This is a genomic window from Flavobacterium sp. H122 (assembly GCF_004959765.1).
In the GTDB taxonomy this organism is placed as follows: domain Bacteria; phylum Bacteroidota; class Bacteroidia; order Flavobacteriales; family Flavobacteriaceae; genus Flavobacterium.
The window spans coordinates 1-115,343 of the sequence record NZ_SJZD01000009.1 but is presented as its reverse complement, the minus strand read 5'-3'; the positions used below and the strand labels follow the sequence as shown (position 1 = coordinate 115,343).

92 protein-coding genes, 1 tRNA gene and 1 riboswitch (1 of these 94 running past the window's edge) are annotated in these 115,343 nt (G+C 34.4%); of the genes, 28 read left to right on the top strand and 65 right to left on the bottom strand.

The features are described 5' to 3' along the window. From EZM65_RS13475 to EZM65_RS13420, 12 genes are all read right to left on the bottom strand, one after another. Positions 1–728: the 5' portion of an aminotransferase class V-fold PLP-dependent enzyme gene (locus tag EZM65_RS13475; RefSeq protein WP_136669082.1), read on the bottom strand. The gene continues 430 nt to the left of window position 1, outside the view; 728 of the gene's 1,158 nt are visible here — the first part of the coding sequence; the start codon lies at positions 726–728; its stop codon lies beyond the left edge, outside the window. A gap of 75 nt (positions 729–803) precedes the next feature. Beyond that, on the bottom strand, positions 804–1,190 hold the full coding sequence (locus tag EZM65_RS13470) for an energy transducer TonB (RefSeq protein WP_136669081.1): 387 nt from the start codon (positions 1,188–1,190) through the stop codon (positions 804–806). Between the two features lie 158 nt (positions 1,191–1,348). Then, a complete protein-coding gene (locus EZM65_RS13465; RefSeq protein ID WP_136669080.1) occupies positions 1,349–1,744 on the bottom strand; it encodes an energy transducer TonB in 396 nt (131 codons plus the stop codon). A 147-nt stretch (positions 1,745–1,891) separates the two neighbouring features. Then, complete coding sequence (locus EZM65_RS13460; protein WP_136669079.1) at positions 1,892–2,272, bottom strand: energy transducer TonB; 381 nt, start codon at positions 2,270–2,272, stop codon at positions 1,892–1,894. Next, positions 2,272–2,904 (bottom strand): 7-carboxy-7-deazaguanine synthase QueE, encoded by a 633-nt coding sequence (locus tag EZM65_RS13455; protein WP_136669078.1) that lies wholly within the window; start codon positions 2,902–2,904, stop codon positions 2,272–2,274. The genes EZM65_RS13460 and EZM65_RS13455 overlap by 1 nt, the downstream gene beginning before the upstream one ends. Before the next feature lie 113 nt (positions 2,905–3,017). Continuing rightward, positions 3,018–4,709, bottom strand: coding sequence for a tetratricopeptide repeat protein (locus tag EZM65_RS13450; RefSeq protein WP_136669077.1), 1,692 nt, complete (start codon positions 4,707–4,709; stop codon positions 3,018–3,020). Between the two features lie 14 nt (positions 4,710–4,723). Then, positions 4,724–5,653 carry a PstS family phosphate ABC transporter substrate-binding protein gene (locus EZM65_RS13445; RefSeq protein ID WP_136669076.1) on the bottom strand — a complete coding sequence of 310 codons (930 nt, stop codon included), beginning with the start codon at positions 5,651–5,653 and terminating at the stop codon, positions 4,724–4,726. Then, on the bottom strand, positions 5,653–5,817 hold the full coding sequence (locus tag EZM65_RS13440; protein WP_248574870.1) for a hypothetical protein: 165 nt from the start codon (positions 5,815–5,817) through the stop codon (positions 5,653–5,655). Before EZM65_RS13440 ends, EZM65_RS13445 begins: the two co-directional genes overlap by 1 nt. 63 nt (positions 5,818–5,880) lie before the next feature. After that, complete coding sequence (locus EZM65_RS13435) at positions 5,881–6,693, bottom strand: energy transducer TonB (protein WP_136669074.1); 813 nt, start codon at positions 6,691–6,693, stop codon at positions 5,881–5,883. Positions 6,694–6,718: 25 nt separating this feature from the next. Next, positions 6,719–7,264, bottom strand: coding sequence for a biopolymer transporter ExbD (locus EZM65_RS13430; RefSeq protein WP_136669073.1), 546 nt, complete (start codon positions 7,262–7,264; stop codon positions 6,719–6,721). A gap of 20 nt (positions 7,265–7,284) precedes the next feature. After that, a complete protein-coding gene (locus EZM65_RS13425; RefSeq protein WP_136669072.1) occupies positions 7,285–7,908 on the bottom strand; it encodes a biopolymer transporter ExbD in 624 nt (207 codons plus the stop codon). 35 nt (positions 7,909–7,943) lie between these two features. Beyond that, the gene (locus EZM65_RS13420; RefSeq protein ID WP_136669071.1) at positions 7,944–8,774 is read right to left on the bottom strand and encodes a MotA/TolQ/ExbB proton channel family protein; all 831 of its coding nucleotides are present in this window, start codon (positions 8,772–8,774) and stop codon (positions 7,944–7,946) included. Between the two features lie 383 nt (positions 8,775–9,157). Here EZM65_RS13420 and EZM65_RS13415 point away from each other — a divergent pair, with 383 nt between their 5' ends. The 4 genes from EZM65_RS13415 (at position 9,158) to EZM65_RS13400 (ending at position 11,928) form a co-directional block, all read left to right on the top strand. Continuing rightward, entirely contained in the window at positions 9,158–10,663 is a 1,506-nt protein-coding gene (locus EZM65_RS13415) for a helicase HerA-like domain-containing protein (RefSeq protein ID WP_136669070.1), read from the top strand. A 131-nt stretch (positions 10,664–10,794) separates the two neighbouring features. Continuing rightward, entirely contained in the window at positions 10,795–11,163 is a 369-nt protein-coding gene (locus EZM65_RS13410; RefSeq protein WP_136669069.1) for a DMT family protein, read from the top strand. Positions 11,164–11,214: 51 nt separating this feature from the next. After that, positions 11,215–11,523, top strand: coding sequence for a GIY-YIG nuclease family protein (locus tag EZM65_RS13405; protein WP_136669068.1), 309 nt, complete (start codon positions 11,215–11,217; stop codon positions 11,521–11,523). A gap of 39 nt (positions 11,524–11,562) precedes the next feature. Beyond that, positions 11,563–11,928, top strand: a complete 366-nt coding sequence (locus EZM65_RS13400) for a cupin domain-containing protein (RefSeq protein WP_136669067.1) — start codon at positions 11,563–11,565, stop codon at positions 11,926–11,928. Here EZM65_RS13400 and EZM65_RS13395 read toward each other — a convergent pair. The 18 genes from EZM65_RS13395 to EZM65_RS13310 form a co-directional block, all read right to left on the bottom strand. Continuing rightward, complete coding sequence (locus tag EZM65_RS13395; protein ID WP_136669066.1) at positions 11,925–13,142, bottom strand: discoidin domain-containing protein; 1,218 nt, start codon at positions 13,140–13,142, stop codon at positions 11,925–11,927. The genes EZM65_RS13400 and EZM65_RS13395 overlap by 4 nt on opposite strands. Next, positions 13,126–15,651, bottom strand: a complete 2,526-nt coding sequence (locus EZM65_RS13390; RefSeq protein WP_136669065.1) for a DUF2339 domain-containing protein — start codon at positions 15,649–15,651, stop codon at positions 13,126–13,128. The genes EZM65_RS13395 and EZM65_RS13390 overlap by 17 nt, the downstream gene beginning before the upstream one ends. A 134-nt stretch (positions 15,652–15,785) precedes the next feature. Then, complete coding sequence (locus EZM65_RS13385) at positions 15,786–17,138, bottom strand: NAD(P)/FAD-dependent oxidoreductase (protein ID WP_136669064.1); 1,353 nt, start codon at positions 17,136–17,138, stop codon at positions 15,786–15,788. A 72-nt stretch (positions 17,139–17,210) separates the two neighbouring features. After that, positions 17,211–19,592, bottom strand: a complete 2,382-nt coding sequence (locus EZM65_RS13380) for a penicillin acylase family protein (protein WP_136669063.1) — start codon at positions 19,590–19,592, stop codon at positions 17,211–17,213. Positions 19,593–19,890: 298 nt separating this feature from the next. Beyond that, the gene (locus EZM65_RS13375; protein ID WP_136669062.1) at positions 19,891–20,976 is read right to left on the bottom strand and encodes an agmatinase family protein; all 1,086 of its coding nucleotides are present in this window, start codon (positions 20,974–20,976) and stop codon (positions 19,891–19,893) included. 72 nt (positions 20,977–21,048) lie between these two features. Then, positions 21,049–21,402 carry a four helix bundle protein gene (locus EZM65_RS13370; RefSeq protein WP_136669061.1) on the bottom strand — a complete coding sequence of 118 codons (354 nt, stop codon included), beginning with the start codon at positions 21,400–21,402 and terminating at the stop codon, positions 21,049–21,051. 48 nt (positions 21,403–21,450) lie between these two features. Continuing rightward, positions 21,451–22,734, bottom strand: a complete 1,284-nt coding sequence (gene kynU, locus EZM65_RS13365) for a kynureninase (RefSeq protein WP_136669060.1) — start codon at positions 22,732–22,734, stop codon at positions 21,451–21,453. A 482-nt stretch (positions 22,735–23,216) separates the two neighbouring features. After that, on the bottom strand, positions 23,217–24,266 hold the full coding sequence (gene queA / locus EZM65_RS13360; protein ID WP_136669059.1) for a tRNA preQ1(34) S-adenosylmethionine ribosyltransferase-isomerase QueA: 1,050 nt from the start codon (positions 24,264–24,266) through the stop codon (positions 23,217–23,219). Positions 24,267–24,417: 151 nt separating this feature from the next. Then, the gene (locus tag EZM65_RS13355) at positions 24,418–25,647 is read right to left on the bottom strand and encodes a 3-phosphoshikimate 1-carboxyvinyltransferase (RefSeq protein WP_136669058.1); all 1,230 of its coding nucleotides are present in this window, start codon (positions 25,645–25,647) and stop codon (positions 24,418–24,420) included. Further along, positions 25,647–25,973: a multidrug efflux SMR transporter gene (locus EZM65_RS13350; protein ID WP_136669057.1), complete on the bottom strand. Its 327-nt coding sequence runs from the start codon at positions 25,971–25,973 to the stop codon at positions 25,647–25,649. The genes EZM65_RS13355 and EZM65_RS13350 overlap by 1 nt, the downstream gene beginning before the upstream one ends. Position 25,974: 1 nt before the next feature. Continuing rightward, positions 25,975–26,301, bottom strand: a complete 327-nt coding sequence (locus tag EZM65_RS13345) for a nucleotide pyrophosphohydrolase (protein ID WP_136669056.1) — start codon at positions 26,299–26,301, stop codon at positions 25,975–25,977. 3 nt (positions 26,302–26,304) lie between these two features. Beyond that, positions 26,305–28,287 carry a DUF3857 domain-containing protein gene (locus EZM65_RS13340; RefSeq protein WP_136669055.1) on the bottom strand — a complete coding sequence of 661 codons (1,983 nt, stop codon included), beginning with the start codon at positions 28,285–28,287 and terminating at the stop codon, positions 26,305–26,307. 2 nt (positions 28,288–28,289) lie between these two features. After that, positions 28,290–30,296 (bottom strand): DUF3857 domain-containing protein, encoded by a 2,007-nt coding sequence (locus EZM65_RS13335; protein WP_248574869.1) that lies wholly within the window; start codon positions 30,294–30,296, stop codon positions 28,290–28,292. A 15-nt stretch (positions 30,297–30,311) separates the two neighbouring features. Continuing rightward, the gene (locus EZM65_RS13330; protein ID WP_136669054.1) at positions 30,312–32,198 is read right to left on the bottom strand and encodes a DUF3857 domain-containing protein; all 1,887 of its coding nucleotides are present in this window, start codon (positions 32,196–32,198) and stop codon (positions 30,312–30,314) included. A gap of 14 nt (positions 32,199–32,212) precedes the next feature. After that, positions 32,213–32,665: a D-aminoacyl-tRNA deacylase gene (gene dtd / locus EZM65_RS13325; RefSeq protein WP_136669053.1), complete on the bottom strand. Its 453-nt coding sequence runs from the start codon at positions 32,663–32,665 to the stop codon at positions 32,213–32,215. A gap of 6 nt (positions 32,666–32,671) precedes the next feature. Further along, positions 32,672–33,640 carry a ribosome small subunit-dependent GTPase A gene (gene rsgA / locus EZM65_RS13320; RefSeq protein WP_136669052.1) on the bottom strand — a complete coding sequence of 323 codons (969 nt, stop codon included), beginning with the start codon at positions 33,638–33,640 and terminating at the stop codon, positions 32,672–32,674. Between the two features lie 75 nt (positions 33,641–33,715). After that, entirely contained in the window at positions 33,716–34,801 is a 1,086-nt protein-coding gene (locus tag EZM65_RS13315) for a bifunctional 3-deoxy-7-phosphoheptulonate synthase/chorismate mutase type II (RefSeq protein WP_136669051.1), read from the bottom strand. Between the two features lie 3 nt (positions 34,802–34,804). After that, positions 34,805–35,680: a prephenate dehydratase gene (locus tag EZM65_RS13310; protein WP_136669050.1), complete on the bottom strand. Its 876-nt coding sequence runs from the start codon at positions 35,678–35,680 to the stop codon at positions 34,805–34,807. 293 nt (positions 35,681–35,973) lie between these two features. On the opposite strand from EZM65_RS13310, the gene gldA reads away from it, so the two are divergent. The 4 genes from gldA to EZM65_RS15880 all read left to right on the top strand — a co-directional run bounded on the left by gldA (position 35,974) and on the right by EZM65_RS15880 (position 39,325). After that, entirely contained in the window at positions 35,974–36,867 is an 894-nt protein-coding gene (gldA, locus tag EZM65_RS13305) for a gliding motility-associated ABC transporter ATP-binding subunit GldA (RefSeq protein ID WP_136669049.1), read from the top strand. 44 nt (positions 36,868–36,911) lie between these two features. Beyond that, complete coding sequence (locus EZM65_RS13300) at positions 36,912–37,436, top strand: DinB family protein (protein WP_136669048.1); 525 nt, start codon at positions 36,912–36,914, stop codon at positions 37,434–37,436. Between the two features lie 70 nt (positions 37,437–37,506). Further along, positions 37,507–38,280, top strand: coding sequence for an isocitrate lyase/phosphoenolpyruvate mutase family protein (locus EZM65_RS13295; RefSeq protein WP_136669047.1), 774 nt, complete (start codon positions 37,507–37,509; stop codon positions 38,278–38,280). A 1-nt stretch (position 38,281) separates the two neighbouring features. Beyond that, positions 38,282–39,325, top strand: a complete 1,044-nt coding sequence (locus EZM65_RS15880) for a methylated-DNA--[protein]-cysteine S-methyltransferase (protein ID WP_136669046.1) — start codon at positions 38,282–38,284, stop codon at positions 39,323–39,325. A 194-nt stretch (positions 39,326–39,519) separates the two neighbouring features. Here EZM65_RS15880 and EZM65_RS13285 read toward each other — a convergent pair whose 3' ends face one another. The 18 genes from EZM65_RS13285 to EZM65_RS13200 form a co-directional block, all read right to left on the bottom strand. Further along, positions 39,520–39,957, bottom strand: a complete 438-nt coding sequence (locus EZM65_RS13285; protein WP_136669045.1) for an Hsp20/alpha crystallin family protein — start codon at positions 39,955–39,957, stop codon at positions 39,520–39,522. A 139-nt stretch (positions 39,958–40,096) separates the two neighbouring features. Beyond that, positions 40,097–41,053, bottom strand: a complete 957-nt coding sequence (gene metF / locus EZM65_RS13280; RefSeq protein WP_136669044.1) for a methylenetetrahydrofolate reductase [NAD(P)H] — start codon at positions 41,051–41,053, stop codon at positions 40,097–40,099. A 1-nt stretch (position 41,054) separates the two neighbouring features. Then, positions 41,055–43,733, bottom strand: a complete 2,679-nt coding sequence (gene metH, locus EZM65_RS13275; protein ID WP_136669043.1) for a methionine synthase — start codon at positions 43,731–43,733, stop codon at positions 41,055–41,057. Further along, entirely contained in the window at positions 43,733–44,719 is a 987-nt protein-coding gene (locus tag EZM65_RS13270) for a homocysteine S-methyltransferase family protein (protein ID WP_248574868.1), read from the bottom strand. Before EZM65_RS13270 ends, metH begins: the two co-directional genes overlap by 1 nt. Positions 44,720–44,801: 82 nt before the next feature. Further along, positions 44,802–44,918: riboswitch (SAM riboswitch) on the bottom strand. 129 nt (positions 44,919–45,047) lie between these two features. Beyond that, positions 45,048–47,456 (bottom strand): bifunctional aspartate kinase/homoserine dehydrogenase I, encoded by a 2,409-nt coding sequence (gene thrA, locus EZM65_RS13265; protein ID WP_136669041.1) that lies wholly within the window; start codon positions 47,454–47,456, stop codon positions 45,048–45,050. Between the two features lie 68 nt (positions 47,457–47,524). After that, a complete protein-coding gene (locus EZM65_RS13260) occupies positions 47,525–48,499 on the bottom strand; it encodes an alpha/beta fold hydrolase (protein ID WP_136669040.1) in 975 nt (324 codons plus the stop codon). Positions 48,500–48,889: 390 nt separating this feature from the next. Continuing rightward, positions 48,890–50,344 (bottom strand): TSUP family transporter, encoded by a 1,455-nt coding sequence (locus EZM65_RS13255; RefSeq protein WP_136669039.1) that lies wholly within the window; start codon positions 50,342–50,344, stop codon positions 48,890–48,892. Next, entirely contained in the window at positions 50,337–51,080 is a 744-nt protein-coding gene (locus tag EZM65_RS13250) for a DUF2490 domain-containing protein (protein ID WP_136669038.1), read from the bottom strand. Before EZM65_RS13250 ends, EZM65_RS13255 begins: the two co-directional genes overlap by 8 nt. A gap of 141 nt (positions 51,081–51,221) precedes the next feature. Beyond that, the gene (locus EZM65_RS13245) at positions 51,222–52,865 is read right to left on the bottom strand and encodes an NADPH-dependent assimilatory sulfite reductase hemoprotein subunit (protein WP_136669037.1); all 1,644 of its coding nucleotides are present in this window, start codon (positions 52,863–52,865) and stop codon (positions 51,222–51,224) included. 71 nt (positions 52,866–52,936) lie between these two features. Further along, a complete protein-coding gene (locus EZM65_RS13240; protein WP_136669036.1) occupies positions 52,937–54,613 on the bottom strand; it encodes a sulfite reductase flavoprotein subunit alpha in 1,677 nt (558 codons plus the stop codon). Then, a complete protein-coding gene (gene cobA / locus EZM65_RS13235) occupies positions 54,603–55,424 on the bottom strand; it encodes a uroporphyrinogen-III C-methyltransferase (protein WP_136669035.1) in 822 nt (273 codons plus the stop codon). Before cobA ends, EZM65_RS13240 begins: the two co-directional genes overlap by 11 nt. 79 nt (positions 55,425–55,503) lie before the next feature. After that, positions 55,504–56,412: a cysteine synthase A gene (cysK, locus tag EZM65_RS13230; RefSeq protein ID WP_136669034.1), complete on the bottom strand. Its 909-nt coding sequence runs from the start codon at positions 56,410–56,412 to the stop codon at positions 55,504–55,506. Between the two features lie 44 nt (positions 56,413–56,456). Next, positions 56,457–57,272 (bottom strand): serine O-acetyltransferase EpsC, encoded by an 816-nt coding sequence (gene epsC / locus EZM65_RS13225; protein ID WP_136669033.1) that lies wholly within the window; start codon positions 57,270–57,272, stop codon positions 56,457–56,459. Between the two features lies 1 nt (position 57,273). Next, positions 57,274–58,506 carry a sulfate adenylyltransferase subunit 1 gene (locus tag EZM65_RS13220; protein ID WP_136669032.1) on the bottom strand — a complete coding sequence of 411 codons (1,233 nt, stop codon included), beginning with the start codon at positions 58,504–58,506 and terminating at the stop codon, positions 57,274–57,276. Between the two features lie 96 nt (positions 58,507–58,602). After that, positions 58,603–59,508 carry a sulfate adenylyltransferase subunit CysD gene (gene cysD, locus EZM65_RS13215; RefSeq protein WP_136669031.1) on the bottom strand — a complete coding sequence of 302 codons (906 nt, stop codon included), beginning with the start codon at positions 59,506–59,508 and terminating at the stop codon, positions 58,603–58,605. A 23-nt stretch (positions 59,509–59,531) separates the two neighbouring features. Continuing rightward, complete coding sequence (locus tag EZM65_RS13210) at positions 59,532–60,227, bottom strand: phosphoadenylyl-sulfate reductase (protein ID WP_136669030.1); 696 nt, start codon at positions 60,225–60,227, stop codon at positions 59,532–59,534. A 501-nt stretch (positions 60,228–60,728) separates the two neighbouring features. Then, complete coding sequence (locus tag EZM65_RS13205; protein WP_169051714.1) at positions 60,729–62,216, bottom strand: PLP-dependent transferase; 1,488 nt, start codon at positions 62,214–62,216, stop codon at positions 60,729–60,731. Next, the gene (locus EZM65_RS13200; RefSeq protein ID WP_136669028.1) at positions 62,216–63,388 is read right to left on the bottom strand and encodes a PLP-dependent aspartate aminotransferase family protein; all 1,173 of its coding nucleotides are present in this window, start codon (positions 63,386–63,388) and stop codon (positions 62,216–62,218) included. The genes EZM65_RS13205 and EZM65_RS13200 overlap by 1 nt, the downstream gene beginning before the upstream one ends. A 515-nt stretch (positions 63,389–63,903) precedes the next feature. Here EZM65_RS13200 and metK point away from each other — a divergent pair. Further along, positions 63,904–65,178 (top strand): methionine adenosyltransferase, encoded by a 1,275-nt coding sequence (metK, locus tag EZM65_RS13195; protein WP_136669027.1) that lies wholly within the window; start codon positions 63,904–63,906, stop codon positions 65,176–65,178. Between the two features lie 45 nt (positions 65,179–65,223). Here the strand turns inward: metK and EZM65_RS13190 are convergent, their stop codons facing one another. Together EZM65_RS13190 and EZM65_RS13185 are read right to left on the bottom strand one after the other, a co-directional pair. Then, a complete protein-coding gene (locus EZM65_RS13190; RefSeq protein ID WP_136669026.1) occupies positions 65,224–67,932 on the bottom strand; it encodes a TonB-dependent receptor in 2,709 nt (902 codons plus the stop codon). Between the two features lie 10 nt (positions 67,933–67,942). Continuing rightward, positions 67,943–68,818 (bottom strand): GLPGLI family protein, encoded by an 876-nt coding sequence (locus tag EZM65_RS13185; RefSeq protein WP_136669025.1) that lies wholly within the window; start codon positions 68,816–68,818, stop codon positions 67,943–67,945. 115 nt (positions 68,819–68,933) lie between these two features. Here EZM65_RS13185 and EZM65_RS13180 point away from each other — a divergent pair, with 115 nt between their 5' ends. The 3 genes from EZM65_RS13180 to EZM65_RS13170 all read left to right on the top strand — a co-directional run bounded on the left by EZM65_RS13180 (position 68,934) and on the right by EZM65_RS13170 (position 70,809). Further along, complete coding sequence (locus EZM65_RS13180; protein ID WP_136669024.1) at positions 68,934–69,725, top strand: hypothetical protein; 792 nt, start codon at positions 68,934–68,936, stop codon at positions 69,723–69,725. Then, on the top strand, positions 69,725–70,339 hold the full coding sequence (locus EZM65_RS13175; protein ID WP_136669023.1) for a deoxynucleoside kinase: 615 nt from the start codon (positions 69,725–69,727) through the stop codon (positions 70,337–70,339). Before EZM65_RS13180 ends, EZM65_RS13175 begins: the two co-directional genes overlap by 1 nt. 89 nt (positions 70,340–70,428) lie before the next feature. Further along, positions 70,429–70,809, top strand: a complete 381-nt coding sequence (locus EZM65_RS13170; RefSeq protein ID WP_136669022.1) for a hypothetical protein — start codon at positions 70,429–70,431, stop codon at positions 70,807–70,809. Positions 70,810–70,869: 60 nt separating this feature from the next. Here the strand turns inward: EZM65_RS13170 and EZM65_RS13165 are convergent, their stop codons facing one another. Both EZM65_RS13165 and EZM65_RS13160 read right to left on the bottom strand, forming a co-directional pair. Continuing rightward, positions 70,870–73,434: a sodium-translocating pyrophosphatase gene (locus EZM65_RS13165; RefSeq protein ID WP_136669021.1), complete on the bottom strand. Its 2,565-nt coding sequence runs from the start codon at positions 73,432–73,434 to the stop codon at positions 70,870–70,872. A gap of 192 nt (positions 73,435–73,626) precedes the next feature. Beyond that, the gene (locus EZM65_RS13160) at positions 73,627–74,157 is read right to left on the bottom strand and encodes an inorganic diphosphatase (protein ID WP_136669020.1); all 531 of its coding nucleotides are present in this window, start codon (positions 74,155–74,157) and stop codon (positions 73,627–73,629) included. Positions 74,158–74,434: 277 nt separating this feature from the next. On the opposite strand from EZM65_RS13160, the gene EZM65_RS13155 reads away from it, so the two are divergent. Next, positions 74,435–75,274, top strand: a complete 840-nt coding sequence (locus tag EZM65_RS13155; RefSeq protein ID WP_136669019.1) for a DUF5602 domain-containing protein — start codon at positions 74,435–74,437, stop codon at positions 75,272–75,274. 151 nt (positions 75,275–75,425) lie between these two features. Here EZM65_RS13155 and EZM65_RS13150 read toward each other — a convergent pair whose 3' ends face one another. From EZM65_RS13150 to EZM65_RS13140, 3 genes are all read right to left on the bottom strand, one after another. After that, positions 75,426–76,037, bottom strand: a complete 612-nt coding sequence (locus EZM65_RS13150) for a DNA-3-methyladenine glycosylase (RefSeq protein WP_136669018.1) — start codon at positions 76,035–76,037, stop codon at positions 75,426–75,428. 97 nt (positions 76,038–76,134) lie between these two features. Then, entirely contained in the window at positions 76,135–78,606 is a 2,472-nt protein-coding gene (locus tag EZM65_RS13145; RefSeq protein WP_136669017.1) for a DUF5686 family protein, read from the bottom strand. A gap of 77 nt (positions 78,607–78,683) precedes the next feature. Continuing rightward, on the bottom strand, positions 78,684–79,667 hold the full coding sequence (locus EZM65_RS13140; RefSeq protein WP_256371346.1) for a pyruvate dehydrogenase complex E1 component subunit beta: 984 nt from the start codon (positions 79,665–79,667) through the stop codon (positions 78,684–78,686). Positions 79,668–79,835: 168 nt separating this feature from the next. Between EZM65_RS13140 and EZM65_RS13135 the strand changes: the two genes are divergently transcribed. From EZM65_RS13135 to EZM65_RS13100, 8 genes are all read left to right on the top strand, one after another. Beyond that, complete coding sequence (locus EZM65_RS13135; protein ID WP_136669015.1) at positions 79,836–80,582, top strand: electron transfer flavoprotein subunit beta/FixA family protein; 747 nt, start codon at positions 79,836–79,838, stop codon at positions 80,580–80,582. 76 nt (positions 80,583–80,658) lie between these two features. Then, the gene (locus EZM65_RS13130; protein WP_136669014.1) at positions 80,659–81,627 is read left to right on the top strand and encodes an electron transfer flavoprotein subunit alpha/FixB family protein; all 969 of its coding nucleotides are present in this window, start codon (positions 80,659–80,661) and stop codon (positions 81,625–81,627) included. A gap of 110 nt (positions 81,628–81,737) precedes the next feature. Then, a complete protein-coding gene (locus tag EZM65_RS13125; protein ID WP_136669013.1) occupies positions 81,738–82,358 on the top strand; it encodes a bifunctional nuclease family protein in 621 nt (206 codons plus the stop codon). 72 nt (positions 82,359–82,430) lie between these two features. Next, positions 82,431–83,255, top strand: coding sequence for a thymidylate synthase (locus EZM65_RS13120; RefSeq protein WP_136669012.1), 825 nt, complete (start codon positions 82,431–82,433; stop codon positions 83,253–83,255). Positions 83,256–83,378: 123 nt separating this feature from the next. Beyond that, positions 83,379–83,705 (top strand): 2TM domain-containing protein, encoded by a 327-nt coding sequence (locus EZM65_RS13115; protein WP_136669011.1) that lies wholly within the window; start codon positions 83,379–83,381, stop codon positions 83,703–83,705. Continuing rightward, the gene (locus EZM65_RS13110) at positions 83,698–84,192 is read left to right on the top strand and encodes a dihydrofolate reductase (protein WP_136669010.1); all 495 of its coding nucleotides are present in this window, start codon (positions 83,698–83,700) and stop codon (positions 84,190–84,192) included. The genes EZM65_RS13115 and EZM65_RS13110 overlap by 8 nt, the downstream gene beginning before the upstream one ends. 501 nt (positions 84,193–84,693) lie before the next feature. Next, positions 84,694–85,425 carry a bifunctional demethylmenaquinone methyltransferase/2-methoxy-6-polyprenyl-1,4-benzoquinol methylase UbiE gene (ubiE, locus tag EZM65_RS13105; RefSeq protein WP_136669009.1) on the top strand — a complete coding sequence of 244 codons (732 nt, stop codon included), beginning with the start codon at positions 84,694–84,696 and terminating at the stop codon, positions 85,423–85,425. Between the two features lies 1 nt (position 85,426). Beyond that, a complete protein-coding gene (locus EZM65_RS13100) occupies positions 85,427–86,131 on the top strand; it encodes a porin family protein (protein ID WP_136669008.1) in 705 nt (234 codons plus the stop codon). A 5-nt stretch (positions 86,132–86,136) separates the two neighbouring features. On the opposite strand, the gene EZM65_RS13095 is transcribed toward EZM65_RS13100, so the two are convergent. Beyond that, complete coding sequence (locus EZM65_RS13095) at positions 86,137–86,865, bottom strand: RNA methyltransferase (protein WP_136669007.1); 729 nt, start codon at positions 86,863–86,865, stop codon at positions 86,137–86,139. 31 nt (positions 86,866–86,896) lie between these two features. On the opposite strand from EZM65_RS13095, the gene EZM65_RS13090 reads away from it, so the two are divergent. From EZM65_RS13090 to accD, 3 genes are all read left to right on the top strand, one after another. Beyond that, positions 86,897–89,443, top strand: a complete 2,547-nt coding sequence (locus EZM65_RS13090; RefSeq protein ID WP_136669006.1) for a BamA/TamA family outer membrane protein — start codon at positions 86,897–86,899, stop codon at positions 89,441–89,443. Positions 89,444–89,483: 40 nt separating this feature from the next. Next, a complete protein-coding gene (fbaA, locus tag EZM65_RS13085) occupies positions 89,484–90,551 on the top strand; it encodes a class II fructose-bisphosphate aldolase (RefSeq protein WP_136669005.1) in 1,068 nt (355 codons plus the stop codon). A 91-nt stretch (positions 90,552–90,642) separates the two neighbouring features. Beyond that, positions 90,643–91,497 carry an acetyl-CoA carboxylase, carboxyltransferase subunit beta gene (accD, locus tag EZM65_RS13080; protein WP_136669004.1) on the top strand — a complete coding sequence of 285 codons (855 nt, stop codon included), beginning with the start codon at positions 90,643–90,645 and terminating at the stop codon, positions 91,495–91,497. A 101-nt stretch (positions 91,498–91,598) separates the two neighbouring features. Here the strand turns inward: accD and EZM65_RS13075 are convergent. Beyond that, positions 91,599–91,671 (bottom strand) — tRNA-Gly (locus EZM65_RS13075). A gap of 141 nt (positions 91,672–91,812) precedes the next feature. On the opposite strand from EZM65_RS13075, the gene EZM65_RS13070 reads away from it, so the two are divergent. Both EZM65_RS13070 and EZM65_RS13065 read left to right on the top strand, forming a co-directional pair. After that, the gene (locus tag EZM65_RS13070) at positions 91,813–92,250 is read left to right on the top strand and encodes a GNAT family N-acetyltransferase (protein ID WP_136669003.1); all 438 of its coding nucleotides are present in this window, start codon (positions 91,813–91,815) and stop codon (positions 92,248–92,250) included. Positions 92,251–92,252: 2 nt separating this feature from the next. Beyond that, complete coding sequence (locus EZM65_RS13065; protein ID WP_136669002.1) at positions 92,253–93,896, top strand: murein L,D-transpeptidase; 1,644 nt, start codon at positions 92,253–92,255, stop codon at positions 93,894–93,896. Here the strand turns inward: EZM65_RS13065 and EZM65_RS13060 are convergent. After that, positions 93,840–94,547: a murein L,D-transpeptidase catalytic domain family protein gene (locus tag EZM65_RS13060; RefSeq protein WP_136669001.1), complete on the bottom strand. Its 708-nt coding sequence runs from the start codon at positions 94,545–94,547 to the stop codon at positions 93,840–93,842. The two genes, EZM65_RS13065 and EZM65_RS13060, sit on opposite strands and share 57 nt — an antisense overlap. 221 nt (positions 94,548–94,768) lie before the next feature. Between EZM65_RS13060 and EZM65_RS13055 the strand changes: the two genes are divergently transcribed. Then, positions 94,769–97,228 carry a DUF5916 domain-containing protein gene (locus tag EZM65_RS13055; RefSeq protein WP_136669000.1) on the top strand — a complete coding sequence of 820 codons (2,460 nt, stop codon included), beginning with the start codon at positions 94,769–94,771 and terminating at the stop codon, positions 97,226–97,228. Positions 97,229–97,275: 47 nt separating this feature from the next. Further along, positions 97,276–98,793, top strand: coding sequence for a 2,3-bisphosphoglycerate-independent phosphoglycerate mutase (gpmI, locus tag EZM65_RS13050; RefSeq protein ID WP_136668999.1), 1,518 nt, complete (start codon positions 97,276–97,278; stop codon positions 98,791–98,793). Positions 98,794–98,906: 113 nt separating this feature from the next. On the opposite strand, the gene EZM65_RS13045 is transcribed toward gpmI, so the two are convergent. The 7 genes from EZM65_RS13045 to EZM65_RS13015 form a co-directional block, all read right to left on the bottom strand. Beyond that, positions 98,907–100,811, bottom strand: coding sequence for an alpha/beta fold hydrolase (locus EZM65_RS13045; protein ID WP_136668998.1), 1,905 nt, complete (start codon positions 100,809–100,811; stop codon positions 98,907–98,909). Between the two features lies 1 nt (position 100,812). After that, the gene (locus EZM65_RS13040) at positions 100,813–101,460 is read right to left on the bottom strand and encodes a 4'-phosphopantetheinyl transferase superfamily protein (protein WP_136668997.1); all 648 of its coding nucleotides are present in this window, start codon (positions 101,458–101,460) and stop codon (positions 100,813–100,815) included. Then, positions 101,460–105,881: a non-ribosomal peptide synthetase gene (locus tag EZM65_RS13035; protein WP_136668996.1), complete on the bottom strand. Its 4,422-nt coding sequence runs from the start codon at positions 105,879–105,881 to the stop codon at positions 101,460–101,462. The genes EZM65_RS13040 and EZM65_RS13035 overlap by 1 nt, the downstream gene beginning before the upstream one ends. Positions 105,882–105,908: 27 nt before the next feature. Continuing rightward, a complete protein-coding gene (locus EZM65_RS13030) occupies positions 105,909–107,531 on the bottom strand; it encodes a cyclic peptide export ABC transporter (protein WP_136668995.1) in 1,623 nt (540 codons plus the stop codon). Then, positions 107,525–108,187 (bottom strand): thioesterase II family protein, encoded by a 663-nt coding sequence (locus tag EZM65_RS13025; RefSeq protein WP_136668994.1) that lies wholly within the window; start codon positions 108,185–108,187, stop codon positions 107,525–107,527. The genes EZM65_RS13030 and EZM65_RS13025 overlap by 7 nt, the downstream gene beginning before the upstream one ends. A gap of 104 nt (positions 108,188–108,291) precedes the next feature. Next, complete coding sequence (locus EZM65_RS13020; protein WP_136668993.1) at positions 108,292–110,127, bottom strand: outer membrane beta-barrel family protein; 1,836 nt, start codon at positions 110,125–110,127, stop codon at positions 108,292–108,294. Between the two features lie 19 nt (positions 110,128–110,146). Further along, on the bottom strand, positions 110,147–115,343 hold a 5,197-nt coding region (locus EZM65_RS13015), incomplete at its 5' end, for a non-ribosomal peptide synthetase (protein ID WP_136668992.1).

Below are 115,343 nucleotides of genomic sequence, written 5' to 3'. Positions count from 1 at the left end.
GCTAAACTTTCATAACCCCAACTCACGACCAACGGATCGAGAGAATCCTGCAATTCTTTTCGAACATATAAAAAGGTACTACCTTTAGGAGCCAACATCCATTTGTGCAAAGTTCCTGTGTAATAGTCAGGGTTTAATTCTGAAATATTCAAATCGATATGTCCGGGAACGTGGGCACCATCAATAATTGTTATCAGTCCAAGCTCTTTTGCTTTGTCACAAATTTCTTTTACTGGAAAAATTAAAGCGGTAGCACTGGAAAAATGATTCAAGAAAATGACTTTTGTTTTAGAAGTATACCCTTTCCAAAACTCTTCCAAAAGCTGCTCTTTAGATTGAACAGGTAAAGTAATATTCTGACGGATATATTTGGCACCGCTTTTTTTACAATAAAAATTCCAAGTTCTGACCATAGCACCATACTCATGATTGGTGGCCAGGATTTCATCCCCAGGTTGAAGATTCAGACTTCTCATTACTGTATTGATTGCCACTGTTGGATTTGGAATAAAGAAGAAATCTCTCTCGTTACAATGAATATGTTTTGCCAATGCAGTTTTAGCTGCTTTCAAATACTTAGGCTGTTTAATTTGAATAAAACTTACAGGTTCTGATTCAAGCTCAATTTGAAAACGGATATATTCCTCGAAAATTGGTTTCGGACACGATCCAAATGATCCATGATTTAAAAAAGTAATTGAGTCATCAATTTGAAAAAAGGCTTTCATAAAATAAATTTAACACCATAAAAATAAAAAATCCTGAATTTAAATTCAGGATTTTTAAAATATAACTAACATAGATCATTTAATTGTAATAGGGAAATTATACTCAACATCTACATTTACACCTTTCATTCTACCAGGCTGCCATTTTGGGCATTTTGCTAAAACACGTTTGACTTCTTTACCGGCATTACCCAAATCTCTAAGAATCTGTACATTTCCAACGTTCCCGTTTTTATCTATTATCATACTTACATGCACAGTACCTGTTGGCAGCTCATCTTCTTCTGAGAGATGGAAATTATTCATAACAAATTTCATAAATTCATTTATTCCTCCAGGAAACATAGGTTTTACTTCTACTTGTTCATATGGAATAATGATTAACACTTCGCTATTAAGCTTTTTGGCAAAACTTAAATTAATAATCATAAAACTTAACAAAAATAAAGCACTCTTCTTCATAATCCGCTGATTTACTGTTTGTTAATTAAAAATACAAACATATCGACGAATCAACAAAATAAATCGATAAAGTGTCGTAAATGATTCTTATTAAAAAATATTTCTTACAAAAAAAGAGGATTAACTTGAAGTTAATCCTCTTTTTTTGTAGAACTCAATTAGATCCTTATAGTTACAGGTAAAGTAAACAATACTCTGGCCGGCTTACCTTCATGATCTGCTGGATTCCATTTTGGACACATTTGTAAAATTCTGGTAATTTCCTGAGCTGTTCCATGACCTAAATCGTTTAAAATTTTAATATCAGAAACACTGCCATTCACTTCAATCACAAAGCTGACTTTCAAAATACCGCCTGAAAAATTCTCATCAGTAGGTGCCTGGAAATTTTTACCAATAAATTTCATGAATTCATTAATCCCTCCTGGATAAATAGGCTGATTTTCAACCGAATCATAAGGGATTGGAGCACTTTTTTCAATTGCACTCATAGAAGCCTGAGCCAAGCTTATCTGAGTCACAAAGAACGCAAGGAATAGTAAAATCTTCTTCATAGCAACAATTTTTGGGTTAATATTCCGTTACATATTTGCGTAGGCTTTTTCGATTTGGAACAAAAAAGTTTATGAAAATATTAAGTAAATATAAAAATATTTTTCTAATATTTATCTTTTTCTTTAAAATTTAAGAAATATCTCAATCTATCTAAATACAAATTCCACTGGAAATCTAAGATTCATGGTTACAGACTTACCACCTCTTGATGCTACCTGCCATTTAGGAGCCTGCTTTAACACCCTGATAACTTCCATAGCAAATTCCATATCTTTAAACTCCGCGATTCGGATATTTTTGATTTCACCCGTATCAATAATATCGAATGTAAAAACAACTTTACCTGCCTGTTTGATTTTTGTTTTATCTATTCTTCTGTAAATATAGTCCCGAAAAGATTCCAGTCCACCTCCATTAAATTTTGGCTGAATCAGATCCCCTTTTAAGTAAACTTCATCTTCACCCATAATCTGGCTCGAACAAACAAAGCAAGATAAAGTCAATACCAATAAAAAGATGTGTTTCATTATGGAATATTTAAATATTTATGGGTCTGTAAAGAAACACGCCATTTAGGATTCTTCATTACATAATCAACAATCATTGGGGTAATTTCCTCGCGTTTACTCCACTCAGGCTGCAGGAAAAGAACGGCTTTTGAGTTTACTTTCGCAGCTTGTTCCTCAGCAAAAATAAAATCATGCTTATTATATACGATTACTTTCAGTTCACTTGCAATATCATAAGCTTCCTGAACCGGCAATTTATTTTTTTTTGGTGACAGACAAAACCAATCCCAATTACCACTCACCGGATAAGCACCTGAGGTTTCAATATGAACTCTTAAATTTTGGGCTTTCAATTTTGCGGTTAAAGATTCCATGTTCCAGGTGAGAGGTTCCCCCCCTGTAACCACGACAGTATCTGCATACTTTTTTGCATTATTAACTATCACGTCTGTGCTTGTAGGCGGATGAAGTTCTGCATTCCAGCTTTCCTTAACATCACACCAGTGGCATCCTACATCACAACCGCCAATTCTAATAAAATAAGCTGCAGTTCCTGTATACGCACCTTCTCCCTGAATAGTATAAAATTCTTCCATCAAGGGAAGCATTTCACCTTTTTCTACAGCAATTTGAGTTTCTTTTGTCAACATAATATATTCCTAAAAAGGGTTGCAAATATACACAAAATTAAACAGTTAAGTTATGCACAAATAAAAAAAACCGATAGCGAGCTATCGGTTTTTTAAAAACATTTTTCAATGAATTATTTCAATGTGTTTTTTAAGTTTAAAGCATCTGCATCAGTAGGATCCAACGCTAAAGCTTTGGTTACAAAATCTGTAGCTTTTACTTTATCTGTTTTTCCATAAAAACGAGCCAATGCATTGTAAGCTTCAACCATTTTCCCTTTATTGCTTTCAACAGTAGCCGCACCTTTTGTAGTAACTACTTTTGTAAATTCCTCATAACTTACCGCCATTTGCGTTTTTGCCGCAGCATCAGTAAGCAATTCGTTTACACGTGCTCTGTAAATATGCGCATCCTGAGTTGTAGGTGATTTTTCAATAACTACCGCAAATGCTTTGTCAGCTTTTTGTAATTGCACAACATCAACTGTTTTAACATCATCAGCAACATTATTGAAGTACAACGAATATCCTAAGAAGAAATTATCATACAAATAGTTTTTTGAATTTGGGTTAGAAACAGCAACTTCATAAACTCCTGCAGCATATTTGTATAATTTTCTTTCAAAATATTGCTTTCCAATCTCATTCAAATCATTAGCCATAGGTTTATCCAACTCAACAGCTTTTTTGAAATTTTCGATAGCCTGGGCATACAAAGCTTCATCAATAACTGGTTTCACACCTTCAGCTGTTGCAGGGATTGCTTTTTTAAGCTGTGCCATACCCAAATACAAATAATCTCTACCAATAATTTTGTTGGATGCATTAGATGTATATTGTGTTAATGCATTAATAGCGGCATCTGTATTTCCGTTTTCATAGGCCGAATATCCTAAGTAACGCATAATTCTTGGATTTACTTTGTCCAATTTAGCCATTTCATTAGCTTCAGTTTCTAAAGCTTTATAATCCTTAGCTACAATCAGGAAATCCGCATGACGCATACGCGAAGCCAATGAATAATCAGTCAGACTCATGTATTTTTCATAATATGATAATGACTTATCAGTATATTCTTTGAATTTAGCTTTATCATTTTGCTGTAAAGCCCAACCAAAATATATTTCGGCTAATTCACGGTAAGCCGGTCCGTATGAAGGATTTGTTGCCAGTAAATTATCTATAGCAGTCTTTGCTTCGTTAAATGCACGTGCACCTTTCAACAAAACACCTAACTGCATTTTAGCTCTTAACAAATCCTTATTAGCATCTGCCGCATTACTGTAAGCTGCATAAGCTTCATTTTGGTTTTTATCACCATAATGAGCATCACCTAATGCCAACAAAGTCTGCGCATCATTCATATTGATGGTTTTAGCCTTATTCAATACTTCGATTGCTTTCTTGTAATCAGGGTTTACCGAATTAGTGTATGCTTTACCAATGTAAATAAATTGCTCGATATCTTTTTTCTTCATCCCAGCAGATGCCTGATCAAAATTAAACTGAGCCGCTTGTTTATTACCGTTATCCAAATCTATCTGTCCTAAACCGATGTAATTTAACACACCACCTTCTTTCTTAGTCAGGGCATTTTGAAAAGTCGTTTTAGCAGAATCCTGATATGTTTGCTTTAAATACACATTCCCTAACAAGAAAGTTGCTTTACCATTTTCAGGATTGGCTTTGATAACTGATTTTAATATAGATTTTGCTTTTTCATATTGTTCAGCATCGATAGCTTTTTTTGCCGACTCAATATCCTGAGCAAATACACTGCCTCCTAATACCAAAAAAGCAACGCTGAAAAATTTAACTTTATTCATTTCTTAACTATTTATTAATTTTGTTGTTTTTCAATCTCTTTACGGATGATTAGATTTCTGCTTGGCATTCTTACCGGAACCAATCCAGCCTTAAGAACAATACGCTGCCCAATCTCTCCTGCTACAAACGAAGCAAAACCCATGCCTAAACCTGCATAACCTTGATAATTTAACATTTTAATTTTTCGGGTATAAGGATAAGTTTCTGAAGCAATGTAATCCTGAGTAGGTATTACAAAGGTACCATTCTTTGCTTTTACTTCCAAAATACTTACCTGATTTACTGTATTTTGAAACTCAGGTTGTGGCTGTGTTATCCAATTAACACCAACAACACCAACCATACCAGGATTTTTGGCGACAAACGTAATAACTTCATTGTTGGTTTTAAAAGAATATATATTATCTTTTGGTAAATTTTTTACATCAGCTAACTCCATTAAGTACTTCACTGTACTTGAATTGGCATTATCAAAAACAAGTCCGGAAAATCTGTTTGATTTACCTTTCATGAAATCAATTAAATCTTCTTTCGTTATTTTAATAGAAGAACTTTGGTTATTTGCTATAAAAGCAATTCCATCCAGTGCCAAATCAGTCACTTTAGGTTTAATTTTTTTTTCTATGAATTTACCAGCTTCGCCAGGACTTAATTCTCTGGTCAGAATAGCTAAATCATTTTTACCTTCGGAAAGCAGTTTTACAATTTCCTGTTCAGATTTAGGCACTAATTTTATTTTAGCATTGTACTGGTTTTCGAAAACCATTACCTGATCTTCTATTACAGGATAAACAGTTTCATCAACTAAAATTGTGGCAGTACCCGTAAGGATTGTTTCTTCATTGGATTGTTTTTTGGCATCACATGCCCAAAAAACCAGTATCAAAACTGATAAAGAAACAAATAAATATTTAATCTTATTTTTTTTTATAGAGAATATCATCACTTTCTAAAATAACGGACAAAACGTAAAAAAGCATAAATTATTATAGCAACACCCAGCGTAATTCTGTATCCATCAGCCAGAGGCAATCTCTCAATAAGTCTATCCCAAAACAAAACGGCTAAACCCATCATTACGTAAACAATAAAAAACAGAATACCCATAATAAGAAGAAATCGCTCCGGGAGCGATTTCTTCGTTTGATTATTTAAGTTACTTCTATCCATCTATTCCGCTCTAATATCAAGCATAATAGGCAAACTGTAACGTACACGTATTTTATTACCGTTTTGTACTCCTGGTTTCCACTTAGGAGCACTTTTCAACATACGCATTGCTTCTGCACCTGTACCAAAACCTAAGTCTCTGATCACTTTAATATCTGTCAAACTTCCGTCTTTTTCAACAACGAACTCAACAAATACTCTACCTTTCAGGTCAGTATCAACTTCAGGAGTACGATAGTTTCTTTGAACATATTTAGCAAAACCTTCAGCTCCTCCAGGGAATTCAGGCTGTACTTCAATACCTGCAGAACTATATACGTTGTTATCTTCGACTACTTCAACAACTTTATCGTTGTCTCCTGTAGGCTGATCGATTGTAACTTTTGCATCTTTATCCCCTTTCTGATCTTTTTCAGCAATGTTTTTATCTTTCAACTCTTCAATAGTCTTGATCTCTTCGGTAACCTTTTTAGCCTCAACCACTTTAGGTTTAACAAACTTTACTTCGTCAACTTTCGGTTTAGGCGGTTCAGGTTTCTTTTCAGGTGGTGGTGGCGGAACGTTTTCTTTTGGTTTTTCCATGTTCACCAAAACCACTTTTTGATCCAGTGAGTTTTTAGCATCATCACCTTTAGGAAGCATATCAATAATTGTAGGTGAACTAACTGCCAAAGCAAATATTACACCTCCAATTAACAATGCTCTCAATGAAGTTTTAGGATTTTCTTTACGCAACTCATAAGCACCATACTTTTTGTTACGTCCTTCAAAAACTAAATCTAACCATTGAGGTTTGAATAAATCTAATTTCATCTTTTCAATTATTAGAATTAGTTAATTACTTGTTTAATAAAGCCTTCTCTTCAGGAGTTATATCTACGATTGCATAAGTAGGAACTTTTGCAATTGCCATCTCATCAAGAATGTCAACCATATTTCTATAGTTTGTTTTCTTATCTAATTTCAAAATCACAATCAATCCTTTTTTAGAATCACCTGTAACCTGCGGCACAGACTGCACCTTAGATAAAATTTCCTGTCTGATACCTGCCTTACCATAAGAAGAATCTTTAGGTCCTTCAAGCGGAGTTGCAAACTGCCCCATATACCATTTTACTTTATTGTTTTCACCTAATAAAATAGTCATGGTTCTATTATCAGCAACATCTATGGTAGTCGGTTCCTTCTTATCCTTTTCTTTTTCAGGCATTCCAAGAGGCATCGACTGCGGTTTAGACAATGAAGTAGTCAACATGAAGAAGGTGATTAACAAGAACGCTAAGTCCACCATCGCAGTTAAGTCAACTTTGGCATTGGATTTTTTACTTCTTACCTTTTTGTCGCCTTTTTTGCCACCGCCGCCGGAGTCATTTAATTCTGCCATTTCTTTTTATCTTAATTATATTAGAAATCTTTACCACGTAAACCAGTCACAAGATTGAAACTATTCACATCTTGATCCTGTAATAAATCCATTACTCGTTTGATTGAAGGATACTCCAATTTAGCATCACCTTTAATAGCGAATTTCAAATCTTCGTTTTTCAATTCAGCACTAGCTGCACGAGCATTGTAAATCCATCTTGACAACTCATCTTTTTTCTTATCGATAGAGTCCATAGGAATACCTGGCTGTAAATCTTGTGCGTTTCTTTCTGAACTGCTCATCGCGATAATTTGTTTTAAATTACCTAGCGGCACTCCGAAACCATCGATTAAAGAAAAACGGGTTTTCTCTTCATCAGAAAAATTTACACCATACTCTTGCCCCATTAGTTCAAGAGTTCTTACTCTGATATCTCTATCAACCATTCCAAAGAAAACTTTTCCTTTACCCACTGTCAGAGTTGCTAAGCCTGTTTCCGGCAATTTAGTCTGAACAATTGAGTTTGGCATATCAACAGCCAAAGGTTCCGGTTGTTTTGCTGTAGCAGTCAAGATAAAGAACGTCAACAATAGGAAAGCAACGTCACACATAGCCGTCATGTCTATTGCTCCTGCTTTTTTTTGCGTTTTTACTGCCATAATTATTTTTTATTCAAATAAATCTTTCGATCTATATATTATTTTAAACTTCCTTTGAAACGTCTGTAAGTATTTACAATCGTATTTGCTGCTTCATCAATTGAATACGTTAACGTATCTATTTTTGAAGTAAAGAAGTTATAAACTACAATCGCTAAAGCTGAAGTTGAGATACCTGTTGCAGTATTGATAAGTGCTTCAGAGATACCGTTTGCCAACGCTGCCTGGTCAGGAGTACCAGAAGTTGCCAACGCACCGAATGCTTTAATCATACCTGTTACAGTTCCTAATAAACCTGCTAAAGTTCCTAAAGATACTAATGTAGATAAAATAGTCATATTTTTCTCCAACATTGGCATTTCTAATGAAGTTACTTCTTCAATTTCTTTGTGGATTGTTTCAGTAGCATCCTCAGAAGAGAAACCTTCAGCTTTTACCTGATTGTATTTTACTAAACCAGCCTTAATTGCATTAGCAACCGAACCTTGCTGCTTATCACAGTTTTCGATAGCACCATTAATATCACCTTGGTTAACATTAGCCTGTACTTTTTTCATAAAAGCATCTAAGTTACCTTTACCAGCTGCTTTCTTTAAAACGAAGAAACGCTCAAATGAGAAAACAACTACCATCAACAATAAGCCCATTAACACAGGAACGATAGCCCCTCCTTTGTAAACCATTGCCAAATAATTCCCTGGTAGTGGATGCCCTTCAGGATTGTTTCCTTCAAAGTTTGCCGGGTTACCCATTACAAATTTCCATACCAACCATCCTACAAAGATACATGCTACAATTACAAGTCCAGAGAAAATATCACCTCCGTTGTTTGAACTTTTTTCTTTTTTAACTTTAACGTTGTTTGCCATTTTTCTAAAAATTTAAATTTCTTAAATTGATTAAATTCTTGTGTTTTTAATAAATAATGGGAGCAAATTTAATTTTTTACACGATATAAAAAAACTTTTTTTGATTTTTGTGCAGATGTTTCACAAATACTTGGAATTGCGTTAAAGCCAAAAAACAACAATCTTTCATTAAAAACCGATAAATATTCCTTTTTTTAAATATTAAACAATATTTTTTTCTTTTTAATGAGAATTTCTCAACAAATCTCAGTGCGCGCAAAAAAAAGAAAAAAACCACATTTTTACTCATTTTTAACAACATCAAAAATCAGACCAAAACCCATTATTTTTGTAGCTATTTTTGACACAAAAATTTAATAAATTGCACTACTTAACAACTAATCATGAGTACTTTAGAAAATTTCACAAAAGAAATCACCAACGGCTATAACTGCAAAGGAGCCAATATAAATTTAGGCGGCGCAATGCTAGATGGAGAAGCTCACGCAATTCCTGTCACTATTCCTCTAAAAACCCTTAACCGTCACGGTCTTATCGCCGGCGCCACCGGTACAGGAAAAACAAAAACGATTCAAGTACTTTCCGAACAGCTGTCACAAAACGGAATTCCTGTGCTAATGATGGATATAAAAGGAGATTTTTCCGGAATTGCCGCAGAAGGCCAGGAAAAAGACTTTATAAAAGAAAGACATACTAAAATAAATATCCCGTTTAAAGCAAAAGCTTTTCCGGTAGAATTAATGACACTTTCCTCACAGGACGGGGTCAGATTACGCGCTACGGTTTCTGAATTTGGCCCGGTTTTATTTTCCAGGATATTGGATTTGAATGAAACACAGGCTGGTGTAGTTGCTGTAATATTCAAATACTGTGACGATAAAAAAATGCCTCTTCTGGATTTGAAAGACATTAAAAAAGTAATGAATTACATTACAGAAGAAGGCAAAGATGAAATTTCTGAGGAATACGGTAAAATTTCAACCGCAACCACAGGAACAATTCTCCGTAAAATAATTGAATTGGAACAACAGGGCGGTGATATTTTCTTTGGTGAAAAATCATTTGAAATTGAAGATTTAATGCGTATTGACAAAAATGGCTACGGCTATGTAAACATTGTACGTTTGAATGACATCCAGGACAAACCAAAGCTGTTTTCGACATTCATGCTTAATTTACTGGCTGAAATCTACAATACTATGCCCGAAAAAGGTGATGTTGACCAACCTGAATTAGTTGTTTTTATTGATGAAGCGCATTTAATATTCAACGAGGCCAGTGATGCTTTACTGGATCAAATTGAAACCATCATAAAATTAATACGCTCAAAGGGAATTGGTGTATATTTTATTACTCAAAATCCAACCGATGTTCCAAAAGGAGTTTTAGCACAGCTGGGCTTGAAAATACAGCATGCTTTAAGAGCTTTTACAGCCAATGACCGTCAGGCTATAAAACAAACATCTGAAAACTACCCTATTTCCGAATTTTATAAAACTGACGAAATAATTACATCATTAGGAATTGGAGAAGCTTTAGTAACTGCTTTAAACGAAAAAGGTATCCCTACCCCACTGGTTGCCTGTATGATGCGTGCGCCTGAAAGCCGAATGGACATTTTGACTGAAAAAGAAATTACTGTAATAAATTCAAATTCCAAATTGGTTGAAAAATATGCCTCAGCAATTGACCGCGAAAGCGCTCACGAAATATTGACTAAAAAAATTGAAGAAATTTCGGAAGAAGTTGCTGAAAAAGAAGAAGAAAAACAAACCGCTAAAGAACCAAGCACAGGAGAAGTAATCGGTAAATCAGTATTAAAAGTAGTAACCAGCGCAAGTTTTATCCGTGGGGCGTTTAACGTTTTAATGAAAGTATTGAAAAAATAACAATATCAATTGCAATAATCAACATCAATTACAAGAAACAATATCAATTGCAATAATCAATTATAATTAACAATGTCGATATAAATTAAAAAAATTGAATTTGAGAATTGAGATTGTTTTTATCGTTTAACATGAAAGGATATATCACCATAGGATTGCTCATACTTTCTAATGTTTTTATGACATTGGCATGGTACGGACATTTGAAATTTAAAGAACTGAAATGGTTTGAAAATGCTGGTTTGATTACCATAATACTAATCAGCTGGGGATTGGCTTTATTTGAATACTGTTTTCAGGTTCCTGCCAACAAAATTGGTTTTCAAGGCAACGGTGGCCCTTTTTCTCTGTTACAGTTAAAAGTGATTCAGGAAGTAATTACTTTGATCGTTTTTGTTATTTTCTCTATGATTTTCTTCAAAAACGAATCGTTACGATGGAACCATGCTGTTGGAATGTGTTTTTTGGTACTTGCCGTTTATTTTATTTTTAAGAAATGATTTCTTATTAAAAGTCATTACGAGGAGGAACGACGAAGTAATCTGTAATTTATGACGTTTGGGTTTATTTATATCATCACTAATAAAAACAACACAACTCTTTACACAGGAGTAACTTCAAATTTGTCTAAACGTATAATTGAGCATAAAACAAAGAAATATTCAAAATCATTTTCAGTAAGATATAATTTAGAAAAATTAGTTTATTATGAATGTTATCAAATGATTGGTGATGCAATAACAAGAGAAAAAAAAATTAAAGCTGGATCAAGACGAGATAAAATAAATCTTATACAAAAAAGTAATCCGAATTGGTTAGATTTGTTTAAAGAAATAGAAAATATAATGAGTAGGAATTGATGAGATTGCTTCGTCGTTCCTCCTCGTAATGACTATACTATGAAAAAGTATTTTATCCAAAAGTCACCATTTGTTGTTCCTACAACCGATGGTAAATTAATAGAAGAACATCACGGATTGGCAACCACTGATAATCCGGAAATATCTATTGCTCACATGATAGCACCTCCCGGTTGGAGCGAACCTTTTCAAACCCCGGAATTTGACGAGTATACCTATATCATTTCAGGAAAAAAGCAGTTTATCATCGATGGTGAGAAAGTTGTTCTTGAAGCTGGTCAATCAATTAAAATAGAGAAAAATGTAAGGGTGCAATATTCGAATCCGTTTGATGCACCCTGCGAATACATTGCAATCTGCAAACCTGCTTTTTCAATGGATTTAGTACATAGAGAAGAAAGTTAATCTTTCTTCTCTAAATCTTTGAGCAATCCTAAAGCAAAATAAACTATCAAAACGGCTCCGGTAATTATTGAAACCCATAAAAACCAGGGTTTTTGCCAAAACATATCTGATTCTTTACTTTCAGATGCAGTTAAATGATGTAAATCCTCAATTACAATCTGTGATAAATCATTTTCAGAATTAAAATTGAAATTCACTATGTCATAATTGGGTGTAACATAATTTGAATCTATAACAACAGTATACACTCCATTTTTCTCAAGATCTGCAACAATGCCGATAGGTTTTTGAAGCAATTTTATTTTTTTGATTTCCAAAACAGGATTATCCTGATTTTCAATTTCTATAATTAATTCCTTTTCAAAAACCGGATTAATCCTGAAATGATTTTGACTTTTAGAATTCAACGAGAACTGATTTAGAGTTTCAAGGTAATTTTCACTTCTCTTTTTAATAGTCTGAGTTCTGTTTGCCAAAATTTTTGCATCACGCAGATACATTTGGGGGGCTGTAATTTCAAACTGAATTTCATCAATGATTTGCGGCGATTTAAAGTTGATATACAACAATGTCTTTTTGTTTTTCTTGTCATGCATAACCTTTTGACTAAAACCTTTAAGCTCAATCAAAGGAGACTCAATTAAATGAGGCACAAGACATGACACAGAAAACACATTGATTGGCAATGAATTCTTATCTGAAAAATCAAATCTTATGTACTTATAATTATTAAGCGGAAAACTGAATTCCCTTTCCACAAAAGTTTGGTTTTCATCATTCAAATCAGAAATTTCCTCATCATAAACCAGCCCAAACCATTCTTTATTGTCATTACTTCCGCTAATACTGTATCTTTTGGAGATTGAAGAATTTCCAATTTTCAACACCAACTTATCAATTTCAGCTTTGCCGTATTTTTCAACTATTATAGACGTATTTTTTCCTGGAGATGAGTTCTTTGAAATGATTGTGCAAGGCTTTACCTCAAAACCTTCTTTATTATTCAAAAAAACTGCATAAGGTACTTCGGTATTCATTTTATCAAGAATCCTTAAGTGATCCAAATCACCTCCAGAGGCAGAAAGAACTTCCGGAGATACTTTTACTAAAGCCAATCCATTCTTATTTGGCTTTGACATTACTCCTTTATACTGCTGTCCTGAAACAGTAGTCCCAAAAAACACAAACAGCAGGCAACTAATTAATCTTTTCATCCAAAACAGTATTTGCATCTTCATCAACAACTAATTTTTTAATTTTCTGATACACAAATGAAATAATCAACACCAGTACTCCCAGTAAAATAAATGCAATAATTTTACCACTTTCAGACACATTATTGATATCATAAACAAATAGCTTCACTATAGTAAGACCTAAAAGTGACAGGGCTATTATCCTTATATCTTTCCATTGTTTTCTAATCCCGAAAATCAACATGGCAAAAGACAGTATTCCCCATAAAACAGGAAATCCTATTTTGACTACCTGAATCCTGACCATTTCCATCTGATCATAAATAAATGAAAAATTAACAGTACTGTCTTTTCGTTCCTGTTTTTGCAATGAAATCAGATAGTCTTTTGTATTGGTAAAATAGTAACTGTGAATTATAATTTCATTGCTTAAAATATAAACGCCGCAAAAAACCAATCCCCATAATACCCATTTGGATTTCATGAAGCCAAAGGCAGGTTTTTCCATAATTTGCTTTACTAAAAAAACGACAAAATATGCAATACATCCTAAAATTATAAAATGCAGAATTAATGCAATAGAGTAATTATATCTGTACAAAAGGTTTGAAAAAATTTCTTCTGAAGGAATTACGCAGAACACTCCAACATAAAGCAGAACGTTTAAAATTGTCAAAACCGTTAATGGCTTAAAGAATTTATCATGAAACAGTTTCAATCCAAAAAATAACAATGCGCCGGAAAACACATAGTGATAAGTAACCGGAAGTGACAAGGCTGAAGATTCGTTAGCTATATATTGATCAGCCTGATACGTTATTTCGAACATTCCTACCAAATACCCAACAGCCAAAGCAGTAAAAGAAACAATTTCTCTAAATAAAACTGTATCCAATGAAATAGTAGCTATCTTAATTTTTTCTTCTTCTTTTTTCAATAAAAAATAAGTCACCACCAATGACCCTGAAACAACAAGACCTGTCAGAAATCCTTGATTAAAGACAACCGTAAGACCGGAATCACTATAAACAACAGTCCAATCCATTATTAAACTTATAATGGTCAGTAACTGAACCAATACAGCTCCGGTTTTAAAGAGCTCTATTTTGGATTTTTGTGATAGCCAATACAGTAAAACAGCTTCACATGCCCAAAACAACGTTATCTGATTGCCTTCGAACTGAACCGGTATTGTAATCGTTACAAAAGTAAACACAAAACCGATTAACAAATAAACCGCATTTTTATCCAAACCAAATTTCTTGAATAAAAAGCCTGCGTAAATCAGATTATAAACCGCCAGCGAAAGAGTAAACAAACCTTTTGCCTCAATTCCCCAATTATGAATAATTCCGAGACCTATTCCAAAATAAACAAAAGTATTGGCAACTATAATGAAATATTCCATTTTAGTAAACAAACCTTTATTTCTTATATTATTGAGTACCGCTATAATGCTGAATAAAAAATAAAAAACTGTAGCAAAAATCAAGGCTCCTTTGTGAGGCAGTGTGTTTTTATCCAGCTCAACTGTATACCAGCTGACAAAAAGAATACTTGTAAACAGAAAAGACAGCAGTGTAAGCAGATTCCATTTTTTAAAATAGGCAATTCCTAGTATTCCAATATTTAAAACAGCGATATAGACAAACAGGACAATATAATTCCCCTGCCCTGTACTCACCATAAAAGGAACTGCAAAACCACCAATTAAAGACAAGACTGAAAGCTCCTGCCTGTCATAAGCCAGAGAGACAAACGTACTGAAAGCTGTAATAACAACCATAATACTAAAAGCAACCGGCTGACTGAACAACTGATAATCATGAAAAGCTATTGCAATAGTAAAGTAAAAAATACTGATTGCTCCGGCAACCATTACAGAACTGAAAGCTTTATACTCTTTTTTAAGCTTATGTGCTACGCCCATAACTAAAGATCCTGCCAAGATTCCAATACCAACACGTGCGGTTTCATTGATCCAGTTTTTGTCTATCGCATATTTTACAAAGAAACTGATTCCTAAAACCAAAATCAGAATTCCTATTTTGTTAATAAGATTCTCCCCAACAAATTTTTCCAGATCCGGGTTGTTTTCCCTGAATTTCTCAAACCATGTTTTTTGAGGTTCTTTATACGCAGGTTCCTGTTGATCTGATACCATAGCTGGTTCAGCATTAATTTCTTCATCCTCAATTCCTGAAAGCTGAAACTTTTCTGATTCTTTATGCTCAGAAACAGTATCTAAAATTGTTTCCTTGATTTGTATTTCTTCATCTTCGTCATCAACAATATCTTCAAAAGAAGCAAACTTCTGCTCTTCTTTAACAACCGGAGGGGCAACAGTTTCCTTATCCTGAACAAGAGGAGGAAAATCCTCGCTCTTCTTTTCCATATATGCTTGAAGACTTACTATTTTCCTTTTCATTTCGTCCATTGAATTGACAACAGAAGATAATTTGGCATTTAAATTACTCATCAGAATAATTAGAACAACCAATATGATCAATAACAAAATGATTTCCATGAATGATTTTAGTTTAGTTTGAGTGCCAAATATAATCTATTTTAAGAATTTTCTTATTTTCATAGCCAAAAAGAAAGCCCCAAAACAAAATTCGGGGCCTATGGTATAATGCAGTAAACTTTAAACTGATATTTTTAATGTACTTTTGAGTTCAAAAGGGAGATTATCTTTTCTTCAACTTCCTCGCTGTCCCATTTGTTTTCAATATCTGAAATTGCCATAACTTCTTCCATGATTTTATTTTGGAAATCGCCTATGGCTAAAGCTTCAGAATATGGCTGTGTACTAAAAGTAACCCGGCTGTATAATGGCAGCCACTTTTCCGGATGTTTGTCAGAAAACCATTTTTCGATTTTCTTTTGAAGCAGAAACTTTTCATCCGCCGTTTTTGTACTCATTTCGATGAAATTTCTGAGAGAAAGTTCTGCAATGGCATCAGCATTAGGTTTGCGTGATTTCCCGTATTCTTCGAAGATTTTTTGCCAGTCATCACCATATTTTTCAATCATTTGGACCAACACCGTAATATCTTCAAAACCTACGTTCATTCCCTGACCGTAAAAAGGAACAATCGCATGAGCAGCATCACCAATCAATGCAATATTGTTTTCGTGTGTCCAAGGAAAACACTTCATCATTACCAGATAACTTGTTGGATTTCTAAAGAAATCATGCACCAAATCAGGGATTACTTCTTTTGTATCCGGAAAATATTCGGCAAAAAAATCAACCAGATCTTTTTCCTCTTTTAGCGCTTCAAACGAATTTTCTCCTTCAAACGGCATAAAAAGCGTACAAGTAAAACTTCCGTCTAAATTAGCCAAGGCCATGAGCATGAAGTTTCCCCGTGGCCAGATATGCAAAGAGTTTTTATCAATTTTATGCGTACCATCGGGATTAGCAGGAATGTGTAATTCTTTATAGCCAATTTTCATGAACTCCTGTGAGTAGTCAAACATACTTTGACGCTGCATACGGTGGCGGATTCTTGAAAAAGCGCCATCGGCTCCAAAAACCTTATCGTATTTTAATTCGGTCCACTCCCCTCTTTCGGTTTCTCCTATATGCAAAGTGGCATCAGCTAGAGTAACATCCCAAATTTTATGCTCAAATTTAAATTCAACTCCAACTTCTTCTGCTAAATCAATCATTTTACGATTTAGAACACCGCGTGAAAGAGAAAAAATTGCCTCACCATCTTTACCGTAGTTCTGGTAATTTAACTTTCCGTCTTGTAAATGAATGGCACGTTTATCTACCGGAATTCCAATTTTACGAATCTCTTCATCAATTCCAATATCTTCTAATGCCTTCCATCCACGATTAGACATTACAAGATTTATGGAACGTCCCGAAAATTCAACTGTTCTAATATCTGGGCTACGATCAAAAACATGAACCGTATGTCCCATTTTCTTTAAATAGATTGCTAACAATGTTCCTACTAATCCAGAACCAATTACAGCAATTTTTTGAGGAGTTTGCATTTATAATTTTATAAGCAGTTGTGCAAATTTATGGTTTTAGCCACGAATACACGAATGATTTCTGTCATATTTTTAAGGTTTGAAAACCAGTTTTGTTGAACTGGCTTCAATTTCCTTTCTATTCATTTTCATCTTTCTGAACTTACCATCTATATACATCTGTGCCTGATCGTTATAATGTTTGCTCATAGGATTCCCTGATTGCCCTGTTGGCAATATACTCCATGAATTTTCAATATCACTGAAATCGATTACCCTCCTCGTTGATGGTCCGGCCGAAATGTCATAAGAAGCTTCATCAGTATAATAATACATTACATTGTTTATTACCTCATTTGCTCCCGGTGCTTCAAAAACACCGACATTAAACAACGGACGTAGTAAAGCTACCTGACCAATAGGATGCTTATACTCCACTTTGTGTACTTTACCCCAGTTCCAGGCTGACACATCATCCCCTAATTGTGCTGAAAGATTTGCGATAGTTTCTTTAAATGATTTGGTTAAAATTTCACGACGATTTTCTTTCTTCCTTTTTGTATTCACATCATCCCACCACAATGAATTTTCAACTTTAGACTGATTGTCGATACATTGTTTCATAGCATGGGTTTTCATAAACTGCTTAAACGCAATTTCCCCCATTTCGTCCTTAAAAGTATTTTTAAAATAGAAATAGATCAGTTTATTATAAATTGTAGGGGCTACATCTGTAGTATTGTTGCTTCCGTTCCAGTTCGCTAATTGCTGTAACGCTTGTCTTTCAGTTTCGGAAAAATTTTTGGAGTCAATCCAAGAAACAAAATTGTGTGCCACATTTGAACTTACCGAAGAAGTATTATCATAAATCATTTTAGAAACATCTTCTTTTGTCCAATTATTTTTTTCTTTCAATAAATCAGCAATTCGTTTTGCCCTGTCTTCAGGCAGATAATAACCCGGATATTCATAGCCATCAATAGCCTGCGGCATATTATTAGCAGAATACACATAATTCCACTGTGGGTTTACCGCTTTAGGGTTTTTAGAAAAATCGAGATATTCCACTTTATCATCAATACCATTTGTTCCGCTAAGAATATAATTAGGATTCACTCCTTTTGGGAATTTATACAATTTCCCCGAAGTCTGCCAGGCGATATTATTTTTTGCATCTCCATACATTATATTTAACCCTGGTGCCGAAATATAAGAAACACCTTTTTGGAAATCACTTAAGCCTTTAGAGTGGCTTAAAGAATAAACCGCTTCAAGAATTTTATTTTCCTCGTGGGTATAAATCCATTTGAAAGCGACTGGCTGTTTGGGATTAAAATCATGAAGTATTCCATTCATCACAGCTCCATGATTAGTTTCTTTAATTTTTAAAACAACCGTGGTACTGTCTTTTACTTTAATTTCTTTTGTTCTTACTTTAAAATCAGCATAACCGTTTGTCGATTTATACTGATTCGCATTTGAAGGGTTGACTTCTTCCTGATAAAAATCGGCGTCATCATTTTCAAACATAGTTAAACCATACGCATACTGACGATTATGTCCCAACAATGGATAAGGAGTTCCTGCCAGATAATAGCCATACATTTCATGCTCCGGAGTTACAATGTGTGCTTCGTACCAGGTTCCAGGCTGTGAATAAGATATATGCGGGTCATTTGCAAAAAGAACCTTTCCTGTTGCTGTTTTTTTAGGAGCAATCACCCAACTATTACTTCCTATAAAAGGAGGAAAAGGTGATTTATCCAACAAATCGGTTACAGCTTTTGAAGCTTCTATAAATTGTTGATTCTGAATATTATTAGTTTTTATTTTTGTTGTATTGTATGATCCGTCAACTCCTAATTCTTTTAAATATCCATCATCCAGTTTATTCTTTAAATCGGTAAACATGGGATCAGTTTTTTGAGCACAGGCAAAACTAAAAGCCATGTAGCCAAAAATATTGTAAACATCTTTTAACGTGAAAGGTTTTTTCTCGATTCCCAACAACGTGAATTCAATAGGTGTTTTACCATTTTCAAGATATTGATTTATTCCATCCAGATAAGCCATAGCCAACTGATACGACTTTCCGTTTTTATCTAATTTTGCAATGGCCTGTTCTGAATTTTCATCAATTCCCAAAGCCAAAAACAGCTTATCGTTATCTAACGCTTTATTTCCAAATATTTCCGAAAGTTTTCCCGGTGCGATACGTCGTAACAATTCCATTTGCCACAAACGTTCCTGAGCATGAACATAGCCTAAAACAGTCTGCGCATCATTTTCAGAAGCAGCATAAATATGAGGAATCCCGTATTCATCAAAATAAACTGTGGTTTCTTTACTAATATTTTTAATCTGGACTTCTCCTTCATATTGAGGCTTCGTATAATACAGATAAGCATATATCCCAATTGCCAATAATGTTATTAAAATCAATAAAAAGATATAAAAGCGTTTGATTTTTTTCATTTGAAAAGATTTAACTCTCAAATTTAACCAATTAAAGCATTTTTCATAAAAAAAGTGCACTTATTTTCATAAGTACACTTCTCCTGATCAAAGTTCAAATTTGCTCCTATTCTTTCTTTTTACTATCGTTTATGATTAATGCAATCTTTTTCATGACATTTATCTTTATAGTTTAGATTACAAAGTAAATACCACATCTTAAAAACCTTTTTCATAACATTTTTAGGAATGCTTACAAAATATCCATAATAAACAAAGGCGAACCATTGGCCCGCCTTTGTTTACTATTTTTTTAATTTTATTTTCTTGGAAACTGAATACGTTTACCAGTATTCAATCCGTTATTTTTAGCTAAAATACCACACATATGGAATAACATACGCGCACCAACATTCCCGTCCCAATCATCTTCTCCCGGTGCAACTTCAACTAAATCGAATCCGATTATTTCTTTTCCGCTGGATGCTAATTTATTGAATAAGTAAGTAGCCTGCTCAAAAGAGAACCCACCGGGAACCGGAGTTCCTGTATTAGGGCAATACCAAGGATACATTCCGTCGATATCAAACGAAATACAAACTTTTTGCGGTAATGATTCTATAATTGCGTCGCATTGTTCTGCCCATGTTTTACCTTCAAAAGTTTCCGCTTTTAAATCGGCATCAGTATGAACTAAAACACGACCATTAGATTTTTGTACCACTTCCACTTCCTGCTCACAGAAATCACGAATTCCTACCTGAACAATTTTAGAAACCTGTGGAATTTGTAATGTATTGTACATGATAGAAGCATGTGAATACGTAAAGCCCTCATAAGCAATACGTAAATCCATGTGTGCATCTAAATGTAAAATTCCGTAATTATCATATTTAGTCGCTAAAGCTTCGTAATACCCCAGCGGAGTCGAATGATCGCCTCCTAGAAGCACCACTTTTTTCCCTTTGCTCATCCACGAAATCACTTTTTCTTTTACCTCGGTATGCAATTCACGGCAAACTTTATTGATTTTATCCAAATCCGACTGCAATGCCGGAAACGTTTCGATATCCTCGCCAGCTTCCAATGCTTCAATGATTGGTTGTGCCAAAGATTTATATTTATCTGAATTTACTTTCCAGTGTTTAGGCGCATCATCCATATAGATCCCCAGTTTCCATAATTCAGGGAAATCCTGATGATTCAAATCCACCTGAAACGAAGCATCCATAATAGCATCCGGTCCTTCAGAAGCACCAGCTCCATAACTAACTGTTACTTCCCAAGGCACTGGAATTACAATAATTTCTGAATCTTCTGCAGAAAAAGGCAATCCAAAAACCGTAGCATCTGCTAAGCCTGGTTGTGATGGATCAAAATTGTCTATAATTTGTTGTTTTGTCATATCTTTGATTATTAGATTGTTTGATAATTCGATTATTAGATTTTTGAAAATTAAACCTTTAGATTCATGTCTTCAAGATTTTAATGTTGTCATAAATTTTGAAGTCATTTGCACAATCTTATTTAATTCAAAAAGTAATTCTTCTAATTTTTTAGTTTCTAAAAAGCCCAAGTCATTTGACAACAACAATTGTGTCTCTAACTCATAACAGGAACCTACAGCAATTTCCAGAAATCTTAAAAAATCTTTATTTGATTTTCTAGACGCTCCTTCTGCAATATTGGAAGGTATTGAAACTGATGCTCTTCTCAACTGATTAGTTAATCCAAATTTTTCATTTTCAGGATAACATTCTGTAGCGACATAAATCAAGCTACAAAATCTTCTACTCAATTTCCAGATTTCCAAATCTTTGAATCTATGCATTTCTTTAGTTATTGATTATTAGATTATTGGATTTTTAGATGTTTCGAATTATCTAGAAGCATTCAAAATCCCTTCCTTCAAAATCTGTCCAAAATTGTACATATCTTCATACGAAGTATAAAAAGGCACTGGTGCAAGGCGGATTACATTTGGTTCGCGCCAATCGGTTATTACTCCATTAGACATTAGGTAATCAAAAAGACTTCTTCCTTGTCCATGTAAGAAAACCGACAATTGACAAGCTCTTTCTTCTTGATTTTCGGGTGTAATAATTTCAAATTCAGTTCCTGGTATCTGGCTGTCAATTTCGTGTAAAATAAATTCAAGATAAGACGTGATCTGATCGCGCTTTTTAATTAGTTTCTCCATTCCCACTTCAGCAAACATTTCGGCTGATGCCAGATACGGAGCCAATGACAATACCGGTAAATTACTCACCTGCCATCCATCAGCACCATGTACCGGATCAAAATCAGGTTCCATTTTAAATCGGCGTTCTTTGTTATGTCCCCACCATCCTGCAAAACGATTCAAATCAGCATAATGATGTTTTTCATGCACGAAACAACCCGAAGCATTTCCGGGCCCTGAATTCATGTATTTATACGAACACCAAGCCGCGAAATCGACATTCCACTCATTCAATTTCAATTCGATATTACCGGCAGCATGTGCTAAATCGAAACCTACTATTGCTCCTGCTTTATGACCGGCTTCAGTAATTGCTTTCATATCAAAAACCTGACCCGTATAATAATTTACACCCCCGAATAAAACCAAAGCCAACTCATCACCTACTTCATTAATTTTGGCAACAATATCTTCCAATCGGATATTGTGCTCCCCTTCCCTGCGTTTAATCTCAACAATAGCATCTTTGGGGTCATACCCATGAAACTTCACCTGACTTTGAAACATATACTGGTCAGAAGGGAATGCTTTCTCTTCACAAATGATTTTATAACGCTTAACTTCGGGCTTATAAAAAGACACCATTAACAAATGCAGATTCACCGTTAATGTATTCATTACGGTAACTTCTGTTGGTTTTGCCCCTACAATTTTACTTAACGGCTGTGCAAAACGTTCCTGATAATCCCACCAAGGTTTTTCCGCATAAAAGTGACCTTCTACTGCCAGGTTTGCCCAATCGTTCATAATATCATCTACATACTTTTTAGTACGTTTAGGCTGTAATCCTAATGAGTTCCCGGTAAAATAAACTACATTTTTCCCGTTATGCTGCGGAAAAATAAACTCGTTGCGATACTCTTTTAACTCATCCTGAGCATCAAGCTGGCGTGCAAAATCTAAAGTGTTTTGAAAGGTCATTTTTGGTTGATTTATTTGGGGAGTAAAAGTATTGAAAAGTTAGAAAATGACAAAGGGGTAATTATTAATGGTGAATGGTGAATGGTAAGTGGTGAATGGTATTAAAAAAAAATACTACTGACAGATGAATTATCTTGTTGACTAAAATTATATTTACCAATAAAAAGTCTTTTCTACCAGGTAAAAAATCGTTTGTATCAAATAAAAAATGATTTGTACCGGATGAAAAATCAACTGTACCGACTGAAAAGTTATCTGTACCTAATTAAAAATCATTTGTACTGACTGAAAAATTACTTGTATCGGCCGAAAAGTTGTTTGTACCAATGAATTTATAAGTTTTACATCCATTTTTAAAACGGTTATATCGGACAAACAAATTGATTTTACAAAATTTCTGAAAATCTTTAAGTTTTCACTGAAAACCGAGCACAAAAAAAGCGTCCGCCTAGGCGGACGCTTTCCTATATTTTATCTGAATATTACAAAATCAACATCGCATCACCGTATGAATAGAAACGGTATTTTTGCTCGATAGCTTCTTTATACGCTTTCATCATTAAATCATGACCGCAAAACGCTGAAATCATCATCAATAATGTTGATTTAGGTGTGTGGAAATTTGTTACCATACAATCAGCCACACTAAAATCATAAGGAGGGAAGATAAACTTGTTTGTCCAGCCGTCAAATGAATTTAATGTTCTATTTGACGAAACAGAACTTTCCATAGCACGCATTGTAGTTGTTCCAATAGCACAAACACGTTTTTTATTTGCTTTTGCTTTGTTCACAACATCACAAGCTTCCTGATCAATACGAATTTCCTCAGAATCCATTTTGTGTTTAGATAAATCTTCAACTTCTACCGGGTTGAAAGTACCTAAACCAACGTGTAACGTTACTTCAGCAAAGTTGATTCCTTTAATTTCCAAACGTTTCATCAAATGCTTAGAGAAATGCAAACCGGCAGTTGGTGCTGCTACAGCTCCTTCTTCTTTAGCATAAATTGTTTGGTAACGCTCAGCGTCATCTTCATTTACTTCACGGTTGATATATTTAGGGATTGGTGTTTCTCCCAAGTCCACTAATTTTTGACGGAATTCTTCATATGAACCATCATATAAGAAACGTAATGTTCTACCACGTGATGTAGTATTGTCAATTACTTCTGCAACTAATGAATCGTCATCACCAAAGTATAATTTGTTACCAATACGGATTTTACGTGCCGGATCTACTAAAACATCCCAAAGACGTTGCTCTGCATTTAATTCTCTTAACAAGAACACTTCAATACGAGCTCCGGTTTTTTCTTTATTTCCATATAAACGAGCTGGGAATACCTTAGTGTTATTCACTACCATTACATCTCCTTCATCAAAATATTCGATAATATCTTTGAACAATTTGTGCTCAATTTCACCAGTTTTACGGTGAACAACCATTAAACGAGATTCATCACGATTTTCTGCAGGGTATTCCGCCAGTAATTCAGCCGGAAGATTAAAATTGAAATTTGATAACTTCATACTTACTTTTAGATTTCAGATTTTAGAATTCATCCTTCGACTAGCTTGGGATGATACTTGTAAGATTACAAGGATGCAAATATACTATCGTGAGATAGGGGTTGTCAAGTGTTTTGAATTTTATTTTCAAAAACCCTTTATTTATAGCCCATCACAACTGATTAACAACAAAACCAACAGCCTGTAAATCTTTCCAAAAATCAGGATATGATTTTGAAACCACTTCCGCTTCTTCTATAAGAATATTAGTTTTTAACGCCAAAGGGGCAAATGCCATAGCCATACGGTGATCCTGATAGGTCGCAATTGTTACGTTATCCTTTATTTGATTGGAAGGTTTTAAATGTAAAGAATCGTTTGTCACCGAAATTTCAGCATTCAGTTTTGTCAATTCAGTCTTCAAAGCTTCCAACCTGTCTGTCTCTTTAATTTTGAGTGTATGCAGTCCGTACAAATCACAGCCAACCCCTAATCCAAAACAAGTTACAGCTATAGTTTGCGCAATATCAGGACAATTGTTTAAGTTATGAGTTATAAATTGAGAATTATGAGTTATTTGTTTTGATATCGTTACAGAATTATCACTATTAAAAACTGTTTGCACTCCAAAATATTTATAAATTTCATCCAAAGCAGAATCACCTTGCAGACTGTTTCCCTTATAACTTGACAAAGTGATTTGGGTTCCAACATCTGATAAAGCTACAATTGAATACCAATACGATGCAGAACTCCAATCGGATTCAACAGTCAACTTTTGATTTTCAACTTCTGATTTTTGACTTACTGTAATGACATTTCCTTCAAACGATGTTAAAACCCCAATTTCATCCAGTAGTGCCAATGTCATTTTAATATAAGGAACTGAAGTAATTTCACCTTCTAAAGTCAATTCCAAACCGTTTTCTAATTTAGGTGCTATAAGCAACAAAGCCGAAATATATTGACTACTAACATTAGCTGGTAAGGAAACTTTATTTTGTGTTATTTTTTTTCCTTTAATTTTAATTGGCGGATAACCTTCATTTTCTTCATATGAAACATTCGCTCCCAACTGCTGTAAAGCTTCAACCAAAATTTTTATAGGTCGTTCTTTCATTCTTGAAGACCCTGTTAAAACAACCTGACTATCTTCCTTAACAGCAAAATAAGCAGTCAGAAAGCGCATAGCAGTTCCAGCATGGTGTATATTCTTAACAAAATCATCACTGCTCAAGGCTTTTGTCATCACATCTGAATCATCAGAATTAGATATATTTTCCAAAATGATTTTTGGATACAGAGCCTTTAACAACAATAATCGATTCGTTTCAGATTTACTTCCTGATATTGCAATAGTAGATTGTGTATTAATTATAGATTTTTGAAGAAAAAGTTTCATTATTTAGATACAAATTTTAGTCCGACTATTGACAGAATTAAGGTTGATAAAAAGAAAACCCGCCAAAAAGTTGCCGGTTCTTTAAAAACAAAAATACCAACAACAACACTACCTACTGCTCCTATTCCAGTCCAAACTGCGTAGGCTGTCCCAATAGGCAATTCTTTACTGACTTTAACCAGTAAAACCATGCTAATGGTTAAGCAGAACAAAAAACCTAAATACCACATGATGGCATTATTACCAGAGTTTTCTTTTGCTTTACCCAAACAGGTTGCAAAGCCCACTTCAAAGAGTCCGGCAATGATTAGCAGTATCCAGTTCAACCTATTTCAATTTTTCGTTATTGTGATGACGGTCGTGATCACGTTTTGTTTTCAAATCCATTTTTTTATCGAAAGCCGCCTGCAGATCCACTCCTGTTTGATTTGCCAGACACAACACCACAAAAACCACATCGGCCAATTCTTCCCCTAGATCTTTATTTTTATCGCTTTCTTTTTCAGATTGTTCACCGTATCGACGAGCTATAATACGCGCAACCTCTCCAACTTCTTCGGTTAATTGTGCCATATTTGTTAATTCGTTAAAATAACGAACACCGTGATTTTTTATCCAGTTGTCTACGTCTAATTGAGCATTTTTTATGTCCATGTTTTATACTTTTTTAAGTACGATTTTTTCAGTTTGTTTTTTTATTACTTCTGCATAGAACTTCTTTAATTCTTCATAATCCTCAGGAGCAATTAAACTTACATTAATATCAAAAACAGAATTAATTTGAATTTGATTACCTATAGCAACAATTGCAAAATTATATGTCAACAAATTATCCTTAAACATTAAACTCAAAGTAGCTGGCATTGAGTCAATAGAATATCCTTTAGGCAAATCTATTGTAATTATCTTTTTTTTCTGGCTTGGAAATACAAAATCAATTGGAGACACCCTTCTTTCCTGATGAAAAGGATTTACATTATCTTCCATAAATTCCAAAGGCGCGAAATAAATTTTATCTCCAAAAAATTCTGATACTCCTTCTTTTTTAAATGAATAAAATTCTACAATTGGTTTATTTAAATCATAGTTATTTTCAAGTTTATAATCATCAATATAAACTCCTTTAAAATCATTTTCCAACCTTGAAGCAATTGATTCAACGGAATATTTCCCTATCATTTCTCTAAAACTCAAAGCATGATAATCAAAATAAGTTTTTTTAATTTTTCCTGACAAAACCCCTTCTGAACTAAGAGATCCTATCAAATTAGTACTCATTTTTGAAATTACTTTTGGCATCAAATCAATTTCCGCACACTCACCATCTTTTTTCATTAACTGTCCTTTCCAGTTTAAATCATTTAACGGTAAAAGATTAGGCAAACAAAATTTATTAGTTGCATCTAGAATAAAACGATCAGAATTAATATCAACTGCCGCAATTACATAGTTAATTTTCGAACTATTAGGAAATAATGCTATACCGTTATCTTTTGTACTAAGTAAAACAGGGTTAGCATTTAAACCAGAAGCCCTCAACATTGATATAAGAATCAAATTAATCTCTGCTGCACTACCCACTTTTTCTTTGTAAATGTACTCTAAAGAATTTTTAGGCATATAACTATTCCTATTATTCCATCTCATTCTATTCTGGATAAATTTAAATACTTTTTCCATCTTTACCTTCTCGGTATCGAATTCCTTAATCAAATTTGTTAGATCATCTTTATAATATGATTTTTTTTTAATTTGACTTCCAAACTCCTTAGTTTCATATATTGATAACGCAACATCAGTCCAGGTTTTTGATATTTGTTGCAACTTTTGATTAGGCCTTCTAATTGTTTGCAACTCATGTTCTATTTTACCAAAATTATTATTATGAGAAACAAAACCTTCTTCAACTAAAGCAGGAACATCTTTAACTGTATAAATTGTTTTGATCTTCCTATGAACAAGACCTCTCGAGTTATCATACTTATCCGTGTAAGCGGTTATTCCATCTTCGATGGACTCGTTTATTTCAATTGGAACATTTCCATTTTTCATACCTTTGTAAAGATAGAATTCTGGTATTTCTGTAATATACTCGGCAAAATCTACAGGAATATCATATTGATATTGAAAATCAGGCAAAACACCTAAATTTTGTGATTTAAGAACATATTTTATTTCTAGAATTGTTCCCTCTTTCACATTTGGAAAAAAAACTTTCATTATTTTCCAAGAATCATTTACACTTTGCTCAATTTGGCCAACTTCGCTAACTCTTTCTTTTACAATTGTGCCATCAACAATGTTATAGGAATATGCTTTGACAACATTTACCATATCATTACCTAGTATATTATAGCCTACATAATATGGTATTTGATAATTAGCCCAACTTATCCCTTCTTTTTTAAAAATTTTAATTTTAACATCAAATTCAGTATAACATTGATATCCATTTTCTGTACTATATTTGAACTTAGTATTTGCTTTTTTAAACAAAATAGCCGCTGCTACACCTTTATCAATCTGATGCTCTTTCTGATTTAATTGTTCAAGCGTTACATTTTCCAAATCCAAAACTTGTGAAAACAAAGAGTTAACAATAAGAAATAATATAGAAACAAACAATTGAGCTGATTTCATTCTTATACTTTTTTAAGTACGATTTTCTCCGTTTGTTTTTTTACAATTTCATTAAAAAATGCTTTCAACTCATCGTAATCATCTGGAGCTATTATACTTGAATTAATATCCAACTGAGAAATAATTTGAATTTGTTTGCCGCTGTTTGATATGTTGAACAAATAACTTACTGCCTTATCTGAAAAAACCAAATTAAGAGGAGAAGGGATTGATTCAACAACATATCCTTCAGGCAAAGTAACAATCACTTGGTACTTATCCTGCTCCGGAAAGGTAAAGTCTACAGGATACTCTCTTTTTTCCTGCTTAAATGGATTTTCATTCAATCTATAAAACAATAAAGGATTGAAATAAATTTTGTCACCTATTTTTTCAAATTCATTAGTATTTACAAAAGAAAATGTTTCAACAATAGGTTTTCCTAATTCTAATTTATTCTCAATTTTGTATTCAGACACCTGTGAATCATTCAATCTCTTTTCAAATCTCTCAAGATAATTATCTTCCGCCAATGAGTTATAATTGTTTCTAAACTGATAAGCTGTATAATCATTTTTTTGAGTTCTGATTTTACCTTCTATTTTACCTTCAGGATTCAGACTCACAAGCATATTTGTAGTTTCTTTAGAAATAAAACCAGGGTTAAGATTAACTTTAGCTGAAGAACCGTTTTTTCTTATAATACGTCCATTCCAGTTTATTGCTCTCTCCGGCAATAAATTTGGGAGTGAGTATTTTTCAGTAGCATCCAGCAAAATAATACTATTTTCAACTTCTACACCTGCAATCACATAATCAAAAGCGGTTCTGCTTGGAAATAAAGATATTCCATTCTCCCTTGTACTTACAAGTATTGGATTTGTATCAACACCCGCATAACGCAGCATTGCGACCAACATTAAATTTATTTCCCCAACATTTCCGGTACCGTTTTTATACGCTGCTTTTACCCCTTCATTACAATGATAGCCGTTAAATCCATTCCATTTAACTTTTGACTTAACATAATTAAAAATCAGAGCTATCTTATGATTTTTTTCAGTAACACCATTTAAAATATTTTTTAAATCATTCTCAAAATATCCTGTCTTATTTAGTTCAACACCAAAATCAGACCTCTCATAAATTCTTGTACAAACCGTTTCCCAATCTGTTGAATAATTTTCAAGTTGCTGATTTGGAATTTTTACTGATGAAAGTTCAAGCTGTAATGCTGCATAATAATTTTCAATATTATCTACATACTTTTCCTCTTTTATACTGGGGATATTTTTTAAAACATATTTATTTATATGCTCTTTGTATTTTACCTCATATGTTCCGCTTTCAGATCTGAATCCTCCAACTTGATTGACCATTTCCTGATATGTTCCTTCATATTTATTTTCTTTCCAGTCTTTTTCTACAAAAGGAAACAGAGTTCCTTTAAAATGAGTATTATATGTAAAATATTCAGGAATATAAGTATAATACTCTGAATAATTTACCGGAATTGATTGCTGAAATCTCCAATCATTAAGTCTTCCATAATTTGGAGATAACAATCTGTATTTGAATTCAACTATACTGCCTTCTTTGACATTGGGAAAACTAATTTTTTTGACTGACCAAAACTTATTAACTTTTTCGTCGAATTCGCCTTCAGATCTCATTTTAGTTTTGGCAATTTTACCATCTGTTAAATTATAAGTATAAGCACTCAATACATTAACAGTCTCTTTAGCACTCCCGTCATTATAATATCTAACTGCCTGATTTGCATAATCGAGTCCTTCTTTTTTATATATTTTAATCTTTACCTGAATTTCAGTTGATGTTGTAAAACCACTTCCGTAACGATAATTAAATTCCGTTTTTCCTTTTTTGAAAATAACAGCGGCCGGTGCGGTGGTGTCCATCTCATGTCTTTTTTGTTTTAATTCATCAATCGTAACTTCCCCTAATTCATATTTTTGCGAAAAAATTAAATTACAGGAACATACCAGAAAGGCTAAAAAAAGTTTTCTCATTTTAATAAATTGATTTTAGTTTAATATTATTTTAGAATTGTCATATTTTGCTATCTCCTCTCTGAATTTCCTATACTCATCATATTCTGCCGAGTTATATTTTCCTTTCTTAACAAACAATCTTCTTTTATAACGAAGAACATTATTCGATTCAGCAACTATTTCTGATTCATAAATTCCGTACTTTGTTTCTATTTTTACTTTTTCAGGTAAAAAACCTATTTTGTGTTTTTTATCAATTTCAAATGTGATATCATCCTCATCCACGAATCCATATTGTATTTCAAAGTCGGTTTTTCTAACCCTGTATCTTTGAGGTATGGACTGATTTACATTAAGTAAATTTATATTTAAAATTTTTTCATTTCCTACAAACTTAAGCACATTCTCTGCCCTAAACTTAATTTGCTCTGTAAACTCAATGCTTTTCTTATCATTATTAAGCTTATAACTATCCATTTGCAAAGCAGTTATATTTGAATACCGTTCTTTAAAATTCTCAGTTATTTTTTCAGGAACCAGTTTTTCAATTTTATTAGCATATTCGTATTGAATTCCTTTATACTTGATTTCCACATTAAACAGCGTTTTTCCGTCCTCATTCATCGTTATTTTGCCTTTTGTCATTTGAGAATTTAAATTTTCAAAATACCCATTAGTTTTAACAACTTCACCTCCTTCAGGTTTTATAAGCAAAGCGTATCTGTCATCAGTAAAATCACCTTCAAAACCGAAAGCCTGCGTCTGGCTTGTACATTCCAGAAAGACTAATTTGTTATTATACGGAATTGCCAAGACAGCATGATTCCCCTGCATAGAAACAAAATCAGGCTCAATATTTTCTTTATAGCCTCCGTAAATTATAGTATAATATGAAGTAACGCCAACAACGTCCAACAGTGCTCTGGTATAATTTGATAATCCTTTACAATCTCCATAACCTAACCGGTCCACATCCTTTGCCAACATAGGCTTCCAACCACCGATTCCAAGCTGAATACTTACGTATCTGGTTTTATTTTGCACATAATCGTACACAATTCTCGCTTTTTCTATCGGATCTGTTATACCAGCTGTTAAAGCTCTGATTTTTTGTTTAGTAATTTCCGGTAATTCATTAGTATTTTTAAGCAATTCTTCATTCATCCATCTTCCAAATTCTTTCCATGAATCTGCTTTGCCTTCAACACCTTCCAAGGAAAAAACATTAGTTCCAAACAATATACAACCAAACTTTTTAGCCGACAAATCCTCAGGTTTTTCTGCTGATAAATTTTCTAATTTAAAGTGCAATTCATTATCACTCTCTTCTTTATCAATTTTCAGTTTATCCAATTCAACTAATTTATATCTAAAACCAAGGTCAACCGGATATTTTATTTTATACTCTGTTTTTTCAACACTTTCATAATAATCATCTAGAGGATACCATCTGGGAATAAAAGCTGTATTTATAGTTTCCACTTCACTTTCATAAACAATCGTGAACGGATATTGTGTAGGCGTATAATTTAATCTAAGTATTCTTGTATCTGTAATTTCCGGAGAGCCTCCGGATGCACTGATATCAAAAAAATCTTTTCTTTTCAGTTTTTTTATTTCATATCCTTGAGCATTATAAATTATTGCTTGAATTTTATTAACCACCCAACTTTCATCATATTGTTCCCCGACATCTAAATTCCTTAACCCTCTTTCGTTTAGAACAGTTATGGTTTTATGAGTAGTAGTCAGCATATTAGAAACCGACTTAATTTCAACAGAAATCAATTGATCTCTAATCACACTGTTTGCGTTTTCTTTCAGTTCCTGTGGAATACTTTCCACTGAAAGCTTTGTATTTTGGGAAAAAAGTATTGTTGTAAAAAATATACTTACTAATAAAAAAGTATTTAGTTTCATTATTTATTGTTTGTTTATTCTTTGTTTTTTGTATCAATTATTATGGTTACTGGGCCGTCGTTGATTAATGCTACTTTCATATCTGCGCCAAATTGACCAGTCTGAACCTTTTTCCCAAGTTCTAATTCCATTTGTTTTACAAAAGAATCATACATTGGAATAGCATAATCAGCTTTGGAAGCTTTTATATAACTGGGGCGGTTCCCTTTTTTTGTTGCGGCATGAAGTGTAAACTGACTTACCACAATGATATCTCCGCCTATATCTTTAACAGAAAGGTTCATTACTCCGTTTTCATCACCAAAAATCCTCAGATTCACAATTTTTGAAGTCAGCCAGTCAATATCCTCCTGATTCGAGGCATCTTCAATTCCCACTAATACTAAAAGGCCTTTTTGAATGTTTGCAACTTTTCCCCCATCTATAGTCACAGATGCTTCGGAAACTCTTTGTAGTACAGCTCGCATAAATTTTTAGTCTAAATCCTGGTTTTTACCATCTTTATAAACATCATTCCTATAAATCTCATCATCCCCTTCCAAAATTTGCAGGTATGAATTATATCTTGACCAGGCAATTTCATCATTGTCCAAGGCTTCTTTGACAGCGCAGTGCGGTTCTTCTTTATGGAGACAATTATTAAACTTACATTTATCTTTAAGAGCAAAAAACTCTGGGAAATAATCTCCGATTTCCTGCTTTTCCATATCCACAATTCCAAAACCTCTGATACCCGGTGTATCAATGATTTTAGCCCCAAAAGACAAATCAAACATTTCGGCAAAAGTTGTGGTATGCTGTCCCTGTGAATGAGATTCGGATATTTCTTTGGTTTTTAAATTCAAAGAGGGTTCCAAAGCATTGACCAAAGTAGATTTTCCAACGCCGGAATGACCTGAAAACATTGAAACTCTATCTTTCATTAGATGCTTTAAATCTTCCAGTCCTTTTTCTTCTTTAGCTGAAACCCGCAAGCATTGATAACCAATATTTGAATAAACGTATTGCAAATAAAGCTGATCATCTAAAGTTGCTTCATCATAAGTATCAATCTTATTAAAAACCAAAACAGCCTCAATACCATAAGCCTCAGCCGTCACTAAAAAACGGTCAATAAAACTGGTTGTCGTAACAGGATTATTTATTGTAACCAATAAAAAAACCACATCAATATTTGATGCTATAATATGGGTCTGTTTGGAAAGATTAACCGATTTACGGACAATATAATTCTTTCTGTCGTGAATATTGGTAATGACACCAACATTCTCATCTGCCGAAGTATCCAAATCATAATCGACCACATCACCCACTGCAATAGGATTAGTACTTTTAATTCCTTTAATACGGAATTTACCCTTAATACGGCATTCCAAAAATTGGTTGTCTTTTGTTTTAACGGTGTACCAGCTCCCGGTGGATTTATATACGATTCCTGTCATTCTAAAATCATAAATTAGAAGTCAGAAGTCAGAAGTAACCACTACTCTAATTTTCTTCAAAAATACAATTTAAATTTAATCTGCTTTATAAACTTTTTCCTGATGATTAATACTTTCCTGGTGAATCGCTTTAAATATTTTTAACACAAATTCTTCACTTAATCCTTTTTCTTCTCCATCTAAAATCATTTTCCCCAAAATTTCATTCCATCGTGTATTTTGCAAAATGGCAACGTTCTTCTCTTTCTTAAGCGCACCAATCTGGTCGGCAACTTTCATACGTTTCCCTAAAATCTCCAATAGTTTTTCATCAAACTCATCAATCTGTGTTCTTAATTTGGAAATACGCTGATGGTAATCATCTGTCTCATCATCCGTTTTACGAACCTTAAGATCTATAAACATTTGTTTCAATCTATCCGGTGTTAACTGTTGTGCGGCATCACTCCATGCCTCATCAGGCGAGCAATGTGTTTCAATCATCAGCCCATCGAAATTCAAATCCAAAGCCTGTTGTGACACTTCCTGAATCATATCACGTTTACCTGTAATGTGTGAAGGGTCACAGATTAACACCAAATCCGGAAATTTGTTTTGCAGTTCAATAGCAATCTGCCATTCCGGGTTATTTCTATATTTCGATTTATCATAAGTCGAAAATCCTCTGTGAATCATTCCCAATTTCTTGATTCCTGCATTATACAAACGCTCCAATCCGCCAATCCAAAGAGACAAATCTGGATTTACCGGATTTTTCAACAATACTATTTTATCTGTATTTTGCAAAACATCTGCAATTTCCTGTACCGCAAAAGGATTTACAGTAGTACGGGCACCTATCCAAAGGATATCCACATCATGCTGTAAAGCCAGTTTCACATGCTCTGCAGTTGCTACTTCAGTTGCGATCAACAAACCTGTAGCCGCCTTTACTCTTTGCAGCCAAGGTAAACCAATTGCCCCAACACCTTCAAATCCTCCGGGACGTGTTCGTGGTTTCCATATTCCGGCTCTAAAAACAGACACATCAGAATTTTTTAATTCATTTGCCACAGCCATTACCTGCTCTTCGGTTTCGGCACTGCAAGGTCCTGCAATTACCAATGGATGTGTTAATTGCAGATTATCCAGCCAACTTCTATTTTCTTTCTTTATTTCCATTTTTTATACGCTTAAAACTATTATTTCTTCTTTACTTTTATTTTGATTCAAAGGCAACACGCCCGACTGATATTCTCCCAACAATTTAAAATGTGTGGTCATAATTTCCAAAACACTTTTTGCCTTTTCAAAATGTTTGTATTTATCAAAAACCACATCGACAAAAAACGAATACTGGAAAGGCTTTTCGACTATAGGCATCGACTGGATTTTAGTCAAATTCAGTTTACAATTATTCATAACATTCAATATAGTTGCCAAACTTCCAGGGGTGTCATCCAATTCAAATTTTATTGAAGCTTTATTAATTTCATTCTGTGCAAAAACTGACTTGTCTTTTTCCAAAATCATAAATCGGGTTATACTACTTTCTACCGACTGTACTTCAGGCGCAATTATTTCCAGTTCAAAAACCTGAGCCGCAGTAGGTCCTGCCAAAGCCGCAATTCCTTTCATTTTTTCATCGTAAATTCTTTTAGCTGTAATAGCTGTATCCGAACTTTCAATAACTTTAATATGCTTGTGTTTTTCCAAAAACTTGGCACATTGTAACAATGCTATAGGATGCGAATGCACTTCTTTTACATCTTCAATAGTTTGTCCGGGCAACACCATCAAATTCAAACTGATTTTCAGGAAATATTCCCCCAGAACATTAAAATGGTTGTCATCAATTAAAGCGTAATTAGGTATCAATGCCCCCGCAATAGAATTTTCGATTGCCATGACGCCATAATCAGCCGTACCTTTATTAAGTTGTTTAGCCACATCTTTAAAAGTCTTGCATTCAATGATTTGAATTTCATCTCCAAAATAATTGTTAGCCACCTGCTGATGAAATGACCCGTTAATTCCCTGTATTGCAACTTTGGTTTTCATACTTTTTGATTTTATGACATCTTCTGAACTAATTTCAGTGTAAAAAAAAATCCCGATGAGTTATCATCGGGATTGTATCTTAAAAATTTAATTATTCTATCTTACATTAAATCTATAGTATAACAACCCCGCTTCTGTTCCAGAAGAAGAAATAAAAGCTGTTATAATATGTCGCGAAATTTTTCACTTGTTTGATTTATAAGGTGCTAAAGTATAAATATTTTTTTAAACCAAAAACTTTATCGGTTCTTTTTATTTGAAATTCTTACTTTTGCTGTAAATACAACCGAATTATGTCAATTGAAGTTCAAAATATTTCTAAAAGCTACGGCACTCAAAAAGCGCTGGACAATGTTTCATTTAGTGTAAAAAAAGGTGAAATTGTTGGTTTTTTAGGTCCAAACGGCGCCGGCAAATCGACTTTAATGAAGATTTTAACCACTTATATCAATGCAGATGCCGGCATTGCCAAAGTGAATGACTTTGATGTAAACTCGAACCAGATTGACGTTCAAAAATCGGTTGGTTACTTACCAGAGCACAATCCGCTGTATTTGGATTTGTACGTAAAAGAATATCTGGCATTCAATGCGGATGTCTATAAAGTGGATAAATCAAGAATTGACGAAGTAATTTCTTTAACAGGACTTACACCGGAATCTCATAAAAAAATCGGTCAGTTATCCAAAGGATACCGCCAACGTGTTGGACTGGCAACAGCACTATTACACAATCCTTCTGTATTAATTCTGGACGAACCTACCACAGGTTTGGATCCTAATCAACTGGTTGAAATCCGTGATTTGATTAAAAATATCGGCAAAGACAAAACAGTATTCCTTTCTACCCATATTATGCAGGAAGTGGAAGCCATCTGCGACCGTGTGATCATCATTAATCAAGGAAAGATTGTGGCTGATAATAACATTGACAGCCTTATCACCGAAATCAATGAACAAATCATTGAAGTAGAGTTTGACAAAACTGTTGAAGAAAACCTGATAGCTCAAATTCCTAATATTACATCACACATCCTAAACGGAAATATTTGGGAACTGACATTTACTTCAAACGAAGATATGCGTTCTACTGTTTTTGATTTCGCACAAGCCAACGGATTAAAAACATTACAGCTTTCGCAGAAAAACAAAGATTTAGAAAGTGTGTTCAGAGAGAAGACAAAGTAATTCTTCCTTTATCAACTTTATTCTATTTAACGGCAGGTTTTTTAATGAAACGCTCTGAAATAAAATCAGTCCCTTTATATTTTGACAGATACATCAATCGGGTTGATGATATCGATTTGTTTGATGCCTTCAACAAGAGCATTCAGCAGATAGACGAATTGGATCTGGGTTTATTAAAGAATATTGGAAACAAAACCTATCAACCCGGTAAATGGACCGTTAAAGAAATTTTACAGCATATTACGGACACAGAGCGGATTTTAACAGCAGGGACACTACGTTTTGCAAGGGATGAATCTGATTTTGTGATTTCGTTTGATGAAACTGAAATGGCCCGGAAATCAAAGGCTAACGACAGAAGTTTTGAACAAATTATTTCAGAATTAACCGCAGTCAGACATTCCACTATTGAGCTGTTTAAGACTTTCAGCAAGAGTGACTTTCAAAAGTCAGGCATCAATTGGAAACACCGCATTACAATTGAAGCTATGGGCTTTAATATCATTGGTCACCAAATCCATCATATTGGATTCATTGAAAATAATTACTTCACTTTAGAAAAAAAATAGTTGTCAATTTTTCGGTTGCACCTCTCTTTTACGGCCTATACTTTTACTTAAATTTTAAACAAACAGAATTATGAAAAGTAAGGTTCAGATTTTCAGAGAATTACACACCCAAAACCAACCTCTGCTTTTGGGCAATGTCTGGAATGTGCAGAGCGCAAAAATATACGAAAACTCAAGATATCAGGCAATTGGGACATCGAGCGCCGCGGTTGCCCATAGTTTGGGTTATGAAGACGGTGAAAATATGCCTTTTGAAGACTATTTATTTATTATCAAAAAAATTGCACAGAATACAACGCTTCCCCTTACAGTTGATTTGGAAGCAGGATTTGGAAATACTGCCGGAGACATATTTAAAAACATACAAACACTTCACAGTCTGGATGTTGCAGGTATCAACATTGAAGATTCAACAGTATTCAACAGCAAAAGGCAAATAGAAGATAAAAATAAATTTTCACACAAATTAACCTTACTCATTAATCTGCTGAAACAAAACAACATTGACATTTTTATCAATATCAGATGCGATGCCTTTTTACTGCAGCTGCCCAACACCTTAAATGAAGCAATTGAAAGAATAAAACTTTACCAGACAATTTCGATTGACGGTATTTTTTTACCTTGTATCACCAATGAAAAAGATATTAAGGAAGTGATTAAAAAAACTGACTTACCGGTAAATGTAATGTGCATGCCGGATTTACCGGATTTTGAAACACTTTCGGGACTTGGCGTAAAAAGAATCAGTATGGGGAATTTCATAAACGGTTTTGGATATAAAAAGATGGAAGAAACAGCTCAGTCAATTTTAACCGGCCAAAATTTTCAATCCTTATTTTAATATGGAACTAACACACGAAATCATGTATCAGGCATCAGTAAACAAAGACACTTCATTTGAGGGAATCTTTTTTACTGCCGTAAAAACGACAGGAATTTTCTGCAGACCTTCGTGTAACGCCCGTAAGCCTAAAATAGAAAACGTAGAATTTTTCAAAACAGCAAAAGATTGTATTTTAAAAGGATACAGACCCTGCAAAGTCTGCAAGCCATTAGAAAAACTGAATGAAACACCCGCATTTATAAAAGAACTGATTAATGACTTATCCGAAAATCCGGGTCTGAAATTTAAAGATTATGACTTGATAAAACGCGGACTTGAACCCAATCAAATAAGAAGGTGGTTCCTGAAGAATCATGGCATGACTTTTCAGGCTTACCAAAGAATGTTCAAAATAAATTCTGCTTTCAAAAAAATACAAAACGGAGAAGCTGTCACCGAAACCGCTTTTGAGTTAGGTTATGAATCCTTAAGCGGATTTGGAGATTCATTTAAAACAATTTTTGGTGTTTCTCCAAAAAACAGCAAATCTAAAAAAATTATCAACCTGAAAAGGATTGAAACGCCTATAGGAACAATGTATGCCTGTGCTGTGGATGAAGGAATTTGTTTATTGGAATTTACAGACAGAAAAATGCTTGAAACAGAAATAAAAACATTGGTAAAACTTTTCAATGCCACTATCATCCAGGGGAACAATATCCATTTTGAGCTTTTGGAAAAAGAACTGGAAGAATATTTTAATGGCTCACGAAAAAAATTTACTGTAAAAGTCTGCACACCCGGCACTGAATTTCAGAACATCATTTGGAAAGAATTACAAACTATTGCTTACGGATCGACAAAAACCTACAAACAACAGGCAGAAGCTATAAACAACCCAACAGCTGTCAGAGCGGTTGCCAATGCAAACGGAATGAACAGAATATCGATAATCATTCCGTGCCATAGAGTCATAGGCTCCAACGGACAATTGACCGGTTACGGCGGTGGGCTTTGGCGAAAAAAATATTTACTGGAACTCGAAGCAAAAAATAAAAGTTAAGAAATCTTTTCCTATCATATAACCATGTAAAAACGAAGAGGGTGCCCTAAAAGTGAAAACCAACTTTTTAGCTTGTCACTAGGATTTATCGAGGAATTCCATAATCAATCTTATATGATTTCTTCTTTTAATCAAAATGACAAGTTTACCGACTTTTTGGACACCCTCTTCGTTTTTACATAGTGCTTTTTTCACTACTTAATTTCAATTTTATTTTTATTTTTTCCTGATTCTTTCGTTTTATCAATATCAATTTTCAGCATTCCGTCCTGATAAGAGGCTTTTACTGATTTCTCATCTGCGTTTTCCGGCAATGAAAAACTTCGGGAGAAAGAACTATAATTAAACTCTCTGCGGGTTATCTTTTCACCGTCTTTCTCTTCTTTCTTCTCTTCCCTTTCAGAAGAAACAGTCAACACACCATTTTCAACATCAACTTTCAAATCTTCCTTATTAAAACCGGGTACCGCTACCTCAACCGAAAACTTTTTATCGTTTTCTTTTAAATTTACTGCCGGCATACTGGTTCCAACTTGAATTCCCTGATTAAAAAAATCATCTTTAAAAAAATCTCCCCACATTGTATTAAATTCAGGGAATAAATCTTTTTTGTTCCATTTTACAAGTGACATACTAAAAATAATTTAGATTAACCTACTTTGGGCATCGGCATTCCCAAAGACTTTTAAAAGTCCCTATGCAAAATTATTTATATTTACACTTAAACGGAACAACTTAAATCATTGATTTTCAATTATTTTTGTATTATATTTAGAACACTTCTTTTGCGATTGTCCTGATATTTTCTGCTTTACCCATCGAATAATAATGCAAGACAGGAATTCCGGCTTTTTGTAATTCCTTACTTTGGGCGATACACCATTCGATTCCTATTTCTTTTACAGCTTCGTTGTCTTTTGCTTTTACCACTGCCATAATTAAATCATCGGGCAAATCTACTTTGAAACGATGCGGAATTAAATTCAGCTGTTTTTTAGTGGAAATCGGTTTCAGACCTGGAATAATTGGTACAGTGATTCCAGAAGCACGGCATTTGTCCACGAATTCAAAGAATTTTTTATTATCAAAAAACATTTGGGTGATGATGTAATCGGCTCCGTTTTTGATTTTCTGTTTTAAGAAATAAATATCACTGTCCAAACTTGGTGCTTCCATGTGCTTTTCGGGATAACCCGCCACTCCAATACAGAAATTGGTTTTGTTTGTATTCTGCAAATCAGCATCAAGATAAATTCCATTATTCAAATTATTGATTTGTGCTACCAATTCCGTTGCATACGAATGCCCTTCTTTTTCGGGCTTAAAGTAGATTTCGCTTTTTACCGCATCTCCACGTAACGCTACTACATTATCAATCCCAAGAAAATCCATATCAATCAGGAAGTTCTCGGTATCTTCTTTGGTAAAACCACCACACAAAATATGCGGAATAGCATCTACCTGATATTTATTTTGAATTGCCGAACAGATTCCAACCGTTCCCGGGCGTTTTTTCACAATTTTCTTTTCCAGTAAACCATTCGGCAGTTCTTTAAATTCATATTCCTCACGATGATAGGTAACATCAATAAAAGGCGGTTTGAATTCCATTAACGGATCAATACTGTCAAAAATGCATTGAATATTTTGTCCTTTTAACGGCGGTAAAATCTCAAAGGAGAATAATGATTTTCCGTTGGCTTTTTCTATATGCTGCGTTACTTTCATTTTAATCTGCTATGTTTGGGTTGAGCCATTTTTCGGCATATTCGTAGGTACAATTTCTTCTTTGGGCGTAATCACGTACCTGATCTTCTTTTATTTTTCCAAGTCCGAAATACTTACTTTCAGGATGTCCAAAATAATAGCCTGACACCGAAGAAGCCGGCCACATCGCCATACTTTCCGTTAGTTTCACGCCTATTTTTTCTTCCACGTTCAGCAAATTCCAAATCGTTGGTTTTTCCAAATGATCAGGACAGGCCGGATAACCTGGTGCTGGCCGTATTCCTTTATATTCTTCTTTGATTAATTCCTCATTCGACAAATGTTCTTCCGAAGCATAACCCCAGATTTCCTTACGGATTTTCTCGTGCAGGTATTCCGCAAAGGCTTCCGCAAAACGATCGCCTAAGGCCTTTACCATAATGGAACTGTAATCATCGTTGGCTTCTTCAAATTCTTTGGCTTTTTCATCCACACCAAAACCGGTCGTTACACAAAAAGCGCCCATATAATCAATTTTGTTACTTTCTTTCGGTGCAATAAAATCGGCTAAAGCAATGTTTGGTGCTCCAACGGTTTTTTGTGATTGCTGACGAAGCGTTAAGAAGGTTTCCAGAACATTTCCGTTTTCGTCGTACAATTCAATATCGTCATCTTTCACCTGATTTGCAGGAAATATGCCGTAAATTCCTTTTGCTTCCAACCAATTCTCATCTAATAATTGCTTCAACATTCTTTGTGCATCGTCAAACAAAATTGTAGCCTGTTCTCCCACCACATTATCTGTTAGAATGGCTGGATATTTTCCAAACAATTGCCACGAACCGAAAAACGGTGTCCAGTCTATATACGGAACCAATTCCTGCAACGGCACTTCTATGGTTTTTGCTCCGATGAAATTTGGTTTCTTGGCTTCAAAATTCTCCCAGTCCAACTGCAGTTTATTCGCTCTCGCTTTTTCAATTGTATGATAACTTTTATCGCGCTGACGGTTTAAAAACGTTTCACGGAATGCTTCATATTCAGCACGGATGGTACTGGCGTATATTTTTCGGTCTTTATTTAACAGATTTCCAGCTACGGTTACCGCTCGCGAAGCGTCGTTAACATGAACCACGGTTTGTCGGTATTCCGGTGCTATTTTCACAGCCGTATGCGCACGTGAAGTTGTTGCCCCACCAATCATGATCGGGATTTTGATATCGCGCTTGTCCATTTCTTTAGCCAAGTACACCATTTCATCTAATGAAGGCGTAATCAAACCACTCAAACCGATAATATCCACATTTTCAGCAATGGCAGTTTCAATGATTTTTTCCGGCGGTACCATCACTCCCAAATCGATGATTTCAAAATTATTACAAGCCAAGACTACGGATACAATATTTTTACCGATGTCGTGTACGTCCCCTTTCACAGTTGCCATCAAAACTTTTCCGGCTGAAGAAGTAACTCCATCTTTTTCCGCTTCTATGAAAGGAAGTAAATATGCCACAGCTTTTTTCATCACACGAGCAGACTTTACTACCTGTGGCAGAAACATTTTTCCACTTCCGAACAAATCTCCCACCACATTCATTCCCGCCATCAGATTGATTTCGATAACTTCGATAGGTCTTGTTGCAGCTTGTCTGGCTTCCTCTACATCAATTTCGATAAACTCGTCGATTCCTTTTACCAAGGCATGGGTGATTCTATCCTGTAAAGAACCATTTCGCCACTCCTGAATTGCTTTTTCGTTTGACTTTACATCTCCTTTATAACTTTCGGCTAATTCCAAAAGTCGTTCGGTAGCGTCGTCCCTTCTATCCAATAAAACATCTTCTACATATTCCAATAAAGTAGTATCGATTTCATCGTAAACCTCTAACATTTCCGGGTTCACAATACCCATTGTCATCCCGTGTTTGATAGCGTGATACAGAAACGCCGAATGCATCGCCTCACGTACTTTGTCATTCCCTCGGAACGAGAACGAAACATTACTCACACCTCCTGAAATATTTGCATACGGAAGATTTTCACGAATCCATTTGGTAGCTAAAAAGAAGTCCAGTGCGTTACGACGATGTTCCTCCATACCAGTAGCTACCGGAAAAATATTCGGGTCGAAAATGATGTCTTCCGCAGGGAAGTTGATTTCGTTGACTAAGATATCGTAAGAGCGTTTACATATCTCGATACGTCTTTCGTAAGTATCGGCCTGACCAACCTCATCAAACGCCATTACGATTACAGCAGCTCCGTAGCGTTTTACCAACTTCGCATGGTGTAAAAAGGCTTCTTTTCCTTCTTTTAAACTGATGGAATTCACCACACATTTTCCTTGTGCAACCTTTAAACCTGCTTCAATAATTTCCCATTTGGAACTGTCGACCATTACTGGCACCCGGGAAATATCAGGTTCAGCAGCAATCAGATTCAGGAATTTGGTCATGGCATATACGCCGTCCAACATACCTTCATCCATATTGATATCGATTATCTGCGCACCGCCCTCTACCTGGGCACGGGCGATATCAAGCGCTTCTTCGTATTTTTCTTCTTTAATTAAACGTAAAAATTTTCGCGAACCCGTTACATTGGTACGCTCACCTACGTTTACGAAATTGGTTTCGGGGGTAACGATTAAAGGTTCTAATCCCGAAAGTTTTAAATATTTGTTACAAGCTCCTTCACTCATTATGCTTCCTCCAGTACTCTTGGTTTGTAATTCGCGGCCACTTCAGCAATTAATTTGATGTGCTCCGGTGTCGTCCCGCAACAACCGCCTATAATATTGATTAAATTATCGTCTAAATATTCTTTGATCAGCGCCTGCATTTCTTCTGCGGTTTGATCGTATTGCCCGAATGCATTCGGCAATCCCGCATTTGGGTGTGCTGAAATATTGAACGAGGTATTGTGTGCCAATCGTTTTAAATACGGCTTTAACTGATCGGCTCCTAAAGCGCAATTGAACCCAACACTCAGCAACGGAATGTGCGAAATCGAAATTAAAAATGCTTCCACCGTTTGTCCCGATAAGGTTCTTCCCGAAGCATCAGTTATCGTTCCCGACACCATGATGGGAATGTCAATATTGCGCTCTTCCTTTACTTCCTCAATGGCGAACAAAGCCGCTTTTGCGTTTAACGTATCGAAAATAGTTTCCACTAAAAGCAAATCACAACCACCGTCAATTAAAGCTTCCACCTGTACTTTGTAAGCGATACGTAGTTCATCGAAAGTGACCGCACGGAATCCCGGGTCATTGACATCGGGACTCATGCTGGCCGTTCTATTGGTTGGGCCTATAGAACCCGCAACAAAGCGGGGTTTATCAGTAAATTCATCGGCTACTTCACGGGCTATTTTAGCCGATTGATAGTTTAACTCATACACTAAATCCTCCATGTGATAATCCGCCATACCAATGGTAGTTCCTGAAAACGTATTGGTTTCCACGATATCGGCGCCAGCCTGAAAATACAAACGGTGTACTTCTTTTACGGCTTCCGGCTGGGTAAGTGACAACAAATCGTTGTTCCCTTTTAAAGGGTGCGGAAAATCTTTGAAACGCTCACCCCGAAAATCTTCTTCTTCGAATTTATAGCGCTGCAACATGGTTCCCATTGCTCCGTCAAGAACAAGGATTCTATTTTTAATTTCTGATTGAATTTTTGACATAAATTGTGACATAATAGGCTTTGCATGCCTGTTTGGGGCACAAAATTTTATTATGTTATCTAAAAGAGAGAGAAAATTACTCCGGTTATCTTGCCTTTACTGAAAAAATCAGTTGAAAAGGTAGAATGCAGCACCTTCTACAAGTGTAGGGTTGCTAAGCGTTCATAGGGTCTATTCCCTCCCGCTTTCGTGATAACGATACTAAAATTATGAACGTTGCAAATGTATTACTATTATTTTAATATTGAAAATTTTTCTAAAAACTACTAATTAAAAATATTTTTATAGAAAAATTTTCAACGTAAATGATTTTATATAATTTTTAATTCTAATTTTTATCTGCAATTCTTAAAATATCACCAAATACTCCACGGGCAGTTACCGATGCTCCGGCTCCGGCTCCCTGAATCACGATGGGACGCTCCCCATAAGATTCGGTATAAATTTCAAAAATCGAATCGGAACCTTTCAATTGACCCAAAGCCGAACTCTCCGGAACCGGAACCAATTTCACCTCAAGATTTCCTTTATCCTGTTGCAAATCACCTGACAGTTCACCAACATAGCGAAGCACATTTCCTTTTATCTGGTTTTCTTTTACTTTTTCATAAAAACCATCCAGCTTATGTAGATTGTTCAAAAATTCATCCGTAGGAATCTCACGCAATTCTTCAGGTATCAGATTTTGAATCTGAATTTCATCAAACTCATTCTGCAAATCCAATTCACGAGCCAAGATCAATAATTTTCTGGCCACATCGTTTCCGCATAAATCCTCACGCGGATCAGGCTCGGTATAACCATTTGAAATAGCTTTTTTCAGCACTTCACTGAATGTTTTGTCCTCCACCGAAAAATGATTGAATATAAAACTCAGTGAGCCTGAAAACACCCCTTTGATTTTGGTAATGTTTTCTCCCGAAAGATGCAGTAACTTAATAGTATCAATCAACGGCAATCCAGCACCCACATTAGTTTCGTACAAATAATTCTTTTGGTTTTTCTCCAAAGCATTGCGCAGTTTTTTGTAGAAATCATAACTTAATGTATTAGCCACTTTGTTGGACGAAACCACATCAAAGCTGTTTTCAATCAATTGAATGTAATTTTGGACAAAATCCTTACTGGCAGTATTATCAACCGCAATCAGATTTTCCAGATGATTATCATTCGCGAACTGAATAATATCCTGAATACTGTATGAAGTCCCTTTTTCGCTGATTTGTGATTTCCAGTTTTCTTTCACACCGTTTTTATCCAAAAGGATTTTGGTAGAATTGGCTATGGCAAAAACATTCAGTTTGATTCCTTTTTTCTCTTCAATAGTTTTAGCAGAAGACAAAATCTGGTCGATTAACGTTCCGCCAACCAAACCATGACCGAAAATAGCAATATTGATTTTTTTAGACACTCCGAAGATTTCACCGTGAATCACATTCAGTGCTCTTTTTAAATCTGGTTTTTTAATCACCAAACTGATGTTTCTACCTGTGCTGGTATTGTTGAACAAGATTGGGACAATTTTGTTTCGAATTAAAGCTGTGTAAGGTTTATGAAACGTACTCAAATCCTGTCCGATGATAGATATTACTGAAATATTATCATCCACCGTAATTTTATTTACGTCGCGGGTATAAAAATCGGTTTCAAACTCTTTTTCCAATCCAGTCAGTGCTTCTGAAGCTTTTTCGGTATTGACTACTATTCCGATTCCTCTTTCCGAAGAACCCTGTGAAATAATACTCACACTGATATTATTGTCGGCCATTACTTTGAAAATCCGGGCATCAACACCGGTTTTACCTAACAATCCTCTTCCTTCCAGATTAATCAAAGAAACATTATCCAAAATTGAAAGCGATTTGATTCCTTCGTTGGTTTGTTCGGAAGTAATCAATGTTCCTTTATTTTCCGGATTAAAAACATTCAGGATACGTAAAGGAATATTCTTCTCCACCAATGGAATGATTGTTTTGGCATGCAAAATATTTGCTCCGAAATTCGCCAGTTCGTTTGCCTCATTGAAAGATAGTCTCTCAATTTTTTTAGCATCCGAAACTAGATCAGGGTTCGCCGTATAGATTCCGTCGACATGGGTAAAATTCTGAAATTCTTCCGCATCAAGATAATTAGCCAATAACGAAGCTGTATAATTACTTCCGTTACGCCCTAACGTAGTCGTTTCACCTTGTAAAGTAGAGGCAATAAATCCGGTTACAATTGAAATTCCGTCGTAATCTTCAAATGCTTTTTTAATATTTTTTTCAGTTTCAGCATCTATAGGCTGTGCATTACCAAAGGTCGCATCCGTTTTAATCAATTCGCGGGCATCTACAAAACGTGCTTTCAATCCTTTTCCATTTAAAATCGAAGTCACATATTTAGCCGAAAGGATTTCCCCGAAAGACACTATCTGGTCTTTTATTTTTTCGCTGTAATCCCCTAAAAGACTTACTCCTTCAAACAATTTTTCAAGTATTGAGAATTCAGATTCAAACAAAGCTGCTTCTGAATTATTCGTTTGGTATTTTTTAAATTCGGTTAAAGCAGCGGCATATTTATTGCCTTTTTTAGCTTCTTCCAATATATCCAAAAGATCATCAGTAGCATTACCTCTCGCCGAAACAACTACAGATATAGTTTCGCCTTCAAAATATTTTTTTGCAATAATTGCAATAACCTGATTAATTCCTTCTCCGTTTGCCAGAGATTTTCCTCCAAATTTTAAAACTTTCATTGTTATATCGTTTTAAATAACCGGCAAGTTTTTCGTTGTGCTTACCGGTTAATTGTTGTGTGTTATGTTTAGTTATTATGTATTTTAAATACAGGTTTCAGAATAGTATTCAACTGCTCAAATTCAATCAGAAATGCGTCATGACCATGTATGGAATCAATTTCAGAATACTGTATTTCATTATTTACCGTCTGCAATTGTTTGTGTGCTTTTCTATTCTCTTCAGGCGTAAAAAAATAATCACTATTAATCGCTATCTGATGTATTTTAGCCGTTGTTTCCTCTGCAAAAGCAATTAATTTTTCTTCAGAAACATCCTGTCCAATAGTCTTCAGCAAATGATTCATCAATTTATAGGCTTCCAGTGTAAAGCGTTGTTCCAGTTTAGTACCATGATGCAACAACCATGATTCGATTTGGTACAATTCCTCCTTTTTTTCCGTATTAAATTTAGATTGCAACGACTGCGGAGTTCTGTACAACAACATCGCATGCAAACGTGCATCATGTATAGGTTGTACCGAATTATTCAGAATTTGATCCTGAACCAAAACGTTACCTATGAGCCAATCAGTTGCCTTGTAATTTGTCGCAATAGGAATGATATTTTTTATCGATTTAGGCTTCAGGAAGCCCATTTCCCAGGCAATTCCGCCACCTAAGCTCCCGCCTACGACAGCATAGAGTTCCGTTATCCCTATTTGTTCTAATCCTCTCCAGAAAAGTACAGCAATATCTTTGACTGTATATGCCTTATAATTCTGAATCAGATTCTTCTCAACTCTGTCAAAACCGTTACCCGGAATGTTAAAACAGATTACGGTGAATTTTTCTAAGTCTATCATCTTCTTTTCTCCTATCAAGCTATTCCACCAACCATTTCCTCCTGCTGCATTTGAATTCCCTGTTAAGGCATGATTAACTAAAACCACCTCTGCAGAACCAAGGGGTAATCCAAAAATCTGATACGTCAATTCGGTCACCTCATCTTGAATTCCAAGTTGGTTTAAAACATTCAATTTTATGGTGTATAAATCTCTCATTCTTCTTTTTTAAAAGACTGCCCCCCAGTTAAAAAAACATAGGGCAGTCTAAACAAACAAAAAACAAATTTTAAATTGAGTAATCTAAGATTACATCTTCAAAGGAGCATAAAAAAACCTCTGTTGTCATACAGAGGTTTTATTGTTTTAATTTATATAATAATCATACAATAGTATCCACTGCCGCATAGAGCCACATCATCATTGTCATATTGCACATTGTTGTCGTCATATCATTTATTTACAGGGCAAATGTAGAATCTTTTTCTAAATAAAAAAATATTATAGATTATTTTTCTAAATTTTGCTTTTCAATTATTATATATTGGATTATTTTTCTAAATAAATTTATTTTCAATTAAAATAATTCTAGTATTATTTCATTTCCCGCTAAATTATCTTCAGCAACATTCTTATACTAAACACAATAACCAAAAAAGCCACTAACAGCAGCGCTGTTTTTTGAGGTAATTTGCCTGCCAGTCTTGCCCCAATAGGTGCTGCCAGCGAACCTCCGAGTATTAATCCGAGAATAATATACCAATGACTGATGCCTAATGATGTAAAAAAGGTCACCGATGCCGCCAGTGTTACAAAAAATTCAGCCAAACTAACAGTCCCAACAACATAACTCGATTTTCTTCCTTTTGACAATAACGAAGAAGTCACTATTGGCCCCCAGCCACCACCGCCGAAAGCATCAAAAAAACCACCGGAAAAACCAAGAAGCCCCGTATTTTTCAACTTTTGTTTTTCAATTTTTTTTCTAAATGCCAGAATAATCAACCTTACACCAATCAACAAGGTATAACCCGCCATCAGTCCATACGTTATTGCTTCATATTTTTTACCTAAGTAAATCAGAAGCAAAGCTCCTGCAACAGCTCCAATCACTCCGGGTATCGCAATCCAGAAAAATAATTTCTTGTTTACATTCCCGAATTTGTAGTGTGAAAATCCGCTGATTCCACTGGAAAACATTTCTGCCGTGTGAATACTTCCGCTGATAGCCGGTAATTTTATCCCAAGCAACATCATACTTGTGGAACAAGTCACTCCATATCCTAATCCTAATGCTCCATCCACTAATTGAGCAAAAAAACCAACCAAAAGCATTCCGTAAAAGACTTCAGGTACATTTTCCAAATGAGCTGCTAAATCATCAAATGTGATAAACTTTGACAATCCAAAACCAATAAAGAAAACCATGAACAATACCGTAATTTCAAATACCAGTTTTTTGTATTTTTTAGCTTCTTTTTTATCTTTTTTCTTTGGCGAAAGACTTTCTGTAGCTCTGTTTAAATCGGCTAATTTTTCACTCAAATCACCTTTATGCTCTTTTCTGAAGGCATGAAGCTGATCAATATTATTTTCTATCCCTTCAGGAATTACTTCTGAAAAATATTCTCTCATTCGTTTTGCCAAAACCGGTGATTTACCATTAGTTGAAATCGCGATTTTCAAACTTCCTTTATTCACTATAGAACCCAAATAAAAATCACATAAATCAGGTTGGTCAGCAGCATTGACTTTAATTCCTTTAGCTTTAGCCAAAGCACGGATTCCCGAATTTACTTCTGTATTATTGGTCGCAATAATCAAGAAATCTTTATCCACAATATCATCTTCTTCAAAAAATCGTTGAATCAATAAGACATTTTCATGTCCTTTTTTTATTTCAACCAGATCCTGATGAAATTTGTCCGACACAACCGTAATTCTAACCTGCGGGTTTTGCTTTAAAAGTGTTTGTATTTTTTCCAAGCCGACATTCCCGCCCCCAACGATTAAAAAGTGTGCCGCTTCAGTTTTCAAAAAAACCGGAAAAAGTGTATTAGTCATTGTTTTTCTTTTTTAAATCAATAGTATGAAATAGAGAAAATCTTAAAATATCCCTGCTATAAAAATCAACACCTGTTTTTTGCTGTTGAAACCAGTTCATATAGCCCATTTCAACCGCATACGAATCATTTAGTCTGTAATTCAAAGCCAAGTAAATTCTGTTTTGGTCAAAAGTATTTTTAACCACTTTTTTACCCACGTTAAACATTATTTCATCTTTAACCTTGAAGCTTAATTTTTCTTTTTCTTCCTTTTTCCAAAAAGGAAAATCCAATCCTAATTGGTATCTGAAACGAAAATTAGAAAATCGGAAACCGCCAACCAGTTTATCATTTTCAACATCGTGAAAGAATCGGGCCTCAGCTTTATAACGATGGCTGATGGTCAAAAAACCCAATTTTTGTTTGTTATTAAATCCGATATCAGGTCTTAATTCCGGTACCGTCAGATTATTTTCTGAATTGGGATCATTAGGATTTTGCAAAAACAAAGTCACTCCTCCCGAAACATTCCAGTTTCCTGCCAATTTTCTTTCCAGATTTGATCTAAAAACCAATTGATGCTGTGCTGTTGGGTTATAAAATTGCCGCTCCTGAATTTCACTCAGTAACGACCAATTTTCATTAAATTTTAATGTGTTATAATAACCGTACCATAACAATTGCTGTTTTTCGACTTTTTTTTGAGCAAAAGTGAGGGTGGATATGAGTAAAAGTATTATAGTTTCATTTTTCATTTTTAGTTACACAAAGTCTCACAAAGCTTTTCACTAAGTTCCACTAAGTCTTTATTTTTATTAGACCTAACAGGTTTTGAAAATGTTACAGGTTCGTTTATAGACCTAACAGGTTTTGAAAACCTGTTAGGTCTGCTATACTTAATTCAATATCACTCGGTTTGCATAATCACCAAAGGTTTCGCCTTCTTCTTTTTCTTGGGTGTAGCGACCTAACAACGAATCGATTTCTTCTAAAATCTGCAGTTCGGTTTGTTTTTCTTTATATAATTTATTCAAACGCAAACCGTACCTGTCACCACCCAACATAAAATTATATTGTTCCGGCCCTGTACCTATAAAGCCCAGCTCAGCCACATACGGACGGCCACAGCCATTAGGACATCCTGTCATACGAATGGTAAGTTCATCTTCCGATAATCCGTGTTTTTCCAGAATTGGTTCAATTTTAGTTACCAATTCCGGTAAGTAGCGTTGTGCTTCGGCTAATGCCAGTGGACATGTAGGCATTGCCACACACGCCATAGAACTTTTACGGATTGGGCTTACGCTTTTTTCAATTTCGTATTTTACCAATAAAGCTTCCACTTTTGATTTATTTTCTTCTGTAACTTCACCTAGAATCAGGTTTTGGTTTCCTGTGAAAATAAAGTTACTGATCTGCAACTGTGCCAATTCAAACAGAAAAGCTTTTTGTTCTGGTTTTACGACTCCGTGTTCTACAAAAAGGGTATAATACCATTGTTTGTCTGCACTTTTTTCCCAGCCATAACGGTCGTTACGTTCTGTAAAAGTGTAAGGACGGGCAGGCTCTAATTGAAAACCGATTCTTTTTTCCAGCTCAGCTTTAAATCCTTCAACTGTCATTTTATCGACGGTATATTTCAAACGTGATAATTTACGTTCTACACGATTACCAAAGTCACGTTGTACTGTCAGCACTTCATAAACTGCTTTTAATGTTTTTTCTTCAGTATCAGTAAAACCTAAAACATCTCCCAGACGAGGATACGTTGACGCATTTCCGTGTGTAGTTCCCAGACCTCCGCCGACAACAATGTTAAATCCTTTCAGTTCGTTGTTTTCAATGATAGCGATTAAACCTAAATCATTGGTAAACAAATCCACATCATTACTTGGCGGTATTGCGATAGCGATCTTAAATTTACGAGGCAAATAACGATCTTCGTATAACGGATCCGCTTCCGCGGAACGCTCGTAAATTTTTTCTCCGTCGATAAAAACTTCATAATATGACTGTGTTTTTGGCAGTAATAAAGTTGAAATTTTATCGGCATACGCATGAATCTGAGCATGCAATGGTGATAACTGCGGATGTGAACTGGCAATTACATTTCTGTTTACGTCGCCACACGCGGCAATAGAATCCAGCTGTGCCAAATTAAACCCTTGAATGGTTGGTCTAAGTTCATGTTTTAACAATCCATGCAACTGAACCGTTTGACGCGTTGTAATCTTCAATGTCCCTGTACCATATTGCTCTGAAATATCATGCAAAGCAATCCATTTATCCGCATCGATTATTCCCCCTGGAATACGTAAACGAATCATAAATGAATACAATTTATCCAATTTTTTAGCGGCTCTTTCTGCTCTTCGGTCACGGTCGTCCTGCACATACATCCCGTGAAACTTTACTAATGTTTCATCATCAGGTCTTACATTACCTGTATGGTTGTCGACATCAATACTTTCTTTTAGCGTACCTCTTAATCCGTCGCTATTAATTTTTATATATTCTACCGGTGATAATTTCTCGCTCATTTTTTATTTAGCTTTAGGCTATAAGCTTTAGGCTATAAGCATATTGCTTACGGCTTACTGCATATAGCTTATTAATACACGTCTTTTTGATATTTTCCTTGTTCTTCTAATTCGGCTAAAACTTCTTTTGCTTTTTCAGTAGAGATGTTACGTTGCTGTGCTATAACTTCTATTATAGTATTTTCAACATCTTTACTCATAGGATCCTTTTGTCCACAGATGTAAATTGAAGCACCACTTTCCAACCATGAATTAAATTCGGCTGCATTTTCCTTAATACGATCCTGAACATAAATTTTACGCTCCTGATCTCTTGAAAAAGCAGTACTCAATTTAGTCAGCACCCCAGTACCTAACCATTCCTGAATTTCGGTTTGATAATAGAAATCTAAAGCAAAATGCTGTTCTCCAAAAAACAACCAGTTTCTACCTTCCGCACCTGTAACATCACGTTGCGCCAGGAAACTTCTGAAAGGCGCAATTCCTGTTCCCGGACCAATCATAATCACATCGGTATCTTCTGCTGGTAAACGGAAGTTGTTGTTTTTATGGATGTAGAAATCATAATCGGTATCCAAAGGAAAATCCGCCAGGAATTGAGACGTCAAACCGGTTTTCACTTTATCTCCAACTTTAAAAGCATTCAGGTTTACCGTAAGATGTACTTGTCCGTCATGCGCTTCTGAAGCTGATGAAATAGAATACAACCTCGGCGCAATAGAATGCAATATTTCTTTTACCTCATCTAAAGTTCCTTTTTTAGGTTGGTATTTAGCAATAACATCCACTAAATCGGCTTTTTCTTCTTTAATTTCAACATCTAAAACCTTTCCTAAAGCTTCTAAGGATTTTTTAGACAATCCACGAATATTTTTATTCTTAAGCTCTGAAAAATCACTTACTCCAAAATGAGCCACTATTGTCTCTAATTCACTTTCTTTATTCTGGGGAATTAAACCTAAAGCATCACCTGGTTCATAGACTATTTCTTCATTAGGTGTGATTTCGATATGATACGTTTCTTTGTTGGAACCTCTATCATTCAACACAATTTTATGAGAGATTTGTCCGGTAAAATTTTGTTTGTGTGATGTACTTGATGTTGTACTTTTGGCTGTACCTGATACCGTTTCGGTTTGACCCGAAGCTGCAAATGATTTTTGCAAATCAGCTTCCCAAATTGGAATTAAACCAGCATAATCAACATCCGCTTTTACTAACGGCAATAATCGTTTTGCTCCTTTTTCAGCCAACACTTCATCCAACAATACTCCTGCATTACAGAACAAAGGGTAAGATGAATCGCCTAACCCGAATACAGCATAGGACAATTTATCCAAAGAAGCTGAAGAGGCTTTCAAGCTTTCATAAAATCCTGCTGCGTTTTGTGGAAACTCTCCTTCACCTTGTGTACTGACCACAAACAATACCAGTGTTTCTTTTTGCAGTTTAGCAACATCAAATTGAGCAACATCAATGTTTTTTGCCTGAATTTTATTCTTTTTGAAAGCCGCCTGAATTTGAGAAGCTACTTTTTTAGAATTACCTGTTTCGGTACCATACACAATTAATGGTTTAACCGCTACACTAGATATAGCATTTTGCACGACTGGTATTACTCCGGCTGTTTTAATTCCGAAGTTTCCAGCTAAATATCCAGCCAAATATCCTTTAGCATAGATAAGCTCTTCATTGGTAGCATTTTGCACCAATTGTTCCAATAAGTTATGTTTCGTTTCAGATAGCATTTTGATAAATAGTTTTATGATTATCGAAGTAAGATTCTATAGCGTTTTTTTCTGTGAACCACTGAAACTTATGGTGTAAATTGACTACTTTACCAATTATCAGCAGTGTGGGTACATACTCAAATTCAGGTAATGCTGCATGCTGGATTTCTTCAAAAGAAAACACTCTTGTTTTCTGGTCAGGAGTTGTCGCCTGTTGTACCACAGCAATACTCTTTTTTAAATCAATACCATGATCCAGAAGTTTCTCACTTAAAGTATTCAACCTTTGTCCGCTCATATAAAAAACCAAAGTATCTTCTGTTCCAGCCCAATCGTTCCACTGATGCGGAGCAACAGTATTCAAATCATACAAGGTCAAAAAGCGTACACCTCTGGAATGTTCTCTTGCCGTCAAAGGGATTCCTGTATAGGCTGCCGCACCAAAAGCTGCCGAAATACCCGGAATTATTTCATACGGAATTTCATTTTTAACAAGTACTTGTAATTCATCCAAAACATTTGAAAACAATGTAGAATCACCTCCTTTTAATCGGAGTACTAATTTACCTTGCTGTGCAAAAAACACTATCAATTCGTTGATGTCTTGTTGTGGTGTCCAAATTCCTTTAGAACATTGCTTGCCCACATAAATAACCTCTGCATCTTTACGCGCATATTCCTCAATTAATTCGGGCGAGACCAATCTATCAGTTAAGACTACATCAGCCTTTTGTAGGTATTTTAAAGCTTTTAGACTGATCAGCTCCGGGTCACCCGGACCAGCTCCTGCCAAGATTACTTTTCCTATATTTTTTATACTTCTTTCCATTTTTTAGGTATGAGTTGTCCCTGTCGAGTCAGTTAAGACACGATAAAACACTATTATTTAAATAATTGTTATTTAAGAATTAGAACAATCCTTCTATTGAAAGGTAGCGTTCTCCAGTATCGTAATTAAACGTTAAAATCCTTGCATCTTCCGATAGTACCGAGACTTTTTTAGCTACTGCCGCCAGTGATGCTCCTGTTGAGATTCCTACTAAGATTCCTTCTTTTTTGGCAACTGCTCTGGCATATTCAAAAGCTTCCTCCTTACTTACCTGAATTACCTCGTCGATTAAATCACCTTGATAAATTTCAGGCACAAAACCTGCACCGATTCCTTGAATTGGATGCGGAGAGGGAGCGCCACCACTCAAGACAGGCGATAATTCCGGTTCTACAGCTATCACTTTCAAATTGGGAAATTTCTCTTTAACAACTGAAGCCACCCCAGTGATATGTCCTCCAGTACCCACTCCAGTTATGATGTAATCCAATCCGTCCGGGAAATCAGCAATAATTTCCTGAGCCGTTGTTCTTTTGTGTATTTCTACATTGGCTTGATTTGCAAACTGAGAAGGCGACCAAGCATTTGGAGTTTGGTTTACTAATTCGGCAGCCCGTTCTATAGCTCCCTTCATTCCTTTTTCACGAGGTGTTAAGTCAAATTCGGCACCATAGATTTCCATCAACTTACGTCTTTCCACACTCATTGATTCAGGCATTACTAAGATTACCTTATATCCTTTTACTGCAGCGACTAATGCCAATCCAATTCCTGTATTCCCTGAAGTGGGTTCTATAATGACACTTTCCGATGTTAAAATACCTTTGGCTTCTGCATCTTCGATCATAGCCAAAGCAATTCGGTCTTTGATACTGTTACCAGGATTATTTCTTTCTAATTTTAGAAAAACGTTTTTATTTTCATACAAATTGTTGATTTTCACAACCGGTGTATTCCCAATAGTTTCTAATATATTATTTGCTTTCATCTCATTAAAATATTTATTTGTTAAGTGTGTTGTTTATAATTTCTTTAAATCACGTAATTCAAAGGTTCCGGGAATTCACTTTTTTTCTTGATTTCAATTTCACTTTTATGATACACCAATGAACCTTCAGGAATTGAATGTGTCAACCAGACATTACCTCCTATTATTGAATTTTCACCAATTATGGTATTTCCCCCTAAAATGGTTGCATTGGCATAAATCGTAACATTATTTTCAATAGTTGGATGGCGTTTTTCTGAAGCACTGTCCTTTGAAACTGATAAAGCTCCTAATGTTACTCCTTGATAAATTTTTACATTGTTACCAATTTTAGAAGTCTCTCCAATTACAATTCCTGTTCCGTGGTCTATGAAAAAATTCTCACCAATTTCAGCTCCCGGATGGATGTCAATCCCTGTTTTACCATGAACATATTCTGTAATAATTCGAGGGATAACAGGCACATTTAATTTCCAGAACACGTTAGCAATTCTATACGCAGTAATCGCAAAAAAACCAGGATATGCTATTAACACTTCTTCTTTTGATTTTGCCGCCGGATCAAAATTGACAAGAGTTTCTAAATCGTTATCCAAAACATAATGCAACTGTTCAATTTGTTCAAAAAAGTAATTTGAATACACTACTATTTGGTTTGTGTCTTCGACCGTTTTTGCCAAAATATTCTGAAGCTTGATTTGGAGTAATTTTTCTTTATTCTGAAAAAAACGATAATTATTATACTCCTGATTGATATCAAACAACCAATTGATCAGTTCGTCTACCCAATCTTCAACATTCTTTTTGTTGATTGGATTTCTGGCTCTTTCTTGATTTTTTAAGTAAATTGAATACGACATATTACAAAAACATTAAAGCTCCAACTGTATTATAACTTGTTTCATCTATTAAAACCGCGTTACCCGATTTTGAATTTTTATCAAAAGCGTCGTAAAACAACGGCTGATTGGTTTTCAGGGTTACCTGTGCGATGTCATTTAACTGAATCGAATCTCCTTCGGTAAACTGCCATTGGTTAATGTTCCATTTACGGTTAACTTCCTGTACTTTTACCCTAACATTTTTAAAACGGTGCTGTAACAAGTAGGTCTTTCCTACCTGTAATGAAGCATTATCCAACCAAGAAATCCATGTCGTGATTTGGTTTGATTCCAAAGGCAACTGATGACTAAGCACTACTGTGTCACCACGACTGATATCGATATTGCCATCAAAATGCAATACTACATTATCTCCTGCTATAACTTGATTTACTTCATGTTGGTTTCTTTCAACTTTAACTATAGTAGTTTCTATACGGGCTGGCAAAACAGTAACTTTATCACCTACCTGATAACTTCCACTCAAAACAGGCCCCGCATAACCACGGTAATCATGATTCGCTTCATCTTTAGGTCGGATTACCCATTGCACCTGAAAACGCGATTCCAACTCTTGTGTTGATTTTATTTCAACAGTTTCTAGAGTTTCCAATAAAGCTTTACCATTATACCAAGGCGTGTTTTCAGATTTTCTGACAATATTATCACCTACCAAAGCACTTACTGGAATATAAATTACCTCATCGTAATTCAATTCATTTTTGATTCCCTCAAAATCGGTTTGAATATGATTAAATGCTTCTTCTGAATAATTCAGTAAATCAATTTTATTAACCGCGATGATGGCTTTTTTGATTCCCATTAGCGAACCCACGCTTGCGTGACGCTTGGTTTGCTCGGTAATTCCTTTTCGGGCATCCACCAAAATAATAATCAGATCTGAATTGGATGCACCGGTAATCATGTTACGGGTATATTGTTCATGTCCGGGTGCATCGGCAATAATGAATTTTCTATTCTTGGTAGAAAAATACTTATAGGCCACATCAATCGTAATCCCTTGTTCACGCTCGGCACGAAGTCCGTCAGTGATTAATGATAAATCAATATCAACTCCTTCCTGTTTGGTTTGCTTTTGCAAAACACCCAACTGGTCTGTATGTATGCTGTCGGAATCGTAAAGCAATCTTCCTATCAAAGTACTTTTACCGTCGTCTACGTTTCCTGCTGTTATAAATCGTAATGTGTTCATTTTCTTTTAGTTTTTAAAGTTTCAAAGTCGCAAAGTTTCAAAGTTGTCTTCTCTGATTTTCTATTTTCTTTGTTCTTTTCTCTTACTTCTTTCTTCTTAAAAATATCCTTGTTTTTTTCTGTCTTCCATTGCGGCTTCCGATAACTGATCGTCCAATCGGGTTTGCCCTCTTTCACTGATTCTAGTTTGGATAATGTCTTCAATAATATCCTGAATAGTCGAAGCTTCCGAAGGAACCGCCGCCGTACAGGTCATATCTCCAACGGTTCTGTAACGGACTTTCTCTATCACAACCGTATCACCTTCCTGTGGCTGGATAAACTGAGAAGTAGCTACTAATTTATCCTGATGCACAATACACTCTCTTTCATGGGCAAAATACAGACTTGGCAATTCGATATTGTATTTTTGGATATAATTCCACACATCTAATTCCGTCCAATTACTAATTGGGAAGACCCTTACATTATGTCCTTTTTGTACTTTCCCGTTCAGAATATCCCATAATTCGGGACGCTGTAGTTTAGGATCCCATGCTCCAAAATCATCCCGAACAGAAAATATACGTTCTTTAGCCCTTGCTTTTTCCTCATCACGACGGGCTCCGCCAATGCATGCATCAAATTCATTTTCCTGAATGGTATCCAAAAGCGTATAAGTCTGTAAAGCGTTACGTGACGGAAATCTTCCGGCCGTTTCTTTTAAATTATACTTTTTAATGCTGTCTTCTACATTACCCACAATCAGTTTTTCACCAATCTCGTTTACTAATTTATCTCTGAACTCAATCGCCTCGGGAAAGTTATGTCCCGTATCTATATGCACTAATGGAAAAGGAAATTTTCCCGGGCGGAACGCCTTCAATGCTAAATGCACCAACACAATGGAATCTTTTCCTCCTGAAAATAACAACGCTGGTTTTTCAAACTGGGCTGCCGTTTCACGAAGGATATAAATCGCTTCGTTTTCTAATTGTTCTAAATAATTATTTGATAGTGACATATGTTTTTTGCTTTATTCTTAATTTACTGATGTAATCCACATTCCTTTTTTGATTGATTTTCCCACCACCATCTTCCGGCTCTGAAATCTTCTCCCTCCTTCACTGCTCTTGTACAGGGAGCACAGCCAATACTGATAAAACTTTGATCATGTAATGTATTGTAGGGCACGCCTTTTTGCTTTAAATAATCAACCACTTCGTCTGTTGTCCAATGCAAAAGCGGATTGTATTTATATAATTGATATTGTTCATCCCACTGAATAATCTCCAAATTATTACGGTTATCCGATTGTTGTGCCCGTAAGCCGGTAATCCAAATTTTTGCTCCTTTCAGCGCTTTTTTCAAAGGGACTACTTTACGGATGTAACAACATTCTTTTCGCAGTTCTATCGAATTATAAAAACCATTGATTCCATTTTTGTTTACATAGGTTTCCAATTCTTCCGTATCAGGATAATACACCCTAATAGGCTGATTATACTGCAACAATGTTTTATCCCAAACCGCATAGGTTTCCGGAAACAATCGCCCGGTATCCAAAGTAAACACTTCGACGTTTTTCAATTTCTGACTGAATACAGCATGACTGATTACTTGATCTTCTATTCCGAAACTGGTTGAAAAAACAATTTTATCTTCTGCATTTTCAGACAAAAACCGTAGTCCTTCCTCGAAGTTTTCTATTTGTGATAATTGATTTAAAAAATTAGTACTCATTTGTTTTTGATTGTTGTTTTAAAAAAAAAGTCCTTTTGGAGCTATTACCAAAAGGACTTTACAGTTGAACTATAACCAGATTAAGTCTTTTTTATAGGGTAATAGGATAGCCGGGCGCTTTTACAGCACTTCTTACAACAGCAAGCGAACATTTTATTTGTGATTGTATTTGACATCTCTATTTTTCTATGATTTTAAATTTCTATAAACAAAAAAACCTCTGCGGTGTGCAGAGGTTTTAATTATGTATTGTCAGCTATTTTTTATGCAATACAGTCCTCTGCGGAAGTCTTCCACATAAAACAACAAGTATTGCAAATATTCTGATTCATTTTTCTTTATTTAACTCTGCAAATGTAGATTAATTTTCTTTAATTCCAAATTAAAAAGATAATTTTTCTGCATTTTATTACATAAATTCAGTTCTTTGGTTTTTTATTCTTATTTTATCAATTTATACCGAATGATTTTTTACAAAAAACCGTAAGCTTAATTCATTCTTTAATCCGCAAAAACTTCATTAAAAACCGCAACAATATCTTCGATTGGTTCAGTACCAACAGAAATACGTAAAATATTGGGATTCATCCCTTTTTCATTTAATATTTTAATGCCTTCTTCGGTCTTTGTCAAGTCATAATGCGCCAGGTACACATAAGGCATCACCAAGGTAAATTCGGTTCCCAGACTCGGTCCTTTAGCTGTTCTCAGCTTGTCATAATATCTTTCAACATAACCATCCAATTCAATAGTAAGCAATCCTGGAATAACACCTGAATTATTCAATTTTTGATAATTTTCGGATGAAGTATTTTCCAAAACGCTCCATACTTTTTTAATCCCTCTCTTTTGAGCAAGAAGTTCAATTAACTTTCTAGTATTTTCGGAAGATTTCAAAACCCTTTTTTCATAATCTGCGATTTCAAAACCCAACCGACTCACTTCTCCTTCATGTGGAGGAATTACAAAATCTTCAAAAAAATCTTGAGAAAGCCCCGAAGATTCCGATACTATAATTGCACCCATCAAAACATCTCCTTTACCACAAGCGAATTTCGACAAACTTTCCACTGCCACATCGCAATATTTTAAAACCGGAGCATTGAACGGCGTTATTAATGTCGTATCCAGAACCAGTTTCACCTGATACTTTTCACAGATAGCATACAAGGCAACAATATCAACACATTGTATCTTAGGATTCGAAACTGCTTCAGTTATTATAACTGACACATTGGAATGGTTTTCATTCAGCCAATTATCAAGTTGTTTCAAATCATGTACATTCAATTGCTGATAAGACTGATTGCTTCTTTTCTGGATTACTTCCATGGTATCTACATACAGCCAACCCAACTGCACCACTACATTCTTTTCTTTTGATTTTTCAAACGAAACCAACGCCTCACAAACTGCAAAAAAAGCATTCGCTCCCGAGTTGGTCAAAATCACATTTTCTTTTTTTGCATTATAAGCATCTGACAAAACAGAAACCACTGCTGAATATCCGTTATTGAATCTGACTCTATCTTCAACAAAAGATTCTTCCAAAAGTCCTAATTTCAACAAAGTTGATTCTGCCTGACGTGAACTGATAATCAATCCGGCATTGCGGATATAATCCTTTATTTGCTGTAATTGGACATCATCACCATTCAACAAGATGAACAGATTCCCATCAACTTCAACATACTCAAGTTGATCATTAATCAGATATGACAAAACCCCATACGCTTTCAATGAAGTAATCGGGAATATGACAATATCTGAAGCAATATTATATTGCTTTGACACATAATCCACCAGAAACTGCACCCATTTATTTCTGAAAAACCTTGGGTAACCCGATTTCATCTTTCCAACAACAGCAACATCTCCTTCTTCATAACCAATCACATCATCAAGTGTTGGCAAACTCACCGAAACAGCATGCGGATTATCAAACGGCACCGATTCACCGCAAGGAATATGACACAGATAATCACTCATTAATTTACACATTTTAAAACTACAGTCTGTATTGCCTGTTTCAAATCCTGAATTAAGTCTTCAGTATCTTCCAAGCCAACAGAAATACGTACAGTTGCTTTCGTTAAACCTATCTTCTTTAAATCTTCTTCCGAATAAGTGGAGTGACTCATCCTCGCCGGAATTTCTATTCTGGAATCTGCCGTTCCAAAGGACACTTTCTCACCAAACAGTTTCGTGTTTTTTACAAACGCTTCCGCCAATTCCTCACTTTCCAATTGAACTGTCAATACCGACGGAACAATTTTCATTTGTTTCTTCACCAACTCATACTGCGGATGCGAAGGCAATCCCGGAAATTTCACATCAATCACTTCTGGAATTTCCAATAGATATTCGGCCAGACGCAAAGCACTCTGCTCCTGTGTTTTCATTCTGTATACCAATGTTGGCAAACCAAGCGATACCAGAAAAACATCAAATGGACTTTGGGCTCTTCCCTGTGCATTTGAAAAATACTGCAATTTTTCTGCCCATTCTGGTGATTTAGCCACAATGGCACCTGCCACCACACTTCCATGACCGGAAATGAATTTGGTTGCCGAGAATAAAGAAAAATCAGCTCCCAAATCTAATGGACGCTGGGAAGCAAAAGTCGCCATGCTATTATCAACCGCAAACAATGAATCGTATTTTTTTACAAGTTTCGCAATACTTTCCAAATCGATAATTTTCAAACCGGGATTTGTAGGCGATTCACACAATACCAATCGGATGTTGTTCTTTTTCAGAACCTCTTCCACTTCATTTTCTTCTGTGAAATCAGCATAAAATGTCTGTATATTATTTTTTTCAAAAAGCACATTCAGCAAACGATACGTTCCTCCGTAACAATCTTTTTCCACCAAAACCGCATCACCAGATTTCAAAACTGTTTCAAACAACAACGAAATAGCCGCAATACCAGTATTGGTACAAACTCCCCCTGCTCCGTTTTCTGCCTGCGTAAAAATTTCCTCCAGTGCATTTCTCGTAGGATTATCGGTTCTTGAATAATCATAGACTTTATCACACCCCAATTGGCGTTTTAAGTCAAAAGTCGCCGTATTGTAAATTGGGAGATGTGTTGCTCCGTAAGCATCTATCGTGTTACAGTGCTGGGTAATATTAGCTAATAAGGTTTCAAGTTGCATGGTGTATGTTGTTTAAGTACTGTTTTAAAAAAAAACCTCTGCTTTTGCAGAGGTGACTATTTATATTTTCTTCAATTTACGAAATAGCGTCCTCTGCGGAATTTCTCCACATCATCATAAACGCCATCATATTTTTGAATGTATTTTTCATCACTGTTATTTCGACAAGGCAAAATTAGAAATATTTTCTTTAAAAAAAATATACATAGATTATTTTTCTATTTTTTGTTATTTATACTAAATAAAATAGAATTAAATTCTAAAATTAGAAATTAAACCAAATTAAAATTCAGAAAAAACAAGCATTTACCAACTTAAATTTCAGTCAGTTATAAAAAATAAAGTTAATATTGATTTACAATTCAAAATCCTTTTATACATTTGCACTCGAAAATCGAGAGGAAAAATTTGAACTGATTGCAACCTCATTAAAAAAATGCTAAAGCAGTAAACACTACTCTTTAGGCAATCCCTGCAATTATTTCCTCACTTATTTTAATTTAAAAATAAATTTTATGGCTTATTTATTTACGTCAGAATCAGTGAGTGAAGGACATCCAGACAAAGTGGCTGACCAAATCAGTGATGCATTAATCGATAACTTCTTAGCATTTGACCCTGAGTCAAAAGTTGCCTGTGAAACTTTAGTTACTACAGGACAGGTCATTTTAGCCGGAGAGGTAAAATCAAAAACTTATTTGGATGTACAAAGCATCGCCCGTGAAGTAATCAAAAAAATTGGCTACACGAAGAGCGAATATATGTTTGAAGCAAACTCATGTGGTGTTTTATCAGCTATTCACGAGCAATCTGACGATATCAACCGTGGTGTTGACCGTGTTACTACCGTAACTGACTTCGAAACGAAAGCTAACGCACAAGGAGCAGGTGACCAGGGAATCATGTTTGGCTACGCTACAAACGAAACGCAGGATCTGATGCCTTTAGCTTTGGATCTGGCACATAAATTATTACAGGAATTAGCTGATTTGCGCAGAGAAAACTCGGCAATCACTTATTTACGCCCGGATGCTAAATCACAGGTAACTTTAGAATACGACGACAATAACAAACCGGTTAGAATTGACGCTATCGTAATCTCTACACAACATGATGATTTCGCAGAAGAAGCAGAAATGCTGGCTAAAATCAAAAAAGACATTATCGAGATTTTGATTCCTAGAATCATTGCTAAATACCCTCAGTACGCACATTTATTCAATGATAAAATCGAGTACCACATCAACCCAACAGGAAAATTCGTAATTGGAGGACCTCACGGAGATACTGGTTTAACAGGGAGAAAAATCATCGTGGACACTTACGGAGGTAAAGGAGCACACGGTGGTGGTGCATTCTCAGGAAAAGACCCTTCAAAAGTAGACCGTTCTGCCGCTTATGCTACACGCCATATTGCTAAAAACTTAGTTGCTGCAGGTGTAGCTGATGAAGTTTTGGTTCAGGTTTCTTATGCTATTGGTGTTGCTAAACCTTGTAATGTTTACATCAACACATACGGAACTGCTAAAAACGGTTTGACAGATGTACAGATTTCTGAAAAAGTAAACGAATTATTCGATTTAAGACCTTATGCTATTGAGCAGCGTTTAAAATTAAGAACCCCAATCTATAGCGAAACTGCTGCTTACGGACACATGGGACGTAAAAACGAAGTAGTAACAAAAAGCTTTGTTTCTCCTTCAGGAGAGAAAAAAGAAGTTGAAGTTGAATTATTCACTTGGGAAAAATTAGACTTTGTGGATAAAATCAAAGCTGCTTTTGGAATTTAATATTTCAGTTTTAAATAAATAAGCCCCGCAATGCGGGGCTTTCTTTTATAAATTATATTTCATGGAGAATATCACATATCTTGGCTGTACCCTATATTGTGAGGTTCTTAAAAATGTCTGACTGAATGAATCGTCATTCAAAGAAGTTGTATTCAATAAATTAGTACCGGAAATCTTATATTCCATTTTACAGTTTTTCTTCATATAAGTCAAACTGGCTGAAAGAAAATCATATTCGTTCCTAACTGTTTTATCAGAATTATAATAGTTGTTATATTCATATTCTGTTACAAAAGAAAAAGCATCCAGAAAATAATAATCCAAACGTACCGATGGCTTATCATTAGTAAAATTACCTCCATTATACTCATTTACAGATTTACTGAACCCTAATTCAATATTGGGCAGTTTTTTATAGTTTGTCGAAGCTTTTAAAGTGTATGTCTGTCCAAAACTTTCAGTAGTTTGATTTTGAGTACCGCGAAGATTATTAAATTTTGACCAATTCAAATTCACACTGACATTGGCTTTATAATACCTGGCAAAGCCTCTTCCGTAGCCTCCCATTGCAATAATGGATTCGTCAGCAAAGTTTGAGTTTATGGCAGTTGATGTTTGATTAGTCTGGTTAAACAAAACCGAACTTTTCACTGCATCAATACGGCGGGAATAATTTAAGTTTCCGAAAATATTTTCCATATTGAACATGCTGAATTTAAAATATCTCAAACTATGGCTGTGAGCCAGAGAATTTTCCAGATTCCTGTTCCCTCTGAACAATGAGTTGTAATTAGTAAAAACAGCTCCCTGCGCAAACTTATTCACGTCAGTAAACTCGTTTGTGATTCCGTAATTATAGGATAATGTTTCTGATTTTTTTATCTGCCATAAAGCATATACATCCGGAAGTATTCTATAAAAATCTTTGGTAATTTTACTGCCCAGCTGCTCATTATAGGTATTGTACTTATGAACGCTAAAGCCTGGTGTCAAGGTCACTTTTCCCAAAAGAACTTTGTAATGAAACCCAATATACATATCCGTAAAACTGTAACTGACATCATTTTTAAAGTTTTCATCTCCAATTTCATTTTGACTGCCATTGTCCAACAATTGAAAAATTGAAGAATTAAAATTTTGAAACGAGTACGTCCCTCCAAAAGTGAAATTCAAATGACTTTTAGGAGTCAGGATATAGTAATAATCAAGCTTTCCGTCTATCTTGTTCGTTTTAACAAACCGTTCCTGATTGATTCTGTCTCTGTTTTGCGAAGGATTATAACCCGGAAAACCGAAAGGAACAAAATCCAAATCAGCCAGATAAAAAGGATCCTCATACTGATACAAATGCTGCATTTCAAAAGAAAAGATATTCTTATCGTTTTTTGTGAAATAAGTACTAAGATTTTGATTAACACTTAAAGGATTTTGCTTTTTGCCGGTAAAAATATCCTGTGAACTGATAAAAGTCCCGTCACCCTGATAAGCCTGCTGCAATGATGCATTTGTTTCATCTTGTTTTGACATCTTAATCAAAGCATCATATTCAACCTGTAATTTTTCATCTGGCTTATATGATGTGGAAAATTTAAACAATCCTAAATCTGATTTTTGATTTGTCTCTTCGTCTCTTTTTTCAACGGTTTCAACTTCACCGGATTCATTCAGAAAACTGGTTTGATTTTTAGTTTCCAAATCAGATTCTGTCGCAGAAAGTATTGCAAATCCGGAAAAACTCAATTTTTTATTAGGATTAAACGAAAAATTTACCGCTCCGAATTGTGACAAAATTTCTTTTGCCCTGTTATTCCGAAGCAACGAAATCCCTAAATCATTGGACGCTACGGAAAAATTAGTCCCGCTTCGTCTTGCCATATTTCTAAACCCCCCGGTAAATTTAAAATAGTCCTGAATAGTCAATGGCAATTCCCCGATATTGTTTAAATTACCAATAAAATTCAGGCTGTATTTTGGGTTATAGTAAAACAACTTTGGATTAACTATATAACGTTCATCCGTATGCGCCACTCCTCCTCCTGCAGTAAGATCACCAAACCAAAAATTTTTCTTACCGCTTTTAAGCTTGATGTTCATCGCCACATTTTCCTCATTATTCTCAACACCTTTTAAGGCACTTACCTCATTGTAATTACGCAGTACCTGTATTTTATCTATAGCATCGGCAGGAATATTCTTGGTTCCCAACTTTGTATCTCCGTCAAAAAAGTCTTTACCTTCCACCATTAATTTGGAAACTTTTTTACCTTCCACCTCAACCTCACCATTTGCATTAACCTCAACCCCGGGAAGTTTTTTTAATACATCTTCCAGTTTTCTTTCTGTTCCGGTTTTAAACGAATCTGCATTATAAATCAAAGTATCCCCTTTAACAGAAACCGGCATCTGCTTTACAATTTCAACTTCGGCAAGCTGACTTGCATCGGAAATTAAAGTAATATTCTGAGATACATTCTCTTCTTTTGCAGCAACAGTTATATTTTTGGTTTTCAGTCCTAAAAAAGAAAAACGGATATTATAAGTAGAATTCGCTTTAAGATTCAACAAAAACTTCCCTTTATCACTCGTAATAGAATAGCCATCAACAGCTTTTGTTACTTGATTTACCGCCATTACATTGGCCATTTCCAACGGAGCACCGAGGGTATCTTTTACAATCCCTTCAAATTTTACAGACTGAGAAAAAGCGTATTGAATTACTAACAGGAATAGTACTAACAGTTTATTTTTATTCATATTCCCATTATTAATTCCCCATTCTGATCATAGGCTGGTTACCACCTCTGGATCTGAATGAATCCATCATTTCTTCCATTTTGGCTTTTGATATTTCGTCAAATTCTTTTTGAGTAACTACTTTCCCTTTTGTTGGTTCCTTTATCTCTTTTTTATCTTTTACATTCATTACCACAGCCGTACACAGGATAATTGTTTTATCCTCTGCCACCTCCAGGATTAAACCCGGCAGACCCTGATAAGATCCAGGGCCGTTACTAACAGGAATATCCGGTGTATACCATGCAGTAACTTCATTTTCCTTATTTATTTCAGGCAAAAGATTAGTGCTTTTTTTAAAATCGGCCTCAGCATTTTCTTTAGAAAGTTCTTTATTTGCCTTATCCCTCAACTCTTTGAATTTATAAGCTTGATTGGGTACTTTTGCAGTTGCTTTAAAACACAAATAATCACCTATCTGCTTTGTTTCCTGAGTTAATTGCCAATTAACTGTAGTCAGCGTGTCCTTGATAAGGAATTCTTTCCCCATTAAATCCCTGTCGGTTGTATAAGTCTTCCCTTTTATATTTTTATACAAAGTTCCTCCCTGGCCAAAACGCATCATCATACCGCCTCCGCCACCTGCTCCCGGTGTATCAAGCTTTTCCTCTTCTTTATAGATTGAAGCAACCTTATCAAAATTAAGGATAAACTTTTTTTCAAGGTTGCGCTTGATACGTTCCTCCATTCTGGCACGCATTTCCGGTGTTATATCCCTGCCTCCCATTCTGGCAGAAATATCCGGCATTTGTGTTTTTGACTGGTATACAGCCATACCCTGAAAGTCCTGAGCAAATTGAATCTGGACAGCAAGAACTGCCAAAGTAGTAAGGATTAGTTTTTTCATATTATTTATTTTACATCAAATTTGACGATTACCATTTAAAATTGTTACTAATAAACTGTTAAATATATTATTTGACTATTATTTACTTTAAAAGTTTAATTGTAAATTAGCTTTTATGAGAAAAACTATACTACTCTTTATATTATTACTTTCCAGCATTGGTTTCTGCCAGTACAACAACATTATCGCCTCACAAATGAGCACCAAGTTTATTCAGGCTGATACCTACATTGGAAATGATGCTGTGGGTTTTGAGTATTTCACTAAAAACAATACTTTGTTCAAATTCAACGGCAATGCAAAATTCCAATACAAAAACATATACATGGGAAAAATTTCAAGGGTTGATTTACAAAACCCATTGCGGATTCTTCTTTTTTATGAAAATTTCAACACAATCATTGCTCTTGACAGTCAGCTGAATGAGATTGAAAAAATCAATTTTAACGAAAATAATCCCAATCTTATTGTTGCTGCTATGGGAATAGCCGCCCGGAATAAATATTGGATTTTTGACCAGACAACCCAGCAGCTGAACCTATATGATTTGAAAAAAAAATCCCTTCAGCCCATAGGAGTTCCCTTGAACAGTTCAATAAAAAATTACGCAAGCACTTACAATTTATTTTTCTGGGTGGATCAGGAGAACAAATTTTATCTATGTGATATTTTTGGAAAAATAAGTGAAATTGCCACTCTTCCTGATTATGATGCTATTTATCTGACTGACGAAAGTGTTCTGGCGTATCAAAAAGACGAAAAATTGTATTTTTATGATTTACAGAGAAAAGTATCAATTACTATTGAAAATGTTCAAAAAACCTTTTTAAGTTATACTTACAAAAACCAAAATTTAGCTATTTTTACCACCGAAGGAATTACCAATTATAAAATTAATTTACCATAATGCATATAGCGGTTGCAGGAAATATAGGTGCTGGAAAAACAACACTTACGAGACTTTTATCGAAACACTTTAAATGGGAGCCTCATTTTGAAGATGTAGATGAGAATCCTTATCTGGACGATTTTTACCATACAATGGACAGATGGAGTTTCAATCTTCAAATCTATTTCCTAAACAGTCGTTTCCGCCAGATTTTAAAAATCCGTGAAAGCGGCAAGAAGATAATTCAGGACAGAACTATTTATGAGGATGCGCATATATTTGCTCCCAATCTTCATGCAATGGGACTAATGAGTAATCGTGATTATGAAAATTACGCATCCTTATTTGAATTAATGGAAAATCTTGTTGGCCCACCGGATTTAATGATTTATTTAAGAAGTTCAATTCCTAATTTAGTAGGTCAGATTCACAAACGTGGCCGTGAATATGAAAACACTATCTCGATTGATTATCTAAGCCGTTTAAACGAACGCTATGAAGCCTGGATTCAAACGTATAACAAAGGAAAACTTTTGATTATTGATGTGGATAATATCAATTTTGTAGATAATCCTGAAGATTTAGGCATGATTATTAATAAAATTGATGCTGAAATAAACGGATTATTTTAATAGCTATGAAAGCTTAAAATTGTAACTTTAATTAATAATTTCTACAATTCAAATTTTAACTCATTTTAATAACTTAAAAAGTATTAATTATGAGTTTTTTTATTTTATATAAAACCTTACTCGGCAGTTTGTTATCTGCTTTTATTTTAGGAAGTTGCTCCATTTACAAAACGGAGCCTATCTCAATAGACAACGCTATATCAATAGGAACAACTGTAAAGGTCATCAAAATTGACAATCAAAAAATTAAACTGCAAAGAATTGAAAAATCAGATTCCATTTATTATGGCATAAAAAAATCCAAAGGCCAAATTATAAAAGTACCTTTGGAGCCAAACCAAATAAAATCAATTCATGAAATAGACAAAACATCATCAGCTATTTCAACTGTTTTATCCATTACAGGAGGAACATCATTTGCTACACTTATAATTACAACCTTAATTTCAAATGCCAGTTTTGGAAATTAAAATATTTAATAAGTTAAAATAAGAAAGCTCCCATTTTGGGAGCTTTCTTATTTTAACTTATTATTTCAAAGCATCCAGCTTTGCCTGAACCTCAGCTTCGGTTCCTTCAATCACTTCATTTGCTTCGGTTGTTTTTCCATTTTCAGTTGTTTTAGTTGTAACAGTGGCTTTAACCTTTCCGTCGACCAACTCTTTTACTACTGAAACCTCCTTCATAATTTCATTTTTTGCATCAGAAGAACAGCATGCCATTTTACATCCTTGTGCCTTTTTGAACTTCCCATCAGCTCCAAAATGAGCCATGCACATTTCTTTTTCTTCAGCACTGCAACCCATTTCATCACACATCTTAGCACATTCATCTTTGGTCATACTTGCCACTTTTGCCATATCACATTTTGTTTCATGCTTCATTGCACATTTTTCTGTTTTAGCACAACAAGCCTCTTTCGATGCCATTCCGTGATGACCTGATCCTAATATTGGTGCAATAACCAAACCTACCAAGCATGTTAATTTAATCAGGATATTCATAGATGGTCCTGAAGTATCTTTAAACGGATCACCAACTGTATCACCTGTAACCGCGGCTTTGTGAGCATCCGAACCTTTGTAGGTCATTTCCCCATTAATCATCACTCCTGCCTCAAATGATTTTTTAGCGTTATCCCAGGCACCACCTGCATTGTTCTGGAAAATAGCCCAAAGCACACCGCTAACACAAACACCAGCCATATAACCTCCAAGTGCTTCCGGACCCATTAAGGCACCAACAATAATTGGAGTAATGATTGTGATAGCTCCCGGAAGCATCATTTCGCGCAATGCCGCTTTTGTAGAAATGTCCACACATTTTCCATATTCAGGCTGACCTGTTCCTTCCAAAATCCCTGGAATTTCCCTGAATTGGCGGCGCACTTCATTCACCATATCCATTGCAGCTTTTCCTACCGATTGCATTGCCAATGCCGAGAAAATAACCGGAATCATTCCTCCAACAAACAATGCTGCCAAAACATCCGCTTTAAAAATATTAATTCCGTCTATTCCTGTAAAAGTCACATAAGCCGCAAATAAAGCCAATGCTGTTAATGCAGCAGAAGCAATTGCAAAACCTTTACCTACAGCAGCTGTTGTATTTCCAACCGAGTCCAAAACATCTGTACGCTGACGAACCTCTTTAGGCAATTCACTCATTTCTGCCACACCACCTGCGTTATCGGCAATTGGCCCGAAAGCATCAATAGCCAGCTGCATAGCTGTAGTTGCCATCATAGCCGATGCTGCAATAGCCACACCATAAAACCCAGCTAATGTATATGCTCCCCAGATAGCTCCAGCAAATAATAATACTGAGCCAAAAGTTGATTTCATACCCGTAGCCAAACCTGCAATAATGTTTGTAGCTGCTCCGGTTGAAGAATTCTGGACAATATTCAATACCGGTTTCTTACCTAATGCCGTAAAATATTCCGTAATGGCAGAGATTAACCATCCTACTGCTAGACCTACCAATGTAGCATAAAATACATGTCGGCTAGGAATTTCTTTCATCCCTTCACCAAAAAAATTCATATTGATTGTTTCAGGAAGCATCATTTTGATTAAAAACCAACAGGCCACCACTGTTAATCCTAAAGAAATATAGTTTCCTAAGTTTAAAGCTCCCTGCACTTGTGCTTCTTTAGCATCGTTATCTTTAATTTTTACAAAGAATGTCCCTATTATAGAAGATAAAATTCCAACACCGGCAATTACCAAAGGCAGAAGAATTGGACCCATCCCGTTGAATTTATCAGCAAACTGACTTCCCGCCGCCTCACTCATATCTTTAATGATATAATTTCCTAAAACCATTGATGCCAAAACTGTTGCTACATATGACCCAAACAAATCGGCTCCCATACCGGCAACATCCCCTACATTATCCCCAACATTATCAGCAATAGTTGCGGGGTTACGCGGATCATCCTCAGGAATACCGGCCTCTACTTTACCTACAAGATCAGCCCCTACATCAGCAGCTTTAGTATAAATTCCGCCTCCAACACGTGCAAAGAGCGCAATAGACTCGGCACCAAGTGAAAATCCTGCTAATGTTTCTAAAACTGTGGTCATATTTTCATAGAATGACTTGGAAGTATCTCCCATGAACTGGTTTAAAAACAGCATAAAGAACAAACTCAATCCTAATACAGCCAATCCGGCAACACCCAAGCCCATTACAGTCCCTCCGGAAAAAGAAACCTTTAAAGCCTGAGGCAAAGAAGTTTTTGCGGCCTGTGTGGTTCTTACGTTGGCTTTGGTAGCAATACGCATCCCTATGTTCCCGGCCAATGCAGAAAAAATGGCGCCAAAAACAAACGCCACTACTATCATCCAGTGTGACGTTTTGACTATTTGTGAAACTGTAAATAATGCGGCTGAGGCAATTACGACGAAAACAGCTAATATCCGGTATTCCGCTTTTAGGAATGCCATAGCTCCTTCCTGAATGTTTTTAGAAATACCCTGCATTTTTTCGTCCCCTGCATCTTGTTTGCTTACCCATGCGGCTTTAACAAACATAAATAAGAGACCTAATACCGCCATGATTAGAGGCGCATAAATGATCATAGATTCCATAAAATTTGGTTTTGGTTAGTTAGTAATATCGTAAATATATGGAAATCAATGCAAATAAAAAAGCAGCATTCCATATGAAATGCTGCTTTTTTATCAATCTAATATCTATGTTTGTGCTAAAAGATTAGATTAGAAAAACTCTCTTTACTATAACTAACCAAAACCAAAGCAAAAAGAGTTTTTTCTAAACTATTATTTTATACTGAATAATCCTTCAGGTCTATTTTCAATTGCATTGAAACGGTCCACACATTGTTTTAAGATTTCCTGAGCTTCATTAACATCGCCCCATCCTTGAACATCAACTTTTTTATGTTCTAAGTCTTTATAAACCTCAAAAAAGTGCTCTATTTCTTTCAATAAATGCGGATTCATGTCAGACAAGTCATTTAACTTATTCCAGATAGGATCTGAAACAGGCACACAAATAACTTTCTCGTCCGGTCCTTTATCATCAGCCATGTGAAAAACACCAATTGGTTTCACTTCAATAACACAGCCTGGAAATGTTGGTTTAGTAACTAATACCAATACGTCTAACGGATCACCGTCCAATGCTAAAGTTTCAGGGATAAATCCGTAATCAGCAGGATACATCATTGAGGAGAATAACATACGGTCGAAACGCATTCTCTTTAAATCAAAATCATACTCATATTTGTTACGGCTTCCGCGGGGAATTTCAACTAATACGTCGAAAGTTTGTACTTTATCTGCAGTCATTTTGCTTCTTTTTTTATTTTCAAGGGTGCAAAGGTAAGGCAAAAAACTTATTTTACAAGTATTTAAAGTAAAGAGATTATTAAATTTCAAATTTATTCTTGGCTCTGAAAAACTATTTGAAACTGCTTAAAAACGAACAACAAAAAAACGAACAAACCGTTAACCAATTAATTACCAATAGATTAATAATTTTAACTACATTTGTGTCACGTTAATTACTTTTTTTCAAATTCATTTCTTGCCCCTCTTTTAAGAAACAATTTTAAAAAATTTAATTATGAAAAAATTAGTTTTAATTGGGTCATTGTTCCTCATTTTCTCCTGCACCCAAGAAGAGTCTTCCAACGATGATTTACTAAGAAACACACCTCAATCTGTTTCACAAAGATTCGACCCTGAAAAAGTCAATATTTTTAAAGGCCCCGAAGTTGAAGTTGGCAACGGTATTGCGCGGTCATGGATCAGTATAAAAAAAGAAACTGGAATCCCTCAAGAATTAGGTATCGTACTCACTCCCGAAGCTTTGGAAAATCTTCCGGACAATAATGAACACGGCGAAAGATATATTATTCCTTTACATCTGAAAGCCAGACAGTATACTCCGTTTGATCATATTGACCTCAACTGGAATCCGCACGGACACCTTCCTCCAGGGGTTTTCGATGTAGCTCACTTTGACATTCACTTTTATCTTATATCCCTTGAAGAGCAGGACGCAATACCTGTCTGGTCACCTGATACAGATGCCGCTTTTAACAATTACCCTCCTTCCGGATATATGCCTTCCGATTATTTTACACCTCCCGGCCCCGCTACAGCAGAACCAAAAATGGGAAAACATTGGTTGCCGGTAAATCTGGAATCTCTTCTTCCATTCACAAAAATAATGATTTATGGATCTTATAACGGAAAACTGACTTTTGTAGAACCAATGATAACCATGGATTATTTAATGTCCCATCAGGATTTCAGCGAAGCCTATTCCCAACCTCAATATTTTAACAAAGGAGGGAATTATCCGAGAAGATACAATATTTATCACGATTCAAAAACCGGAAATATCTATATAACTTTAAGTGATTTTGTTCCTAGAGAAAGTACACCACATAATTTATAAAAAAATCAGCTATAACTTCCCTGCTTATTAATTTTAAAATATAATGATTCCGGATATTATTTTGAGAAAAAAACAATTTCCCGTCAGCTAGCAAAGCAAATAGTTTTCATCCCAGACACTTATCCCACAAAACATTACTACTCAAAAAAAATTAATATTGATACGTAATTTTCCTGCCTCTTTTCTGCAGGTAATAATGCCATAATAAAAAGGATGCATAAGTCCTGTAAGGCGACCATAACCGTGCATATTCCACCATTTGTTCTTTATCATCAAGTAGTAAAAGTTCTTTCATTGTATTCACTATAGCAACATCTCCTATAGGCAGAACATCCTGTTTTTGCAGACAGAACATCAGATACACATCGATTGTCCAGTTTCCTATACCCTTTAAACGGATAAGCTCTTCACGGACTTCTTCAGATGATTTTAGGGAAAGTTTTGACAAATCAATCTTGTTATGCAAAACAGCATCGGCAAGATGATTGATATATTTGGCTTTTTGTCTGCTGACACCGTAGGTTCTAAACTCTTCTTCTGAAATATGAATTAAATTCTGAGGCAAAATAGCTCCAACTGCGTCACGCATCCTTAAAAAGGTTGCCTTTGCCGAATCTATTGAAACCTGCTGCTCCAAAATAAGAAGTACAAGGGTTTCAAAACCTTCCGGACGCGACGGAATGATTTCAGGCAGACCGTATTCATCTACAATCTGCCTGAAAATCTTATCATTTTGCTGCAAAAATTCAAATGCTTCTTTCATATGTTTAAAATTTATTTTTTTAGCGGTAACATATGGTATCGCGCATTTTAATCATTGGTGTTTGTTTGCAACAAACTTGCTGTTAGTGGCGATTTCATTAGAAATAAAATCCAAAGCCTGCTTTAACTGTAAACTTTTTAGCATCCGGCAATTCTAAGTAATTACCACGCCAAGCGAAGTCAATTCGTAAACATTTAAGAATATTTCCAACTCCGGCATGATACTCCCAATACCCTTTTGTAGGTGCCAAATAATTCAATCCGGAAGCGTTAATGGCTTTGTTTTCGTCTGATACATTTCCATAAATGGCTTTTATCCCTACAATTTCACGCCAGTTAAGTTTTTTCATAAAAGGAATTCTCGAAAACAATCTTCCGTTGAAGTGATGTTCTAAATGCAGGGAAGTATATTCGTCTGTTACAAATTCATAATAATTCATCAGGTTATAGGTATTGTCAATCACAAAATAAGATTGATTCCCCGGAGCTACCGCCATTAATCCCAACGGCACCTGACCAAATATTTTTCCGGTTTCAAAAGTAGCAAATGTACGTCCCATACCTCCTAAATAAATAGGCTGACGATAATATAACTGCAGTTTTTGATAATCAAAATCACTATTAAAAATACCTTTTACACCTTGGGTAAAGTTTACAAAGATTCTGGAATAATTATTATCCACTTCCAATCGTTCCACACCATAACCAACTGTTTTACGTTTAGGTGTATAATCCAGCCCTATGTTATATTCGTACTGATTAATTTTTGACTTTATCATTCCATTGTCAAAATAATCCAGACTAAAAGTTGGAGAAGCCGACTCTAAGCTTCGAAAAGAAAATCCGGTTTTGATGACAAAACTTTTTAACGGTTCAATTTCAGCCGAAAAAGTAGTCAGTTTCACATTGGTTAACTTGCTGTTGTCTCCGCTGGCAAAAACCGAAGAGGAAGCAAAACTTCTTCCCAGTACATCGTTGGAAGTTGTTAAACTCACACCTATCTGTTCAACATCACGGCGGTTTCCGGCGGTAAGGATAATTCTGTTTTTCTTGTCAACCATCCATTTACCCGAAATTCCGTATTTGAATTTATCGTCTTTAAATCCGTAGGCCGTATAACCTTCAATTCTCCACAAATCATTGGCACCAAAATACGTTCTTCCACCCAAACGGATACGCTGTCCTTCTATGTCGTTATTTCCAAAAATTGAATAAATAGGTCCGATATCAAAATGTCCTTTCTGAATGTATCCGCTGGCAATAATCGTGGTCAGATTATACATCTGCTTGAACTTCTTAACAGTTTTAAGCGTATCCAGCATCTTGTAAACTCCAAGCTCATCTTTACTCAGATTCTCCATTCTGTTTTCTTCCCAGAAAGACTCATCACGCTTGAAGGCCATTGGATCAAAATCATTAACGCTTTCCTTATAAAACTTATCAGACTTTTCCTCATTAAACTTATGGTCACTGAAAATAGTTGTCCGTTTACCATAAACTCCTTTTGATTTTTCCCTTTTACTTAAAGAGAAATCAGACATCATATAGTCACGTTTTAACAGGAAAACTGAATCGTTAAGCACATCAAATTCCTGTTCGATATAAATATCTTTAACCCAGTTGATGTTGGCACTTTTTGAAGCCGTCAAATTAATTTTCTTGATTGCAAAAGTGGTATCATTTACCCAGAAATCACCTTTAAAAGTCAATTCTCCTTTACGGCGCGGATAATAAATGATATTGTAACACCATTTATTGTCTATACGGGCACTGTCTGCCAAAACATAGTTATACGTATTGATTCCCGTTTTAGACAATGGACTCACAAAGTTTTTATCAAAAAAGTTCAAATAGTTATTATAAATATCATAGTCAGAATACAGGTCTTTAATAAAAGTCTCCACTCCCGCTCCCTCACCTAATCCGGAATTTTTATTTCCAACCAAAACCTCTTTCTTTTTACCTTTTTTATTATCACCATAAACATCATAAAGTGATTCGTTGATAAAGATCGGCAAATAGGTTTTACCTGTAACTCTGGATGTATCTATTTGTTTAAAAATAAACTCCAGACCTTTAAATACTCTGTTTTTCATAAAAGCAGAATCAATTGAATTCATATCAAATTCAACTTTTTCATACTTTTTCATGGCATACTGATTGAATTTATACAATCCGTTTGAACGCTTCTTCTCCCATATTTTTCTAAGAATATCCAGCGCCGGATTATTCTTTTTTGATGTTTTACCTCCAAAAACTTTTATTTCAGCTAATTCTTTTGTACTTCCAAATTTAACTCTCAAACCATAAGTCACCGATTTATCCAATTTGACTTCTGTATTTGGAAAACCAACATAACTCACCATGATTGCCTGATAGCTGTTTTCTGACTGCAGGTAAAATTTTCCATTTTCATCGGTAGTAACACATTCACGGGTGCCCTTAAAACAAACGTTTGCATACGGTACTGTTTGATTCATATCATCATACACCACACCGCCCACTTTTGTCTGTGCTGTTACTGAAGGTATTGTTACCATAATCAGCAACAGAAATATAATCTTTTTCATTTAACTCTAAGTAGATTTAGGCATAAAATTAAAAACTCCATCACAACGATGGAGTTTCAAATATAGTATGTTTTTTATTACTTGTACATAACTTTTTTAACCGCTTTAATAACATCCTGCGCGTTAGGCAACCATTCTTTCAATAAAGTTGGCGAATAAGGAGCTGGTGTATCAGCAGTTGTAATTCTCTGGATTGGCGCATCCAAATAATCAAACGCTCTTTCCTGAACCATATAGGTAATTTCAGAAGCTACAGAAGCAAATGGCCAAGCCTCTTCAAGAACTACTAAACGATTTGTTTTTTTAACAGAATTAATAATTGTATCATAATCCATAGGACGAACTGTACGCAAATCAACAACTTCAACTGAAATTCCTTCTTTTGCTAATTCTTCAGCTGCAGCCAAAGCTTCTTTAATAATCTTACCAAAAGAAACAATTGTTACATCCTTACCTTCACGTTTGATATCAGCTACTCCTAATGGAATTAGGTACTCTCCATCAGGCACCTCTCCTTTATCTCCATACATTTGTTCTGACTCCATGAAAATAACTGGATCATTATCACGAATAGCTGCTTTCAACAAACCTTTTGCATCATAAGGTGTTGAAGGCACAACAACTTTTAAGCCAGGTGTATTTGCAAACCAGTTTTCAAAAGCTTGTGAGTGAGTAGCTCCTAATTGCCCTGCAGATGCTGTTGGTCCGCGGAAAACCATCGGCATTGGAAATTGTCCGGCACTCATTTGGCGCATTTTAGCCGCATTGTTTATAATCTGGTCAATACCTACTAATGAAAAGTTGAATGTCATGAACTCAACAATTGGTCGGCAGCCATTCATTGTTGAACCTACAGCAATACCTGCAAATCCCAACTCAGCAATAGGAGTATCAATTACTCTTTTAGGACCAAATTCATCCAACATCCCTTTTGAAGCTTTGTACGCTCCATTATATTCAGCCACTTCTTCACCCATTAAATACACCGATTCGTCACGGCGCATTTCTTCACTCATTGCTTCACAAACGGCTTCTCTAAATTGTATCGTTCTCATATTTATTTTCGTTTCTATAAAATGAAACGCAAAAATATAAAATTTACTCCAATTTCTATTTGATAAATAGATGCTTTTGAAAAAAAATTAAAAAATTTTACTATGCACGCATACTATTTTAAACATTTTTTTTATAACTTTGTTTTTCCAATTTTTAAACCAATTCAATTAACAATGAAAATATTAGTTTGCATCAGCCACGTGCCTGATACTACTTCAAAAATCAACTTCACAAACGGTGATTCAGAATTTGATACAAACGGAGTACAATATGTAATTAATCCAAACGACGAATTTGGATTAACAAGAGCTGTTTGGTTTCAAGAACAACAAGGCGCTACTGTAACTGTAGTTAACGTAGGTGGTGCAGACACAGAACCAACATTAAGAAAAGCATTAGCTATTGGCGCAAATGAAGCTATTCGTGTGAATGCCAATCCTACTGACGGTCTTTTTGTTGCCAAACAATTAGCAGAAGTTATCAAAAACGGAGGTTACGACCTGGTAATCGCAGGTAAAGAATCATTAGACTACAATGGCGGTATGGTTCCTGGTATGACAGCTGGTTTATTAGGGTACAACTTCGTAAATTCATGCATCGATTTAAAAGTTGAAGACACTAATGCAACAGCTATCCGTGAAATTGACGGAGGTAAAGAAACTGTTACAACTTCATTGCCATTAATTGTAGGCGGTCAAAAAGGTTTAGTAGAAGAAAAAGACTTACGTATTCCTAACATGCGTGGTATCATGACTGCGAGAACTAAAACATTAAATATTGTTGAACCGGTAGGTGCTGAAGTTGCTACAAAAGCAGTAAAATTTGAAAAACCGGCTCCTAAACAAGCGGTAAAATTAGTAAGCCCGGACAATCTGGACGAATTAATCAACTTATTACACAACGAAGCAAAAGTTATCTAGTATTCAGTGTTCAGTTTTTAGTGTTCAGTTAACAAACTTAACCTCTAAACACTTAACCTTTTAAACTCAAAAAATTATGTCAATTTTAATATACGCAGAATCAGCTGAAGGTAAATTCAAAAAAGTAGCTTTTGAATTAGCTTCTTATGCAAAAAAAATAGCAGAATCTTTAGGGACTACTGTTACAGCTTTAACAATTAATGCAGGAGATACATCTGAATTAGGAAAATACGGAGTAGACAAAGTATTAAAAGTTACTAACGATAAATTGAACAACTTTAACGCAAAAGCTTATGCTGACGCTATCAAACAGGCAGCAGAGAAAGAAAGCGCCAAAGTTATCGTTTTATCATCAACTACAGATTCATTATACCTGGCTCCGCTGGTTTCCGTAAACCTAAATGCCGGTTACGCTTCTAACGTTGTAGCTTTACCTGTAAGCACATCTCCTTTCCAGGTAAAAAGAAATGCTTTTTCAAACAAAGCTTTCAATATCACACAAATTGATACTGATGTAAAAGTATTAGCTATTGGTAAAAACAGTTATGGTTTAGTAGAAGCTTCAGGAGCTGCTGCTGCTGAAGATTTCGCACCGTCTATTTCCGATGCTGATTTTGGTGTACAAACACAGTCAGTAGAAAAAGGTTCAGGAAAAGTAACTATTGCTGATGCTGATGTAGTAGTATCTGGAGGACGCGGATTAAAAGGTCCTGAAAACTGGGGAATGATCGAAGAATTAGCAGCTGTTTTAGGCGCTGCAACAGCATGTTCAAAACCAGTATCTGATCTAGGATGGAGACCTCACAGTGAGCACGTAGGACAAACTGGAAAACCTGTAGCAACAAACTTATACATTGCTGTAGGTATCTCAGGAGCCATCCAACATATTGCTGGTGTAAACTCGTCTAAAGTAAAAGTTGCAATCAATTCAGATCCTGAAGCACCTTTCTTTAAAGTAGCTGATTACGGAGTTGTGGGCGATGCTTTTCAAATCGTACCGGCTTTAATCGAGAAATTAAAAGCTTTCAAAGCTCAGAATTCATAATTCACAGTATTAAAAACTATGTTGAAAAGAGTCACATTTTTGTGGCTCTTTTTTATTTTAAGAAGCGAAAGTTTTTTGTTACTTTGCAATGATATATTCACAGCCAGAAAATGAGTTTAGTAAAGCTATCAATTAAAGGAATTTCTTACAGTCAAACCCAGAACGGTGCCTATGCATTAATTCTAAATGAAGTTGACGGAGACAGAAAGCTGCCAATTGTAATCGGAGCTTTTGAAGCACAATCTATTGCTATTGCATTGGAAAAGGAAATCAGACCTCCAAGACCATTAACACATGATTTGTTCAAAAATTTCGCTGAACGGTTTGACATAGTTATCAAGCAAGTTATTATCCACAAACTTGTTGACGGTGTATTCTATTCCAGTATGATTTGCGAACGCGATAAAATTGAAGAAATCATAGATGCAAGAACTTCAGATGCTATTGCATTAGCTTTACGTTTTAACGCTCCAATTTTTACTTATAAAAACATTTTAGACAAAGCGGGTATTTACCTCAATATGTCAAATGAAGAAAAAGAGAACGCTGCTGATGATGATATTCTTACCCCGCCTGAAGCTTTTGGCGTTAGTACAGAAGAAGATGCAAAAAACACTTATTCCAGATATTCGCTGGCAGAGCTGCATGATTTAATGGAACAGGCTGTCCAGGAAGAAGATTACGAAAAAGCCGCGAAAATCCGTGACGAAATATCAAAAAGAGAATCGTAAAATGTCGATTCGGCTATTTGTTAATTCGGTTATTTGAATCCACAAATAACCAAATAACCAAATCCACAAAAAATGAAGCAATATTTAGATTTAGTCAAGCACGTTTTAGAAAATGGGAATCAAAAAGGAGACAGAACAGGAACAGGAACCAAAAGTGTTTTTGGTTACCAGATGCGTTTTGATTTAAGCGAAGGTTTTCCTATGGTGACCACTAAAAAACTACATCTGAAATCAATAATTTATGAATTGCTTTGGTTTTTAAAAGGCGACACCAACATCAACTATTTAAAAGAAAAAGGAGTACGTATCTGGGACGAATGGGCTGATGAAAATGGCGATTTAGGACCTGTTTACGGTCATCAGTGGCGCAACTGGAACAGCGAGGAAATCGACCAGATCAGCGAATTAATCGAAACATTAAAGAAAAATCCAAACAGCAGAAGAATGATTGTTTCTGCCTGGAATCCTTCTGTTTTACCGGATGACAAAAAACCATTTGCAGAAAATGTGGCAAACGGAAAAGCGGCTTTACCGCCATGTCATGCTTTCTTTCAGTTTTATGTAGCCGACGGCAAATTATCATGCCAGTTATACCAGCGTAGTGCGGATATTTTCCTTGGTGTACCTTTCAATATTGCTTCTTACGCCTTATTGACTATGATGATTGCTCAGGTATGTGATTTACAGCCGGGAGAATTCATTCACACTTTTGGTGACGCACATATCTACAACAATCATTTTGAGCAGTTAGAATTGCAATTGAGCCGCGAACCCAGACCGCTTCCCAAAATGATTTTAAATCCGGAAGTGAAAAACATCTTCGATTTTACATTTGAGGATTTTACATTAGTTGATTATGACCCGCATCCACATATCAAAGGGATTGTTGCGGTATAGCCAAAAAAAAGCTCAAAAGAAGATAAATTAATTTAAAAAAAGAAAAGCTAGAAAAAGCCCCACCTAACCTATGGATTTTAATTTAAAATAATTTTTCTAAATTTAAACCATAAACCCAATTTTATGGATACTAATCAACACGAACTATACGAATACGCCAGATTACGCATTAAACAAAAGAAAAGACTATATTTTCACTTTGTTTTAATGGTAGTCGGTAGCTTGTTTCTCCTTGCTTCAAACTATCTTTTAGGACTTTTCCCTGAAACTCACTGGTCGTTGTGGGTAATCACTGTCTGGGCATTTATTTTCATACTGCATTTCATCCGTGTTTTTGTTACAGATAGTTTTATGAACAAAAAATGGGAACGCGAACAAATTGACAAACTCATGACGAAACAAGGAAGACGTATTGAGCAACTTCAAAAAGATTTGGATAAAAATGTCTAGAAATATCACTTTAATTGCCGCAGCGGGAGAAAAAAACGAATTAGGCAAAGACAATCAACTGCTTTGGCATCTTCCTGATGATTTCAAATATTTCAAATCGACGACTTCCGGCCACTATATTATAATGGGCCGAAAGACTTTTGAAAGTTTTCCAAAACCCCTGCCCAACCGCACACACGTAATTATTACCCGTTCAAAAAATTACAGTGCTCCGGATGGATGTATTGTTACCAACAGCATTTCAAGTGCTGTTGAAGCCTGTCCGGACAACGAAACTATATTTGTGATTGGCGGCGGTGAAATTTACAACCAGAGCATGGCAATTGCCAACTGCATCGAATTAACACGGGTACACCATACTTTTGATGCTGATGCATTTTTCCCCGCAATTAATCCGGAAGAATGGGAATTAAAAAAATCTGAATTTCATGCTTCTGATGAGAAACATCAATACGCATTTACATTTGAAACCTATTACAGAAAATAAAAAAAGCACCTAGAATTAATCCGAGGTGCTTTTTTCTAATGTCATCGTTTTGGTACAACTTCAATCCTGATTGCTTTTTATTGTTCAACCAAACTTTTATGGCCAATAAAAAACGGAGATAGAATCTCTAACATTGCATTACCAAATACCACTAAATGTAATACAACAAAAAAACTAAAATTTCCAAAAACAAATTTAACCCAAAGAACGTTTGTGACACTTTTTAAGTAGATGAATGCATCTACATTTTTCTTGATTGAAAATGTAATAATTGTGTCTTATTATCCATCCTGTCATACCGTTAAATTACAAGAACTTTAAACGATTAATTAGACTACTAAGATAAAGTATTAATTTAATTCACACAATACCAGATTGTTAGTATTTTTAAAAATACACGTTTTCAGTTAGATTTTACGATGACTTTTTCTATTTCATCGATAAAAAGCACGTTTGGGTGCATTAAAAATTAAATTCTATATTTGTTCCAAATATTTTTTTATGTCAATCAGCACAAAACCATACAAAAATTCTGACTCAAGCAAGAAAGAACAGGTCTCAAAAATGTTCGATACCATATCTAGCAACTACGATAATTTAAATAGAATTATTTCTTTTGGGATAGATGTTAAGTGGCGTAAAAAAATTGTCAAGATGGTTAGCGCTATCCAACCCAAAAAGATTTTAGACATTGCAACAGGAACCGGTGATTTAGCCATTTTGATGACAAGTACATCGGCTGAAAAAATTGTTGGACTGGACATATCAGCCGGAATGCTGGAAGTGGGCAAACAAAAAATCGCTGAGAAAAATCTATCCAGCAAAATAGATATGGTTTTAGGTGATTCAGAAAACATTCCTTTTGAAGACAACACTTTTGATGCTATAACCGTAAGTTTCGGGATACGGAATTTTGAGAATCTTGAAAAAGGCCTTTCTGAAATTTTACGTGTTCTAAAGCCAAATGGAATTTTTGTGATTTTAGAAACTTCTGTCCCTGAGAAATTTCCTTTTAAACAGGGATATAAATTCTATACAAAAACAATAATGCCTATCATTGGTAAACTATTTTCCAAAGACAAAGTGGCTTATCAATATTTGGCAGATTCGGCTTCAATTTTTCCTTACGGGGAACGTTTAAACAATATTTTGAAAGAAATTGGGTTTATTAATGTAAAACACGCCCCACAAACTTTCGGAGTTGCAACCATTTATTCGGCATCAAAAAAGTAACATGAAAAAAGTATATATATTCCTGTTGGTTCTTTCTTCTTTTTTAGGGACTGCTCAATTCAAAAAGAGTATGTTTTCAAGAAAACCTTTAATCAATCTCGAAAACTTTGACAAGCAGCGTTTGCATTTTGGATTTTTTCTGGGCTTTAACAGCTATGATTTCAAAATTGACAAAAAATACGACGGACAGGATATTATTGTTGACAGTCAGACAGGTTTCAACGTAGGTTTAATTGGTAATTTACGCTTACATGAATATATAGATTTACGCTTTGAACCAGGATTATATTACGGACAAAGAAATTTACGTTTCCCCAACATCCCAGATCCTGTAGATGCTTTACGCGAAGTAAAATCAACGTATATTCATTTCCCGTTATTATTGAAATTTTCATCAAAAAGAGTCGGCAATATACGCCCTTATGTACTGGGAGGCGTTTCTACTTCAATGAATTTATCCAGCAATGCTGATTCTAAAGACGACAATTCTTCAGAGCGTTTCAGAATGTTGAAAAACACGAACAACTATGAATTAGGAGCCGGAATTGATATTTACTTTGAATATTTCAAATTTTCCCCATCAATCAGAGGTGTATTCGGACTTAAAAACGAAATGATTCCTGATAACAACCCTGACAGTGATTGGACAGGAAATGTCTCATCAATGAAAACAAGAGGAATCTTCATTAATTTTGCTTTCCACTAAGAAAATCAGGACAGCCTTTTAAATTCACTCAAAACGATTGCAGCCGCTGTAGCAACATTCAAACTTTCGGTTTGCTGCAAATCACCAAAACGGGGTATACTTATTTTTTGGGTAATCAATCTTTCTATTTCTTTAGAGATACCGTTTGCCTCATTTCCTAACACGATGATGCCTTCCTGCGACAATTCTTTTTTGTAGATATTTTCACCCTCCATAAAAGTTCCATAAACAGGTAAAGAAGTTGATTCAATAAATTCGGGCAAATCCAGATAATGCACCGCTACCCTTCCTATTGATCCCATAGTAGCCTGGACTACTTTTGGATTAAAAACATCGACGGTTTCTTTTGTACATACTATTTGTGTAATTCCAAACCAATCACACAAACGGATTATTGTTCCTAAATTCCCGGGATCACGCACATCATCAAGTGCTACAGTCAATCCGTCTGGCTGAATTTCTCCTTCATCAGGGATTTTAAAAAGCGCCAGACAATCATTGGCAGTTTTTAAAGCCGACATCTTTTTTAAATCAGCATCTGTAATAATTGTCTTTTGTGAAATGCTTACCTGAGGAAACAAATCTTCTGTACAATAAATATGATCTAACTCAAACTTAGAGTTTAAAAGTTCATTAATTACCTTAATTCCTTCAGCAAAAAACAATTGATGCTGCTTCCTATATTTTTTTTGAACTAAACTCGTTATAAGTTTTATTTGGTTTTTGCTGACCATAAATGTATTTTTGAATTAAAATTCTTTCAGTTTGAATAAAATCTTCACAAAAATATCAATATTATTTCTAATTGCGTTATTTATTACGGCCTGTAACGCTGTAAAAAAAGTTCCTTCAAATAAATACCTTCTAACAAAAAACAAACTTGAAGTAGACGGTAAAACAGTTAAAGACGAAAATATTACCGCACAGATTATACAACAGCCTAATTCATCTTTCTTAGGCTACCCTCTTCGTTTACAAATGTATAATCTGGCTAAAGAAAATTCAGATTCCATATTCAAGGAAAGATTTATAAATAACAAAAAGAAATACGAAAGATTATCCAAAATTCTTTCAAAGAAACAAGTGTACAGACTTGGCAAATCCTTCTGGTATTCCGGATGGCCTAATTTTTTAAAAAAAACCGGTGAAGCTCCAGTTATCATAGACAGTTTAAAAACCATCCGGACAACAAAAAGACTAAAAGCCCTTTACGAAAACGAAGGTTATTTAAGAGCTAAATCAGGTTTCAAAATAAATTTTGAGGCTAATAAAAAAGGCAGTATAGAATATTTTGTCACAAAAGGCGAACCTTACATTTTAGACACCATCTACAAAGATATCCCAAACAAAACAATTGATTCTTTGTATAGTCTGGTGGATAAGAAATCATTGGTAAAATATGGTGACCAATACAAAGCGGAAAACTTCAGCGACGAAATAAGCAGACTTACAGAATACTTTAGAAACAAAGGAGTCTATCATTTTCAGCAGCAAAATATAATTTTTGAAATTGATACGGCCACGACTAAAACTCCTGTTATTATTAAAATAACTGACCAAAAAGTAAAACAGGGAGATTCAACCGTAACCAGGCCTTTCAAAATATACAAAATAGGACGTGTAAACATATTTACAAACGATAAGGCTACAAAAATGGAGAAAGCCGTTGCAGACAGCGTTACTTATAAAAACTTCCGCCTGTACAGTACAAACAAACTCCGTTTCAGACCTAAAGCCATCACCGACGCTATTTTTATACAAAAAGACAGCCTGTTCAGTGACCAGAAAAGAACACAGACTTTAAGTTCGCTTAATAATCTGCGGATTTTTAACTATCCCAATATATTTTATGTTGAAAATCCAGAAGACCAAACCTTGACTGCAAACATAGTTTTGACCGCAAAAGACAAATACAGTTTTAGGGTTAACGCTGATATTACGCATTCAAACATTCAGGATTTCGGGTTATCCGGAAACACATCTTTTTCCATCCGGAATTTATTCAGAGGAGCTGAAATACTGGAATTAGGACTTCGGGGAAATATTGGCTCTTCAAAAGACTTTGCAAATCCGAGAGACCAGCTGTTCAATATACAGGAATACGGTGCTGATTTACGTCTGACTTTCCCTAGGTTGTTTTTGCCTTTTAATACCAATAAAATTATCCCTAAAACAATGTATCCAAGTACTTATTTCAGTACCGGATTTTCAAAACAGCAAAATATAGGATTGGATAAAGAAAATTTCACTTCTGTTTTTAACTACAGCTGGATTCCTTCGGCAAAAACAAATGTGAAATTTGATTTGGTAAACCTTCAGTACGTAAAGAACGTTAACATTGCCAATTATTTCAATGTCTATACTTCAAGTTACAATCAGCTAAATGAATTAGCACAGATTTACAACGACGAACCGACTTTTGTAGACTCAAACGGTAATTTAACAAAAGAAGCCGGCGGCGCTGACTTGTTCATGATATATGCTCTGGACGGAAGCTATCCTTCTCTTGACCCTGGCAGTAATGATTACAAAACTATTAAAAGCGTTAAAGAACGAAAAGACCGTTTGACTGAAAACAATTTAATTTTTGCTTCTAATTTCAGTTATTCCAAAACTTCCCAAAAAGACTTTTTTGACAAAGAATTTTACAGTTTTAAAACAAAAATAGAATCCGCAGGAAATGTTATGTCACTGATAGCCGACATTTCAAACCAGCAAAAAAATCTAGACGGATCAAAAAACGTGTTTGGACTTCAGTATTCACAGTACATCAAAGGTGAATTTGACTACATTAAACACTGGGATTTAAAACATAATAAATCAATCGCTTTCCGAAGCTTTTTCGGTATGGCGATTCCATATGGCAATTCAAAATCTATCCCCTTCTCGCGAAGTTATTTTGCAGGCGGTTCCAATGATAACCGTGGCTGGCAGTCTTATAGCTTAGGACCGGGAAGTTCAGGAGGCACTAACGATTTCAACGAAGCCAATATGAAAATTTCATTAAATACAGAATTCCGCTTTAAATTCTTTGGTGACTTAAACGGAGCCCTGTTTGCAGACTGCGGCAATATCTGGAACGTTTTTGACAGTGAAACAGATGAGAAAAAGATTTTTTCCGGAATCAAATCATTAAAAGATTTAGCTCTGGGAACCGGAGTTGGATTCCGTTATGATTTCAGTTTCTTTGTCTTCCGTCTGGATTGGGGATTTAAGACATACAATCCTGCCTTAGACCCTGACAGAAGATGGTTTAAAGAAATGGCTTTTAATAAATCTGTTTTAAATATTGGTATTAACTATCCATTCTAAAAGTAAATTTGTAATTTTGTCAATCTTAAAAAAATAACACATGGCACACAATATACAACCTGGGGTTGCAACAGGTGATCAGGTTCAGGAAATCTTTAGGTATGCAAAAGAAAAAGGCTTTGCTTTACCTGCAGTAAATGTAGTAGGTTCAAGTACTATAAACGGAACTATTGAAACAGCAGCAAAACTTAAAGCGCCAATAATTATACAATTTTCAAATGGAGGTGCGGCTTTTAATGCCGGTAAAGGTTTATCAAATGACGGTCAGAAAGCTGCCATTTTAGGTGCTGTTGCCGGAGCAAAACACATCCACACTTTAGCAGAAGCTTATGGTGCAACTGTGATTTTACATACTGACCACTGTGCTAAAAATTTACTGCCATGGATTGACGGCTTATTAGACGCATCAGAAAAACATTTTGCTGAAACAGGCAAACCGCTTTTCTCTTCCCACATGATTGATTTATCTGAAGAACCTTTAGAAGAGAACATCGAAATATGTAAAGGATATTTAGCCCGCATGAGCAAAATGGGCATGACTCTGGAAATTGAGTTAGGTATCACAGGCGGTGAGGAAGATGGAGTTGACAACAGTGATGTAGACAGTTCAAAACTATATACGCAACCTGAGGAAGTTGCTTATGCATACGAAGAGTTAATGAAAGTATCTCCCCGTTTTACTATCGCAGCAGCTTTTGGAAACGTTCACGGAGTTTACAAACCAGGGAACGTTAAATTGACTCCAAAAATCCTTAAAAATTCTCAGGAATATGTTCAAAACAAATACAACACCGGAAATAATCCTGTTGACTTTGTATTTCACGGAGGATCAGGCTCGACTTTAGAGGAAATCAGAGAAGCCATCTCATACGGTGTTATTAAAATGAACATTGATACCGACCTGCAGTTTGCATTTACAGAAGGTGTCCGTGATTATGTGGTTTCAAAGATTGATTATTTAAAAACTCAAATTGGAAATCCTGAAGGAGCTGACTCTCCCAACAAAAAACATTATGACCCAAGAAAATGGATTCGCGAAGGAGAAATCACTTTCAACAAAAGACTGGAACAGGCATTTGCCGATTTAAATAACATAAACACTCTTTAATTAAATTAGAATTTAGAGTTTAGGATTTAGAAAATTTCAAAACTATATTCTGAATTCGTAATTCTGAATTCAGAATTCTAAAATTAAAAAAATGGCTTGGTTTAAAAGAAAAGAAAAAGGGATTACTACACCTACAGAACATAAAATGGATGTACCTAAAGGATTATGGTACAAATCTCCAACAGGTAAAATTGTAGATGCTGATGAATTGGCAAGAAATCTATGGGTAAGCCCTGAGGATGATTTTCATGTTCGTATAGGAAGTGCTGAATATTTTCAGATTTTATTTGACAATAATGAGTTTACAGAGTTAGATGCAAACATGACATCTAAAGACCCGTTAAATTTCGTTGATTCAAAAAAATACTCAGAACGTTTAGTTGAAGCTACAAGCAAAACAAAACTTAAAGATGCAGTACGTACTGCTGTAGGTAAATCCAAAGGAAAAGACCTGGTAGTATGCTGTATGGACTTTGCTTTCATCGGAGGTTCAATGGGAGCTGTAGTTGGTGAAAAAATTGCACGTGGAATTGATTATTCGATCAAAAACAAAATTCCTTTTGTAATGATATCAAAATCCGGTGGTGCGCGTATGATGGAAGCTGCTTACTCATTAATGCAGCTGGCAAAAACATCTGCAAAATTAGCACAGCTGGCAGAAGCAAAAATCCCTTACATTTCATTATGTACAGACCCTACAACAGGGGGAACAACCGCATCTTATGCAATGCTGGGCGATATTAATATTGCCGAACCGGGAGCTTTAATTGGATTCGCCGGACCCCGTGTAGTAAAAGACACAACAGGTAAAGACTTGCCTGAAGGTTTCCAAACTGCTGAATTTGTTTTAGAACACGGTTTCTTAGACTTTATTTCACACAGAAAAGAATTGAAAAACAAAATAAATCTATATTTAGATTTAATTTTGAATCAAGAAATACGATAAAAATAAAAGCCAGCTTAAAGCTGGCTTTTTTATATTTACGAAATCAAGAATGAAATCTTTTTAAAATAAAAAAGTCCTAAAATAATTTAGGACTTTTTTTGAGCGGAAGACGAGGCTCGAACTCGCGACAACCAGCTTGGAAGGCTGGAGCTCTACCAACTGAGCTACTTCCGCATTGGGAGTGCAAATATAACAAAATAGATTTTAATTATTCAAACATTTTTTAAAAAAAATTCCGACGAAATACTAAATAAATCGTTTTAAAGTTATTCTTCTTAATTTAAAAAAATATTATAAATTATAAATTTGTTTTTTATGATTAGAATTGAAATCATTTCATCTGACCAAACGCTTCCTATAAGGCATGCGGTTTTGAGAAAAGGAATGCCTTTGGAAAGCTGCATTTTTGACGGTGATGATTTACCGTCAACCGTTCATTTTGGTATTTTTGAAAATGACGGGCTTAAAGGAGTGGTTTCGGTCTTTGAACATAAAAATTCCGTTTTCAATGAAACAAAACAATATCAGGTCCGTGGCATGGCAATTCTGGATTCCGAACAAAAAAAAGGTTATGGCAGATTATTAATGGAATATTTGGAACAATTTTTGAAAGAAAATAAAACAGACTTAATTTGGTTTAACGCAAGAGAAGGTGCTGTAAATTTTTATAAAAAACTTAATTATTCTGTAACAGGTATTCCATTTGAAATTCAGAATATTGGAATACATTTAGTAATGTTCAAAAAATTATAAACATGCGCTATTTTTACCCTGCAATACTTGGATTTATTATATACATCAGCTGTGCCAACAATAGCGGCAACTCTTCATTATCAACTGAAGAGAGCATCAAAAAAGCACTTAAAAATCAAGAATTACAGGAAAAATGGGATAATAAAGAAAATAGAGACGCATTATTAGAGGCTATCCGAAAATGCAACGATGAAGGATTGCTCCCTGAAGATTACAATTACAGCGAATTAATGAAGTATGAAGACGCAATCATTCTGACACCGGATCAAAATGAAGCATATCACAAATTACTGACTGTCTCTGCCATTAAATTTATTTCACATATAAAAAACGGCAAGATTAATCCAAATGAAATTTATAAGGATTGGGAATACACCCCTAAACCAATTGTGAATGATTCTATTTTTGAAATCATACTTACCAAAAGTAAAATAGACAGCTTAATTGAAGCCAGCAAACCAAAACACATTGTTTACAAAAATCTAAAAAAGGCATTATTCACTTTAAATACGTTACCCGAGGATAATTTTGACACCATAAAACCCAAAGCAAAAGAAAAACTTTTCTTAGGTCTTAAAAACAGTAATACAATTGCTGAAATAAAAGAAAGATTACGTTTCTGGAACGACTTACAGCCCTCAGACACATTAGCCAACACAGCTTTTGACGAAAATCTGAAAAAAGGTATTATCAGTTTTCAAAAGCGCCACGGATTGGAACAGGATGGAAAAATTGGTCCGGGAACATTAAAAGCTTTAAATTTCAGCAAAGAAAACCGCAAACAGCAAATCATAGCAAATCTTGAAAGATGGCGTTGGTTTCCTGAAGATTTGGGAACAAATTTTCTTGCCGTTAATTTGCCGGCATTCCAGCTTAAAGTAGTGGAAAACAACGATACAATCCAAACTTTCAGAGTAGTAATCGGTCAGACAAAAAGAAAAACCCCTGTCCTGTCCTCTAAAGTTGACAATATTGTTTTTAACCCCACCTGGACGGTACCGCCAACAATTATAAGAGAAGATTTAATTCCGGATGCCACCAAAAGCAGAAGTTATTTCTATAAAAACAGAATCAAAATATTCAATTATAAAAACGAACCCATTTCCGTTGGTAAATGGAAACCAAAAGATGCTTTAAATTACAAATATGTGCAAGACCCGGGATATAACAATTCACTTGGCGTAGTAAAGATTAATTTTAACAACAAACATTTGGTTTACATGCACGACACAAACCACCGCGAGCTGTTTGTAAACAACTACAGAGCCTTAAGCTCCGGATGCGTCAGAATACAGGAACCATTGCCTCTGGCTGTTTTTTTATTAAAAGACAAATTAAAAAAAATATACGTTAAAGAAGAAATTTCTCAAAAAGGTAAAAATCAACCTCCTAAATACAAAAGAAAATTAGTGGAGGTACCTGTCTATTCAATGGCAGAAATTGACACAATTGTAAAAGAGGAAAAAACAAAAGCCGTAAAGGTAAGTCAGAATTTCAACATTCATTTCTTATACTTTACAGCTTGGTACGATGGGATTTTTAATTTCAGACATGATGTCTACAACTATGATCCCGAATTATATCTGAGATTAAGCAACCAGTTTGCCGGCAATGTCGTAAGCTCTGCCGGGATGATAGATAAATAAACATGATCTTCCTTTAACAATATTGATAATTTCGTCTTTTATCGCTTCTGGAATTGCAGGACATCCCTGACTTCTGCCTAAATATCCCTGAGTTCTTAAAATTGAAGGATTAGCATAACTTGCTCCGTGCATCACTACAGCTCTTGCTCTGGCATTATCGTTGATTCCTCTTTCCTGTCCGTCCAGTTTTAATGATAAACCGTGTTTCCCGAAATAAGTTTCACCGGTAATATAAAATCCTAAACTGCTTTTATTCGAATTTGTCGCATTTGAAAAACTAGTAGCATATTCACCACCCGATTTCATTCCGTGTGAAACAACAGTATTATAAAGGATTTTATTAGCCACTAAATCAATCACCCACATTCTTTTTTTAGTAGATGACATACTAAAATCAATAACAGTTAAAACATCTTTCCCTACTAATCCTTTTTGTTTTAAAGCATAAAAACCAACCATAGCTTTCTTAAAACAATCTATTTGCGGTAAAGCAAAATTATTTGCGTTTAAGGAACTATAAACCATCTCAATTTTGGCAACCATATTAGTTGCTGAAGCACTCGCTAACAATTTCGGATCAGTGTTATTAGTAGTCTTTGGGGCAAAAGACATTAAGAATAACAGAACTAGGGGCAGCAATCTGTAAATCATTGACAATCTTTTAATTATGTTATTATTAGTATATCGCAAATATTATCAAAAAAAATATACCATCCAAATTTTTTTGCATTTTGTCGATTTTTTATGCATTTCATCGATAAAATGCATTACGCCTGTAGTTAAACAATTCTTAAAGAGTCTTTATCTGGTAAGGGTTTTCATTATATTTGAAACCAAATTCAATCATCAATCAAAAAACACTATAAACCGCTATGAAACAACACCTTATAGCTTTTGCTGTAATCTTTTTCCTCCAAAACAGTTATGGACAAAATGAAAAAAAGCCTGCAATGGCCTTAAACATGAAAAAAAGAATAACTGCATCGCGGATAAAAACCCCAATTTCTATAGACGGAATCCTGGATGAAAAAGAATGGGAAAATGCAGAAACTGCGAAAAATTTTGTAATGTTTGATCCGGATAACGGTAAAGCTGAAAAAGACAATTTAAAAACCGAAGTAAAAATAATTTACGACAATCATTCGGTTTATGTAGGTGCCGTTTTATATGACAGTGAACCGGATAAGATTCTAAAAGAAATCACAGAGAGAGATAATATAGGCGCTGCCGATTTTTTTGGTGTATTCATCAACGGCTTTAATGACGGCCAGCAAGAATATAGTTTTTTTGTTACCGCCAGCAACGGACAGGGAGACTGCATCAGGACACAACAGCAGGGAGAGGATTTTTCCTGGGATGCCATTTGGATGAGCCAGGCCAGGATAACCGATAAAGGATGGTTAGTTGAAATGAAAATCCCTTATGCCGCTTTGCGTTTTTCCAAAGATGCCAAACAAACCTGGGGCATTCAGTTTTTCAGGGAAGTACGAAGATTACGCCAGAAGTTCACATGGAATCCTGTTGACAATAAAATAGGGACTTTCACACAACAAACGGGTTTGCTGGATGGACTTGAAAACATAGAAACCCCTACCCGATTATTTCTGATGCCTTATCTTTCCTATTATATGAACAGCCCGGCTGACATAAAAGCAAAAGGGACTCTAAAAGGTGGTATGGACTTAAAATACGGCGTGACAGATGCTTTTACACTGGACGCTATACTGATACCAGATTTTGGTCAAACTAAATTTGACAATCAGATATTGAATCTAGGTCCGTTTGAACAGCAGTTCAACGAAAACAGACCTTTTTTTACTGAAGGAACCGACTTATTCAGTAAAGGGAATTTATTTTATTCAAGAAGAATTGGGGGTACTCCTAAATTTGATATTGATTTAGCCGAAGACGAATACATAGAAAAGTATCCCGGAAATATACAATTAATAAATGCCTTAAAACTTTCAGGAAGAACAGGTAAAGGACTTGGCGTGGGTATTTTAAATGCAGTGACCGAAACTACAAATGTTACAGTAGTTAAAAGAACACCTAATTCTAATCCAGATTTGCCCGAGAAACTTGAAAAAAGAAGAGAAACTTTGGAACCTTTAACTAATTACAATGTTTTTGTACTGGACAAGCGTTTTCAAAATTCATCCATTTCATTTATCAACACTAATGTTATGCGTGACGGGAGCTGGCAGGATGCTAATGCTTATGCTCTGGTTTTTGATTTAAACACCAAGAAAAATACCTTCAATTTATCAGGTGCTTCCAAACATTCAATCGTGCAAATTGATAAAACCGGTAAATATTCAAACGGTTATGCCAATGATATAAATTTTACAGAAACTACAGGAAAAATAAGATTCAATGTAGGGGCCGGATCTGTTTCAAAAGAATACAACGTTAATGATTTAGGAATTAACTTCCTTACAAATTATTATGAGATTTACGGAAACATCAATTACAGAACTTTAAAACCAACCGATAAATTAAACTCTTTCCGGATTAACTTCAACACCTATCAGCAGCATAACCTGCAAAGCAACTATTTACAAGATCAGAATTTTAATGTAAACGCACATTTCACTAATAAAAAGAATCATGGGGCCGGTATAGGCTTCAATGCAAATCCATTCAAAAGATTTAACTATTACGATCCGCGTGTAGAGGGCAGATATGTTATTTATCCTAAAAATTACAACATGTGGGCATACATATCTACTAATTACAATAACAAATTTGCTTTTGACACCAATCCTAATATAGGATTTGCAGAACAAAAAGGCTGGTGGTTTTATTATTTGGATTTTGCACCCAGATACAGATTCAGCAATAAATTGATGCTGGTTTTAAGAAACAGTGTCAACAATGAATTTAATGATTTAGGTTGGGTAGCAAATGACAACGGTACAATTGTTTTTGCAAAGAGAAACCGCTTAACTTACGAATTAGGTTTAGAAGGAAAATATTCCATTAACTCCCGAATGAACTTTAATCTGAACACAAGGTATTACTGGTCATATGCCGAAAACAAATCGTTTTACAAATTAAATGATAATGGCTATACATCAGCATATAATTTTACAGGAAACAGAAATTCTGATTTTAAATCATTAAATACTGATTTGAGTTTTTCATGGTGGTTTGCCCCTGGAAGTCAAATGACCGTTTTGTATAGAAACAATGCAGCTGATTTTTCCAGAAATGTGAATAAAAAATTCATTCAAAACTTTGAATCGGTTTTAAATCAAGATAAGTTAAACAACACCTTTTCAATTAGTGTAAAATATTTTATTGATTATAATCAGGCAAAACATTGGCTATAATTTTCTAACTTTGGGACACCATATTAAGAGGTTAATTTCTAATGTTTATGAACAAAAAAGTTATATTAATGATACTTGACGGCTGGGGAAAATCACCTGACCCGAAAGTATCGGCCATTGATAATGCCAATACCCCTTTTATTGACAGTTTATACACAAAATACCCTAATGCGTCATTACGCACTGATGGTTTGAACGTAGGTTTACCCGAAGGACAGATGGGCAACAGTGAAGTAGGGCATATGAACCTTGGTGCCGGCAGAATAGTGTATCAGGATTTGGCTAAAATTAATTTAGCCGTTCAAAACAAAACACTAAATCAGGAAAAAGTATTAAATGATGCTTTTGCTTATGCTAAAGAAAACAACAAACCGGTTCACTTTCTAGGATTGGTTTCTGATGGAGGTGTACACTCGCATACTGAGCATCTGAAAGGGCTTTTGGATGCCGCACAGGATTTTGGCTTAAATAAAGTATTCATTCACGCTTTTACTGACGGCCGAGATGTTGATCCAAAATCTGGTGTTAAACATATTGAAGATTTACACAACCACTGCCAGAAATCATCTGCTAAAATAGCTTCTATTGTTGGACGTTATTATGCAATGGACAGAGACAAGCGCTGGGAACGTGTGAAAAAAGCATATGATTTGATTGTTAACGGAACTGGCAAACATACAGATAACCCTGTTGCAAGTATTAACGAAAGCTATGCAAACAACATAACTGATGAATTCATAGAACCTATTGTTATCACAAACAACGACAATACTCCGTTAGCTGTTATAAAAGACGGTGATGTGGTCATCTTTTTCAATTTCCGTACAGACAGAGGCCGTGAATTGACAGAAGTACTTTCGCAGACCGACATGCACGAACAAAACATGCATAAATTAGACTTGTACTATGTTACTATGACTAATTATGATGACACCTATAATAATGTTCATGTTATCTACGATAAAGACAATATTACAGAAACTTTAGGAGAGGTTGTATCTAAAGCAGGAAAAAAACAAATCCGGATTGCTGAAACTGAAAAATATCCGCACGTGACTTTTTTCTTTTCGGGCGGACGCGAAGAACCTTTTGAAGGAGAAACACGTATTTTAAGAAATTCCCCAAAAGTTGCCACATACGATTTACAACCGGAAATGAGTGCTTTTGAACTTAAAGATGCTTTGGTTCCTGAATTGCAAAAAGGCGAAGTGGATTTTGTATGTCTGAATTTTGCCAATGGCGATATGGTAGGACATACCGGCGATATGCAGGCTGCTATAAAAGCCTGTGAAGCTGTTGACCAATGTGTAAAAGAAGTCATTGAAGCTGCTTTAGCAAACAATTACACCACTTTACTAATTGCTGACCACGGAAATTGTGACACTATGGTAAATCCTGACGGAAGTCCTAATACTGCGCACACAACCAATCCGGTTCCTTTAATTTTAATCGACAAGGATTTAAAGACAATACATGATGGTGTTTTAGGCGATATTGCACCAACCATTTTAGAATTAATGGCTATTGAAAAACCAGCTGTAATGACGAGCCATTCATTGTTATAGTCATAACCATCAATCAAATAAAAAGAGCAAAGTCAAAGACTTTGCTCTTTTTATTTTAATCTCATTAAATCTATCGAAGTTATCTAAACAAAAAAAATTTAAGCAAACTGTTTCTAAAAATAGAACCAGCTTAAAAAGTAATAATGGTATATACCGTAAGCTAAAATCAGTGTGGTTACTAAAGGTAAGTTTTCTTTTCCTTGTTTCATTAATAGAACCAAAGCAGTAAAGACAGAGCAAACTATTACTAATTTATATAACAGAAATACATAATCCCATCTTGACGGTATCCCAAAAGCCAGAATAAAAAGATTATCACTCATTACACTATTAAAACCTAATACAAGCGAGACAATAAAAGCTAAAATTAAAAATGATGTAATAAATAAAGACAGTGTTGTTAAACTTGGTTTCTTTTTAATTACAAATCTAACTAATGAACCCATAAAAACTCCCAGAATTATCATTAGAGAAATTATAAGCGGTAAAAAATAATACCATTTTTTAGCATTGAGTTCACTGCTCATTTTCACAACACCTTTATTGATATAAATCCCTGTTCTGAAATTTACATTTCTTTGGTCAAACTCATTCTTCAGTGAATCTTTGATAATTGTATTTTCAACAAAATCATTAATAATGGCCGCACCTGTTTTTGTGTAACCTAAAGTGTGTCCGTAAGCATATCCTTTTACTAATTGCACATTATTTTTATTAAAATTTAAAGCTGTTTTTTCTGCAAAATTTAATGATGTAATAGGATCAAAACCTCCTGATAAAATTAACACCTTAAAATTCTCATTATTTTTTAACGAAGTAGATTTACCAACTATTTGATTTGTTTTCCATTTATTGCAAACTTCAAAATCAGACCTGTAAAAAGAAAGTCCTCCTTTTAATTTTGGATAAGAAGAAGCAATAGAATCATACTTTTTTAAATTATTAAACGGAATAACATCATTGCAGGTAAAACAAAAATAATTTCCATAGTTAAGTGATAACGCACCCGAGAAAGCTTGTACCAATCCTGCCAGTGATGACGCATTTCTATCTTTAAACTGATAAATTAAAACCGGCAAAATCTCAGCTAATTTACGATTGTACAATGACTGCTGAATTGCAATTTTATAATCTTCAACGTTATAAGTAAATTTCCCTGCAGGTATAATTGATTTATCAACATTTACAGTAATTGGCTTTTTTTCCAACTCAACAATGTTTTGGTAATAGACTTTTTCAAGGTCAGGAAATTCTTTATTACAATTAGGATTCTCTCTGCAGTCTTTAAAAAGCTTATCTAAACTTTGCTTGTAATTTTTTGTATTATTAACATAATAATCAGCGATATCAGGGATAGAGGAATCAAGAATTAAAGAGCCTATTTCCTTAGGATACATTTTAGCATAAGTCTGACTGATAAACGTACCAAATGAAACTCCATAAACATTCCATTTATTGATTTTCAATGCATTTTTTAAAGCATGAAGATCTCTTGCTACAGAAATACTATTATAGGAATTAATATCCACTCCTTTATCTATCATTTCCTGTTTACATTCTAACGACACGTTGATTTTATCCAGAACATCTTTTTCTTTTGATTGGTTTTTTGCAAGTATCTGAAAAAATTTTTCTCCTAAATCAGGACATAATTTAGGTTCAGAAAAACCTGTACCTCTCAAATCTATTAGAATAATATCATGATTGCTTCTTAATTTATGATTTACCCAAAAAGAAATTCCGTCTAAAGTACTGGCACCAGGCCCTCCCTGTATAAAAACAACCGGATCTTTTTTTGAAGTGTTTTTAGATTTAACTACTGCAATTGCTAATGCATTTTTTGTACTTGTAGTTTTTTCCCAATTTTCAGGGACAGTAAAACGATAATAGTTAATATTTTCGTTTTTTAATTCTTCAAGCTCAGGAAAATAAGTTGCTACTTTCTCAAGTTTAACCTGAGAAAAAAAAGTATTAAAAAACAATAAAAATAAAAGCGAAAAAATAGGGTTTAATTTCATTTTATAAAATGTTCAAATTTATTTGTTCAATGTGTATGTGGTGATTATTAATATCAAAATTGTTAGAAGCTATGTTGCATTTATACTTTTCATTTATAAATACGTTTTTTACATAAAAAGTCTCTTCATCAATTAAACATTCTTGATTTTTTAATTCAAAAGAATTTAAAGGAATTTGCAGTCCATTTCCATGAGCTTTAATAACAGCTTCCTTTTCAGTCCAATAAGAGTAAAAACTTTCAACTGTATTTGTTGAGTTTTTTATTATTTCATATTCATTTTTAGTCATTTGATATTTAAAATCATTGTATTCAAATTTTGAATCCAACTTTTCAACATCTATCCCAACAGGGAAGTTTGCAATAGAACAAACAACTAAATCTGAAGTGTGTGATATATTAAAAAAAACATCTTGATTGTGTAAAAAGGGTTTTCCTTTTGGATTATAAATAATTTTAGAATTCGTAATATTAAAGTAAGATTTTAGGCCAGAATCCAATAATACCCGTCCCAACAAAGACAACTGAGCATCTTGCCATCGTCTGAATTTTTGAACTTTACTGACAAAATCTTCAGGAAATGTATGTAAATATTTTTCCAGCAGATACGAATGTCTTTCTTCGTCAATTTGTGCGTATAATATCTTCATTAGAAATCAAAACTTATATCAAGCATTTCCATTTTCTCCAATTCTTTTGAAGTACTGATATCTATATCTTTAATTTTCAAATTGAAATTCTTACTTACCATCTCAATAATTATAAGAATTCTATCCCAAAATGAATCAATAATTTCATCACTTAGGTTTTCATCATATTCAATCTCACATTTCAATCCTTCATATTCATAAAAATTAAATATAACAGGGAATCTTGATTTAGAATATGATACTTTTTCTCTGATAAGAGAGAAATTTGTGAAATTTATTTCATCTCTTGATAAAATATCTGAATACTGATAAACAAACAAAAAGTCAGTTAATGTGCTCAAATCTTTTTCGAATGGTATATTAACATTGTCTTCTAAGATTCTGAAATTTTCCTGGTTTGAGGTTAAAATTTCCGAAAATTCAGATTCTTCATCAATCACAGTAAACGTAGGCAGTGTTTTGATAAACATTCCTATTGCATTTTCAAATTGAAAAAGATTTCTACCATTAAAAACAGTACCAAGACAGATCGTATTTTCTCGAAATAACTTACTCAACATTACATTTGTCATTGATAACATTGCTGTACTCAAAGTAACTTTATTAGATTGAGAAACACCTTTTAAAGCTATATAATGACTTGATTCCAATTCAAATCTTTTTTGTTTTATTAAGCCTTTTTCTGAATGTAACAATACAATTGACTTGTCATTTTTATTCTTTAAATATTGACCCCAAAAATCATTCTCATTATTTTGATATATTTTATACTGCCAATCTGCATAATCTTTAAAATCAGAAGCATGTATTTTTTCAGAGGTTTTTTGTTCGTTATAAACAGCAATAAGTTCATTTAAAAGAATTTCCAATGACATTCCATCAACAATAATATGATGTGTCAGAAAAGTTAGGTATTTGCTTGTCTGATTTGTTTCAAATAAACCCACTTTTATAAGAATATCATCTTCCAGATTGAAAGTTTTTGCAATAAAATCTTTTAGTGAATGATTTAATAAACTTCCATTTTCGACATAAATCGTATCTAATTGAAAACGCTTTTCTTCATGAATAGTCTGCTTTATTTCACCACTTAATTCAATAAAATTAGTTCTTAAAATCTCATACTTATTTACTAATAATTGCATTGCTTCCTGAAACTGAATTTTATCAAAATCCCCTTTTATCTCAAAAACAGAATACATATTATACGAATTTGAAAAATCATCTCTTTGAGAAGCCAGCCATATATTTCTTTGATCAATTGTGATTGGATAATACAAACTTGTTTCTGCAACTGGAATACTTTTTAAACTACTATCGGTTTCATTCATTAAAAAATGTGCTAAACCTTCTATAGTATCGTGTTTAAAAATATGTTTTAAGGTTATTGCCTTATCTGTTTCAATTGCAATTCTGTTGGCAATTTTTCCTGCAGAAAGACTATGCCCTCCTAATTCAAAAAAATTATCTTTAACACTAACCTCTTCTATTTTAAGGATTTCTTTCCAAATTTCAACTAACCTCTTTTCGATATCATTTCTTGGCGAAATGAATTCTCTCCTTATAACATCTTCTTCTGTAACATCCGGAAGTGCTTTACGATCTACTTTAGCATTTGGAGTCAGCGGGATACTATCCAATTCTATAAAGAAACTTGGAATCATATAATCCGGTAATTTATTTGATAAAAAATCCCTAAGTTCAATTTTATTTATTTCAGAACTATCTTCTTCTTTTGTGTAATATGCTATTAATACCTTTTCTCCGTTGATTGTTTTAGCATTTGCAACTACTTGTTTTATAGAATCATTAAAGCCTTGTATCTGGGTTTCTACCTCGCCTAACTCAATGCGGTATCCCCTAACCTTTACTTGAAAATCATTCCTGCCAAGAAATTCTACTTCTCCTTTATCATTCCATTTACCTAGATCTCCTGTTTCATAAATTTTAGAGTTCAAATCAAAAGGATTTAGGATAAACTTCTCATCTGTTAACTCCTGGTTTTTAAAATAACCTTTTGCCAGTCCTTCACCTCCAATAAAAATTCTACCTACAGTGTCTACAGGTAAAACATTTAAATTCTTATCTAAAATATAAATCTGTGTATTATTAATTGGCTTACCAATATTAGCAGCTTCCGCAGGTAAATTGATTCTTTTTATGGATGACCAGATTGTGGTTTCCGTTGGCCCATACATATTCCATAATTCACCGCAATGTAAAAGTATTTTTTCTGCCAGTGAAGCATTTAAACTATCTCCGCCACATAATACTTTTAAATCTTTACTTCCTGTCCAACCAGAGTTTAAGAGCATCTGAAAGAAACTTGGAGTTGATTGAATAATTGTTGGTTTCACCTCCAGCAAAGCTTTTTTAATAGACTCAACATTTTTAAGAGTATCTTTATTTTCTATATATATTGACGCACCTGCAATTAATGGTGCAAAAAACTCCAATATTGAGATATCAAACGAATAAGTAGTAACCGAATATAAAAGATCATTAGTATTTAAACCCGGCTGATTGCAAATACTGATTAAAAAATTAATCAATGATTTATGTCCTATCTCTACACCTTTTGGATTTCCTGTAGAACCGGAAGTGTATATAATATAAGCTGTATTTTTTGAGTCAATTTCAGGAAGTTTTGCTTCGGTTACCGAATCAAGTTCAAGAAGTAATTCCTTAGAAATATAACTGCACTTTACATCTTGCTCTTCACCATTATCTTCATTAAGGTTTTTAATAACAGCTTCTTCAGTTATAATAAGTGAAGCTTGACTATGGTTTATAATATAATCTACTCTTTCTTTTGGAAGTAAAGGATCAATAGGTATGTAACATTTGCCTGATTTTAATATCCCTAATAAAAGAACAACGAGTTCAGCTGATCGTTCTACCAGCACACCTACTGGGTTGTTATCATATCCATGATTTGAAATTAAGTAATCAGCAACTGCATTTGATTTAGCTTCCAGTTCTTGATAGGTATAGCTGTTTTTAGAATCAATTATTGCTTTTTTTCCAGGATTTTCAGCTACTTTTTCTTTAATAAAATCTAGTACTGTTTTTTCCTTATCGTAAACGAAATTGGTCGTATTGAATTCTTTGATTATTTGGTTTAATTCAGGTTGTGTTAAATAGTTTAGTTTCCCTATTTTTTTGGCAGGACAAACCTCAACTTCTTTCATTAAAGCTTCAAAATGCAACACTAATCTATCTATACTATCCTTATCAAAATAATTCAGATTATAATCAAAATCAATTTTAACATCTTCATTACTATCAAATTCTCTGATATAAAGCGCCAATCCAACTCTCTCCGAACAATGACTCAAAGGAATTACCTGCGTAGTAGTATTTGAAAAATTAACTGAATAGTCCTGCTTTTCATAAGACAATGTGATATTGAACAGCTTTTCTTTTTCCTGAAAAATTCCAAGCTCTTTAATTAATTTTCCAAGAGGGAATCTTTGATGACGATAATCTCTTCTTAACTGAGACTTTATTGTTTCAATCAACTCAATAAAGCTTTTTTCTTCATCAACTTCAATTAACAAAGAATTAATCCCCATAAACAGTCCTACTGTTTTTTTATAATTTGAACTGGTACGGTTTAATACAGGCAAGCCTATGGAGATAAGATTGTTTTGATACCTTTTTGAAAAGTAAACATAAAGAATGGCTAAAATTATATGAAAAGTAGTAGACTTTGTTTCGTTTCCTAGTTCAATTAATTTATTATAATCCTCTCTTTTTACAATAAATTCTTTTCTTGCGCTTGTATTTATAGTTTGATTAGCATCCAGCTTTGGCAAAAAAGTGTCTGGAAGCACTTTAAATTTTTCAAACCAATATTTTTGATCGGTTTCATAATATTTTGAAGCAAAATATTTTTGATCCTCTTCAACGAAATTGGAATAAGAGTACGGATAAACCGACTGTATTTCACCAAATTCCAAAATTTCATTATAATTACTCACCAGCCTGTTAAACATAAGTGACGTACCCCATCCGTCAGTAATTAAATGATGATAAACAGAAAACAAGTAGTGATTGTGTTCATCCTCTTTTATAAGTACAAAGCGGTATAAGAACTTTTCATTTTCGATATCAAATGCTTTGGTGAATTCATTGTGAATAAATTCAAAAATCCTGCTCTTCTCCTTTTCTTGAGAAAAATCCAGAAACTCAAGAGGTCGTATTTCATTCGTCAGCAACATTTCAGCATCTGATAAATCATCATTTAAATGTGTTCTGTACGAATCATGTTGTAGAATCAAGTTAACATATGCTTTTTCAAAAACCTTGTAATCTAATGATCCTCTGATAATTATTTTAGCACCAATATTATAGATTGGCTCATTTGGAAAAATAAGTTGTTCAAAAAATATATCCTGCTGTGGTAAGGTAAGTTTCATAGTTGTCTATTTTTCAATTGTATTACTTTAAACCATTATTGCATTGAAATCAGAATTTATCTTAACATCTGTTGCAATTTGACCGTAATCAAATTTGATTATTCTATCGGCTTGATTGAAATAAGCATCATCATGGGTAACAGCTATAATTGTTTTACCTTCTTTTTTAAACTTCGGAATTAAAACCTCGTAGAAAAATTTTCTAAAATGAGGATCCTGATCGGCTGCCCACTCGTCTAAAACTATAATAGGCCGTTCTTCAAGCAAAGCGAAAATTAAAGACATTCTCTTACTTTGTCCTTTAGAAAAACTTCTTCTGGCAGATTCTTCATTATCATCTTTCACAACTTTTTCCATCTGCATTAATTTCAACAATGACTTATATTTTTCATTGTTTTTTAATTCATAGTCATCGTAATTATTAGAGAACACATAATTATCAGTAAAAACAGGAGCAATTTGCTTCATGATCTCATTTTTTGATTTTATAGGTTTTCCGTCAAGAAGAATTTCACCATCTTTTCTATCATAAAGACCAGTCAAAATATTAATAAAAGTACTTTTACCACTACCATTCCCGCCAATAATAAATATTACCTCGCCCTTATTAATCGTCATATTTATATTGCGTAATGCAAAAGAGTCCTCCTTTTGAGAATTTGTATATTGAAAAGAGATATTCTTAAAAACCAAATTTTCAAAACCTGTGGTGACAGCATGAAACTTTTCTTCTATTTCATGTTCTTCACTGAAATCATTTAAAAACATTTTTATTCTTTTGTTTGCCACTGCAAAACGGCTATAAGAACTTTGCATATTCACAAGACTATTTATTGGACCTGTCATAAACAAAAGAATTACTACATAAGAAATGATATCTTCTTTAGGAAGCAGGTTTAAACCAGGGAGTATGAACAATATAGCTCCGATTACAATATATAATCCGTATTGACTAATAAGGTTGATAGATAAAAAAACATAGTTAATTTTATAGTCAAGCTCTCTGGCTTCGTCTCTGTTAGGTATTAAATGTTTTGATAAAAGATTATTTGACAGTAGTGAGTTAATTTTCAGATTTTTAAATCCTTTGATAACATCATCGACATAGCTGTAATAATTCTCATTAAATTTTCTTAACACAGCTACTTTTTGGTTCATGGTATTCATTACAACAAAATAGATACCAGCAACAAGTGCTACCATAAATAAAACCGAAAGTCCCGCATAAATAGATATGACAAACATATACACCATACACAAAAGAAGCATTAATAAAGAGTTTACGGTATGAGTTACTATCAGGGGCAATACCGCAAAAACTCGAAGATCTTCAATTACAGTATAAAATCTTTTCGTTCCATACTTTTCTAAAGTGACCAACTTGGTCTTGAGTATTTTCTTGAAAATATCTTTTTCATTTTCATACAGAATGTGAAAAGAATACTGGTTGAGTTTTTTTTGAAAAACTATATTCAGCAAATATGTAAAAACAACAACTGTTAAAAACCCCCAAATCAAATAAGGTTCTTCATAATTTTTATCCCCGGAAATTACTTTATTGATGATAAATAAGATTCCAAAACTCAATATCGTATTTGGTAAGGCAAACAGAAGTAAAAAAAAGATGTTTTTCAGCGATATCTTTAACATATGCTTTTAGTTATTAAGGTGTTAAAATAGTTTTTAAAATAATCGGGGTGGTCGAAGATGAAAAAATGATTGCCTTCCAGCTGCGTGATTTTCACTTCTTGAATTGATTCGTTTTTCCAATCCTCCATTTCTTCGTATGTCGTTTCTTCAGAACCAAAAAAAGCATCTATAGGAATAGTTAACTTATTTTTTTGTTCGTGTCTGTAATCTTCAACCAACTTAAAATCGAATCTAAGTATAGGCATGTAATATTCTATTAATTCAGGATATTCTTTAATTTCATCAGGCATTCCTCCCAAAGCAACCACTTCATCCCAAAATTCCTGATCCGGTAGATGTGATATTAGTTTTTTTCTAGGCATTGAAGGAGGTAGCTTGCCGCTTACTATTAATTTTTCAGGCATAGGCAGTTTCTTTTCCTGCAATTTCTGACAAAGTAAATAAGCTAATAATCCACCCATACTATGCCCATAAATACAATATGGTTCATTATATAATTGTGAAAAATTTTTTGATATTAAATCATCAACTATATCGTCTATATCAACCTGACTATTTTCTCTATCTATTTCTAAGGTTTTAAACCTGCTGTCTTTAAATATTCTTTTGAATGAATATTTATTCCCTCCCGCAAAGTGTAATAAAAAAAATCTCATTTAGTTCTAGTGTATTAATTTTAAATTGACTGTTATAAACAATCTGTATTTAAATATGTTAGTCATTATTTTTTATAATAGAATGGCAACTTTTTTTCAATTCATTACCTCCTGTAATCAGCAGTATTGGATGAGTTTCTTTCTGTATAAACAAGTTTCTTATTCCCGAACTTATACAAAAGCGAAACTTTAAAATTTCGTGGTTGTTCCCAATAATTTCTATAATATTGATTAATTCCTTCTATTGTAGTTCTTTTAGTTTCCTGCATTGTGCCTAAAACATCATTAATAGCAAAGCTAAATTTTAAATTATCCTTTAGTATTGAATAATTCAACCATAAATCCAACGATGCCTGATGGTCAACAATGGCTTCCTGCTGCAGATCTTTAGACATATACCAAAAATTCAAATTTCCTGATAACGTTTTAAGTTTATTCAAATAAAAATCATTGTTGAGCATTATAAACCAACCTGTAGTTTCTACATCTTTTATTGTATTTACCTGTGGGTTATTAAACTTGTAAAATCCTCTTAGTGTTATTCTACTTTCTGAAATATCAACCCATTTGAATTTTGTATTGGCTGAAAGCTGATACGTATTTAAATCCAAATAATTCTTTATAATATGTGACACTACATTATCAGAAGTATAGGAAGTCAAAGCCCATATATAGTCATTCGTTTTTAAATATTGAAAATCTAATGAATACTTTGATTTAAATGCATATTTCAAACTTACATCAGTTGTGAATGACGGATTGAGAAAAGGATTTCCCAAATAATTTTCATACGCATGATATATGCCAAGTGTCGGGTTTAGAAATCTAAATTGAGGTCTGTTTATTGTTCTCATGTAAGTGAACAAAAACTTATCTGTAGCATTAACATTATAAGTTATTCCTAAACTTGGTAAAAAACTTAAGTACTCATTTTTTATTTTTCTAAAGCCGGAATCTAAAAGAAAACCACTCGTAATCGTATTTTCTAATTTTATACCGCCTTTAAAATCCCACTTATTAATTTTCTTTTTTAAATCAAAAAAAACTGTTTGTCTGTTTTCTTTATAGCTTGAAAGCGGAGACAATGACTGTACATATTCATATTGAGAGTTGTTTTTTTGATAAAAATCAATATCACAGTCAAAATTGATGTATGTCCAATTTGCACCCATTGTATATTCTATTCCATTGAAAGATGAATTTAATGAAGTACTCAAAGTATATACATCCAAATCAGTTACACCTCCATGCCTTACTCCAAATTCTGTCCCTGAAATAGGCTGATCAGCCATGTCGTATTCAAATCCATAGGTATTCTGATGGAAATCAATTCTCTTTTTTAACCAATCTGCTTCGAGCGTAAAGTACTCATTTGGCTTATTGAAATCATGCCTGAATAATGCATTGACAGCATGACGGTCGATATCTGAATTCAAAACCCTAAAGCCTTTATATTCAGAATCAGCCTGAGTATTGATATCATCAATGTATATCCCGTTATCAGCCCGAAAACTATTATCCGTGATATCGCCTTTGTAAAAGAGATTAATTCTGGATTTATCTGTAATTAAATATTGGACATTAAAATAAGATGTAAAACCACTATTCTTATTCTTTGATTCACCCTTACCTAAATAGTTTTTTGCTGTGAAATAAGTATTGACATCACTTTCAGAATATCCTTTGTTGTCATTATAACCGACACCCGTATTCAAACTCCATTTCTTGTAATTATAAACAAGGTTCAGGCTGTTAACATAACCCGAAAACCTATTTTGCTTGTATTGACTATTAAAACCGATATTAAAATTCTCTTCCTTTTCAGGTACTTTTATCTTATTTCTTAAAGTATCTGTTGGTTGAATTTGAGAAAAACCATAAAAGTGAGACATCAAAATAAAAAGCGTTGCTTTTAAAATTTGTGATAAATTGTATTGCATCAAAATAAAGTATAAGGTTTTACAATTTTTGTTCACACAAATCAAGATATTCCTCAATACTGGTCTCCAGCAATTTTTTATTTGCTTTCAGATTAGCACCTTCCAGCATACTATGATGCGCACCCGTACCTTCTATATAAATCACAGTTTCAAATAAATCCTCAAAACTTTCTTTGTTTTCATTTGTTTTTGAATAAATCTGAATAAGCTCAGTTGGCAGTTTTTGATTATAAGAAGTCTTTTTCAAATGTTCTATATAATTAAGCTGTTTAATTCTTGTCTTTTCAATTATATTTTTCATTGCATCTGAACCATCATCAATTATACTGGTGTCCACGATTAATGATTCGTTTAATTTTTCATCAGGTATTATCACCGAATCAAACATTACAATTCTTGAAACATTTCTATTTAATTGGTTTATCAGATAAGCCGCTACTTCATAACACAAAATTCCACCTGAAGACCAACCAAAAAGCAAAATTTCTCCTGATGGCTGCAACTCATTAACTTTATTCGCATAATAATCAATCAAATCATTTTTATCTTCAAGGAAATTAAATGAAGTCACCTTATAATCAGCATCATTACTAAACAAATCCATATAGGCATTACCATATCCTAGAATAGGAGGAAATGCAAAAATTGAGTTATCTGCTTTTTGATTACCATAATTAAAACTTTCGTCAGAAGTATATGCAAAAGTGTTTAAATGATGCCTTACCAATTCATTTATAGTACTATGCTGGAATAAGATATTGACTGGGAAGTTTACTTCAATTTTCTTATTGATCAGATTAACAACTTTTATTGCTGAAATACTTGTCCCTCCTAAATCAAAGAAACTATCTGTAACACCAACTTTTTCAATGTTCAGTACATTTTGCCAAATAGTGGCAATTTGTTTTTCCATTGAACTTTTCGGTTCAACATATTCAACTCTGCTTATGATTTCTTCTGTAAAATCAGGCAATGCTTTTCTATCGATTTTCCCATTTGGTGTCAATGGCATTGCATCCAGCCTCACAAAATGAGCAGGAATCATGTATGCCGGTAATTTTTGGTTCAGATAACTTTTAAGTTCTTCAAATTTAAAATCACTATTCGATACATAATAAGCTACTAAAATTATTTCTTCTTTATGGCTCTTAGGCAGAATTACCGATTGTTTAAGATCTACACTATATTGATTTAGAACGGTTTCAATTTCTTCTAATTCAATCCTGAAACCACGAATTTTAACTTGATGATCGTTTCTACCTAGAAATTCAATATCACCATTTTGCAGCCATCTCCCTAAATCACCGGTATCATACATTTTCGTACCTGCCTCAAACGGATTATCGATATATTTCTTCTCTGTTAATTCTGGTTTGTTTAAATATCCGCGTGTAAGACCTGAACCAGATATATATATAGTACCAGTTACCCCAATTGGTACAATTTGATGCTTTTCGTCAAGTAGGTACACTCTTGTATTTGCGATTGGTTTGCCAATAGGAACTGAACTTCTGTTTATTTGATTCACTTTATAATATGTACTATACGTTGTGTCTTCTGAAGGACCATAAAGATTGTAAACATCAATTGTTTCTGATGGAAGCTGCTCTACTAAAGATAATGGCAAAGCTTCCCCGGCCATGTTTAATATCCCAACCTGAGCCAGCCAATCTTTTTCTTCTAAAAGACTGCCAATTACTGAAGGAACTGTGTTAATAAGTACTTTATCTTTTTCACCAGGAGCATACTTACCTATTTCAAGATTATTATTCAACAATCGTATTGTTTTACCTATTGAAAGCGTATAGAAAATTTCATAGATTGATAAATCAAAACAGTAAGACGTACCAGCATAAACAATATCAAACTTAGATTGCTCAAATTCATTAGCCGACCAATAAATTAAATCGACTGCATTTTTATGCTCAACCATTACTCCTTTAGGATTCCCTGTTGTTCCAGAAGTATAAATGATATATGCCAAATCATTTGATGTGTTTAACCTTTCTGGATTTGATTTAAAGTAATTCGAAGAATCTTTAACAAATGTTTCAATCAAGTTATCATCCAAAATCACTTTGGCATTACTGTCATTTTGAATGTAATCGATTCTTTCCTGCGGGTAATTCAAATCTATTGGAACGTAAGCCGCACCTGATTTTAAAACACCCAGCATGGCTACTATCATTTTTTCAGATCTAGTTACCTTAATTCCAACTAAATCATTAGGTTTTATTTGATATTTATCTCTCAGCCATGCTCCTAATTGATTTGCTCTTTCGTTTAATTCGTTATAGCTCAATGCTGTATTTTCATAAACAATCGCAAGATTATCAGGCGCTTTAGCTACCTGTTCTTCCACTAAATCTATTATCGTTTTGTTACTAGGATAGATTTCAGAAGTATCATTAAACTCTAAAAGCAATCTTTCTTTCTCATCATTGGTTAAATAATCGATTTTGCCAATTGTTGTTTCTGAATTTTTAATCGCCTGAACCAGAACATTTTCAAAATGTCTGAAAATTTTGTTTATGAATTCGTCATTATAAATATCAGTGTTGTATTCAATATTAAGATTTAATTGATCCTGCTCATAAAATGTAAACTGAATGTCAAACTTTGCCTTTTTATTTTCAAATGATAGGTTCTCAACTTCAATTCCTTCCAGTTGGTTATTCTCAGCTAAATTAATCTGATCGAAATTTTGATAAACAACCATTATATCAAACAAAGCTGAACGGCTTAAATCTCTTTTTAAATTAAGTTTGTCAATTAATTCATCAAATGAATAATCCTGATATTGAAATACTGTTATGAGATTTTGCTTTTGCAGTTGAAGAAACTCTCCAAAAGTTTTATCAGGATCAATTTGTGTTCTTAAAGCCAAAGTATTCAGGAATAATCCTAATTGTTTTTCAACATCAGGGTGTTCCCTACCTGCTACAGGAGTTCCTATAATTATATCATTTTGATGAGAGTATCTATATAACAAAGCATTAACCCCTGCCAAAAGTGTCATAAAAACAGTTGTTCCCTGCTTGTTTGAATAGTCTCTGACAGCATTAGAAAATGACGGCGAAAACGCATATGAAATATTGTTACCGTTATATGTTTTAACAGCAGGTCTTTGTTTATAAGCAGGAAGTTCAATAATAGGCAATGTACCACCAAATTGATTCAGCCAATATTCTTTAGAGGCTTGAAAAGCATTTTCATTCTTTTTTAACTGTAACCAACCGGCATAGTCTTTATATTGAATTGAAAGAGCTTTTTCATCAATATTTTCACCTTTAACCAATGCATTATACGTTTTTATCATTTCAGAAACTAACAACTGCATTGACCAACCATCACTAATAATATGATGCATACAATAACTAAGAATTGTTTCTTCTTTAGAAATTTTAAGTAAGCCCATTCTTAATAACGGTGCTTTTTCCAGATCAAAAGGCAACGTTTGTTGTTCAGACAAATACTGTTCGATTAAATTTTCTGGATTATTAACATCAGACACATCTTTAACATCAACTGTAAATAAAATATCATTCTCAGGCAGAATAACCTGTCTTACTTCACCAGATTCATTTGTAAAAAATGCAGTTCTTAGAATTTCATGTTTTTTCAATAAAATACGCAATGCCAATTCTAACTTATCATAATATAACTCTCCTTTAAGTTTTAAAGCAGAAGCTATATTATAAGCTGAAGATCCCTCCCCTAATTGGCTAAGTACCCATAATCTATACTGAGATGCTGTTACCGGATAATCATTTTGAATTGGTGCCAGTGGTATAGATTCATAATTCTTCTTTTGCAATTTAGCACCTAGACCTTCAATTGATGGATTTGTAAAAAACTCTTTAAAGGTTAATGAAGTATTTGTTTCTTTATTTATTTGATTAATAACTTGAGTAATCATTAAACTGTTACCTCCCAACTCGAAGAAATTATCAGTGATACCTACTTCATCAACTTTTAATACAGTTTTCCAAATTATTACTAATTTTTCCTCTGTTTCATTCCTTGGCTTTACATACTCTTTTTTAATCAAATCTTCTTCGGATATACCAGGAAGAGCTCTGCGGTTAACTTTCCCGTTTGTAGTTAATGGAATACTATCTATTCCAACCAAATAACCAGGGATCATGAATTCCGGCAGTTTATTTAAAAGATACTCTCTTAACTTAGCCTTATCTATTTCCTGCCCATTAATAGTTGTATAATACGCCGCTAAAATTTTATTTGAATTGATTTCTTTTACATCAACAACAACCTGTTTAATATTTTCAAACTGTAAAATATGAGTTTCGATATCTCCCAATTCAATTCTGAAGCCTCTTATCTTAACCTGATAATCCTTACGACCTAAAAATTCTAAATTCCCATCAGGAAGCCATTTGGCCAAATCTCCCGTGTCGTACATTTTAGTTCCTTCTTCGAATGGATTATTGACAAATTTTTCTGATGTTAATTCCGGTTGATTTAAGTATCCGCGAGACAAACCTATTCCAGAAATATATAATTTCCCTGGCACTCCTATTGGGACTAAGTTTAATTTATTATCTAAAACATAAATTTTTGTGTTAGATATAGGACTACCAATAGGCGTAGATGAATACTTATTATTTGTTTTTAAAGGATATGTTGTTGTAACAACCGTATTTTCAGTAGGACCATAAATATTGAATATTTTATTATCCTTTGTCTCAATATTGTCAAGAGCTTCCCCGCCCGGAAGAAATGTAAGGGATTCTAAATTTGGATTTAATGCTAAAATCTCTTTTAAAACAACTGGCGGGATGTAAGAATGCGTTATTGATTGTTCCTTATAAAATTCTACTAACTTTTCTAAATTATATTTATTTTCATTAGTCAATGGAAACAAATTACCACCACTCAACAAGTAAGGAAAAATTTCCCAAACAGATGCATCAAACCCTTGTCCGGAAAACAATACGGCTCTACTACTTGTATCTGTTTTGTAGAAGTTTATGTGCCAATAACATAAATTGATTAACGCTTTTTGCTCAATAATAACTCCTTTAGGCTGTCCTGTGGTTCCTGAGGTGTAAATCACATAGGCAATACTGTTAGGGTTAGTAATAATCGCTAAATTATCATTTGGAAGTTCATGACGAATTTTCTCAAATTCACTCATGAATGAGCTATCAATAACCACTTTAGCATTGGTATCTTCTTCAATATACGATATTCTT

Coding starts and splice junctions, on each gene's coding strand:
- metF (WP_136669044.1), bottom strand. CDS start 41,053: ATGAAAGTAACGCAGCATATAGAAAAAGCCAACGGAAAATCATTATTC.
- EZM65_RS13175 (WP_136669023.1), top strand. CDS start 69,725: ATGCATATAGCGGTTGCAGGAAATATAGGTGCTGGAAAAACAACACTT.
- EZM65_RS13295 (WP_136669047.1), top strand. CDS start 37,507: ATGAAAAGTAAGGTTCAGATTTTCAGAGAATTACACACCCAAAACCAA.
- cysK (WP_136669034.1), bottom strand. CDS start 56,412: ATGAAAGCAAATAATATATTAGAAACTATTGGGAATACACCGGTTGTG.
- EZM65_RS13155 (WP_136669019.1), top strand. CDS start 74,435: ATGAAAAAATTAGTTTTAATTGGGTCATTGTTCCTCATTTTCTCCTGC.
- queA (WP_136669059.1), bottom strand. CDS start 24,266: ATGAAGTTATCAAATTTCAATTTTAATCTTCCGGCTGAATTACTGGCG.
- EZM65_RS13270 (WP_248574868.1), bottom strand. CDS start 44,719: ATGTCAAAAATTCAATCAGAAATTAAAAATAGAATCCTTGTTCTTGAC.
- EZM65_RS13370 (WP_136669061.1), bottom strand. CDS start 21,402: ATGCATAGATTCAAAGATTTGGAAATCTGGAAATTGAGTAGAAGATTT.
- rsgA (WP_136669052.1), bottom strand. CDS start 33,640: ATGACAGGAATCGTATATAAATCCACCGGGAGCTGGTACACCGTTAAA.
- accD (WP_136669004.1), top strand. CDS start 90,643: ATGGCTTGGTTTAAAAGAAAAGAAAAAGGGATTACTACACCTACAGAA.
- EZM65_RS13400 (WP_136669067.1), top strand. CDS start 11,563: ATGAAAAAGTATTTTATCCAAAAGTCACCATTTGTTGTTCCTACAACC.
- fbaA (WP_136669005.1), top strand. CDS start 89,484: ATGGCACACAATATACAACCTGGGGTTGCAACAGGTGATCAGGTTCAG.
- EZM65_RS13260 (WP_136669040.1), bottom strand. CDS start 48,499: ATGAGAGATTTATACACCATAAAATTGAATGTTTTAAACCAACTTGGA.
- EZM65_RS13025 (WP_136668994.1), bottom strand. CDS start 108,187: ATGAGATTTTTTTTATTACACTTTGCGGGAGGGAATAAATATTCATTC.
- EZM65_RS13150 (WP_136669018.1), bottom strand. CDS start 76,037: ATGAAAGAAGCATTTGAATTTTTGCAGCAAAATGATAAGATTTTCAGG.
- EZM65_RS13205 (WP_169051714.1), bottom strand. CDS start 62,216: ATGAGTGATTATCTGTGTCATATTCCTTGCGGTGAATCGGTGCCGTTT.
- EZM65_RS13200 (WP_136669028.1), bottom strand. CDS start 63,388: ATGCAACTTGAAACCTTATTAGCTAATATTACCCAGCACTGTAACACG.
- epsC (WP_136669033.1), bottom strand. CDS start 57,272: ATGTCGTATTCAATTTACTTAAAAAATCAAGAAAGAGCCAGAAATCCA.
- EZM65_RS13145 (WP_136669017.1), bottom strand. CDS start 78,606: ATGAAAAAGATTATATTTCTGTTGCTGATTATGGTAACAATACCTTCA.
- EZM65_RS13345 (WP_136669056.1), bottom strand. CDS start 26,301: ATGGACATAAAAAATGCTCAATTAGACGTAGACAACTGGATAAAAAAT.
- EZM65_RS13390 (WP_136669065.1), bottom strand. CDS start 15,651: ATGGAAATCATTTTGTTATTGATCATATTGGTTGTTCTAATTATTCTG.
- EZM65_RS13385 (WP_136669064.1), bottom strand. CDS start 17,138: ATGCAAACTCCTCAAAAAATTGCTGTAATTGGTTCTGGATTAGTAGGA.
- EZM65_RS13440 (WP_248574870.1), bottom strand. CDS start 5,817: ATGGGTATTCTGTTTTTTATTGTTTACGTAATGATGGGTTTAGCCGTT.
- EZM65_RS13465 (WP_136669080.1), bottom strand. CDS start 1,744: ATGAAGAAGATTTTACTATTCCTTGCGTTCTTTGTGACTCAGATAAGC.
- EZM65_RS13375 (WP_136669062.1), bottom strand. CDS start 20,976: ATGACAAAACAACAAATTATAGACAATTTTGATCCATCACAACCAGGC.
- EZM65_RS13190 (WP_136669026.1), bottom strand. CDS start 67,932: ATGAATAAAAATAAACTGTTAGTACTATTCCTGTTAGTAATTCAATAC.
- EZM65_RS13070 (WP_136669003.1), top strand. CDS start 91,813: ATGATTAGAATTGAAATCATTTCATCTGACCAAACGCTTCCTATAAGG.
- EZM65_RS13135 (WP_136669015.1), top strand. CDS start 79,836: ATGAAAATATTAGTTTGCATCAGCCACGTGCCTGATACTACTTCAAAA.
- EZM65_RS13040 (WP_136668997.1), bottom strand. CDS start 101,460: ATGAAGATATTATACGCACAAATTGACGAAGAAAGACATTCGTATCTG.
- EZM65_RS13095 (WP_136669007.1), bottom strand. CDS start 86,865: ATGGTCAGCAAAAACCAAATAAAACTTATAACGAGTTTAGTTCAAAAA.
- gpmI (WP_136668999.1), top strand. CDS start 97,276: ATGAACAAAAAAGTTATATTAATGATACTTGACGGCTGGGGAAAATCA.
- EZM65_RS13045 (WP_136668998.1), bottom strand. CDS start 100,811: ATGAAATTAAACCCTATTTTTTCGCTTTTATTTTTATTGTTTTTTAAT.
- EZM65_RS15880 (WP_136669046.1), top strand. CDS start 38,282: ATGGAACTAACACACGAAATCATGTATCAGGCATCAGTAAACAAAGAC.
- EZM65_RS13415 (WP_136669070.1), top strand. CDS start 9,158: ATGAGTACTTTAGAAAATTTCACAAAAGAAATCACCAACGGCTATAAC.
- EZM65_RS13445 (WP_136669076.1), bottom strand. CDS start 5,653: ATGATATTCTCTATAAAAAAAAATAAGATTAAATATTTATTTGTTTCT.
- EZM65_RS13060 (WP_136669001.1), bottom strand. CDS start 94,547: ATGATTTACAGATTGCTGCCCCTAGTTCTGTTATTCTTAATGTCTTTT.
- EZM65_RS13125 (WP_136669013.1), top strand. CDS start 81,738: ATGAGTTTAGTAAAGCTATCAATTAAAGGAATTTCTTACAGTCAAACC.
- EZM65_RS13245 (WP_136669037.1), bottom strand. CDS start 52,865: ATGAGCGAGAAATTATCACCGGTAGAATATATAAAAATTAATAGCGAC.
- dtd (WP_136669053.1), bottom strand. CDS start 32,665: ATGCGAGCTGTACTACAAAGAGTTTCCGAAGCATCTGTGACTATAGAT.
- EZM65_RS13110 (WP_136669010.1), top strand. CDS start 83,698: ATGTCTAGAAATATCACTTTAATTGCCGCAGCGGGAGAAAAAAACGAA.
- EZM65_RS13285 (WP_136669045.1), bottom strand. CDS start 39,957: ATGTCACTTGTAAAATGGAACAAAAAAGATTTATTCCCTGAATTTAAT.
- EZM65_RS13165 (WP_136669021.1), bottom strand. CDS start 73,434: ATGGAATCTATGATCATTTATGCGCCTCTAATCATGGCGGTATTAGGT.
- cobA (WP_136669035.1), bottom strand. CDS start 55,424: ATGGAAAGAAGTATAAAAAATATAGGAAAAGTAATCTTGGCAGGAGCT.
- EZM65_RS13250 (WP_136669038.1), bottom strand. CDS start 51,080: ATGAAAAATGAAACTATAATACTTTTACTCATATCCACCCTCACTTTT.
- EZM65_RS13035 (WP_136668996.1), bottom strand. CDS start 105,881: ATGAAACTTACCTTACCACAGCAGGATATATTTTTTGAACAACTTATT.
- EZM65_RS13460 (WP_136669079.1), bottom strand. CDS start 2,272: ATGAAACACATCTTTTTATTGGTATTGACTTTATCTTGCTTTGTTTGT.
- EZM65_RS13160 (WP_136669020.1), bottom strand. CDS start 74,157: ATGACTGCAGATAAAGTACAAACTTTCGACGTATTAGTTGAAATTCCC.
- EZM65_RS13335 (WP_248574869.1), bottom strand. CDS start 30,296: ATGAGAAAACTTTTTTTAGCCTTTCTGGTATGTTCCTGTAATTTAATT.
- EZM65_RS13240 (WP_136669036.1), bottom strand. CDS start 54,613: ATGCTATCTGAAACGAAACATAACTTATTGGAACAATTGGTGCAAAAT.
- metK (WP_136669027.1), top strand. CDS start 63,904: ATGGCTTATTTATTTACGTCAGAATCAGTGAGTGAAGGACATCCAGAC.
- ubiE (WP_136669009.1), top strand. CDS start 84,694: ATGTCAATCAGCACAAAACCATACAAAAATTCTGACTCAAGCAAGAAA.
- EZM65_RS13420 (WP_136669071.1), bottom strand. CDS start 8,774: ATGGCAAACAACGTTAAAGTTAAAAAAGAAAAAAGTTCAAACAACGGA.
- EZM65_RS13395 (WP_136669066.1), bottom strand. CDS start 13,142: ATGAAAAGATTAATTAGTTGCCTGCTGTTTGTGTTTTTTGGGACTACT.
- EZM65_RS13100 (WP_136669008.1), top strand. CDS start 85,427: ATGAAAAAAGTATATATATTCCTGTTGGTTCTTTCTTCTTTTTTAGGG.
- EZM65_RS13030 (WP_136668995.1), bottom strand. CDS start 107,531: ATGTTAAAGATATCGCTGAAAAACATCTTTTTTTTACTTCTGTTTGCC.
- EZM65_RS13115 (WP_136669011.1), top strand. CDS start 83,379: ATGGATACTAATCAACACGAACTATACGAATACGCCAGATTACGCATT.
- EZM65_RS13435 (WP_136669074.1), bottom strand. CDS start 6,693: ATGAAATTAGATTTATTCAAACCTCAATGGTTAGATTTAGTTTTTGAA.
- EZM65_RS13380 (WP_136669063.1), bottom strand. CDS start 19,592: ATGAAAAAAATCAAACGCTTTTATATCTTTTTATTGATTTTAATAACA.
- EZM65_RS13455 (WP_136669078.1), bottom strand. CDS start 2,904: ATGTTGACAAAAGAAACTCAAATTGCTGTAGAAAAAGGTGAAATGCTT.
- EZM65_RS13255 (WP_136669039.1), bottom strand. CDS start 50,344: ATGACTAATACACTTTTTCCGGTTTTTTTGAAAACTGAAGCGGCACAC.
- kynU (WP_136669060.1), bottom strand. CDS start 22,734: ATGACCTTTCAAAACACTTTAGATTTTGCACGCCAGCTTGATGCTCAG.
- EZM65_RS13210 (WP_136669030.1), bottom strand. CDS start 60,227: ATGAGTACTAATTTTTTAAATCAATTATCACAAATAGAAAACTTCGAG.
- EZM65_RS13170 (WP_136669022.1), top strand. CDS start 70,429: ATGAGTTTTTTTATTTTATATAAAACCTTACTCGGCAGTTTGTTATCT.
- thrA (WP_136669041.1), bottom strand. CDS start 47,456: ATGAAAGTTTTAAAATTTGGAGGAAAATCTCTGGCAAACGGAGAAGGA.
- EZM65_RS13120 (WP_136669012.1), top strand. CDS start 82,431: ATGAAGCAATATTTAGATTTAGTCAAGCACGTTTTAGAAAATGGGAAT.
- EZM65_RS13180 (WP_136669024.1), top strand. CDS start 68,934: ATGAGAAAAACTATACTACTCTTTATATTATTACTTTCCAGCATTGGT.
- EZM65_RS13310 (WP_136669050.1), bottom strand. CDS start 35,680: ATGAAAACCAAAGTTGCAATACAGGGAATTAACGGGTCATTTCATCAG.
- cysD (WP_136669031.1), bottom strand. CDS start 59,508: ATGTCACTATCAAATAATTATTTAGAACAATTAGAAAACGAAGCGATT.
- metH (WP_136669043.1), bottom strand. CDS start 43,733: ATGAGTGAAGGAGCTTGTAACAAATATTTAAAACTTTCGGGATTAGAA.
- EZM65_RS13055 (WP_136669000.1), top strand. CDS start 94,769: ATGAAACAACACCTTATAGCTTTTGCTGTAATCTTTTTCCTCCAAAAC.
- EZM65_RS13405 (WP_136669068.1), top strand. CDS start 11,215: ATGACGTTTGGGTTTATTTATATCATCACTAATAAAAACAACACAACT.
- EZM65_RS13185 (WP_136669025.1), bottom strand. CDS start 68,818: ATGAAAAAACTAATCCTTACTACTTTGGCAGTTCTTGCTGTCCAGATT.
- EZM65_RS13220 (WP_136669032.1), bottom strand. CDS start 58,506: ATGAACACATTACGATTTATAACAGCAGGAAACGTAGACGACGGTAAA.
- EZM65_RS13340 (WP_136669055.1), bottom strand. CDS start 28,287: ATGAAATCAGCTCAATTGTTTGTTTCTATATTATTTCTTATTGTTAAC.
- EZM65_RS13470 (WP_136669081.1), bottom strand. CDS start 1,190: ATGAAGAAGAGTGCTTTATTTTTGTTAAGTTTTATGATTATTAATTTA.
- EZM65_RS13020 (WP_136668993.1), bottom strand. CDS start 110,127: ATGCAATACAATTTATCACAAATTTTAAAAGCAACGCTTTTTATTTTG.
- EZM65_RS13355 (WP_136669058.1), bottom strand. CDS start 25,647: ATGAAACTTTTTCTTCAAAAATCTATAATTAATACACAATCTACTATT.
- EZM65_RS13450 (WP_136669077.1), bottom strand. CDS start 4,709: ATGAATAAAGTTAAATTTTTCAGCGTTGCTTTTTTGGTATTAGGAGGC.
- EZM65_RS13410 (WP_136669069.1), top strand. CDS start 10,795: ATGAAAGGATATATCACCATAGGATTGCTCATACTTTCTAATGTTTTT.
- EZM65_RS13300 (WP_136669048.1), top strand. CDS start 36,912: ATGAAACGCTCTGAAATAAAATCAGTCCCTTTATATTTTGACAGATAC.
- EZM65_RS13315 (WP_136669051.1), bottom strand. CDS start 34,801: ATGGAAATAAAGAAAGAAAATAGAAGTTGGCTGGATAATCTGCAATTA.
- gldA (WP_136669049.1), top strand. CDS start 35,974: ATGTCAATTGAAGTTCAAAATATTTCTAAAAGCTACGGCACTCAAAAA.
- EZM65_RS13130 (WP_136669014.1), top strand. CDS start 80,659: ATGTCAATTTTAATATACGCAGAATCAGCTGAAGGTAAATTCAAAAAA.
- EZM65_RS13330 (WP_136669054.1), bottom strand. CDS start 32,198: ATGAAACTAAATACTTTTTTATTAGTAAGTATATTTTTTACAACAATA.
- EZM65_RS13430 (WP_136669073.1), bottom strand. CDS start 7,264: ATGGCAGAATTAAATGACTCCGGCGGCGGTGGCAAAAAAGGCGACAAA.
- EZM65_RS13065 (WP_136669002.1), top strand. CDS start 92,253: ATGCGCTATTTTTACCCTGCAATACTTGGATTTATTATATACATCAGC.